Origin of the sequence: Pyrobaculum islandicum DSM 4184, from assembly GCF_000015205.1 — an archaeon.
GTDB lineage: Archaea > Thermoproteota > Thermoprotei > Thermoproteales > Thermoproteaceae > Pyrobaculum > Pyrobaculum islandicum.
Genome location: NC_008701.1, coordinates 1286455 through 1398269 on the forward strand (window position 1 = coordinate 1286455; position 111815 = coordinate 1398269).

Below are 111815 nucleotides of genomic sequence, written 5' to 3' on the forward strand. Positions count from 1 at the left end.
GAGCCTTCCACCAGCCGTACTGTGAACACCACCCTCGCGATTTCTGGGCCCGCCGATATACCTGCATCTACTTATCCGGTCTCCGCCACCTACTACATCTACCCATATATTGGCTCTTCGTCTCTACTTGTGCCGGGTGGTTCTGTTAACTATTGGCTTTACTTCTCTGGCACGAGCCAGTTGGTGGCTTCTGGGAGTGTCGTAGTCCCGTGGCATAAGCCAGCCGTTTTGACGCTAGAGCTTTACCCAGGCACTTACGACCTCGTAGTGCAGTACGCCGGCTATATCGACGGCCCCATAACATATCAACCCTCTGCACAAGTCAAGATTCAGATCTCGGTATACCCAACCGGTTGATAAAAATTTTTCCGTCTGTATCTAGACTAGTGCGCCTAGTTCTCTCTCGCTACAATATGTAAGCGTCTCCGGCGTAGACCGTCGGGCCACATGGTACGTGGCAGACGTGGAGCTCGAGACGGTGCTCCTGCTGGCGTGAGATGCAGATGCTTAAACCCCCACCTCTTTACAAAATCATGAAATGTGTCTCAAGACTCATAAACTTTTCCAAATCACGAAAACTGCTCAGCTACACATATTTATATACCCGGCCCAAACTGTTCATGGTATTTGCAAAAAACCCGATTGACGTCGTTAGAGAGAAGAAGTTCGACTCTCTGGAGGTTGCAGATGCCCTGCGTCTGGCTATAATCGCGGAGCTTGACGCCATCAGCCTATATCTACAGCTGGCTAAATACGTAGAGGACGAGAGGGTGAGGAGGGTTTTTGAAGATGTTGCTAACGAGGAGAAGACACACTTCGGCGAGTTTCTCGCCTTGCTGAAGGCCTACGACCCCACGTTGGCTGGCGAGTTAAAGGCCGGCGCTGGGGAGGTAGAGAAGCTCACCGGTATAAAAAGTGGCGACCCCCCGGGGGACGGGGGGAATAGAGCGGAGGAGGCCGACAAGGGCAATTGGGTTGTGAAATTCGTCGAGGGGGTGAGGGGGGCCGTGGCGTCGGCTAGGAGGTTTAGGAGGTACCTCCAGACTTTCTACGTGGGGAGGGACGCAGATGCCGTCGGCGTCGAGGTGGTGGGGGCGCAGGGGTCGTTGGAGAGGGCTGTCATACCGCTGAGGGAGGTCAGGCTTAGGTTTTCTATCTCCTACCGGGGGCTTGAGGAGTGGCTTTCGAGAGGCGGCGCGTTTCCCGGAGAGGAGGCCGCGGCTAGGTTCGCCTACATGGAAGACGCGGCTGTGGCTGAGGCGTTGCTAAAGGGCGCCGGCAGAACTCTCGAAGCGTCTAGCTGGGAGAGGCCGGGGTCCGCCACCGCGGAGGTGGCTAGGGCTGTGGCTGAGCTGTACCGGGCCTACGTCCCAGAGCCCTACGTCCTCTTCGTGAGCCCGGGGAGATACGCCAGACTTGTGGCTGTGGAGGAGAGGACAGGCGTCATGGAGCTCACCAGGGTGAAGTCCCTGGTGAGGGAGGTGGCGGTGATCCCGCAGCTGGAAGACGGCGTTGCCCTCCTGCTCTCCGCAAGCCCCGCCGTGGTAGACATCGCAGTGGGCGTAGACACAGAGATTGTCCATCTGGGCCCCGACGAGGCGGGCCACAGCTTCCTCCTGAGGGAGACTCTTGCTGTTAGGATTAAAAAACCTGAGGGTGTTGTTGTGCTTAGGGGGTAGGCCTATTTCTCAGGTTGCTCCTTTTTCTCCTCTGCCTTCTTTGGGGCGTGCACATGGCCGTGACCCCCATCTGTTAAAGATTTAGCGTATGAGTTGAAGGACCTTCTCTACCACCTCCTTCGGGGTTTTCCCCAATATGGTTATGATGGGCTCTTTGCCCCAGTCTCCCCAGTCCACTATTAGGTCTGGCGTTTTTCCCCCTGTCTGTCTATAGGCCTCTTCGATGATCCACTGCATGGTGGCTCCCTCTCTCTTCTTGACGTCGTCCGGCTCCCTCCTCCTGTCTATGTAGGCTATTGTCATGCCTAGGCTCTTCGCCTTCTCTATGTACGCCGCGTCTAGCCTTATGTTCATGGCCGACCTGGCCTGGGGGTCTTTCGCCAGCGCCGCCAGTATCTTCCTGGCTATGTGGTCGCTTGCGCCGAAGGCGGGCGGGCCGGAGGGCTTGGCGCGGCCCATGTAGTTCACTATCCTCCCGGGCACTGCGGCGACGTCTTCTCTCGTTGTGGCGTAGCGGGGGTCTATGGCGTATCCTATGTTTGTCTGCACCTCGGGTATGGCCTTTGCAAAAGCCTCGGCCTCTCTCTCCACGGCCTCTAGAGCCTCCCTCAGCTCCTCCAACGTCTTCCACCTCTCCGCCGGTATCTCTAGCCAGGCCATTGGGTTGACAGGCCAGTGGCCCTTTCCCCTGGCCACCCCGTATCTGATGGCCATGTAGATGAAGCGCTTTGCGGTCTTTATGGCCTCCAGGGGGGGTAGGCCCTTGGCGAGCCCCGCGGCTATGGCGGCAGAGTAGGAGCAGCCGGTTCCGTGGGTCGCCCGCGAGTCTAGGCGGGGGGTCGCCAACTCGTGGAAGGTGCCGCCTATGTACACCACGTCGACGGCCTCCGGGGCGTCTAAGTGGCCTCCCTTGACCACCACCACTTCTGTGCCGAACTCCCTGTGTATGACCTCCGCGGCTCTCCTCGCCTCCGCGACGCTGGTTATCTTTATGCCAGTTAGCTTCTCCGCCTCGTGTCTATTGGGCGTGACTACCTTCGCCACTGGGAGCAACCTCTTCTTTAGGGTGTCTACGGCGTCTTCAGATATCAGCGGGGCGCCCGACTTCGCGATCATTACGGGGTCCACCACCAGGGGGAAGCCCAGCTTGGAGACCGTGGCGGCCACCTCCTCGATTATTTCTCTCGTCCCTAGCATTCCGGTCTTGCCCGCGTCTATGCCCATGTCGTCCCAAACCGCCAGTATCTGCGCCCTCACGAGCGGCGGCTGGAGGCACTGGGCCTCCCTGACCTCGTAGGTGTTTTGGGCGGTTACACAAGTCAGCGCCGTGGTGCCGTGGACGCCCATCGCTGCGAAGGTCTTTATGTCTGCGTGTATCCCCGCGCCGCCTCCTGAGTCTAGGCCTGCTATGGTCATTGCGACTTTCCAAGACATAACAATTTTTTCGAGTCTAGATAAAAACGTTTTTTCTACGTATTTCAGAGAGCAGTGAGATTTCTCTCAACATCTCTTCTGTAACATAGTCCCAATAGATGCCGTGGGGCTTCGGGTCGACTCTCTTGACGAAGATAATTTTTGTAGGCGTCGCTATAATATCTATAGGCAAGTCAAAGGGCTCTTTAGGTATGTCGTCTTCTACCAATTGTACGTCGTGTACAGTGGTGACGACTGGAGTCTCTTCGCCCACTTTGCCAAAGGTAGACAATATCCCCCACTCGATTTCTGCATAGCCGTGAGATTTGCCTAGTCTCCTGCCTGTCTTTGGGTTAACTGCGACAGACCCAATTATGACTAGGTCTACTCTTGGCAGATGCCAAGGCTTTACAGACTTCCCCCATTTAAAGGCGCCGGCGATTGTCGAAGCCTCTCTATACGCCTCCCGCGGTATAGAACGTGGTTCGAGGAGTAAGAAGCCCTCTCTTATCCTTGGCGTCGGCATTATTACTGTTTTGCCGGCGGAGAGGGCCGCCTCACGGCAGGGCCTCTGCGGCGCGTCTGGGTTTATCTTCACGACGGCGGCGTTGATAAACTGGCTGAGGCGCGTTAGGTTTTGGCAAGCTATGTCTGCCCCTCTGAAGTTTGGTATTCTGCCGTAGACAGGCCGGGGGAACGCGGCGATGTCTCTCTCCTCTAGGAGACGCCATATGCGCTCTCTGATAGCCTGTTTTACGTCTTTAGCCATTTCTAGCCGTTAGTAGAGTGGGGGCGGGCGCTACTCTATACGTAATTACGTGGGCTGGGAGGTAGAGATCGAGCGGCACGTCTACAGCCGCGCCTAGCTTTACCATATGTATAACGTCGGCGTTGTCAAATAGTTTTATAACAGCGTCTTTAAAAACGTCAGAGCGGCCTGGTGGAGATACTACGACAGCTCTATATCTGCCGGCGAGCCCCGCCACCTCTATGATAACTCTACTGTCTTTAATCTGTTGAGGCCGTCTTTTAGACTCCACTTCTATATACGCAGTACAGTATGTACATCTAGCGGCGTACGCAGAGACTGCGGCATAAAACGATGGGGCGATCTCTCTCCAAAGTCCTCTCTTTGTAAGCCCTTGGAATAAGTCAAACCCCTCCTCTATCTTAACCACGCTATCTATATATCTAACCCGCCGCGGTAGCCCGGCGGCGATATAAAATACGAGGTTTGTCTCACTCACTGGCCTGTTAGAGGTGTAGATTCCATCTCCTCTTTTTAAAACCAGATACCGGCCTGTACATCTCTCTGCCAGTAACAACGGCGTTGTCTCCACTAGTTTTATACATCCATTGCGTAGAGGTATGGCGTCATACCGTTGGGTTAAAATAATCATATAATGCGCTACGTCTATAGATATAAAACCTGTGGATATTTTAAATACGCACCCTCTGGGAGTCTTATCTTTAAACAACATCTTGACAACAGATTTCGCCGCGCTCCCCCGCCCTAAAGGGCGGGGTTTCTCCTCGCCCACGCCCCCATTGGTAGCCAGGCTACCTCGGGCGTGGGGTCATCGGGCATGGGGGGCAACGGCACGGCCCCCTTCTCCAGTGCGCGCCTTTCGATGTTTATCGCCGCTACCACGTCCCTCCCCCACTCCCGCCCGCAGTGGGGGCAGAGGAGGTGTCTCGGGGCAGAGCCCCTCACAAGCCCCGCACCGCGGGCAGGAGGAAGAGGTTCCTCGCGGATTTACTTTCACAACCGGAATTCCCCTCTCCCTAGCTTTACGTATAATCTCTCTCAACATACTTCTAAATCCAGCTTTGTAGATTCTATCTCTGAGCTTTGGATCGTCAACGTCTTTGATCATGTTTCTTGGTGCATTTTTTGGCAGATTTTCGACGGCGATGGCGGCGCCTAGCCTCTCCGCCTCTCTGACTACGAAATTGGCAATCTTCCTCCTAACGTCGTTCTTCTTGTTCAGCTCGTTCCTCTTAACGGCACGGCTCGCGTACCTATTCCCCTTCAGAGACTGCATGACCTCCCTTCGGGCATGGTAGCCAAGTGTGATATCTCTATCCCAGTCTCAAGAATGTACACCCTGTCCCCGGCCTTCACAGCCACGTTGTTCTCGTTGAGGTCGACGGCGATGATGCCCTTCGCCGGCCTCTCCTCCACAACCTTCTCGAAGACGAAGTAGACGTAGACCGCCCTCCTCTTTTCGTCCAGCCTAAGGCGCGGTTGCGACCTCAGCCTCCACCAGCCGTTGATGTGTCTCCAGAACTGCTTGGTCGGCCAAAGCGGAATCGTGACCCACCCCCTGTGCGTCGACACCCTTACCGCCGTATAGCCCTCTGGCTTCCAGAGGATGTCGTCGAGCCAGATGCTGATTCTTTTCACTTCTGGCTTTTCCGTCTTCGCCCTACCCTCCCGCTTCAGCGTGAGGAAGCTCTTTACGCGTGTGGCTGCGTCCTGCGCTGCCGTGTAGATGTAGTGGGAGGGGAGGTCGGGGCGCCTTCTGCGTAGCTCTCCGTAGAGGGCTTTGCAGAGCGTGACGTGCCCCGTCACGCCGTGTTTAAAGCCGTATTCGACGAGGTGGACGACCAGCTCCCTATACCTCTCCTCCAGCTCTTTGATGTTTATCTTACGCCAGCTCAACCGCGGGCTGGGGACGGCGACGGCGTGCGTTATGATGTGTGCTTTTTTCTCGTCTTTCCTCTCTGCACTGTTCTTGTTGCGCCTCCGGCTACGCTTCTTCCGGCTCCCCTCTATACTATCCCCTGCTTCCATAATAAAATATAGTCCACCGCATTGTGCTTTTCAGAATAACTCCTGTATGGCGTGCTTTTCTTCACCGAGGTGTTTACAGGAATTTTCAGCGAGTCCGCCGAACCCGCCGAAAATTACTGAAAAACCCCCGCTATAGAAAAGCATTCCATTCAGGAGGTTTCCTGAAAAAAGTTCGTCGGAAAAACGTGCCAATTTTCAATTCTCTCACGTCACTGTAGTATGTATCCTCTAGGCTGAGGCGGCTTCATGCTACTGGCGATTCTGAGGGAAAGATACATAGCTGTATCCCCTTTGTGAACACGACCGCACTCCGCCACCCTAAAGGGCGGGGGCTTGTCGTTTTCAGCGCATGTGTTGCTGAGTTGGCTGAGATCTGGCGCTTCATCTACAGTTTAAGCGGCGCCGTCAATTTTCTATGAAATACAGGACGGTCGTTTGGATTTCGAAACATCTGCCTCTGGAGGCTGAATACGGCGACGTGTCGCGGCTCGGCGCTGAGGTGAGGCTAGATCTCAGAGTGCCGTCGGCGCTTAAACCATATAAAAGCGCTCTTCAACACATTGTATGAGTGAGCTGAGATTGCCGCCCAGCGTCAAGAGGGTCGTGGAGATATGCCGCTCCATGGGGTTTAAGGTATTTCTAATTGGGGCCCGGGCTTTGGAGTTCTACGGCGTGGTGAGGCACACAGCCGATTGGGACTTGGCTATAGATCAACCGTTTACTGTAGAGGTGAGGGATAGGCTCACTGAAGCGTTGAGGGGGGCTGGCTACACTGTGCAGTGGAGGAAGTGGGGGCTGTACGTCGACGCAGCGGGCGTCCATATAGACATAAATTACGCGCCCCTTATACTAGACAACGACTTTATTTCTAGGTGTAGAGAGGTAGGGGGCGTCTTTATCCCATCCCCAGAGGATCTAGTTATCTTAAAGCTTGCCAGCGGCGAACGAAAAGACGTAGAGGACTTAAAGAGGCTTCTCAGACTGCCGCTCGACTTATCTTACCTCAAAAAGAGGGCTCTCCAGGCGGGCCTGGATAAGGAGCTACAGAAGATTTGGCAGAGGGTGCATGGTACTCGCCTTTAGAGAAGGGGAGTGTCTGCTTTTCGGAGCTGTGAGGTTGTCAGCCGAGGCCGTATATGTCCTGGAGGGCTGTGCCCTGGCTGGCTGGTCCGCCCTCGCCGCCCATTTAGGTACGGCGCTACCCCTTCCATTTCACCCCCCGTATCTCCAGTTCGTATGCCCGTCGCTCGACGCAGTTGTTGAGAGGGCTATGAAAACCTCGCTACGTGTCTGGAGGGGGCGGAGGCGCGTCTCCCTCGGCACCAGGCTGGGCAAGGAGGCCGAGGTAATTGAAGGATTCGTCACCGGTGAGCAGTTCCGCTGTGGGTTGTATGTACAGCGGTGCGACGAGGCGGTTAGACACATTGCAACACACGGCCCCGGCTCGAAGTATCTAAAGCTGTTGCCGAGATACGTAGAGGAGGGCTTGTGCCTGCATAAAAGGCGTTCCGCATAGGTTAACGCTGGACGTACCAACTAGGGTAGGTACGGGGCACATCCGCTTGAGGCTCTTTAGGTCTCATACGTGATGGCGGACTGGACGTGGGGGAATTTTAAAAGGGATCCGCAGAGGCTCCTCTACGGCGTTTAAGCAGTTCTTACTCCAAACAGTGTTTCCCATTGTGCTTGTGGTGACGCCGCTTGTTTCGAAGAGGGTGGAACATTGAGCTGTTTTTCATCGCCGTGAGTACCGCCGGCGTGTCTCTGGCGGGTTTGTGGAGCTGGGAGCTTCTCAAAGAGGCGCTTCCCCACCCAGTAGCCGTCATACCGAGAATCGCCGAATTCCTGAAATCGCCTCGACGAGAAAAAACGCGTCGTTTAAATCCCGAAACAGTGTGCACTGGAATCGGTGGAGACACATCCTATCGCCGTAGTATACATAGCCCACCTCCCCGCCCTAAAGGGCGAGGCTTTCGGTTGTAAAGAGACAGATCCCTATCTCTGAGAACCTTTTTGAATCTCTCGTCTCACAACTACGTCTGACGATCCCGCGCCCGGGGCGGCCTGGCTACTGATGAAAGCGTGGACGAGGAGAAGCCCCGCGCAATTGCTACTATGCTTTAAGTATGTGTATAATAGTGGAATTGTTGTAAAATAACCGACGGATTTTTAAAGCGGTGGGTAGAGATGGGCATGACAAAGCAAAAGTTGAAGTTCTACGATATTAAGGCGAAGCAGGCGTTTGAGACTGATCAGTATGAGGTTGTTGAGAAGCAGACTGCCCGCGGGCCGATGTTATTTGCAGTAGCAAAATCCCCATACACAGGAATAAAAGTCTACAGACTAATCGGCAAAAAGAAATAAAAACAAAACACCCCCCTTTTTTCCTGTGATTGATATTGTTTTAGGCTCTCCGACAAAGATAAAGATAATTCTAACCTTGTGGCGCTATGGCGAGATGAATGTATCAGAGCTTGTAAGACGTATGGGGTCTGCCCAGAGAGCTACTGTAGGACAATTAGAGCAATTAGTCCGCTACGGCGTTGTCGAAGTTAGATACATTGGTAGGATTAAGCTTTATAAACTATCTCGCGACCCCGCTATACAACATTTGGCAGAAGTTCTCGCAACTGTTGACCAAGCGCTTGCAGATACTACACACTAGGCCATCTAACTGCGTCTCTGTTTTATCTCACCGCGGGCTATATGAAACATCAGGGCAATATACAGGTTGCCGTAAGTAGGATCCTCCTTATCGTCTCTCTTCTCAACGCCGAGAAACGCCAGCTTAAGATTGGCGCCCTCCTCCAACCTCCGCCTAATCCAGGCGATGTCGCTCTTCTTCAATTTTACAACAAACGGCAGTATGCCCAACTTCCGCACTCTGAGGACGCCACTCTTTAGGTCGACAAAGACCGCCTTATTCGTATCTCTTTCGTCCTCAATTCTCAACTGAATGTTTAACGGAATCGATCTGTGGAACACGACATCGCGCCAAAACACTTTGGCTTAATTTGCGAAATACTTCCTAAGACCGTACTTGGGGAACGCCTCTTCGATAATCCGCCGTGCCAGCTCCCGCCTGTCTGGCGTGAGGAGTCTGCCCAACTCATTCAGCGTGAGTCTGGGCTCCTCTTGTCCCGTGATTTCTTTGAGCAATGTTTTGACGTACTTCTCTGCGGCCAGATGTATCCTCACGGCGAGGTCTAGGACGTCCGGCCGCTCCTCGACCAACCGCCAAGGGATTCTGATCTTCAGTGTCCTGTAGACTTGGCTCATATGCGTACAAGGCGTGAGGGAGAAAAGCTTTGAAACACTCTTTCTGCTCTTTCGACTCACCTGCTTGACAGCGACGCTGTCAGACAAGTGAACCGAGGGAGTAGAAAGTATTAAAGAGGTTGATGGGAGATTGCGTTGTTTAGAGGTGTAGACGGGTTAAGAAACGGGTTTACGGCGGTTATCGTCGCCAACGCCATGATGGGTATCGCCAGTGGGAGGACAGCTTGAGGTGGCAACAAAGGCCCCTCTATGGCGCCGGTTCAACCACGCCGGCACGGCTGGACCCCCGCGCTCCGTATCAGCGGACGCGTCCCGAGCCCCCCGGGGAAGGCCGGCGTCACAAAGGGGAGTCAGAGTGGAGTAGCCCTCTTCTCCAGGCGGTGAGTGCCGCAACTATTGTCTTCCCGTCTTTTATCTCTCCGCCGTCTATCATACGCAATAGCTCGATTGGTTCCACTTTTACAACTTCCATATCTACCTCCCCTGGGTCGCGTGCGCCGACGCCGACGTACTCTAGGGCGTTTGTGTAGTAGATTTTTATCAGCTCGTTAGACACGCCTGGTGTTGGGTAGAAGTCTATTAGGTGTTCTAACTTCAGCGGTCTGTAGCCAGTTTCCTCTATCATTTCTCTCACGGCGGCCTCTAGCGGGTCTTCCCCCAGCTCCAGCGTCCCCGCGGGCACCTCCAGCGTCCACTGGCCCAACGCCCCCCGGAACTGTTTAACTAACAGCACCTTGCCGCCGTCGATAGCCAACACCGCGACCGCCCCCGGGTGGACGAGGTACTCGCCCCATACAATGCGGCCGCCGACCCGCCTAGCCCTTTTCACAAGCACAAACTTCCTCCCCCTATAGATCACCTCCTCCATAGCACACCGTCAGCAACGTTATAAAAGCTTTGATGAGTTACTTGAAGGGCAAGACTTTCGGTTGTAACGTAGAAGTCTACACAGCTGAGGGGCTACGGTTTTCTACATTGAAAAAGTTTAATGAGGTTAGCACTTTTGTGGATATAGGGCGTGAAAGACTGTCAAAACCTAACGACCCGAGGGCACTCCGGCGCCTCCACTGCGGGTAGAAGGGGCAGGGACATTGCGGCTGTGATAAACATCGCAAGGCGCGCGTTCACAGAACTACTCAAGGAGTGTCCCCCTATCTTTTTCTTGGCCCCTCCCTGGGGGACGTCCATAGCCTATTTAAGACCCCTCTTTACCTCCTCCAAAGCCCTTTCCAAGTCCTCTCCCCACTTGACCCTTGTCTTCAGGGCTTCCACCTGCCTGGCCAGCTCGCGCAACAGCGCCACAACGTCTCTCGCCGCCTCCTCCCTAGACGTGTACTTCGAGAGGGCGCCGTCTGGGTCCGGCCCGTGGTACTGATAGTCGTGGAGATCAAGAGCCTTGTCCACAACAAAAGACAAGCCGACATGCCCCACGTCTTCGAGCATCTGTGAGAGCTTCTTCATCTTGGTTGTGGGGAGGCGGGGGACTGCCGTGGACTTCAGCCAGCGCCTCTCCTCCTCGCTCTTGGCTACGGCCTTTAGCTTCTCGAACTCAAGCCTCATGAGGGCCGCCATATACGCCCTCCACGCCTGAAAGGCCTTCCCAGCCGCATTCCTCACAAGACCACGCCGTAGGAACTCCAGCGCAAGCCCAGCCTCCACAAGAGCCTCAAGAAGACGCGCCGTAATGTACCCCTCGTCGGTAGGCTTAGGCAGAGGCCTCTCTAAAAACTCGGTAGACACCATGTAAAATCACGAGTTTTTAAATAACTTTCACACATCCGCTAAGATTCTATAGTGTTTTGTGTCTTCTCTGTAGGCGAGATGTATGTCTTCTGTGATTGCTAACATTGGCTTATGGCTGTTCTAGGTTTTTCTCATGGCCTTTCTATACAGGGGGTGTCTGCCAGACGAGACGTTTGCCCTAGCGTTGGGTATTTTTCAAGCGGCGGTTTTAGCCAATATCAACGGTATGTTGTCTCTGAGGTCGGTAGAGCCACAGGTGGGGGCAATACATTACGCGATCCCTCTCCCATCTTGGCTTCACAACGGGGACATACGCGACTATATTGCCGTACCACTGCGCCAACTCCTTTAGTCTCCTCCACAACAATCTAAGGAGATGTTTCTTTCTCCACCTGCTCTCTTCTAAGCTCTAGATGGCTCTCGTCTTCTATTGTGTTGACCACGACGGCGGCTGTTGGCATATAAGATAATTGACGAAGTGAAACATGGTCTTGGTAAATACTTCATTAAAGCATGTTAAATTCTCTAAGCCAGACCATAGAGTGATAAGACTTACACATCAACGAATGTTAAGAAGACGAGACGTCGGTAGCCAATTTATTTATGTACTTATCACAGAGAATCCCCCTGGTTAGACATAGATATTTGTCAAGGTTTGCAGTAATTTTCTCATTGCGGTATTTTAAAAGACGTTTAAGAGCCTCGCTTTTGACGTTTCTCCAGTTTTCGCCTTGGGGTATCTCGAGCTTTACTCTAATAATGACGTAGTCTTTATCGCTTTGTTCTGTAAAATCTATCGCAACTATATTGAAACCTCTTAAAACCTCTCTCACCTCCTCCTCTAGCTTATCTATATCAATAACCGAGAGAGGTAGCTCAACTCTCACAAATACAACCTGCCGCTCGCTCCACTTCGGCGTGTAGTCCACAATGCCGGAGCTTAGGAGAATCATATTTGGCACCCGTAGCTCATATCCTGTGTCTAGGAGCAATGTGGTATACATCAAGCCTATTTCTGCCACTCTGCCTTTAAAGCCGGGCACCACGTAGTCAGGAGAGAAATACTTATAGGACGGGAGAAAAGCAATGTAATATGGTATTTGTGATGCAGCTATCCTCACTGTATCTCCTACCTCTACAAACCGGGTTGTTAATATGATAATACCCGCAAAGAGGTTTCCCAAGACCGGCTGTAACGCTAAGCCGAGAACTAAACCAGTGACTGTGCCGCCGAGTAGAGCCAACTCTGCGCCCAGCTTGGAGAAAGATGCTACGTAAAGGACTACTGCTATTATGCCGACGATTTTTAAAACATTACCAATTGCAAACGCCTTTTCTCTCAGAGTTTCTCTAAAGTATAGAATTACCGCATTGCCGGCTACGTTAACTCCTGTGGCTCCTGCGAAGAGAATTATAACAGACTTTAGGAGATCTAACTGCTCTTGGCTCAGTCCTATCCCAAAGAGAGGGAGTAGTACCTTGGCGGCGTAGTAGATATTTACCGCTACTATGCCGATTAGTATAAGTTTAGAAAGAGCTAGTACGACTATTTTATTTTTTCTCACTTTACTCTCCTATCTAGGAATTTGTCTATTATGTCAGGCGGCGTTTTCTCTAGAACGTTTTTTAACAGTTTAGAGGCGTTCAACGCGTCTGACAGATCTACTAGCTCTACAGGCGAGTGGACATAGCGAGTTGGGATAGAGATAGCGGCGGCGGGCACGCCCTCGCGCCTAAAGGCTATAGCCATGGCGTCTGTAGTGCCGCCATATAGAACCTCTAGCTGGTGCGGGATGCCGGCCTCTCTGGCGATTCTCACAATGTGGTCTCTGAGACCTGGGTGAGCTATGAAGAGACCCCCGCGTCCGCCGTCGATGACCTTTATAGCGGGCCCCGCCCCCACCTTTGTCACATGTAGTCTCTCGCCTACGCCAGGCACGTCGGCCGCTATGGTGGTGTCTAAGGCGATGGCGTAATGAGGGTTAATTCTCTCGGCGGCGATTTGCGCACCGCGAAGCCCTACCTCTTCTTGTACTGTCGCCACGGCGTATAGAGTCGCGGGGAGATCGCCGAGTTGTCTCAGAGTATAGAGCATAACAGCCAAGCCTACTCTATCGTCAAAAGCCTTTCCAGTGACAACCCTTTCGTTAAGAATGGCGAACTCTCTGTCTAAAACTGCTACAGACCCTACAGAAAGTCCCATCTTTTCGACCTCCTCTCTGTTTCTAGCCCCCACGTCTATGTAGAGATCTTTCATCTCGGGGGCCTCCCTCTCTTTACCAGACGGAGTGACGTGCGGCGGCATAACGCCGATAACCCCCCTAACCCACCTACCGTCTAGAGTTTTAACCCAAACCCGCTGGCCGAGGAGAGTTACCTCGTTCCAACCGCCGATAGGCCTAAACCTTAGGAAGCCCTCCTTATCTATGTGGTCAACGACAAGCCCAATCTCGTCCATATGTGCCGCCACCATAGCGCGGTAGCTAGAAGAACCCCTTTTGACACCTATTACATTCCCCCATCTATCTACTGTTACTTCATCTACATACGGCTCCATTTCTTTAATCACGAGCTCTCGAACTTCATCTTCAAAACCCGAAGGGCCTCTCGCCTCCGAAAGTTTTTTCAACAACGATATAAACTCTTCCATACGTCCCCCTACCTCTCTCTAGACCCCTCTCCGGGAGACTCAGGAACCTGTCTCGGATACACCGGGGCGAGAGGACGACTCACTTGGAGGTCGGCCGCCGGTCGTTTATATTGTAACAGTTTGGCGCCCCCGTCTGCTACCCCAGGGGCCAAGTAGATGTCGTTCATGTGGGAGGAGTAGTTAGGGGGTTAAAAGTTTGATGGCTCGGGGTGGACGAGTTGTTTTGTCTTCTCTATCAACTCGATCAAAGGCGACGGTAAAGTGCTTGAGCCAGCGCCAATATGGGTGCTCATCTGGCGGGATGTAGAGCGGTCTCTTCACGAGGTCAGGTCTTACGAGTAGAAAAGCCTTCTGTACAGAGGCATACGCCGTGTAGTAGATGCCGCCGACCTCAAAGACGCGGCCACACCAGAGGTAGCCAAGTATACGCCCATATCTATCTCTCGGCTCTAGGTCGTCTACGTCTAAGTAATCTGTGCCACCGCACAAACCGATGAGGAAATATCTGGCCTCTGGGCCGTGCGGCTCGTCCCACTCCCAAGCGTCGTAACCCACAAGCCTAACTCTGCCCACGGACGTTTCCACAGTATCGCCATCAATTGCTCTCCACACGGCAACTCTTTGCGCATCTACGTCTGGCATCTCAACAACGACGACAGTCGCATTGATCGCCAGGTCTGAAAAAAGAGGTGATGTGAGACGAGAGGTTGAGATCTCCCCGCCCAAACACACGTGAACTGTAGATTTCCAACAGAGAGCCGCTTGGGAGCTCGAGATATGCCACAGGCACAAGCTGAACACCGCCGATAAACAACCTCCCGGCCATGCTGTAAAAACCAGGAAAAAGTTGTCAAAGACCCCAACCCCCAGTCACCCCCTCCCAGAGGGCGGACTCAAGCTCTCGGGGGAGTTGTTGTAGGGTTGGTGTTTGAAAAACTACCGGCCTTTAAACTGTGGCTTTTTCTTCTGTAGAAATGAAGAAACGCCTTCTATGACGTCTTCTGTGCTGAATAGTATGCCAAATTGTGTAGCCTCTAGCAACGTCGCGGCCCATATTGGGACTTCGATGCCGAAGTTTATTGCATATTTCGCCATGGCGAGGGCGAGAGGCGGTTTTTCAGCAAGCTTGTTGGCAAACGCCCTGAGTTCTTGTTCTAGTTTGTCCGGCGGCACCACTTTATTTACAAGGCCTAGTCTCTCTGCCTCTCTCGCCGGAATTCTATCGCCGGTGAATATAAGCTCCTTAGCTCTATCTCTCCCAATTAGCCTGGGCAATCTCTGCGTTCCCCCGGCGCCTGGGATAAACCCAAGGTTTATCTCTGGCTGGCCTAACTCTGCTGTTTCAGCCGCTATTCTAAAATCACAAGACATAGCAAGCTCTAGACCTCCGCCTAGGGTATACCCATTTAAGCCACATATTACCGGCCTGTCTAAAAGCTCTATTCTCTCAAAGAGCATTTGTAACTTCCGAGATATTTTGAATATTGTTATAGGCGTGGCGCCCATAAAACTTGTGACGTCTGCGCCGGCGGAGAAGGCCCTCCCAGCGCCTGTGATAATTACAACTCTCACCTTGTCGTAATCCATCTGTTCAATTTCGTCAAGAACTTTCCACAGCTCTTCGATCATTTTTGGGTTTATGGCGTTGAGGCGTTCAGGCCTATTGAGAATAATCCAGGCGATGCCGGGCTCGTATCTCACGATGAGAGTCTCTAATTTCTTCTCTTCAGCCTTCACATATGTATAGAAGCCCTCCCCAGTCTTCTTACCAAGCTTACCCTTGGCGGCCATTTCTTTCAACAACGGGTCTGGCTCGTACTCCTCAAATCCCGTCTTCTGTCTCCACTCTTCTAGCGTCTTGACTATTGTGTCTATTCCTATTTCGTCTGCATATTCTAGAGGCCCTTTAGGCCAGTTTAAGCCAAGTCTCACAGCCTTGTCAATATCCTCTCTCGTAGCAATACCCTCTCTAAGAAGATAAGCAGCCTCATTTATGGCGGGAGCGAGTATATATACTATATCTATTCTATCGCCTGCTGATTTCGGCACCTCGGGCCATTGGAACTTGCCTGGGGCTGGATATTTATAAAAGCCCTCTCCCGACTTAACGCCATACTTCTTCTGTTGACACTTCTCAAGAATAAGTGGACATGGATGAGATTTGAAACCACGTTTTAACATGGCGTCGCCTATGAAACAGATTACATCAATCCCTGTGTAATCCATAAGAATAAAGGCGCCCATGGGAAGCCCAGCCTTATATATCAACGCAGAGTCCACCTCCTGTATTGTAGCCTCGCCACGGGCAACCATCCAACACGCCGCCTCGTTTACTCTCGCTAGTATTCTATTTACTATAAAACCAGGGACGTCTCTATTTACCACTACAGTTTGTTTACCAAGCTTCTGCGCGTATTCTGCCACCTTCTTTACAGTTTCGTCACTGGTGTATTGCCCTTTGATCACTTCTACTAGCGGCATTAGTACTGGTGGGTTGAAGAAGTGCATTCCTACGACTTTTGTTTTTCTCTCTGGTTTTACTGCTTCTGCGATTTCTGTTATTGGTAGTGAAGATGTGTTTGTGGCTAGTATTGCCTCTGGCGGCGCGCAACGGTCAGCTTCGGCAAAAACTCTCTTCTTAACTTCAATATCCTCTACCACAGCCTCAACCATAAGCTCAACACCAACAACCGCACTACACACATCACCAACAACAGGCCTAATACGAGAGAGCACAGCCGAGGGGTCTTCCTTCAACTGGCCCTTCTCTGCTAGCTTCTTAAGAGACCACTCTATATTTTGGAGCGCGCGCTTTAGGTATTCGTCAGCAACATCTACAAGCGCCACTTCGTAACCCGCCATAGCAAAAAGTTCAGCAATGCCGTGGCCCATTGTGCCAGCCCCGATTACTGCAACTTTGGGCATATGGTGTAGATTATGAATTTATTTAAACATACATACGTTTATAGTTGAAACCTAAGTTCATATAAAATTCTAAGATTTTATAAAAGGCTTAGTGTATTAGGTGGAGACTTTTTGCAATTTTTTCAATTCTTCAGCTTTAAGTTCGCGTTTTAAGATCTTGCCCACTGCAGACTTAGGCAACTCGTCTCTAAACTCAACAACACGCGGTCTTTTATAATGGGCTAACTTATCTTCAGTCCACTTAATGATATCTTCGGGAGTGACCTTGCCTTTACACTCCTCTTTCAACACTATGAAGGCCTTTGGTATCTCTCCAGCTTCTGGATGTGGCACGCCTATGACCGCCGCCTCTTTCACACAGGGGTGTTGATACAACACTTCTTCAATTTCTCTGCTAAATACCGAGTAGCCCTTGTACTTAATCATGTCTTTTTTTCTATCGACTACATAGAAGTACCCCTCCTCATCCATATACCCCATATCTCCCGTCCTAAACCAACGTAGTCCACAACACTGGAAGAATGCCTGGGCGTTTTCCTCAGGCCTATTGTGATAGCCTTTAAAGACTTGCGGCCCCGATATTACAATTTCGCCGACTTGATTAGGCGGGAGAAGCTCTGGTTTGTCGGGGTCTGCAATAGCGGCGTAGGTGCTTGGTATGGGGAGGCCTATGGAGCCTACCTTCGCCTTGCCATAGAGCGGGTTGAGATGTGTCACCACGGCCGTCTCCGTTAGGCCATACCCCTCTCTCAACACGGCGCCAGTTATTTGTTCAAACCGCTTGGCAACCTCTACGGGTAAAGGCGCCGCGCCAGATATACAAAAGGCAAGGCTTTTCAAGTTGTATTTACCGACCTTTGGATGGTTGTTAATCATGTTGTAGAGCGTCGGCACGCCGTGTAACACATGGACGTTGTACTTTTGTATTAGCTTCATGAGTTGATCAATATCAGGTCTAGGCATCACCACTACAGTCGCGCCGTCGAAAATACCGTAATGCATCACAGTGACTTGTCCATATATGTGGTACCACGGCAGAAGACCCATAATCACCAGCCTGTTGACTCCCCTCTTTCGTCTAACTACGTCATATAGCGGCTTTAGCTGTTGTAAATTTGACGATATATTGCCATGGGTGATCTCCGCCCCCTTGGGCAGGCCAGTTGTGCCGCCGGTATACATCAACGCCGCGAGATCCTCCAGCGGGTTTATGTTGGCGCGGTAAGACGTCGGGCTGTGGCTTAAGACTTCTCTATATGGCACAACCCGGCTGGAGTATTGAATCTTCGGCGGCTTAAGCTTCATCTTGGCTAGGGGCTTTATTAAGCTGGGCATATACTCTGTGATTTCGGCTACAACGACTTTCTCAAGTTGATACATCTTAACTGCCTCTTCAACGTTTTTGTATAACACATCTACAGTAAATAGAACTCTGGCGCCTGCGTCTTTAGCTTGCCAAGCGACCTCCCGCGGCGTATACATTGGATTCATCGGCGTCACTACTGCGCCGAGTTTTAACGCTCCGTAGTAGACTATGGGAAAGACGGGGGTGTTCGGCATATAAAGCGCTACTACATCGCCTTTGCCAATGCCCCACTCTTTTAAAGCCGCGGCTACTCTATCGCTGTGCTCGCCTACGGTCTTATAAGGCACTTTGTTGCCGAAGTATATATATGCGACTACCTGCCCGTTTTCAGTTACTTGTTTATCTAGGTATGTAAAGAGGGGAGATGGCTTAATTTCAACATCAGCCGGCACCCCCTCGTCGTAGTTTTTTACCCATGGTTTGTTTTTAACATATTTCTCAAATACCTCATATGTATCTGACATATGTTAGTTTTATTTTCTATTTAAAAAGATGACTCAGCCATATCTAGATTACCTAGTTAGTTACATGACAAAGTTAATATTTAAATAGTTGGTGCTGTTTGAGTTCCATGGTGTTCCCACTAGATTCGATACAAGACTTCTCTGTTGTGTTAACTCCAGAACACGAGATGTTTAGAAAAGCAGTGAGAGAGTTTGTAGAGAGAGAGGTTGCGCCTAGGGCTATGGAGATAGAGGAGAAGGACGAGGTGCCCCGCGATCTCTTGAAAAAGATAGCCGAGCAGGGGTTCTTTGGAATTGGAATTCCCGAGAAATATGGAGGCCAAGGGGGAGACCATAGGATGGCCGCTATTATGTCTGAAGAATTCTGCCGGGTGTTGCCCGGCCTCAGCGTATACTTTGGCACTAACGAGCTGTTTATAACGCCTATAATGTTGTTTGGGTCTGAGGAGCAGAGACAGAAATACATCCCGCCGATTGCAAAGGGAGAGAAATTTGGCGCATTTGCGGTGACAGAGCCTTGTTGTGGCTCTGACGTAGCTGGCATACAGACGAGAGCTGAGAAAGTCGGCAATAAATGGGTTATAAACGGCAGAAAGGCGTTTATAAGTAGCTCAGACATAGCCGACTACTTTATTGTGTTGGCGCGTACCTATCCGCCGCCTGATAAAAAACTTAGGTATCTAGGTTTGACGTTTTTCATTGTGGAGAGAGATACGCCGGGCTTTAAAGTAGAGCAGTGTTACCATAAGATGGGCCTCCACGGCGACCACGCCTGTGAGCTTGTGTTTGAAAATGTGGAGGTGCCAGACGAAAATAGAGTGGGGGAGGAGGGCATGGGCTTTCTCTATGCGATGGAGACTTTTGACAGGACGAGAATAGGCGTTGCAGCGCAGGCGGTCGGCATGGCGCAGGGCGCTTTTGAAAAAGCTTTTCAATATGTCCACCAGAGACAGGCGTTTGGCGTGCCAATTGCCTACTTCCAGGCGATACAGTTTAGCCTAGTGGAGATGATGGCTAAGATCTTTACAGCTCGGCTTCTGACGTATTTAGCTGCAAAACTAGCCGACGAGAATAGAAAAGAGTTTACCTTCGTCGCCTCTCTTGCGAAATTCTACGCCACCGAGGTGGCAGAGGAGGTGATTTCAGAGGCTATAAATCTACACGGCGGCGTGGGAGTTATTAGAGAGACAGGCGTCGAGCGCTTCCTTAGAGATGTAAAAATTACACAGATATACGAAGGCGCAAATAACATACAGAAACTAGTGGCGTATCGTCAGTTGATAAGGATATTAAGAGAGAAGGGCCAGATACCAGAGGAAGTGGCCAAGTTGGTAACCTAACATGAGGAGAGTGGCCGTTGTAGGAGTTGGCGTTAGTAAGTTTGGCAATAGAGCAGACGTATCTCTGCCAGAGCTAGCCTGGGAATCTGTCAAAGAGGCTTTAGACGACGCGCGGCTGGGCGCCGAGGATATACAAGCGTTTGTAGTAGGCAACGTCGGCGGCTGGTCCTCTGAAGCTTTGCCTGCCGTTGTAATTGGCGAATACTGCGGCCTGGTGCCTAAAAGCGGCATAAGAGTAGAAGCCGCTTGTGCCACAGGCTCTGCGGCTGTTAGAACTGCATACCACATGGTGGCAAGCGGCGAGGCTGATATTGTAATGGCTATTGGAGTAGAGAAGATGAACGAATCGCCGACGCCGACTGTAGTTGAATTCATCGGCAGAGCCGGGAGCTACTTCTGGGAATTTGAAAACTTTGGCTTAACCTTCCCGGGGTATTACGCGCTATATGCCACAGCTTATATGCATAGATATGGCGCAACAGAGGAAGACCTCTGTAAAGTCGCTGTGAAGAACCACTACTACGGGTCGTTAAATCCAAAGGCTCAGTTTCAGAGAGCTATTACAGTAGAGGAATGTCTCAACTCTCGCTATGTCGCATGGCCGCTTAAACTATACGACAGTAGCCCCATCACAGACGGCTCATCTGCCGTTATTTTAGCAAGTGAAGAAGTGGCTAGAAAAATCACCGACACCCCAGTGTGGATAAAGGCAATAGGCTATGCCAACGGCACTGCGAATTTAAGCAAGAGACTTGACTTTATAGGTCTAGAGGCGGCGCAAGTGGCGGCTCAAATGGCTTATAAAAAAGCCGGCATAGATCCAGAAAACCCGGTGAAGTATCTCGACGTTGCTGAGGTACACGACTGTTTTACAATAGCCGAAATTATGGCTTATGAAGACCTAGGTTTTGCAAAGAGAGGAGAGGGCTACAAATTAATACGCGAGGGGCAGACATATATAGGCGGTTTAATTCCAGTAAATGTAGACGGCGGGTTAAAAGCCAAGGGGCATCCAATAGGCGCAACTGGCGTGTCTATGATTGCCGAACTTACTAAACAGTTGAGACAACAGGCAGATAAAGGACGCCAAGCGCCTATTAGAAAGGGCATGGCGCTTGCACATAACATAGGCGGCACAGGCCACTACGCCTTTGTAACAATTCTTAGCCTAAGCCCGTGACTATGCCGCGCGTAGCTGTAATCGGGGCTGGCACAATGGGCCACGGCATCGCTGAACTTTTTGCACTAGCAGGCTATGAAGTAAACCTAGTAGATATTTCACAAGATATATTAAACAAAGCGCTAAGAAATATAGAAGACTCGCTTAAGAAGGTAAAAGAACGAGGCCGACTAAAAGAAGATGTGGCAACTGTTTTATCTCGTATTAGGCCTGTTGTTGGTGATGTGTGTAGTGCGGTTGTTGGTGTTGAGCTTATGGTTGAGGCTGTGGTAGAGGATATTGAAGTTAAGAAGAGAGTTTTTGCCGAAGCTGACCGTTGCGCGCCGCCAGAGGCAATACTAGCCACAAACACATCTTCACTACCAATAACAGAAATCGCAGAAGCAGTAAAACCAGAGAGAAGAACAAAAGTAGTAGGAATGCACTTCTTCAACCCACCAGTACTAATGCCGCTGGTAGAAGTGATCAAAGGGCAATACACCAGTGACGAAACTGTAAAGAGAGTTGTAGACTATGTGAAAAAATTGGGTAAAGAGCCTGTGGTTGTAAATAGAGACGTCCCTGGTTTTATAGTAAATAGAATACTAGCGAGAGTAAACGAGGCGGCGTGTTGGCTTGTGGCTAGGGGGTTGTCGACGCCTGAAGTGATAGATGCCGTGGCTATATATAAAGTGGGTCTGCCTATGGGAGTCTTTCTCCTAATGGATTTCGTTGGGCTAGACGTCGTATGTTTTGTAGCAGAGGCTATGAAAAAACGTGGTTTCAAATCTCATCCATGTCCACTTATTCTTGAGAAGTGTCAACAGAAGAAGTATGGCGTTAAGTCGGGAGAGGGCTTTTATAAATATCCAGCCCCAGGCAAGTTCCAATGGCCCGAGGTGCCGAAATCAGCAGGCGATAGAATAGATATAGCATATATACTCGCTCCCGCCATAAATGAGGCTGCTTATCTTCTTAGAGAGGGTATTGCTACGAGAGAGGATATTGACAAGGCTGTGAGACTTGGCTTAAACTGGCCTAAAGGGCCTCTAGAATATGCAGACGAAATAGGAATAGACACAATAGTCAAAACGCTAGAAGAGTGGGTTAAAATGGGGTTTAAAGAGCTGGCGCCGGACCCACTGCTTGTACAGATGGTAAAAGAGGGTAGAGTTGGGAGAAAGTCGGGAGAGGGCTTTTATAAATATGCCAAGTCTGTAATTTCTGCTGTAACAGAGACGTTAGAAAAGCTCTATGGAGAACCTTTGAAACAGCTGGAGTCGTTAATCACGGTTACAGGTCTTCCAGTGTATAAAGACCCTAGGAGCGGCGCATTGTTATGGGTAGACGTACGCGAACTTAGGCTTAGGTTTACTCTGTCTGTAAATAGACTTGAGAAGTTTGTAGAGGGTCTTCAAAAAGGCAAACTTATGTATACTCAATGTAAGAGATGCGGCACTAAGTACTTCCCACCTCAAGTAGATTGTCCAAAATGTAAGACGTCTGATATGGAGTGGCGTGAGACTAGTACAGAAGGCGAGTTAATTACATGGACTGTGATTAATGTAAAGCCGGCGAGTTTCTCACACCACAAAGACTATGTTGTGGGAATAGTAAAAATGCCAGATGGATTCAACATAACTGCGTGGATAGACGCCGATCCAAAGACATTAAAGCCAGGTATGAAGATGAAACTCGTCGTCGATAGAAGACCAGGGGAGAACTACATAACCTACTGGTTTACGTCCTCCTAACTTTTTCTTGACCCTGCCCCGGTGTACCCGGGGCGGGCCCCCAAGTCCCCCAGGGAGGAGTCAAAAAATGGGAGACGCGTACATCGTGCCTGTCTTCTCTAGAGAAGTAACGCCACTAGAGCCCAGAGCTATAACCGCCTTGGCCACGGAGTTGTGGCCGGTGCCGGTGGGGTAGCGCTGAGTTGTTGGCGAGATTTTCAGCCTGTGTTTTCTAAGAGGAACGTTTATATAGTATATATCTTACCGCACCCTATGGATGAGGAATATCTGGCGCTTTTAGAGAGGGCATATAAGCTAGTGGCTCCAAAGGCGCAGAGAAGGGCTGAAATCCCAAAGATAGAGGTTCAAAATATGCCGCGTAAAACCATTATACCCAACTTCGGGCAGATAGCCAAGAGGTTAAACAGAGATGTGTATTTCATGGCTAAGTTTTTCCAAAAGGAGCTGGCTGTGCCTGGCACTATCGAGGGAGATGTGTTTACTCTACATGGGGAGAAGTCGCCAAAGGTCGTAGAGGCGGTATATGAGAGATTTATCAGATACTACGTAGTGTGTCCAGTCTGTAACTCTATAGATACAGAGTTGAAGAGAGAGGGGAGGATATATGTAATGAAATGTCTAGCTTGTGGAGCGTCTACGCCAGTTAGACCGCTCTAATGGATCCTCTCGGCGTTATTGCGGCGTTTACAGCCGCCGTAATTTGGGCTCTCGTCATATTTCTATACAAACAGAAGATGGAGACGGCGGAGGCAACCGTGGTCAACTTCTCTAGGCTTGTATATGTGTCGGCTTTTATGTGGCCTGTCCTCCTCCTCGCCGAGCCAACCCCCGGCCTTTGGGCCGCCGTAGCCAGCGGCCTCATCACCCTGGTGGTGGGAGACAGTCTCTACTTCTATGCAATACATAGAGTCGGAGGGTCTGTCGCAGCGCCGCTGGTCTACACCTATGTTGTAATTGCTCAATATTTCGCCCTCCTGTTGGGGGAGACAGTCTCCCACTGGCTTGCCGCCTCGGCAATCCTCACTGTAGCCGGCGTCGCTCTCTTAGCCAGAGGTGGTGTAGCCCGGCTGGAACCCCTCGGCATAGCGGCAGCCCTAGCCGCAGCTCTCATGTGGTCTCTAGGTATGGCCGCCGTGAAGCTAGCGACCATGGGCCAGGTACACCCTGCGGTAATAGCATACCTCAGAGCTCTCTCTGCCTGCGCCGCCCTGGGGATATACCTAGTCGCGAGACGCCGCCTATCTCTTGTAAAATCTCCTCTCTTTGCCATCGCCTCCCTCTTAGACCTAGGCCTCGGCTCCGCCCTATTTGCTTACTCAGTCGACAAGATAGGCCTCGCCACAACTACAATACTCGTCTCGACATCCCCCTTAATAGTCCAAATCTACGCGAGAGCCACAGGCGCCGAGAGGATCGGCCCTAGACAAACGGCGGGAGCCCTCTCCATCTTCCTCGCCATATATCTAGCGCTCAGAGGTTAGACCAAGCGCCGAAGAGACGGCGCTCTACACGGCGCTGGACGGTGCCATAAACGAGACGCCAACTAGGCACGCCAAGTTGTGGATATTCCCCCAGTGTAGACCCGCGGCGATTTGGATATGGAAAAATTGACCTGTTGTTAATGCGGCATCCCCTTCGGCCCGTGAGTTAAGTAGTAATCGGGGTTCTTCTCGAACTCCACCTTGCACATGTGGGAGCAGAAGTAGTACATCTTGCCCTTATACAGCGTTTTGTACTTTGCCGTGGCGGGGTCCACATGCATCCCGCAGACCGGATCCACCTCCGGCATAGCTCTGGTAAACCACGTATATATATCTGTACCTCCTTCCTTTTGTGATTAGAATTAGATTTGAGAGAGGCCGCCAGACCACGCTTAAAATCATTGGGATGCACTGCGCCACTTGTACGCTGGCTGTTCAAAAAGCTCTACTCTCGGTGCCGGGGGTCCTCCATGCCGAGGCCTCCCTCGCCGGCGACGAGGCCAAGGTCGTGGCCGACCCTACTAGGCTTAGATATGGCGATTTGCTTAGGGCGGTGAGGAAGGCCGGCTATGACATATATAGAGAGGAGGCCCATATAGTGCTTAAGGCTGTCAGACCCGAGGAGGTCTCCCGCATAGCTGAGCTTCTCTCGGGCTGGGGGGTGTTTGACGTAAGACCAAACCCAGCCGCAGGTGTAGTGACAGTGGAGTACAACCCGCTGGAGGTCACGCCGGGGGAGTTGGCGAGGAAGCTGGAGGAGGCGGGCTATGAGGTGGCGGAGGTTAAAACCGGCGAGGTGGATATAGACGTAGATAGACGGGTGGTAGAATTAGACCGAGCAGACCTTAGGCGGAGGCTCGCCGTCGCTGCCGGGCCCACCGCGGCTCTGGTGGCTCTTATGGTAGCGTCTATGGCAGGTCTCCACGCCGCCGTATATTGGCTCCAGTGGGCCTTGGCCACCCCTGTCCAGTTCTACTCCGGCTGGAGGTTCATAAAGGGGGCCTACAGGGCTTTTAGGAATAAGACGGCAAATATGGACACGCTTGTAACACTGGGCACTCTCTCTACGTATTTCTACAGCGTCTACTCCCTTCTAACAGGCGGCCTAGTCTACTTTGAGGCATCGGCGGCAGTTATAACGCTGGTGCTCTTGGGCAGATACATCGAGGCCGGCATGAGGATTAAGACCGGGGAGGCCGTGAGAAGGCTTTTGACTCTTCAGCCGGAGAAGGCTAGAGTTTTAGAAAATGGCGCGGAGGTCGAAGTCCCCGCCGCCCAGGTAAAGCCCGGACAGCTCGTGGCTGTTAAACAGGGGGAGAGAGCGCCCGTAGACGGGGTAGTTGAGGAGGGCTTTGGCTATGTGGACGAGTCGGCCTTCACGGGGGAGCCGATGCCCGTGGAGAAGAAAAAAGGCGATCTCATCTTGGCCGGCTCTATACTGGTAAGGGGTTATTTAGTTGTTAGAGCCACGAGGAGCGGGCGGCACACCCTACTAGCCCAGATGGTCAAGCTGGTGAGACAAGCCCAGGGGGCTAGGCTCCCCGTCCAACAGCTTGTGGATAAGATCTCCGGCGTCTTCACCTGGGCGGTGATAGCGGTGGCCTCCGCAGTTTTCGTTCTGTGGTATTTAACAACGGGGGATATAAACAGGGCTTTGATCTTCACCGCCTCGGTCCTTGTTGTGGCATGTCCCTGCGCCTTGGGGCTCGCCACGCCTCTGTCGGTGGTGGTGGGAGTGGGGAGGGCGGCTGAAAAAGGCGTTTTGATAAAAAGGCCGGAGGCTCTCCAAAAGCTGAGAGAGGCTAGATATGTCGCTTTTGACAAAACCGGCACGTTGACCCTCGGGAGGCCTAGGGTAGTTGCTGTGTGGGGCGGAGATGAAGTTCTAAATCTCGCCGCGTCTCTAGAGCAGAAGTCTGAGCATCCGCTTGCGGCCGCTGTGGTGGAATACGCGAGGGAGAGAAATCTGAAGCTGTCCGAGCCCGAATTTTTTGACTCCATTCCTGGCGCCGGCGTGTATGGCAGAATAAACGGCGTAGCCGTAGCCGTGGGCAACGAGAAGATCCTCAGGGGGATGGGCGCAGAGCTTCCGCCAGAGGTTGCTAAATGGGCGGAGGAGATGAGAGAGCAGGGATATACTGTGGTCTACGTGGCGACTGAGGGAAAGACACTTGGGGCTATAGCTGTGGGTGACCAGATACGCGAGGGGGCCTGGGAGGCCGTCCACTGGCTAAAAACGCGGGGGGTAGAGCCTGTCATCGTTACAGGAGATCACGAGAAATCGGCTAGAGCTGTGGCAAAGAAGCTAGGCATATCTGTGGTCTACTCCGGAGTAGACCCCGAGGAGAAGGCCAAGATCGTTGAAGCTTTGAAATCAAGAGGGCTTGTGGTTTTCGTCGGAGATGGCGTAAACGACGCTGCGGCGTTGGCCACAGCCGACGTGGGAATTGCGGTGGGTACGGGAACCGACGTGGCGAAAGAGGCAGGCGATACAATACTCCTTAGGGGAGATATAACAAAGGTCGTTGAAGTGTTTAAGATATCTGAAAAAATAATGAGAAATGTGAAATTTAACCTCTTCTGGGCGTTTGTATACAACATAGCTCTTATACCGCTGGCGGCCGGCGTCTTCTACCCAGTTACACTTAGGCCAGAACTGGCGGGGCTCGCCATGGCGTTTAGTAGTATCTCTGTTACACTAAACGCCCTGAGACTCAGAGGCGCATAGAGCCGGCCGTTAGTCTTTGCCTCGGACTGTGCCTACTACAAAGAGGGGGACTTCGAACTCACCTCCGTAGTAGTAGAAGAGGAGTATCTTCACCACTTCCCGCAGTATGAGCATGAGGTCCCCCCTCCTCACTCCGGCTACCTCGGCGGCTTCTTTCCACGGCTTCGCTTGTAGTACCTTGCTGACGAGAATCTTCAGAGCTGGCTCGGGAAGCGTCGGCCTCCTCGCCTTGGGGCTGTAGAAATACTGGGTGGCGAGCATATATACGGCGTCTGTGACATTTTCGTAGGTCATGGGGCCGTAGGCATAGGCAATAGCTCTGTCTAATTGGTTTTTAGACAGGGCGAAGGCGCCGTCGATTTCCCAGCCCCAGTCTTCCAGCAGGAGGAGAACCTCTGTGGGTAATAGATCGCCGTAGGGTCCCATGAGGGAATGAATTAGTCTCCTCCTGAACTCCACGTTTGCATATTTCACATAGGCCTCAGCCTTTTCGTTAAGAGGCTTTACCAAGAGGACGCTGTATTCGCCAGAGGAGGGGTTTCTCTCGGGAGAGAGGTGGATTGGGACGTAGCCGTTTCTCACCCAGAACTTAAGCAGCTTGTCGTATACGCCGAAGCCCACGCCGATCCAATCCATGCCGAGTTGTCTCGCCTCTTCCTCAAGCTTTTGGAGCATAAGCGTGCCGAGGCCCATGTCTTGTAGCTCTGGGTGGGTCGCTATCCTCACGATACGCCAGCCCTTGAGCTTGGCGAACTCGGGCAACCGCCAGTACTTGAGGAAGCGGTCTGGGATTATGTTGCCGGGGAGCTTAAGGCCTCTAAGCGCTTGGTCTATGGAGAGGTCGTCGAGCGCGCCTTCGAAAGCCAGCTCCACCGAGACGACCACCTTCGCGTTTGGAAGGGCGAGGGCACGCGCAGTGTGATGTGGCGCGTCGAGAAGCATGCCTAAGTCGTCCGGCTCGTTTCTGTAGTGCGCCTGTACGTAGATGCCAAAGAACTGTCTAAATACCTCTTCGTCTTTCATGACGTCTTCCTCTCTGAGGTACACCACCTCCCTCCTCCTCACGTAGTCGAGATCCTGCGGCTCCACCTTGGCCGGCTCGGCGTTTAGAAGGAAGGCGTCAAAAAGCCACTGCTCCACTGGATCCCCCCTGCCATATCTAATAGGCTCCTCCATCTCGTAGAGATAAACATCGGTGTCTTTAGACTCTTTTAGATATTTTAGAAAACGTATTGAAAAGCCGCGGCCGGCCCCCTCATACCCGTGTATTGTAGTGGCGAAGACCAGTCTGTCAAACTTCTTGTGTACGGCGTAGAGAACGGGGAGGGGGACGGCGGCTGCCTCATCTACTGCGACAATATCTGCGTTTTCTCGCTTCAATAGCATATACGGCGTCACCACATCTATAAAAATGCCCTTGGCTTTGATAGCCCTGATCTCTCCCCCCTCCCTCTCTACACCTGGCTTGTAGCCCAGAGCCTCAAGCCCCTTTATTGCAAACTCTAGAAGAGTCTCTAAATTTGTATACTCCATCGCACTGACGACAATTTGTACACGGGACTTGGCCTTCCGAAGTTTATGCCCTATGCCAGCTAGGCCAAGCCCCAGCGCTGCGCTCTTCCCCCTCCCTCTGTCTGCAATAATTACAAGAGCTTGTTTCCGCTTTGGCTTTTGATACAGAGTTTCAAAAAGTTTCAACACCTCCACCTGGTCTTGTGTAGCCGCCAGGCGGTATATCTTAAGAGGCAGTACGGCCTTTTCTGGAGGCTCTGGCTTCTTAAGCTCGTAAGTCTCCACAGTCTCTATGCCTGAAGATTTAAGTAAGATACCGCGGTCAACGTCGAAGATTACAACGCCACTGTGGCTGTAGAGACTTCTCCAAAACCTCTCCTTAAGCCTATGTCTAATATCGTTAGGAGTAAACTGGGGGACGAGAAGTGTAGATTGGAACTTTGTTATATACCTCTTCCACACATCTAGCGGCGGCACGAGGAAAATATAGACGCCGCCCCCCCTCACCACGCCGCCGAGACGCCCCACGTCATTTGGCTTGAGGTCGTTGACGAGATCTAACACGGCGAAGTCTTGTGTTGTCCCAAGGATCTTCGGCGTATCTTTATACGGCCTGAAGTCCACCTCCAACGAAGAGCCCGCCACCGCGTCTCTAAAGTAGTTCATCCTCTTGTTAGCGTCGGCAAACTCCGGCTGAAACATATAGAGCCCAGAGCCGCCGCCTCCCGCGGCCTCAAATCCCCTAAGTACCTCAGCAGCAGCTTCGGCCAGTTTTTTATCATCTGTACCCACAAGTACGAAAAGTCTCCTATGTCTAGCCGCCCTAGCCTTTTCTACCTCTGCCTTTGCAATGTCAAAAAGCACGACTAGATATACAAAGGCTAAATAAATTAAAAATCGAAAGAGATAAACGTCTATACATTCCTGGCCGTCTGCCGCCTGTCCCTACGCCTAGGGACTTTCTCCCCGCCCACGCCTTCATGGGTAGCCAGGCTACCTCAGGCGCGGGGCCGGGCGGCACGCGGCCCTCCTCAAGAGCTCGGCCCCTCACAGCTGTAGATACACACGTATTCAAGCCTTTCGCCCACATCCACGAAAACACAAAACAAATTTCTCAATAGAAGAGACCCCTCTCTGAGACTCTAGGACATACCCAAGCGTATTACGTCGGTTCAGCCTGGGATTCAGGCGGAGAAACGTTTTCTGCCGTCGCAGCGGTGATCTGCCCCCGTTGTGGAGCCAAGATAGCGGTGGAGAGTTGCCCCGCCTGCGGCTTCGGAGCGCACCGCGACAACATGCCCATGATATGGGCTGAGAGGAGGTATTGGGAACTACTCCAGAAGATAAAACAACCCACTTTCCCCACTCCGGCGACAGTCGTGTTTTTAACCTCGTAACTACACTCTTCACATGAACGGCGTCTACTCGGCCCCTGGGGCGGCAGACGGGGGCGCCAAACTGTTGTAATATAAACGACCAGCGGCCGACCCCCAGGTGAGCCGCCCCCTCGCCCCGGCACACCCGAGGCGGGCCCCTGAGTCTCCCGGAGAGGGGTCTAGAGAGAGGTAGGGGGACAAGATTTATATATACTCGGGCGTACAACTTGGCGTTAAGCCTCTTTCAGAAGCCCGTGTTAAAAGTTCGTTTATTGCCTTCTCTCCCCTCGCGCCGAGGTCCCTCGTATAGGCGTTGACGTACATGTCTACAAAACGGGCTGTCTCCTCTAGGGTGAGTCCTCTTGAAAACCTCTGGGCGTACTTAAGTGCCTCTTCTCTATGTGTATCGGCGTATCTAATAGACTCGCGGAGAGCTTGTGTTAAAGCCTCTGCAAGTTCTCTACCCAAGCTCTTTTTAACTACGTCTACTCCAAGAGGCGTCGGTAAGCCGGTCTCTCTCAGCCACCACTCGCCGAGGTCTGTCAGTTTTTTCAAGCCAAATCTACTGTAGGTGATTTGCCCCTCGTGGATTAAAACTCCTGCGTCAACTACGCCGGCTATAACAGCGTCTAATATTTTATCAAAGGGCATTTCCACGGCTTTAACCTCCGGCATTGCTAACTTGAGGAGTAGGGCGGCGGTTGTACAACGCCCTGGCACAGCCACATGCCTAGGCCTATCTACCCCCGGCCTCGCCACTACCACAGGCCCATACCCCTCGCCCATGGAGGCGCCTACTCGCATTATGTAGTACCTATTGCAGATATAGGCATAGGCGTGTACACTAATAGCAGATACGTCAAGTAACTCTTCGACAGCGAGTTTATTCAAAGTCTCTATATCTGCTAGAAACTCCACGTGGGGAACCGGCAGTTTTACAGCGCCTGACGCTATGCCGTAAAACATATAGGCGTCGTCTGCATCTGGAGAATGAGCCACTTTGATCATGTAGACGACCACAAGCCCATTTTTATCACTTACGCGACGCCACTACGGCGGCCGCGGTGATTAAGACATATGCCACTGCCTCAAGAGAGGTAGGCACTTGGCTAAAAAGTAGAACCCCCCAGAGGGCTGCAAGTACAGGCTCTAGAGAGGCTAACACAGACGCCCTGGCCCCCCCGACTGTAGAGACGGCAGAGGCGAAGAGTCTGTATGGCAACACCGTCCCAAACACGCCGAGGTATACCCCCGCGGCGACCGCCTCTGGCGTAGGCGGGCCGGGCTTCAGCAGAAGTGCGGGGGCGGTCACCGCCAGCGTATAGGGCATAGCCCCAAGCGACGCGTCCACCACGCGGCCTCCCGACGCCAGCCTCCTGGCAACAGCGATGTACAAGCCGTAGAAGAAACCCGAGGCAAGGCCCGCGGCGAAGCCGACAGTCGAAATTCTGCCGGAAGAGGCCATAAGCACCACTGCCACAAGGACAAGGGCTACGCCACTGACGTCACGTCTGGATGGCCTCTCGCCCCAAAGGGCGAGGGCCAGGGTTGTCCACAGGGGGGCTGTGTAGAGGAGGTACGCGGCGTTCCCAACCCCCGCGTATATAGCCGCCACTGGATACGCCGAGAAGAGGCCGCCCAGGAGGAGGCCTGGCAGAAGCGCCCCCCTTCCCGGCCTAGCCCCAGCCGCAAGCGCCGTCAAGGCTGCAGTAAGCGACCGGATGAAGGCTATCCAGAGGTATTCTCTCCCCAGCGACGCGGCAACACCAATTGTAGACCAGAGGAACGCAGCGGCCAATATCTTTAAGACAGAGCCCACGGCGCCAAGTTATGTTTTAAATATAACCTTGATTATATAACCGTGGTTATATTTTTAGACAGGGAAGAGGAACTAGAGAGACTGCGAGAAGCCCTCCGGGGAGAGGGCTTCAGGCTAGTGGTGGTATACGGCAGGAGGCGGATTGGAAAGACCACCCTCGTCCTAAAGGCCACGGAGGACATGCGGAGGGTCTACTACCTCGCAGTCGGGAGGGGCAACTTGAGGAGGTTTAAACAGGCGGCGGCACGAGTCGACCCCGGCGTGTTGACAACCGCCGACGATTGGGAGGCCGTCTTCACATACTTGAGAGATAGAGTCGACGTCGTCATCATAGACGAATTCCCAAACCTAATAGAGGAAGACAAGGCCATCTTGTCGACCCTCCAGGCGGTGGTGGACGAAGTCCTCGTCCACTCAAACCTAAAGCTCGTGTTGACAGGCTCCTCCATCTCCACCATGACCTCAAAAGTCCTCTCCTACAAGAGCCCTCTCTACGGGCGGAGGACGGCGTCGCTGAGGGTAGACCCCATACCCTTCCTCAAATACAAACAGTTCTTTCCCGACAGGCCCCCGCATGAGCTGGTGGAAATCCACGGCTTTGCAGGCGGGATACCCTACTATATGGTAAAGGTGAAGGAGCCCTTCTGGGACTTCTTGGAGCGGGAGCTGAGGGAGAGGACCTTCCTCCTAGACGAGGGAGACTTCCTCCTCCGCTACGAGTTCGAAGACGTCTCCACCTACAGGCAGATACTTGAGGCGATCGCAGCGGGGAAAAACACCCTAGGCGAGATAAGAGACCACGCGGGGCTTAGGTCCACAGACATAACGCCATACCTCCGCAACCTGGAGATCGTGGGCATCGTGAGAAAGGTGAAGCCAGTGTTGGGCAGGGGGAGGTATAGATACGAGCTGGCCGACGGTTTTCTCCGCTTCTGGCTCCGCTTCATAAGCCCAAACCTCTGGCTAATAGAGCAGGGCCTCTACGGCGTGGAGGACATACGGAGAGAGTACAGCCAGTACCTCGGCAAGACCTTTGAAGAAATCGCCAGAGAGGTCGTAGTTAGGGAGATCGCCGCCGGCCGCCTACCCAGGGTGAGGAAGCTGGGCCCCCAGTGGTGGACCAGGAGGGGGGAGGCGAGAGAGATAGATCTCCTCGGCGTCGGCGACGGCGTCGTGGTGGCCGTGGAGGCGAGGTGGAGAGACGGGGTAGACGCGGCGGAGGTGGCCCAGGAGCTCAGGGAGAAGGTCGAGGAGCTGGGCCTCCCTGGCCGCGTAGTGCCCGTGGTGGTAGCCAGGAGCTTCAAGAGGAGAGAGGGGGCGGTCGCCTACGACCTAGGAGATATATACAGGATGATGGCCTAAAGCACCTTGAAGGTCCCAACCACCACGGCCCCCCGGCCTTTAAGTAGCCTAACGGCGCCTTTCAGCGTTGTGTAGATGGACGTCCCCCTATCTCTCTTGGCCCCTCCCCGGGGGACTTAAGGGCCCGCCTCGGGTACACCGGGGCGAGAGGGCGGGTCATGCGGGGGCCGGCCGCGAGTCGCTTGTTTTTACAACAGTTTGGCGCCCCCGTCTGCCGCCCCAGGGGCCAAACGCCGTTCATGAAATAAGAAAACTTACGAGGTTAAAAATGTGACGGCCGCCGAAAAAGTGGGTTGTTTTGTTTTCTGGAGGATTTCCCAGTAGCGTTTTTCTGCCCATATCACCGGCACGTTGTCTCTATGTGCCTTGAAGCCGCAGGCGGGACAGCGCATGAAGCGGCCGTTTTCCTCAACCATCTTAGCGTTGCATTTGGGGCAGATGGTCGAATACAGTCGCTCCTCCAAATACGGCAGTCCGTACCACTGCGCGAGCGCCTGTAGGCGCTTCCTTAGTTGTCCCAAACCGTCTAGGAGGTGCTTCTTCACTCCGTCTCCGTTCCTCTCCTTCAGCTCCCGGTAGGTGTCGTCTTCCATCGTGTCCAACGCGATCGCGGCTTGGTGTTCTCTGGCCAGCTTTATAATCTCACGCGTAGCGTTTATAACGATGTCTCGGATTATGCCATAGCGCTTCGTCTTAAGCTTCCACAGCTGTCTCTGGAGGTCTAACGCTCTACGCGGGTCTCTGTCCTCGTCTACCTTAGCCAAAGCTCTACTCAGCTGTCTTATGTGGACGTGGATCCTCTCCAGTTTCTGAACCCGCCCCCTCTTGGGGAACTTCAATAGCTCCACGACACGACCGTCGACCACGAGACCAACTTTTATGTAGTGGTCCAACCGGTTGACGTCAACAACGACAAGCGCCCTAGGCTCTATCTGCGTCACCTCTCTAGCGAAGACGAGAGCGACATATAAACCGCCGTAAGTAGGATCCTTGCCCCTCCTTACGTCAACGCCGAGGAACGCCAACTTAAGCTCGGCGCCCTCCTGTAGTCTCTCTCTTATCCAAGAGATGCTGCCCTTCTTCAATTTTACAACAAACGGCGGTATGCCCAACTTCCGCACTCTGAGAACGCCGCTCTTTAGGTCGACGAAGACTGCCCTGCCGACGTCTCTCTCGTCCTCAACTCTAAGCTGGGCGTTTAACGGAACCGCCCTGTGGAACACGACATCGCGCCAAAACACTTTGGCTTGATTTGCGAAATACTTCCTAAGACCGTACTTGGGGAACGTCTCCTCGATTATCCGGTGTGCCAACTCACGCCTGTCTGGCGTGAGGTGTCTGTCCAACTCCTCCGTAGTCAGCTTCGGCTCCTCTTGCCCCGTCAACTCCTTTAACAACCTTCTGACGTACTCCTCCACCGCTAGGTGCATCCTTACGGCGAGGCCGAGGACGTCCGGCCTCTCTTCTACCAACTGCCAGGGGATTTCTATCTTTAACGTTCTGTATACGTACATGGCCTTGTATGTGGATGGGCTGAAATATCTGTTGGTTATGGAGGGCACATGGGGGCAGGCCAAAAGTTTCACAAGACAAACCCACAGCGGCCTCGGCGTTGTGCCCCGCCTCAGAGCTGGTGAAACCCGCCCCTCTCCCCTGGCGCCGTCGTGAAGGCGGCGTTGAGAGACGCGTGTCGGCCATGTTGTTGACCTTCGCCGCCACTAGGGCTGTTGCCGTCGTGAGCTATTGATACCCGCCGGCGTCATACACATGCCGCCCCTCGCGTTGTTCATACTGGCGATACCCACCGCGGCGTTGGCGACACTCACGACGATAACCGCCGTAAACCCGTTTTTCAACCCACCCACACCTCTAACGCAGTCCCCCACCACTTTCTACTACCTCGGTTCACCTGCCTGACAGCGACGACGTCAGGCAAGTGTGTGAAAGGAGTTGAAAGGACGTTTCAGACTTTTTGTGCATGTGGCGGGGGAGGTATGAAGTTGTCGCATACATCGCAAACGCCGCCGGGCGGATACTAACCGCAATTTCCCCCTATATCCAACAATAGCCTTTTTTCCAAGGCCGACGTCCTACTTGCTCAACAACGAGGGATCTCAACACCTAGCTTTTCTCCCCCACGCCCTTTACGCATATGAGCCAAGTCTACAGGACGCTGAAGATCAGAATCCCATGGCGCGTCGTTGAGGAGCGTCCAGACGTCCTAGACCTAGCGACGAGGATGCACTTGGCCGTTGAGGAGTACGCCAGAAGGCTGTTGAAAGAGTTGACGGGGCAAGAGGAGCCCAGACTCACGGCGGAGGAGTTGGACAGACTCCTCACGCCAGACAGGCGTGAGTTGGCACACCGGATAATCGAGGAGACGTTCCCCAAGTATGGTCTCAAGAAGTATTTCTCAGAGTGGGCTAAGTTCTTCTGGCGCGACGTGGCGTTCTACCGGGCAATCCCCCTCGACGTCCAACTGAGAATAGAAAACGAGAAAGGCGTGGGCAGAGCCGTCTTTGTCGACCTAAAGAGCGGCGTAGTCAGAGTGCGGAGGATCGGCGTACCGCCTTTCGCCGTCGAGTTGAAGAAGAGCAACATCATTTGGATCAAAAGGCGGTTGGAGGAGGGCGCCAAATTGAAGTTGGCACTCCTAGGCGTAGAAAGACGGAGGGGCAAGAAGGAGCCGACTTATGGCAAGCTATATGTCGCCCTTGTCTTTGCCAGAGAGGTGACGCCGGTGGAGCCCAGGGCGCTTGTCGTTGTCGACGTGAATCGTCTCGACCACGGCATCACGGTGGGTGTTGTAAAAGACGGCAAGATTGTCAAGCAGATGAGACTTCCCCACGGGGCACGATAAGGGAGTTGAGGAGACTCCACGAGGAGATAAGCCGTCTTGACGAGCGGGCCGCGAAGGAGGCGGACCCCGTCAGAAAGAGGCATCTCGAAGACGAAGTCCGCCACCTCTTGGACCTCCGGCCGCTGGTAGTTATGGGCCAGCACCACTGCGTTCTTCTCCGACTTAAGCCTCCTCACCTCCGCCGCGTAGTCCACGGCGGCGTCCCCACCTCCCTTTATCAGCTTTACTATGGTAAATTTTTCCACTTGACAATGGAGAAAAGTGGGGGGACTAGGAAAAAATTGTATAGATGTATGTCAAGAGGCTTTTCTCGCCTGCTCCCTCACCCACATCATGGGGCAGTACTTGCCGCACATGGTGCAGCCCTTCACCCTGGGCTCTCCGAACTGCCTATACACCGCCCACGCGGCCTCCGGGTCGAGGAGCTTGTTTATCATATTGGCCCAGTCGAGCCTACCCCTGTACACACTCACCTCCCTATCCCACCTCGAGGCCTTTGGCCCAAGCTTCACGATGTCTCCTATGTGTGCAGCCACTCTGTAGGCCTTCACCCCCTCCTCCACTTGCTTGACGGTGGGCAGGGAGAGGTGCTCCGCCGGCGTGATGTAGCACAGGAGGTCGGCCCCCGCGGCGGCGGCGAGGGCGGCGCCTACCGCAGAGGCGATGTGGTCGTAGGGCGCGGCCACGTCAGTCGGCAGAGGCCCCAGGACGTAGTAGGGGACGCCCCCCGTGAGCTTCTTCTCCAGCTTTATAGACCAGACGATCTCGTTCAGCGGCACGTGCCCCGGCCCCTCAAGCATCACCTGGACCCCCGCTTTGATAGCCCTCTTGGCCAGCCTAGCCGCCTCGACGAGCTCGGCTATCTGAAACTCGTCGTGGGCGTCGGCGATGGCGCCTGGCCTTAGGGCGTCGCCTATGGAGATAGTGGCGTCGTACTCGGCGAAGAGCTCCAGGAGGTAGTCCCAGTTCTTGAGGTAGGGGTTCTCGGACTCGTTGTAGAGCATCCAGCCGATGACCATGTCGCCGCCGCGCGACACGACGGGGATCACCCTATCGCTCTTCAGCACCTTCAAGGCGAGGTCTCTCGTGACCGCGGCGTGTATTGTCATAAACGACACGCCGTCTTTCAACTGCCTCTCCACCACCTCGAACAGGTGGTCCTCCGTCATGTAAGCCCCGCCGCCCCTCTTTTCAAAGGCCTCGATAAAGGCTTGGTATATGGGTACGGTGCCCACGGGGATCTCCGCCTTGCTCAACACAGCCCTCCTCACCGCGTCTAGATCGCCGCCGACGCTTAGATCCATCAACGTGTCGCCCCACCTATTCGCCACCTCCACCTTCTTCAGCTCCGCCCCTAGGTCCACCACCTCTGAGGAGGTGCCTATGTTTACGTTCACCTTTGTAAACAGCCCCTTCCCCACGCCGGTCAGTCTCTTAGGCGGCGACTTGGCGTTGGTCAAAACCACGGCCTGCCCCCGCGCCAGACGGTCGCGGAGCTTAACCGCGTTGACGCCCTCTGCCTTAGCCACCTTCTCAAGCTCAGGAGGCGTCCTCCCCTCTCTCGCCTGTTGGATTAACGTCTTCGCCATAAGTAGCTAATGGATTCTATATAAAAAGATTTTACACATCCTCAATTTATATAGGAGCAGAAACCAATATAAATATGTAGAATCTGGGGCTTATGAAAATAGCTTTCTTCTCCGGCGGTAAAGACTCCGTCTACGCGGCGTTGCTGGAGTGGCCCGTGGACATGTTCTTCATCTCGGTCTACAGCTTCCCCCGCCCCTCCCCCCACCTCGTGAACCTACACAAGACAGTGGAGCTTGCGGTGAAGCTGGGGGTGCCGACGCTGGTGGTAAATCTGCCCAAGGGCGCAGAGCGGAGGACAAAGGCGGATCTACTCCGGCGGCTCGGCGCAAGGGTGTTAGTGGCGGGAGACCAGGCGGTGGAGGAGCACCTCCGCTACATGGAGCAACTCGCCAGGGAGACAGGCGCCGAGCTGAGGGAGCCCCTGTGGGGCAGAGACCCCACGCAGATCCTCTACGAGGAGGCGGAGAAGATGGAGTTCATAGTCATCGGGGGGCTAGACAGATCTATAGTCTGTAGGCGGGTTGGGAAAGAAAACGTCGCCGACTTCCTCGCCGACCTCAAAAGGCTCGGCGTGGATCCAATAGGCGAGAGGGGGGAATACCACACCTTGGTCACCAGGGTAGGCGCCGTCGCGCTGGATGTGCAGTGCGGCGCCGTGGAGAAACACGGCGACTACTACATAGCCCGGCTGGTATGATTGTGGAAAGGCTGGCCGAGTCCGTCGCGAGGAGGCCCTGCGACGCCATCGCCTTCTCAGGAGGGCTGGACTCCACCGCGGTGGCCCTCGCCCACGTCAAACTCGGGCACAGACCCCTCCTGGTGAACGTCCAGCTGGCCGAGTCCCCCGGCACAGACGCCCCACACGCCGTCGAGGCCGCGAGGAGGCTCGGCCTCCCCCTCGTCGTTAGATACGTCCCGATGTGGGAGGCCCTTGCCGCCGTGGAGGAGGTAGTGAAGGCGATAAAGCTCTTCAACCCCATGGAGGTGGTGAACTGCTCCGTCCAATACATCGCCCTCAAGCTCGCCAGAGACCTCGGCGCGAGGACCGTCTGCACAGGAGACGCAGGAGACGAGATCTGCGTAGGCTACAGCTTCATGCTGACGAAGCCTAGGGAGGAGCTCGCGAGATATATGGACCCCTCCCGGTGGTACTTCTGCTCCTTCGACCTAGCCAAGGCGCTGGGCGTAGAGGTTAAAGCACCATTCCTAGAGGCGGCCCAACACCTCCTCGCCATACCAATAGAGGAGAAGATAAAATGCGGCCTCGGCAAATGCTTGCTGAGGCAGGAGCTAGGCGACCTTGGACAAAGGCGGAAGGATCCCGCCGAGGTGGGCTCTGGCTTCCACGCCCTCTACAAGACGCTGGAGGAGCTAGGCAGAAAGGTGGAGGTAGACCTCCCCCTCGACGGCCCAGCCCGCTATCTTTACCACATCTACAGGAAGGCCGGCCTCTCCTACCCAAAGGCGCGGAGGAACCCCTGCCCAAGATGCGGCGCCGAGTTAGACGACAAGAGGTACTGCAAAATGTGCGGCTACTACGGCGGCGGTTGAACAGAACCGCCGCAGACCTCCGCCACAAGCTTGGCCAAGTTGCCCACCCCCATCTTAATAGTAAAGAAGGAAAAGACGTAGGTCCTCCCAGCCCCCCTCAAGATTAGACATACGTCACAAACTTTTTCCACCGCCTCCTCAAGCCTAAGCCCTCTGTAGGCCTCTGGCAGAACTACAACTCCGTCTCTAGCCACGAGGAGGGTCTTCAAGTTGCAAGTACACACGAGGTCTAGGAGGGCGTCTAGACAACGATCTACCTCAGGACTCTCTAGAGTGACAACCTCCATAGTCTGTTAAATAAACAAAATTAAATTCTTGTCGTATATCTCTTGCTTTTCGTCAGCTTCGCCACAGGCGGCGGCGCCCTCTTGTGGGCGTTTTCAGCTACCAGGGCCAGCACCTTCTCCACCTTTGGCCTAGACACGCCGGTGGCGTCTGGGATTACATCTTTGGAGAGGCCTAGCTCGTGGGCGTAGAGGACGAGGTCTACCTCCCTGTAGCTGATGCCCAGCTCCCCCTCGGCCGTGTGGCCAGCCCAGAGGCGGGGGGCCGACGGCTTCTCGGCAATGCGGTCCGGCACGCCCAGGTGTTTGGCCATACGCCTCACCTGGGTCTTGTAGAGGTCGCCGATGGGGAGGAGGTCTACGCCGCCGTCGCCATATTTAGTGAAGTAGCCGAGCATAAGCTCGCTCTTGTCCCCCGTCCCGAGCACCAACATGTCGTACCTGTTGGCGTAGTAGTAGAGTATAGACATGCGCACCCTCGCCATGAGGTTCCCCCTAGCCACCTGATCCCCCTCGTCGTAGAAGGGCAGAGAGGAGTAGGCCGACACGATCTGGTCGATCTGAACGACGAAATGTCTCACGCCGAGTTGCTTCGCCAGAGATACGGCGTCTTCTACGTCTTGCTGAGGCGTATATCTGCTGGGGAGGACAAGCGCAACCACTCTATCCGCCCCTAGCGCCTCCACGGCGAGGGCCAAGGCAGTTGAGGAGTCGACCCCACCGCTGAGGCCGACGACAACGCCCTTAGCCCCCGAGGAAGACACATAGTCGTGGATAAAGGCTGTGATTTCAGACTTTGCCGAGCTGTAGTCCACCGCCTCGACGACGTCTTGGATTGTGATCAGCCCAATTTTTCGCCGCTTCTTATACGCCATGCCCCCTCCACCCCCAGCACGAAGATTCTGCCGTCGCCAACGTGTCCCGTCTTCGCCGCCTCCATGATTGTCTTCACCACCTTCTCCACCTCCCCGTCCTCCACGGCCACCTCTACCACCGCCCTCGGCAGAAGCGCCTCGTAGGTCCTCCCCCTGATCTTCACCACGCCGCTTTCGCCGCCCATCCCGCCGACGTCTCTAAACACCGTCGCGCCGGTGTAGCCGGCTCTCACAAGCGCATCTAGCACATCCACCAGCTTGTCCTCTCTAATTACGGCTCTAACCAACTTCATACCCTCGCCACCCCGTGGTCAACTATGTCTAGGCCCACCAGCTCCTCCTCCGGCTTCACCCTAAAGCCTAGCTTGATCAAGACGTAGAAGAACGCCGCCGTAGTGGCCACCACGAACACAAGCGCGATGGCCATACCAAGCCACTGCACAAGCACCCACCCCGCCGGTCCGCCGTAGACCAGCCCCTTGAGCCCGCCCGACACGTCCGGCGACGCCAACACAGGCACAAGCGCGCTGCCCAAAACGCCGTTGAAGCCGTGCACCGGCAGACTGCCGACGGGGTCGTCCACCGGCATGTACCTCTCCACCAGCTTAGTCCCATAGAAAGCCACTGCGCCCGACAACGCGCCGACGAGAAGCGCCGCCCACAGCTCCACATAGCCGGCGAGAGGCGTAATCGCCACAAGCCCCGCCAAGACGCCGCTGATGGCCATAACCGGGCTCCACACGCCCTCCCTCAGCCTCGCCAGAAGCACCGCGATGAGCCCACCGAGCGAGCCGGACACTGCGGTGTTCGCTATCGCGTAGCCGGTCTGGGGGCTGACCACGATAGTCGACCCGCCGTTGAAGCCGAACCAGCCGAAGAAGAGAAGGGTGGTGCCCACGATGGCATATGGAAGCTCGGCTCTTTTATACTCAACCGCCTCCTTATAAGCCACCACGCTGTCTCCCCCATTTTTCCTAACCGCCCTCAGCGCCGTAGGCCCGAGGAGGGCGGTGGCCACGGCCCCCGCCAGAGCCGCGTAGGCGTGTACCACAGTCCCGCCTGCGAAATCTCTAACGCCCAGCCCCTCGAGGCCGAAGTAGTTGCCCAAGTTCGCCAAAAAGCCGTTGGCCCAGACCCAGGACGAAACGAGAGGCCACTGCACGGCAGAGAAAAACACAGCGAACGCCAGCCAGCCGCCGAATTTAAGCCTCTCGGGAGCGCCGGAGAAGAGTATAGCCAGAGTCACCGACCCGAACGCCCCCATGAAGAAGCCGTAGACGTAGGCTGGGACGCCTGCGTCTTGCGACGTTGGGTAGAACCCGTCTTGTAAAACGCCGCCGTAGTAGTAGGGAAACACCACGAACCATATGGGGAAGAACACCATAACCGCCAGAAGACCCTTCATCATTGCGTTAATTACGTTAGACCTCCTGACGAGCCCCGCCTCGAGGAAGCCCACGGCGGGGATCATTAGAAAAACAAGTATTCCACCCAGAGCCGTCCAGACCGTAGCTGCCAGATCCACCTGCATAGCCCCCCGAAGAGTCTAGACTAATTCACTTTCTGGGAAAAAATACCAAGATACGCCGGACGGCAAGAGACATAGTACTAGAGGTCCCACGTATATACGGGATAAAAGCCCATTAGACACGCCATATGCGATATAAAGAATTCACGTGCCGCTAAACTTTCACAATTCCTACCTATCTAAAGATTTTTTTCCACATATACAAAGTTGTTATAACACCTAGAAAAAATATTTGCCAGCCCCCGCCGAGTGCCATATATAAACGGGCCACCACTCTAAGACGTGCTAGAGCTAGCTACTGCACTGGCGGCGTTACATTTCGGCGCGCCAGCCCTCTATCTACTCTATCTACGTGCCGCCCCAAAGAAGCCGCTCCAGCCGGCGGCTATATACCCCAAGGTGGCGGTCGTCGTGCCAACGTACAACGAAGCCCCAAACATAGAGGCTAAGCTCGAGGATATATACAGCCAGAGCTACCCCAGAGATAGGATGTCTATATACGTCGTCGACTCGGCCTCCACCGACGGCACAGCCGAGGCGGCGGAGCGGTGGGCCGCCGGCAGAAAAGACGCCAAGGTTGTAGTGCTGAGGGAGCCCGAGAGACGGGGGAAGGCCCACGCCTTAAACACAGCCCTTGCCCACCTCGCCGACGAGGAAGTTGTCGTGGTTACAGACGCCGACTCCCGCTGGCTAGACCGAGACACGCTGAGGAAGGCCGTGGCCTACCTCGCCGCCGCCGACGCGGTCTCCTGCCTAAAGAAGCCGGCGGGGGGAGGCCCCACGGAGGAGGCCTACCGCACGTGGTACAACCGGCTGAGACTCGCCGAGAGCTTGGTCCACTCCACCCCGGTCTTCCACGGCGAACTCGCCGCCTTTAGACGGGAGGCCATCGCCGGGGGATTCCCGGAAGACGTCGGCGCAGACGACAGCTACGCCGCCATTAGGATAGCCATAGAGGGGGGCCGCGCCGTCACGCCACCAGACGTGTGGTGCATAGAGGCGGTGCCCCAGAGGGGCTACGCCAGGTGGCGCCTAAGGCGGGCACAACACTTGATACAAACCTTCGCGCGGGCGCTTCCAAAAGTTGCCAAGGCCCCGCCGCCCTACAGAGCAATCCTCGCCGCCGAGGCCTACCTACACCTGTTTAACCCATGGCTCCTCCCAGCCGCCGCCGCCCTAGCCGCCGCCTCCGGACCCCCCGGCCTGGCCCTCCTCGCCGCAGGCGCCGCCGCGTTGCTATACAAACCCTACAGAGCCTGGGTGGCGGGCCAGATATACCTAATGGCAGCCGCCCTGAGAAACATATGGAACAAGGAACTCATATGGCAAAAACAAGAAAAGCCGCTGCCGTAAACGCCGCTTAGACTACAAAACACTACCCACACAAACCCCGGCAGTACACGCCCCCTATGCCCACCCCTCAGTCGCCGTGTGTATAAGGACTACTTTTTATATACAGACTTTCTCGCCTACATGAAGTTCTGCCCGGTCTGTGGAGTTGAGCTCAAGCCCAGGGTCGTCTACGGCATTGAAATCGACCAGTGCCCCAAGTGCGGCGGGGTGTGGCTCGACGGAGGCGAACTCAACAAGCTCATAGCCGCCGTGAAAGAGCTCGGCGACTACTCGGAGTACGAAGACGTCGAGGTGAGGAGAGAGAAGAAGAGGAGGTTCTTCGAGTTCTTCGACGAGCTCTTCGACTAGGGCCAAACCCCCCTTGCCGGCCCCCCAAGCGCGCCCGCGGATGCGGAGCGCGGTGGCCCGGCCGCCTCCGGGCAGATGAGCTCGGCAGATACAACAGCCTGCCGGATCCCCCAAGGCCGGTTAGCCCATGGGCGAAGTACCACAGGATGATCGCCGGGGTTAGAGAGGGGTTGTTTTCAAGGTTTCTCAATGCCGCGGTAGACCGCCAGCACCTCTGGAACCACCTGGCTCCACGGCCTCACCTCGGCCTTAGTCACCTCGTTTACCTCGCCGGAGGCGCCCGGCGTATATATCTCAGCCACCTCCCTAGAGAGGAGGGCCGGCACGCCCATCGCCAGAGCCTCAGCCACAAAGATGGAGTAGACCTCCCTAGTGCTCATGTTTATGGCGTATCTAGCCCCCGACAGGAGGTCGAGATACCTCTCCCTGGGTTGCGGCGGGAGGAAGAGCGCGCCTCTCAGCCTCCTCCTCAGCGCCCGGAGGTGCGGCCCGTCTCCCACAACCACCAGCCTAAGCCCCCGCGCCGCCGCCACCTCATACGCCTTGTCAACCCTCTTGTACTTCTCCAGCCGGCCCGCATATATGGCGTAGTTGCTAGACGCGCCCCGCCACCTGTACAAAAAGACGTCGTCCCCCACGCCATGCGGCACCACCACAGCCCCAACCCCGAAGTCCTCCTCCCACCTCTCCGCCTCGGGCCTGCTGGCCGCCACCACAGCCCCCACGGCACCCGCAAGCCCAGCAACCCTCCGCCTCCAGACAGTCCACAGAGCCTCCCTCAGAGGCGTGTGGCCGCCCCCGTGATAGTGCGGGGACAACACCACAGGAGCCCCCGCCTCACTCGCGGCGACTCCGGCCTCTACGGAAAAGACCGCGTGGACGCTGTGGACATGGACAACGTCAGTCTCAGCCGCCAGACGCGCCACGTACCTCCTAAGCTCCCCCAGACGCCTAGGAATGTGGTAGGCCCCCCCAGGCGACCACACCGGCCAGAGGTGCACCTCCACGCCGCCCAAATCCAACACCCTAAGCCCCCCTACGCCGGGCTCCCCCGCCAACACCACCACCCGATGGCCAACCCCAGCCAAAGCCCTAGCTAGACTATACACCACATACTCCACACCCCCCACCCTCCCCGGCCCACCAGGCGACACCAACAAAACCCTCACCCAACACCCCCACCCAAGCCAGGTTAAATACATTATGTCTAACATCAACAACCGCCTCTACCCCCGGCGACACCCTACAGAGGCAGCCTCCCGCCTCCTCGGCGTTATGTTTATATTTTTGTGTGGGGTGTGGATACTGTGGCGCAGGAGGCTCTCAGAATTGCCGTGGACAAGGTGGTGGAGAAGCTTAGGGAGGGCAAAAAGCTCACCACGGAGGACATCTTCCTCCTATACCTCGGCACCATAGTAAACGAGCTAGGCGGCATAAGAGGCGAGATCGCGCGGCTAGAGCAGAGGATAGACCAGATAAGCCAGAGGATTGACGCCACAAACCAGAGGATTGACGCGCTGGCAGACAGCCTAAACAAGAGGATAGACACGGTGGCGGAGAGCCTAAACAGGAGAATCGACGCAGTGGCAGACAGCCTAGGTAAAAGAATTGATGAGACAAACAAGCGGATTGACGCACTCAGCGCTCGTATAGACGACGTGCAGAAGACTCTGCTGGAGATACAGCGCCTCTTGATGGAGCTGCTGAAGACCGGCACCGGCCGTTCTTGAGACGCATGACATCGGGCAAGTGAAATGGACGTATTAGGGGATGTGGTGTTGGGTTTGCAACGGAGACTATGGGTTGTGTGGTTGGGGAGAAGGGCGTCTAGAGGGGAAAGCCGCCGAGCTGTGGCCGCGGGCGCCGCCGGCAATCCACGGGCCGCCGTGTGGGTCAACGTCATGATGGCCGCCGCCGTGCTCGCTTTTAGTAACATTGTCGCGAGGGCGGTGAAAATGTTCAACGTCGAAAGATACGTATTGGCCATGTTGTTGACCTTCGCCGCCACAAGAACAACTGTCGTCGTAAGTAATGTGTTGATACTTGCCGGCGTTATACACACGCCGCTGTTGTCGCCCCAAGTCCAATTCACATTGGCGATACACATCGCGACGTTGGCCGTGATAACACCCGTTTTTCAACCCGCCCATGTCTCTAACGCGGTCTCCCGCCAACCTCTTTGCCACTTTCTACTCCCTCGGCTCACCTGCCTCACAGCGACGACGTCAGGCAGGTGAGTCGGGAGAGCTGAAAGAACGCTTCAAGGTTTTTCTCCCCTACGCCCTTTACGCATATGGGCCAAACCTACAGAGTACTAAAGATCAGAATCCCCTGGCGTCTCGTCGAGGAGCGGCCGGACGTCCTAGACCTCGCCGTAAGGATGCGTCTAGCGGCGGAGGAATACGTCAGAAGGCTGTTGAAGGAGATTACGGGGCAAGAGGAGCCGAAGCTGACGACGGAGGAGCTTGACAGACTCCTCACTCCCGACAGGCGTGAGTTGGCGCGCCGGATTATCGAGGAGGTGTTCTCCAAGTACGGGTTGGGGAGGTGCTTCGTAAAGCAAGCTAAAACGTTCTGGCGCGAGACGGCGTTTTGGCGAGCAATACCGTTGAACGCCCAGCTTAGAGTTGAGAACGAGAAGGACGTGAGCAGGGCGGTCTTCGTCGACCTCAGAAACGAGATCCTCAAAGTGCGCAAACTCGGCGTACAGCCGTTTATCATCCGCCTAAGGAGACAGACCGTCGAGTGGATAAGAGAGAGGATAGAGGAGGACGCCAGACTGAGACTTGCCTTTCTCGGCATAGAGAGACAGAAGGGTAAGAAGGGGCCAACCTACGGCAAGCTATATGTCGCCCTGGTGTTCGCTAGGGAGGTGACGCCTGTGGAGCCCAGGGCGCTTGTCGTCGTAGACGTGAACCGTCTCGACCACGGCGTCGCCGTCGGTCTCCTCGTGGACGGAAAACTGAGACAGACGTTGAGACTTATAGACAGAGACGTGATTAAGACATTGAGGAGACTTCACGAGGAGATAAGCCGTCTTGAGGAGCGGGCCGCGAGGGAGACTGATCCCGCCAGAAGGAGTTTTCTCGAGAGTAGAGCGCGTTACCTCAAGTCCAAGCGTTATAGAAAGATAAGGGGCGTTGCGGAGCAGACAGCAGGCGAAATCGTAAAGCTGGCGAGAAAGCACCAAGCCGCCGTCGTGGTAGATGCGATGGACTACGAGACGTATTCGGCGAGAAAGCAGAGCGGCGAAAGCGGCGACAGGAAACACCTCTACGACGGTCTCGGACAGTTGAAGAGACGTCTACAGACGCTGGCACAGTGGTATGGGTTGCCGTACCTCGAGGAAAGACTGTACTCGACCATCTGTCCCCGCTGTGGCGCAAGGATGGTGGAGGAAAAGAAGCGTATAATGCGTTGCCCCGCCTGCGGCTTTACGGACCACAGAGATAGAGTCCCGTTGTTGTGGGCAAAGAGGAGGTATTGGGAACTACTCCAAAAGACAAAACAACCCGCTTTTTCCTCCACTCCGACGACCGTCACACTTTTAACCTCGTAACTAATTCTCCTACATGAACCCACCGGCCTTGGGGCACCGGCCGATTGCTACATCTGGCGAGCCCGTACGCCCGGGCACGGCCGGGCCCCCGCGCGCCTGGGTTGCCCAGCGCGACTCGGGCGTGCGCCCCGAGCCCCCCGGGGAAGGCCGGCGTTGTGAAGGGGAGCTATGACGTTGATCTACCACATCACGTACTACCCGCGGCTGAGGTCTGCGTACATCCAGTTCGACGGTTGCAACTACGTCTGCCCCTGGTGTATTAGGAGACTTACGCCCTGGGACCACCACCTGCCTGACGCCGGTGGGCTCAAGACGAGGCGGCATCTAACGCTGGGCGAGCTGGTGGAGGTGGTCTCTGGCTTGAGAGAGCGCGGCGCTGTGGAGGCCGTCCTAGGCGGCGGCGAGCCGACGGTAGACCCGGAGCTCTCCCAGGTGGTGAAGACGCTCGCCGGGCTCCGGGTGAGGATTTTGACCAACGGCTTCAGTATTTCGGAAGAGCTCCTCGGGGTATTGAGGAGCTGCCCCGCCTGCGAGGTGGTGGTCAGCGTGAAGACCCTCGACCCGGCGCGCCACCTCGCGTACACGGGGAAGCCCCTCGGGCCTGTGTTGGCCAACATCAAGAGGCTAATCGAGGCCGGCGTCGCCGTGAAGTTCGAGACGGTGCTGATCCCCGGGCTAAACGACGTAGAAGACGTGGAGGAGATCGCGAAGTATATAGGCGAGGTGGCCGGCCCCGACGCCGTGTTGATAATCGACCCACTGATCCCCATCCCCGGCACGCCCTGGAGGAGGCCGGCCCCAGAGGAGGTGGAGGAGGCCCACAGGCGGGCCTCTAGATATATCAAAACGGCTCGGCACGACGGAGGGGGGCCGGCGGACGTCCCAGTCGTCGTCTTCCCACCGCCCGGCGGCTACCAGGGCTCCAGCCGCTCCAGCAGCAGCCCGCCGCGCCCCCACACGGCTGTGTAGAGGGGGGCGTCCTTGGCGTACCGCCTCATTAGGCTTAGGCCGGCTGTCTTCAGCATCTGTTCCACCCCCCGCCAGTTGAAGACATGTTTTGCGCCGGCCGCCGCGGAGATGACGGCTAGGCCCGGCGCCGTGTCAGCCACGTGTTGCGCCACGTAGATCTTCCCGCCGGCCGCCAGCATCTTGCCAACACACGACAGATCTCTCACGGGGTCAACCATCCAGCTCACTGCGTCAAAAAGCAACACCGCGTCTACTCCTTGCGGCGCGAGCGACTTAACCACGTCTAAGACGTCGCAGGGGGAGTACGCCGGGTAGAGACAGACGCCCCCTCTACACCCGCCGACCTCAGCCCCGAGGAGAGAGGAGGCGAGCTCGAGGTGGTCTCGCCTTGAGTCAAAGCCTATGTATAGGCGGGGGGCGGCCTCCTCTAGAAGCGCAAATGCCGTGTGCCCCTCTTTCACGAAAGCCTCCAGCACCACGCCGCCCCTCCCCACGAGTTTGACAAACTCCCTTCTGACGAGTCTATACCAGCCTGAGATCTGGAGAGCCGAGTAGAGTATAGCCACAGTGTTTTCATCGACGTTGTTCTGCGCCACGTTTACTATGTTTAGCCTATCGAAAGAGTCGTGAAAATCGACAAACTCCGCCGCGTAGAAGTTGGTGGGGTATTCAGGCCTTTCTTCAAACACAGGCAACTCCTCCCCCATTATCCCCCTTATTTTATAAACAGGCACGAAGTCGCCTCTTTCGTCTATGGCGCCCCTCAACCTCAGGGAGAGATAGAGGATACGCCAGAGCCAAGTCCCCCTCGCGGCCTCCCGCGCCTCCCGCCACCACTTTGCCGCATACCACGCGCTCCACTTCAAAGCTAATTTAGCTTGGCCCCCAAGCGCCTCAAAAAACTCTTTAAAAACCACAGAGACCATATAGATCTTTTACATATCTATTTCGGTGGCCCCCGCGGGCTCTACCTAAGGCGTCTGTAGAGGAGGACAAGCGCCTCGCGTACAGCTGGCGAAAGCGCAGCGAAGACGGCGAGCGCCAAGGCGGCGATTAAAAGGCCGTTGGGTATAAAAGAGAGCAGCGTCGTGACGACGTCGCCGAATTTATACCAACGGGGCATGGGCAGTAGGTAAAACAGCGCCAGGGCCCCCAGCGCCGGGAGGTAAAGCCTCGCCACCAGCGGACGCGCCGCCGAGCCCAGCAGAAGCGCCCTCACCGCCACGGCCGCCGCCGTCGTGACGGCAGACGCCGCCACCATCCCCACCGCCCCAAAGGCCGAGGCGGCGTAGTAGGCCAGCGCCAGCCCAGCCGGCGTCAAGGCCAGGTCCCCCAACAGAGCCAGCCCCGGCTTATCCCGCGCCGTAAACACAGCCTTCTCCTCAACCCCCAGGAGGAAGTTGCTGAGGTGGAGGTAGAAGCCCGAGAGGAGGAGGGCGACGGCGTTCGCCCGCATAGCCTCCACAAGCTCGCCCGAGAGCTCCCCAGGCCTCAGAAAGGCCACCAGCCAGTCGGGGGCGGAGGCCATCACCGCCGCCACGGCGAGGTAAAAGTAGAGCACGGCGGCGCCGTCGAGCAGAGCCCTCTTCGTCTTGTCCCCCGCCCTAAGGAGGGAGCCGTACATAAGCGGCACAATAGCCAGCGCGGGGTAGACCGCCTTGCTCGCCTGGAAGAGGACGTAGCTATACGACAGGAGCTTGTCTCCCCCCACCGCCCCGTAGACGTAGACGTAGAGACCCCCCGCGTAAGCCGCCGCGAGGGCCAGCGTCTGGTAGGACGCCCCCCGCGCCGCCTCTCTCAGAAGCTCCGCCGCCCGCCTAAGCCTCGGCCTCCTCAGCGAGGCGGCTGCCGTGGGGAGCGACATAAAGACGTTTACCGCCAGCGCCGTGTCGGCAGTTGGGAAGAGCCTAACTACAAAAGCCCCCACGACCTTCGCCGCCTGCGAGAGATAGCTCAGCGACGCCAGGAGAGTCTGCCGGTACACCGAGAGGTAGGCCCCCGTGGGGAGGCCCGCCAGCGTGGTGAGGACGAAGAGGAAGAGGTAGAGGGCGGGGTCCCACACCCCCGATAGGGCGAGGTAGAGAGCCGCCGCCGACGCCGCGGCCATGGAGAAGAGCAGGCCCAGACCCAGGAGGTCCGGGAGGGCCCCCCTATCCCTAGCCAGAATCCGGGGGTACCACGTCGTTATATAGCCAAGCGCCGCCGAGGCTATGGCAAAGGCCGCGTTGAATCTAGCCAACTGTGCCAGCTCCCCCTCGGGCAGACGCCGGGTGACGGCCACCATGAAGACTAGCGATGCAACTAGAGAAAAGACGCCGGAGCCGACGGCCAGAAGTCTAGACGACACAAATGGCGGGGCGCCCCCCTATTAAAAGATATATGCCAGTAGGTGAGCTACGCCATGGAGCGCTACGCCGTCGTCGCCCACCACTACTGGGGCACCCCAGGCGGGGGCCAGCTCGTCTGCGCAGCCGCCGCCAAGGCGCTGGAGGAGGCGGGCTACAGGCCGGCCCTAGCCGGCACCTTTAAATTCGACCCCCGGAGGTACGTCGAGTGGTACGGCATAGACATATCTAGGTACCCCGTCGAAACCCTCCCCATAGCCCCCAGGGCCTTCGGCCTCTGGAGCAGGCTCTACGTCTGGCTCCCCGCCAAGAAAGCCGTCAAAAAGTACAAGCCAGAGCTCCTCTTCATCGACGAAGTCACCTACAAGCCCCTCGCCAGGGGGAGGAGGTTCAGGCTCGTGGAGTACATCCACTTCCCCTTCGAGGTTGTTGTCGACCCCAGGTACAGGGGGACTGGCCTCGCCTATGGGGAAGACCCATACATCATGGAGCGTTACGGCAGATTCCCCATGAGCCTCTACTGGAGGGCCTTCGTCTGGGGACTCAAGAGATACGCCAGAGAAAACCCCTTCCACTACGCCGACGCCGTGTTGGTCAACTCCCGCTGGACCGCCCAAGTGGCCAAGATGGTATACGGCCAAGAGCCCCAGGTCCTCAACCCGCCCCTCCCCCCAAACGTAGAGGTGGTCGAGAAGCCGAGGCCCTTCGAGGAGAGGGAGCCCACAGTCGTGATGCTAGGCCGCTTCTCCCAGGAGAAGCGCTACCACTGGGTCGTCACAGAGGTCGCGCCCAGGCTGTTGAAGGAGGTCCCCGGCGCCAAGATCATAATCTTCGGCGGCGCCGCCACCCCCACCCTACAGGCCTACAGAGACAGGGTGAGGAAGATGGCGGAGGAGGCCGGCCTAAAGACGGCAGAGACGCTAGACGCCCACGCCCACATCTATCTAATAGCCAACGCCCCCCGCCGCGTCATAAACGACGCCATGGACAAAGCCAGGGCCTTCCTCCACGCCACTATAAACGAACACTGGGGCATAGCGGTGGCGGAGGCCATGGCCCGAGGCCTCACGCCGGTGGTACACAAGTCCGGAGGCGCCTGGACAGACCTCGTCATGGAGGGCAGATACGGCCTAGGCTACACAACCGCCGAAGAGGCCGTAGAGGCGCTGGCGAAGCTCCTCACCCAAAAGGCCAACTACGCCCCCCAGGAGAGGGCCCGGGAGCTGGTCTTCCAAAACTTCGCCAGCGCCCTCCGGAAGTACATATGATACTGGCCACATACCTCCCCCTCTTCAGGATACACGAGCTGGAGATATTCGACAGAAACTACCGAGAGATAAAGCCAGACGAAGTGGCGATATGCATAGATTATTACTACACCGAGAGGCAGATGCCCATCGTCGAGATGTACACCTCGCGCTACAGCCCACACCTCATCCTAGGAAACTGGAGAAACAGAACATCGTGCCTACTCCGCCTAGTGGACTACATCCAGAGGAGAGGCGGAGACGGCCTAATAGTCGACTCAGACGTCTACATACCCAACTTCCACCAGCTGGACAAGGCCCTCGACCTCCCCTTCTACCACATCGCCGAGGGGCCCTGGGCCGGCCCCCGCGTCCGGTGCGAAAAGAGAGGCCAGCTAGAGGTCTGCTACTGGAGGGTAAGAGCCCTCTGGGCGAGGACCATGCAGGTATTCGCCGGCCCAAAACAAGCCATTAGATATAGAGAAAGGCTCAACCTAGACGTGGAGCCGATCCTCAAGACCATAGAGGCCATGGACCCCCTCTACGCCGCCCCCCTAGCAGACGAGACAACCCTAGGCATAGTCTACGACAAAGCCGGCATCCGGGAGGTCCCCTTCGTAGTGGCGGCGAAGCACGATAGACACAGAAGCGACCCAAAATCCCACTCCTACCTCCTCTACAGGGAATTAAGAGCAAAAGCGCTATGGCGCCTATTCAAGGAAATGGGCTACTTAGTACCCGCCGTTAGGTACCTACTTTCGTCGATTTTCTACAGCTTGCGTACAATATAACTATTCGAAGATATGCCGGTATTTCTTAGGCACACAAGTTGCAATATCTCTCTTCACCTGTTCATATCTCAAAACCACGTCACAAGGCTTCAACCTACATTTGGCCGCCGTCCTCAAGATCTTCCACCGGTACACCACCCTAGTCTTCCACATCTCAAACCCATTACTTCCGCTTTTCCAGCCGTAATATAGATACCCAGGCAGGCCAAAAAGCGCCTTGAGAAAGGAGGAGACGCCCACGTTCTGTAGCCTTAGCAAGGCGTCTACATACGGCATTAGCTCGAAATCACGCCGGGAGTAGCCCGAAGCTCCCTCGCGCCGTAGATGCACTGCCCCGGCCATGACGATTCTATACTCGTAGCCCCGACATTCGACATACCTCTTAATCCAAGCATCGTCATAGAAGTTGTTCCACTCAGGTATCTTCACGCCCTCTATGGCCCCCCTCCTAAGCAAAGTGTCGTGCGTCCCCCCGCGGATCTTGAAGTTGAGTATAGAGTACTGTATTGGGTCTATGCCCCTCGCCCTTATGTAGCGCAAGCGGTCCTCCCAGAACTCCGTCAGCTCGACGCCCCATATCAGCCCCACCCTAGGCTCAGCCATATACCTCTGCGCCTCCTCCCACCACCCGTTGCGCAGAATAACGTCGTCGTCAATAAACATGAGCCACTCGTCGCTGGTATGTTGGAGGAAGTAGTCAATCGCCGTCTGCCGCGCAGCGCCTCTCGAAGGCCGCGCCGCCTTAGTGCGGAGCACCACAACCTCCTTGTCGCTAAGACGCTCCCGTACGAACTTAGCCGTGTCGTCCTTCGAGTCGTCAACAAGCACAAAGAGCTTATAAGGTATCTGCCTAGTCGAGTCGAGAACCTCCCCCAACTTATCTCCAACCTTAGTCAAGCTGTCCTTAGTTATCATTGAAAGCACAACCATAGCCCCATAAGATCACAACTATATATCTATAACGAAACGATACAACGACACCAACTCTCCGACCTGGAACAAGAAGCTGTATTTAAACCCGCAACTCGAGAACTTCTCGAGGAGTGGCGCCGCCGGGCCGTGGATCTCCACAAGCCACTGGGGGACGGACCTCAGCACCTCGCCCCAGGGCATGGTGGCGATCTCCAGATCCCCCTCGTGGAGCCCCGTGCCAGGCCCCTCCAGCCCCACTCGTAGGCGCCCGCCCCCTCCCACGCCCAGGTTGTACGTCTCGACGACGCCCCCGAGGCCGTTGTACTCCACCACGTCTCTGAGAACCGAGAAGAACTTGGGCACGGGCTCGTAGGCGTAGACCCTTTCGGCCCCCCTCTCCGCGAAGAGGAGGGCCGTCTCGCCGATGTAAGCCCCCACGTCGAGCACACGTCTCGCCGACGCTTGGTACATCCCCTCCAGATCCTCGAGGAGGACCGACAGCAAGCCGGCGTCCCCCCGCGGCACCCTCAGGACGTACCTCGTCCACCTAGGCCGCACGTAGACATAGCCCCCTCCCCCCACACCACGTGGCCAGCCGAGGCCAGCCGCCTCAACAGCCGGAATAGGGCTGTAGAGTCCACCCTAACCCCGCGCCACGTGTAGGACACGCCCAAGGCCCTCCGGGCCGCCTCCCTAAACACGGCGCCCAGCCCCATCGCCCTGGCAGTGGCGGACAACCCGCGGAACATAGCAAAGGCCGAGGCCGCCATTAAAAATATTTATGTAGGGGAGGAGACGCCCCCCATGTGGCCGGCCTGGCTATACGCCGCCTCGGCGATCTCGGGGGCGGCAGTGGGCTTCGTCCTGGGGGTCATCGGAGGGGGCGGCTCCATCTTAGCCATACCCCTTCTCCTCTACTTCGCGGGGCTGGCCACGTTGACTGACCTCAACACAGCCGTCCACCTTGCCGTCGGCTCCACGGCCCTGGCGGTGGGCGCCAACGCCCTAGCCAACTTCCTCATGCACTGGCGCAGGGGCAACGTATCGCCGAGGGGAGCCGCCGTCTTCTCCGCCGCCGGCGTTCCAGCCGCCTGGGCAGGCGCGTGGCTAGGCAAAGCCACCCGCGGCGAGGTCCTCCTCGCCGCCCTCGGCGCCGCCATGGTAGCCCTCTCCATCTGGGTCTTAAAACGCAGAGCCGCCGGAGGCCGGCAGCTAAACCTCGCGAAGGCCGGGGCAGGAGGCGCGGCCGTCGGCTTCCTCTCCGGCTTCCTCGGAATCGGCGGAGGCTTCCTAGTGGCGCCGGCGCTCATGTGGGCAGGCCTAGACGTCAAGAGGGCAGTCGGCACCTCCCTAGCCGCTGTTGCCGCCTTCGGCTTAACCACCGCCGCCGAATACGCCACAAGCGGCTACCTAGACCCCCTCATCTCCCTAGCCTACCTCGCGGGAGGAGTGGCAGGGGGAGCAGCAGGCGTGGCAATAGCCGCCAAAGCCCCCCGCGAAAAAATCGCAATAGCCTACGCCGCAGTCCTAGCCGCAGTAGGGATATACACAATAATCAAGGCACTAAAACCATAAAATGCGCAGCGAGAATAACAACGTGAAGATCCACATTACGAACTTCAAAAGCATAAAAGAGCTACAGATCGAGCTAGGGGCCAGAGTAGCCGTACAGTGCCACGACATCCACCACTACGGAAACCCCAACCCAACCACAGTAGAGCTAGCGGGCGAGCAAGAGAGCTCCGCGGCCTCGCCGAAGTCTCTCCAGCTTGTCGCCGAATGCCAAAGTCCTACAAAGGCGAAGATAACAGTCGTAAGTTATAAAGTTGAGATTAAAGCATACAATGGCGAGCTTAAAAAGATAAAGCATAAAGACCGCGAGGGAGAGGTAAATGCCAACTTCTACGTCCCTCGTGAGTCTCCCGCGGTGTTTCCCAACGCGCCTAGGGAGCTCCAGCTACTGCTCTCCATGTTGTACGCCTTCGCACAACAGGAGCCTCCCTACGAGGTGGTCAGGGGAGGCCCAGCTGACGTGATGCCGCGGCTCTACAGCTTTGACCGCCTGGGCGTCGCCGCCAACATAGCCCTCGGCCTCACCGACGCGACGGCGCCGCACTACCTAGACGAGTGGGGGAGGAACCTAGGCCGGCTCCTCTATAGAGAGGGGAAGCTCGCCGAGCGGATAAACACAATGCTGTCCGACCTGGCGGGCGTAGAGGTGAGGCCTCTCCACAACGGGAGGCTCGCCTTCTTCGACGGCGGGAGGGAGGTGGGGCCGTCCTCCGTCAGCGACACCGTCCTGAGGATGCTGTACCTAGCCGCCGCGCTGCTCACCGCGGGGGAGGGCGACGTAATAATGCTAGACGACCCCGAAGCCCACGTCTACCCAAGAGCCTTCGTCTACCTCCCCGACTTGATAAAGGAAGCCTCGGAGAAAGCCCACGTCCTCGTCGCCACGCACAGCGGCCCCCTCGCCGAGACGCTGGTGGAGAAAGCCGGCGCAGAGGTGTACTACATAACCAGGAGAGGGCTGGAGACCACCGCCTACAGAGTAGACCTAGAAAAGGCCTTCGAGAAATACACCACCCTAGACGACCTCGTCTACGCCCACAAAGTCAAAGAAGAAGAGCTTATAAAAGCCGGCGTGCTCCACGCCACAACAACCGGAAGCCTCGCCCCTTAGAGCGTGGCCATAAGGTCACCTACCCCGCCCTGAAGGGCGGGGCTTGGGCAGTCCCCGTCCCCAAGCCGTTCTCCACGTGCGGCGGGTCGGTTTAACGGCGGGCCAGAATGCATACTAAGACGTAGACGCGACCGCCTCAAGAGCTCCGAAGTGTTAAAGAAGGTAGAGACTAAATGCGGCGACGACAAAGTCTGCAAAGCTGTCAAGACGGCGGCAAGAGCAGTAGAGAAGCACCTCCAGGATTAAATACTCCCCTTGGCCCTCTACGGCGCAGCGTTGCATAGGCGTAATTTATCCTCTCCAAAGGTGGGGTTTGGCGAAGAAAAAGCCCGTCGGGAACCTCTTAAGGCGCACCTCTTAGCTACTCATCGACTACTTCGTCACGGACAAAGCTCCAAAAAACCAACGCGCTCGACGGCAAGACACCACTCCGACAGCTGAGCTCTGCTCGACCACCGGCCGCCCTCAGTAGCAACAGTCAGTCGATAGATTTATAAATTACAACGTAGCCATAGGCATGATCACTGTGGTCAAGTACGAGCCGGGGAGATATGACACCATGTCGTACAACATTGTATCGAACGCCTCGCCGTTCCCCATGGAGCTTGTAGGGGGACAAACTTTCGCCGGTGTAGCTGACGTGTGGTACGACAGGCGGGCGGAGGCGCTGGGGCTGAGGCTTAGGAGCGGCGAGCCGCGGCGAGTCCTCGTAGGCCGCGGCACCTTCGTCATATACGCCGACGACCACGGCGTATGGGGGATAGACATAGAGGTAGAGAGGTGGGACAGAGACCCCGCCGAGGTAGACAGAGCACTGGCGGAGTCAGGCGTCAGGATCTATGGTTGAGCTCGTAGAAGCAACAATTGTTGAGAAAGAGCCCGGCACCATCACAATAGAGGACAGAGTGTTGTTGACCTACGACATTACTGGCGTCAAAATAGCAAAAGTCGGGAAGGGCTTTGTAGTAGCCGTTGACCTCAGTTTCAAAGCCAAGTTGGTCAAGCCGATGAGCTTTGTCTTCGGCATATGCGCCCCTAATGTGCCTAACGCCCCCAATGTGCCATATAAACCCGCCGGCTTCAAAGTCGAAAAGATGGCAAAAGCCACCGTGAAAGCTGGAGAAGTTACAATACAGATCTACGTAGAACCTATAGCAGTCGCTCTGGCAGAGGGCTATATCACGCCGTTTGGCGAGCCCTGCGTCTCAATATCTACAATAACCGGATGGATTGCAATATAGAAGCCACAGAACACCTGCTCGCAAAACACTGGGATCACATCGCGAAATACGTCGGAACCGAGTTTCTAACCCTACTCCAAGAAAAGGCGATTCACATCTACAACAGCGGCAAAACAATAGAAGTCCCAGAGAGGTGGAGGAACGTAGAAAAAGAACGCCGCGTGACCATAATAAAATACCGAGAAAAACACTTCGTATAGTCACAGCAAAGACACAAGAATGCCTAGTTATAATAACAGCACATCCATACCCAGATCAAAAGCCAGACATCGAGCTCTAAAGTTTTTTAAAAACTGTGTATCTTTTTGTGGTGTCTGGGGAGGTTCTGGAGAGGCCTCTTCCTAAGCCTACCGACAAGGGGTACATCACGGCGCGTCTTCTTGAGGCTCTTGTGGAGGCTGGGCTTGCGTTGGAGTTTCTACGGCGCGGCCTGGTGAGGAATGCGGCTGGGAAGGCCTTCCAAGCGTGGAGGGCTCTACTCGCCGCGTTGCTTAGACTTGAGCTTGAGAGACTCAAGGCCGCCGCAAAGAGCGAAGAGGAGAGACGCTGGCTTGTGTCGAGGGCTGTGCCCAGGGTGCCGACGGGGAGGATGAAGGGGCTTTCGCAAATGCTGGAGGAGGTAGGCCACGTGGGTCTTTCTCTCTGGACGGACAGAGCGCTTCACCTCCACGACTACCAGTACCACGGGCCGGACCCCGCCGGCGAGTACTCCAAGTACTCTTCTAGGGAGGAGGCGGTGAGAGACATCATCACGTTAATACGCGAGCTGGTCGGGCGGGTCGACGCCATAAAGACAAGGGTCAAGTGGACAGAAGAGCTGGAAAAGGCGCTAGGCGAGGTGAAAAGACAGCTCACCGCCTAAGGCACCCAACACTCGACGTAAAGCCAAACGGCCGCGAGACCCGCCGGCGGCCGGGGGAGGCCTTGTACAAACCCCCGCGGTTTAGTCGCGGCCCGCCCGGCGCCCCCCAAGGGCCCGGGCTCCGAGCCGTCAAACGCCACGATGCCTCCCGTTGCGCATAGACGGCGTGCGGGCCGCACGCCGTCCAAGGCTGCCGCGGCTGTAGCTATAAATAGCTGGCCCCCGGCCGAGACGAGGGTAGAGAAGAGGTGGAGATCCCCAGAGAGGGCCTTCGCCTTTTTAGAAGCCGCCGAAGACGACCTTGGGGTGGACATCGCCGCCACCCACTGCGGACCTCGGGTACATGCTGGCGAAGGAGGCGGGCTACTTCCCACATACGCACTTGCTGAGGAGGCTCTTTGGAGAGGTTAAAGAGGCGAGGCCGGATCTGTGGGAGCTCTACGTGGAGCACAGATACGCCTTCGAGGTGGTGGAAGACGTCTACATAGGCGCCAGATATCTACCACGTAGATACGCCAGAGACGTCGCCGAGGGACTTCTAGAAGTTGCGAAAGAGCTAGTGAAGAGGGCATGCGGCTAGAGGCGGCCATGCGGAGGAGGTATCTAGAGAACTGGAGGACATACGCCACGGAGATATGTAGAGAGGCGCGTAAACACCTAGACGACGCCCGAGTCGTGGTGTTCGGCGGCGCCGTAAGAGGCGACTGGACGCCAGACAGCGACATAGACATCCTCGTCGTGACCAACGCAAACAACAAGTCTCGCCCTTTAGGGCGGGGTTTAAGCCATCTATTTTTCATGGCAGAGTGGTGAAGAGGGCAGAGAATGGCTTAAATAGCAGTGCGCTCCATACGGCGGGTCGGCCTGCGTGTAAGATGGCCCTGGCGGGGGGACACCCCGCCACGATACCCGCACCGACGCGGCCCACTAACCCCGGCGAGGGGCAACGGGCGAGACCCCCACAGTGGAAACCCTGCCCTTAAGGGCGGGGAGGGGGTCATCAACGCCGTCGAGAGAAAATACGACATCATGACGGAGGCCTACAGAAGGACGGAAGCGCCGGTGGAGGTGCACGTGGCGACCCCCAGCAGTTCCAGAGGTGGTACAGAAGGTTCATCCCACCCAACGAGCTGGCCGAGGTCTGACGAGAAATAGACGCCACAGCGAGCTCCTCAAAAGCACCAGCCTCACCACCGCCTAACGCCAGCTGGCACGGCAACATACAGCAGAGCAAAGGCCTACCTCGCCATGTGCCTAGCATGGAAACACAGGCAAGAGCTCACACACGAAGGCGACTACTGGACATGCATCCACGACCTCTACCACACGGCAGGGCTCAAACTAGACAGCCTCAAAAAAGGCCAGACCTCAGCCAAATCCTAAACTTCATAGAGCCAGAAATCAAATAACGGCTACCCGCATACAGCTTCAACACGCCGAATCTCTCCATGATGCACTAACGAGGGAGCATGTTTATATTTTAAAATCTAGTCTTAACAGTGCAGGTTGAGACAATCGAGAGAGTTGGTCTGCAGTCTTTGTGGCTACTTGAGCCACGCATAGCTGAGCTTTTAGCTAGGCTTAGTGGAAGAGGCTATATCACCGCTAGGGTTAGGCCGAGGGCTTTGGGCGGTTATGATATAACGTTTATAGAGCCGCCTAATGTTATCGCCTATAGAGGATCTACATACGTAATGTACGACCCCAGTAGACGAAGTCTAGTTGTCGAAGGATTTAGCAATAATGAAGTTCTTGCCGTATTTCACGAAGTTGAAGAAATATTAAGGGACGTGGGGAGCGACCCAAAGAAAGGCGTTCTACTATATGAGCTTCAAGTCAAGGCTTTAGCCCGTGGAAACAGACCTACAGAAGTGGTAAAGACAAGCGACATCATAGGGATAGACCTATTAGCTGTGCCCATGGCCTTTGTCTCCGCTGACGGAGATCCAAACTCTACTCGTTGGTTCCACCTAGAGCTAAGACCCGTGTGGACTAGTTGGTCAGATGAAAAAACATACTACGAAGTAGTAGTGATATACAGAGAGAAAAAGGAGAGACTAATAGATGCACTAAAAAATATCGACAAAATACTGAGAGAAATCATCCAAAGAATATACAGCTCTCTAGAGATCAATACATAAAACCGCTATGCAACCGGCGCCTACATATCTGCTCCCAGCTGGTACGCAGACGTACGTACTAACCACGCCCTTACCGTCTCTAGCGCCATCTAGCTATGAAACAAAGACAGAGACGCCGACGGCCTCAGAAATCACCGTAGTAGAGGTAGTAAGGCGTGTGTTAACGGCCATGAGAATCCCCGTCAGCAGTATCAGAAGCGTCCTCGACGACAAAATAGGCATATACATCGCCGTAGTCCTAGAGTACAACGCACGAGAGGCTCTGAAAAGCTGGCTGGATATATTAGACCGGCTGGGGGAATACGGAATAAACATCCCCATATTCGTCGACTGGACAGGCCAGATGGACGTAACCCCCGAGGAGCTCGGCACATACCTAGGAAAGGCGCTGGCGAAAATGGACCTACTCCTAATCATGCAAGAGCCCATAGACGCCGTAGAGGCGGTCAGAGAGGAATGGGAGACATGACGTACTACATAGACACCAACGTCTTAATTTCCTATCTATTCGTCTCAGAGCATAATCACATTATCTCACAGAAAATACTGGAGAATATAGCAAATCAAAGACATACATTGTATGGCTCAACTATAACCTTTGTTGAAATGTACAATACTATATGTAGAAAGATTAGAGGGGGAAGATGGAAATTTATCGACCCTATCCAAAAATACCTTGAAAAAATTACAAACTCTGAAAATAGATGTAAATTAGTCATAGCAATAATATATGAATTGTTAAAAGAAAGACTGGGCATAAAGTTCGTTGACTGTAAAGATCTCTACGAATTTGAGAAATTTGAGATAGGGAAACATGCACTATATGTTCCCCAAATATTTAAAGTACTATTGGAAGAATTAACACCTAAGCTAACTATAAGATTTAAAGACTTAATACATTTAGCATATGTCTATATGTTATCAAAAATCTGCAATATAGATATAAAATACTTTTTGACTTTCGATGTAGAAGACTTTGGAAAGATAAAAAATCACATTAAACAAGCACTAGGCATAGAGATAGTCTCCCCCTTGTCTCCACCCTAACCAGACCGCCCCAAAACATAGCCAAGCCTACAGCCAACTACATCGTCATCTGCTTTAAGCCACCGCATTACTACACGCACAAAAGACCAGTATTAAAGACCAGGAGAGGGACATAGAGCAGGCCTAGGCCCCCTTCGCGGCGCCGGCTATCCCGGGGTTGCTCCACAGAGACGAGAGTGGTAAGGTCGTTAAGGGCCCCAATAATAAAGGCCGGGCCGTGTAGTATCATGGGCAAGTCAGCCTTTGGCGTTGTGAGAGAGCTGGAGGTGAAGAACTTCCGCGGCGTTAGGGGGGCAGTATAAGGGACTTCGCCGCAGTCAACATCTTCGTCGGCAGAAACGGCACTGGAAAATCCTCGATTTTAGAGGCGCTCTACATGGCCCTCGAGCATAGGGGGCTGGCCTACGTCGTGAAGAGGCGCGGCTGGTTCGGCTTGGCCTCGGCAGAGACGCTGTTTTACCACGGGCAGAAAGAGATACACATATCTGCAACGCTAAAAGAGGGAAAGAAGACAGAGCTCAAAATCAAGCCAGGAATGCCTAGCGCCGGTGCAATCCCAGTGCTCAGAGAAAGAGGGCTACACGTGGAAAAACTCATCGCCCTTGACCTGGAGACCGTAGGAGGCGTAAAGGCGGCACAACTCTATATGGACAAGGACGGCAAGCTTCACTACATCTTCCCTGAAGAATGGCCTAGGCCGATTTATGAGGCGGTATTTGTCGACTGGAACAGCGTCTATCAATATGGCTCGCCCGAGGAGGCCTACTCCAGGATGGTGGCCAAAGCGGGCGCGGCGGCCAAGGAGTCGGTGGTCAAAGCACTGCGCTCCCAGTACAAGGACCTCAGCGACGTCATAACCAATCCCGATTATTTGGGCTTGAAACCTCGCCCTTTAGGGCGGGGTCTCTTCTGGCGATATTTATTGCGGCATTTATGTCGGCGTCTGTGGTTAGATTGCAGTGTAGACAGTGGAAGAGTCTTCCGTCTCTAATACCCCTTTTGCCACATATGTGACATACCGTCGACGTGTCTTTAGGAGACACCTCGACGAGCCTTATGCCGTAGCGGGACAGCTTTTCTGCCAACCTGCGGTAGAGAGATCTGTAGAACGCCGTAGATGCGACGTATCTCCAGTCGCCGCCGTACTCCCTCAACATGCGTCTCCTAAGCCCCTTGAGATATTCGATCCTCACTTCCGCCGGCGCAAACTGAGCTATGTAGTCCGCCAGGGCTCTAGTGGTCTCCTCCAACAGTAGCTTCAATACGGCCCTTTCTCTTCTGAAGCTTCTGCCGCGTCTCTGCATTTCTCTCCTGGCATTTCTGAGGTAGAGTCTCAATCCGCTGACGTTCAGCGGGAAGAGCTTGCTCTCAACGATGTGCCGCTCTCTGTCGACTACAGCCACCGCCACCCTATCGATGCCGAAGTCGATGCCCACGTAGTACTTCGGCTCTCCAGCTGGCTCAGCCCCATCCTCGACTGCCACGTGTAGATACCACTCGCCATCTCTCCTAATCAAGAGGGCCCCCTCGGCCTTGTCCCACTGGCTGAACCACTCCTCAGCACCGAGGAGCTCGGCTACTACGTATTCGCTTGGTCTCGTGACAATCTGCACTCTGCGCCCCTCGATCTTATACGTCTTGTTCCTAAACAACCTGACGGGAACTTCGCCGGGCTGTGGAAACACTCTGTGTTTAGCCGACGCCTTCACCATTTCGAGAGCTAGATCCCTAGCCGCAGTCACGTAGTTGCTGTGGAGATCTGTGAGCGACCTAACCCAGTGGTATGTAAGCTTATGTAGTACATTCTTGTTGGGGTTTAGATATAGGCGCGATTGTCTGATGGTATTTAGGTGTATCCGCACAAGCCTGTTGAACTCGGCGTAGAGGTAGTCGAGCTTCTCCGTCTCAACCACCTTCAGCTTGAACTTAAGAGTCCTCATGGACGATCACGATGCCCTCGACCTCCTTCCCTATGTACTTCTCCAACTCTCTGCCTCCATGTTCTGCATAGATGTATATCGATGCGCCGTATTTCCCAACCCTCCTCAGTTTCCCCTTGAACGTGAGGATTTTGCTTCCCATGCCATAAAAAAGAAGCAAAAGTTTATAAGTCATCTTGCTAATTCAGACAGCCCCTGGGCGACCGGGGGTACGGCGCTCGGTGGGAGGGGGAAACCGCAAGGGAGTACCCTAATGAAGCCGGCGCCGGGGGCCGCGTCGCCCGGCCCGAGGCTGTCCCCGACCCGACTCGCTTGCGGTGATCCGCGCGGCGGGGGTGGGGGCGACTTCCGCATGGGCGGGGGGAACCGACCCGCCGCACGGGGAGGACGGCTCGGGGCGGGGACGGCCCAAGCCCCGCCATTAAGGGCGGGGTAGGTGACGCCACTCTACATCCACGGCAGGTGGGTGCTCCACCTGGTCTTTGAAAACATCTCAGTGCCCTTCTACGCCGTAGGCGACGGCGTAAGATACGCGCTCATGCTCCTGATCCAGGCCTTAACGCCAAGCGGAGCCGCCGTGTTGTTGGAAGAGCCTGAGCTCCACACCCACCCCAGCCTCATGAAGATCGTCGCAAACGCCATCTTGAGATCCCACATCGACCGCGGCAACCAGATCTTCGTCACAACACACAGCCTAGAGCTCATCAAGATGATAACAGAGGAAGCGAGGGAGAAGGGAGTGAAAAGTCTCAAGGTCTTCAGACTCGCCCTAGACAACGGGGCACTCCACGCCGAAGAGTACACACTCGACGAGACATGGAGGGCGCTGGAGAAATTGGGGTGGGACCTAAGAAATTGAGGCCTCTGCTAGAGGGACAGACAGAGGAGATCCTCTACTACACCCTACTGAAGAGGGTATACATGGCACAGGAGGCAAACTGCGGCGAGGCCCCAGAGAAGCTTAGAGACTTGCTTGCACCTCTAAGAAATGCCTGAAGGTGAGGCAGGTAGCGATGTGCAACTGTAGCGGCGTAGAAAACATCAAAGAAACGCTAAAGCTCCTACTCAAGAGACGCGAACTAGCCGAGGCGCTCAGAGACACCGCTACACATATTGTAATCGCCGCCGACAGAGACAAGAGGCCCACACAGGCCATTAAGGACATGTTGCAATCGCTGGGCTATACCCCCGCCGAGAGCGGCGGCACTACTGTCATACCCCCGCTTGGGTTGCCAATCCACGTGATAGAGCAGGGAGGCCAAGAAGACACAGCCACCGGCCAGATAGAAGACGAGCTACTCAAGCTCGTCGAACTCGTCCACCCAGACCTTACACACGCCGCGGCTAGGCTGGAGGAGGCCCACGGGGCGCTGGACAACAAACTGCTCTACCTCGCACTCCTCAACCGCAGACCTGGGATAAGATACTGTAGAAAACCGCCCCGTGCTGCGTTGAGAGCCCGCGTGGTTTTCACAGGAGGAGCGCCTCCCTAGGACGAGGAGGCGCCCGCACGGGGGCCGGCGCCGCAGAGGAGCTCGTTCCCAGCCGCGGCGACTTGCAGAATCGCCTTCAGCAGAGCCTGCAACATTTTTAAAAATATTGCCAATGTAATGTGATGAGCACACCTGTAAAAGTCGTTAAGCACGGCATTGGTAGAATTGTGCTGTCTGACGGCACCGTCGTGATTCTACGTATAGCAATAGTGGATGTCAAAAAGATAGGCGGCTTTTCGCCCTTCGGCGCCAACTTAGCTGTTAAGGTCATCGGAGGCGTGGGCATCGCGGAGGTCCCCCAAGAATTGAGGAAGGCCGTAGCTGATAAGCCCGTGATCTCGCCAGATATACTTCCCACGGATGGATGGGAGTATGTAGAAATAAAGAGTCAAGAACCTGCGTTCGAGGAGGCTGAGGCGTCGATAGACAGCTCAAAATTTATCGTTAGGGTCGAGGCCGAGGCGTTGATGGTCGTCCGCAATCTAAAATACAGATCGGAATCCGGCGAACCCATATACGTCGTCAATTGGGCCAACAAGGTAAAGTGGAGACCCACGGCCGGCGGCGAGTGACCATGGCCGAGCGCCCCCAGGCAATGACGGTGCTCTACGAATCTGCCGCAACGAGCTACTTCATGGAAAAACCCAGAAGCTCCGTTTACGTCCGATGGACGCCACCCCCTACCCAGCCCATATCCAGAGAGGCGGCGGCGCAATTCGATAGAGCCGACTCGAGACTGTATAAAATCACGGAAGCGGCGTCGGACTACGACATAGCTACGGCACCCTTCGCAATTTTCACAGAATCTGTGAAAAAGCTGGAAGACATCGTAGGAGGGCTGAAAAGGGCGGCAAAAAGAGCTGAGCTCAGCCAGCTCGTGGCGTTTTCATACAGTGTAGAGACCGACCCGGAGAGGCTCAGGAAGTTCAGAGAAGCGGTTGGGGAGGCGGAATACTCGAGCTACATACTGTGGCTCATTAACGCGCCCTTCGACGCCCTGCCCGAGACCTATAAGGAGGTCGAGCTGGAGCTCTACAGACTGGCCAGGTACAACAGCGACGTGTACGTCGTAATTCTAGACTCAAGCAGGTTCCCCAATGTCGTGCGCGACCTAATGGCGGCGCTCGGCATAGACGCCCTCCCAGCCCTCGTCGTAGCGACCAAGCCCCTAGACCTCGCCAACCCAGACAAGGAGGGCACGATAGTGATTAGAAGCGGCGCAGTGGATAGGATGGCCAGACACGGAAAACTCACACAGTTCGTCAGAAACATACCGGTGTGGGCCAGGATGGGGGCACTCAAAGACAAGGCCAAGTGGGAGGGCGAGGCCAAACTCATATTGGCCGAGATTTGGGATCAGATCAGACAGCTAATATCGATTAATTTGACTTAACCCACCACACACGACCCGCCTAAGGCGGGGCCTCTCCCAGCCCACCCCCTCGCCGACTCTCCGGTGCGGAGTCAACGGACAAGACGTCTGGCTGCGCAGCCCTCCGCAGAGCCCTGACCCACGCCACCCGGCTGTATCAAACAGCGCTAACCTATCTGCATCCAACAGCCTTTTGCGGCAGAGTCTACATCGTCGATGGTCTAGCTCCCTAAAACCTCCTCACTACCGGAGACGGCAGAGACACGCCTAGGAGATGGAGGGCTCCTTAATCCTGCGCCTCAGCTTCTCGAACTCGTGGCTGGTCGGCACCGACGCAAACCTATCTCCATACTCCTTCGCTATTTCGTCGAGCACCCTAAGCGCCTTCACGTACCTGGCGGCACTCCAGCCAACCAGGGCGCACTTAGCGATGGCGGTGCCGGTCGCCCCGTCCAGCGCCTCCACAAGCCGCCCAACCCCGCCGGCCCTCAGCACCTCAAGCGCCCCGTTGAGTCGGTCAAGCACGCCGGCCAGGTCTGCCTCAAGCCCCTCCACAGCGGCACGGGGCCTCACGTATCTCCCCTCCAGCGCCACCAGGCCGAGAGACGACAGCAAGCGCAGTCTCTTTTTGACCCCCCTTATGATCCAGCCGGCGCTGGTGATGACGAGGCTCTTGAGCAGAGCCCTGTCCTCCACCGGCCTAAGCTTCCCACCGTCAACCAACACGGCATAGGCCACAGCGGCGTTTATCTCCTCAAGCGACGCCCCGCCCAACCTGTGAACCACATAGAGCACCATCTTCTCCACAAGCCCAAGGCCCCCAACAGCGGCCGCATGCCCTCCCATATGTCCATTTTTGCGAAAATAAATAAGCCTAACCGCTTGTCCCTAGGCGGTCACTGTTGGCAATTTGATTAATCGCGCCTAGGGACTTCCTCCTCGCCCGCGCCTTCACCGACAGTCCAGCTGTCTCTGGCGTGGAGTCATCGGGCATGGGGGCAACGGCACGGCCCCCTCCGCGAGCGCTCGGGACAGGCCCGATCGGGGCAGAGCCCCTCATTTAGGGAGAGGGGTATGACCCCCTCCCCGCCCTGAAGGGCGGGATTCCCGGGGTCTCGGCCGTTGCCCGGGGTTAGTGGACCGCGGCTGGGGCGGGTATCGTGGCGGGGTGTCCCCCCGCCAGGGCCATCTTACACGCAGGCCGACCCGCCGTATGGAGCGCACTGCTATTTAAGCCCTTCTCTGCCCTCTTCACCACTCTGTCAACCTCTAGAAACATCTGCGAAAGACCGCCCCTCATCACATAGCCCCTTCTCACAGGGCTTTCAACAATCAAAGCCACAACCGACGCCACTCCGCCGTTTTTAAGCTTATACCCAAAGCCCTCCAAGGCGGTCTCCACACCCCCACCCGCCTCCCATGCGCACGCCCCGCCACAGCCCAACGCTAAGGCCGGGGGGTTGCCGACGCAATAGGTCCTCCGCAGATCTACATGCCTCAACTGCTACGCCCAGCAACCAGCGGCGGCATGTTTAAGGCGCCGCCTCCGGCGCCTACTACGCCCACCGCGCCGACAACGCCACATCGACGGGCTTGGATAGGAGCGCAGACGGCGGCGAGCCCATATAAAGATTTATAATAAGGCGTATTCATGGATGTGGAGCTGTACGTCAAAAACTGGCGCTGTATAGAGGAGGCCAGAGTCTCCCTGAGGCCGGTGACGGTTTTCATCGGGGGGAACTCCACCGGGAAGTCCAGCCTAGCCTACGCAGCTTACTTCCTGGCAAAGATCTCAGAACCGGAGTGGAGAGACGTCAACAAGGTTCTGGCCCAGCTATACGGCGTTAGCTTAGACGGCGTTGTTAGAAGCGACGGAGCGAGGAGATTCTACCCGGTCATAGTCGAGGCCGGTGGAGCGCGCTTCGAGGCGCAGAGCCCAGACAACGCGGCGACGCCAAACACCAAGCCGTGGAGAGACCACTATCTACTACCCTCGCAGAGACTCAGCTTCTTAAGACTGTCGCAACTAATCCCCAAGATACGAGAAGCTATGAGCAAACACCCGGAGACTCGGCCGTTTCTCGCACTCGCGTCAAGCCTCTTCGAGACTTTGAAGACAATCCCCGTAATGCCGCCGCTGTACTTCTTCCTCGAAGACTTGACAAAGCTCTACCTCGGCAGAGGCTTCGTAAGGCGCCGCGAGATGGGCATAGGCACCTTAGTCGAGGAGGTGATGCCCCTGCTCAGCCTCATCGCCTACAGCTACGTGGATCCCTTCATCACGAAGCTCCAGCTACCCCTCGACCTGGCGCCAGACGGCTTTGCAGACTCCGCCATAATCGAACAGTTCGTCGACGCGGCACGCGAGGACAGCCTCCTAGTCATCGAAGAGCCCGAGATACACAAGAACCCCATCACCACCATAAACCTAGTTAAACACATCGCGGCCAGAGCGGTGGAGAAGAAGTTAACAGTTGTGATGACCACACACAGCGACATCGCCATAAAAGCCCTCCTCAAGGCCGTAGAGGACAAAAGCCTCGAGACGCAACACGTGGCAGTGTACTACTTTGAGAGAAGCGCCGAAAACCCATGGACGAGAGTCAGAGAGCTGCGCGTCTACGAAGACGGGACAATAGAGGAGCTACCAGACGTCGAACGAGTAGTCTCGATGCTGTTCTAATGATACACTTGGTGCTAGACCACTCTGCACTCATACCATGCGGCGACAAGCCTGAAGAAGAGAAAAACGCAATACGGAAACTCGGAGAGACTCTCCCACACCTCGACGTCGTGTGGTACATGTCAAGAAAGTACATAAAGACAGCCTACACTGTCCTCGGAAGATCACTACACGAGCCGCTACCAAAACTACAATCCTCCATAAAAAGAGCGGCAAAAGAACTACTACAAGTGGCCGACACCAAAGCGCGGCACTGCAAACAGAAGCCGCTGGAAGGGGTAAAGATAAAGTTGCATGTAATCGCACGAACAGCCGCGGAACGCATCAAACAAAGCCACCCACAGCTCTGGGGCAAGATAGACAGCCTAGTGGACGACGACGATGACAAAGAAGTACTGGCAATCGCCGCCTTGGCAACCCACTGTACACGTCACATATACCTGGTGACAGCAGACACACGCCTGCTACACGCCGCAGAAAAAGTAGCACAAGAGATCAAGGCCATAACCCCACGGGAGTTGCTCAACATAGTAGAACAAGCCGGTCAGGACAGAGACTCATGAAAGCCGGCGGCCCCCGACAGCCTCCCCCACATCCGACACACCTCGACGGCCGCCGCACCCCCCACCGCCAGACGGGCCGGCACGCTACGCCTTCCTCATCCACGACACCCGGCACACGCCGGCCACAAACCAGCGGCCTCGCGCGTTTCGACGCAGACGCGACGCAAACCACCACACAGACAAGCATATGCCACTCCCACAACCCCAGGCCAACCCCCACATCCCCGTCCCCAAGGCTGTATAACCACTACTTAATACACTCATTAAATCTCCTCTAGATAATTAAACCTTCTCCTGTCGCAATCGATATATTTTAATATCTTCGGTGTCTGTCGAACCTATGCGGCGCTATCATCTTCTTGTAACCCTCAGCAATTCTCCACGAACACGGATACACCAGCCTAACACCCCTACTGACAGCGAAAGAGACAAATACCGTAGTCAGCAGGTAACCTCCTAGCCGTTTATCAACACAGAGTCGCTGAATCCGACAGTTGGGTTAATTTCAAGACATAAGTGTAACCAGCACGAAAATTGAGACACAAAGGGTATTGGCCAAGCCCTCCTAGACTCAACGATCCCGCTAGGCAAACCCCCACCAACCCGCCTAACCCCAAGCCCCCACAACACAAGCCCCACACACGGAAAATCCTAAGCCCACGGCCGCCCACCTGCAACCACCACCCGGCGCCGAGAGACGGCACTCTCCACCACGGCAAGCGACGCCCAAAAACACAAACAGCACCACACAAACGACAAACTCCCAACGTCAAACAGCTTTCCACTATCCTGTATTAGAGTCTCTAATACAGAACAGTAGAAAGCTTTCTATTTCCCTGCGCCCCAGCCCACGGGGCTCAACAGCCCCCGACCACGGCCACCGCCATAGACACACGTCCACACAGTTGCAAAAGCGCCCCAACGACCAGAACGCACCCCCAACAACCAACCCCCCAGAAATCCACAACTGCGCAGGCCAAAGCGAAATGACCCGACAAACCACCCAAATTCGACATAGTTCTCCCACAGAACAATTGAACGCCGAGAGAAAACGATGGAGAAATTCGCTATTTTTCTCCATCGTTTTCTCTCGGCGAGGAATCGGCGGGAGGAGTCCACTTTGGCCGACCCACCACCAGCTCCCGCCCCGCCAGGACAGCTCAAAAGAACGGCGAGACTCAACTCTCCAGGTTTTTAAATTAAAAGGTCCAATATGCAAGACACCTACAGCAGAAGATACAAAAGCACGATGCTCATTATCAACATAAGCGTCAATGTCGATATTATGCTAGTGATCAGCATAGCGCTGGCGTTGATTCTCATCGCCATAGACTTATCGAAGGTCTGTTTGGCGCTTTTGGCCTGGCTGACGATGTGCTACGCTTTTCGATTAGGCAGAAGACCCCCAAGACCACCGCCGAAACCCCCAAGCCGCAGAAACACGCACACCCAGCGGCCCCCCACCGCGGGCCGGGGGAACCCCCTCTATCACCGTCAACAAAGGAGGCCGCGCGACAAGCCACGCAAGGGGAAGCGCCGAGGGGCACTCCCGGTGTTCTGAGCCGGGGCTTGTGCCGGAGGAAGAGATAAAAACCGGAGAGTTTTTAACGACATGAGGGCGGTGATTCTGGCGGGCGGATTCGGCAGGAGGCTCGCCCCCCTCACCAACGAGGTGCCCAAGCCCCTCGTGCCCGTGGCCGGGAAGCCCATCCTCGTGTGGCAGATCGAGTGGCTGAAGAGGCAGGGCGTCACAGACATAGTCCTCGCCGTGGGCTACCTACGCCACAAGATCTTCGAGGCGCTGGGCGACGGCCGGAAATACGGCGTCCGCCTCTTCTACAGCGTCGAGGAGGAGCCCCTCGGCACCGGGGGTGCCATAAAAAACGCCGCCCCCTACCTCACAGACGACATATTCATCGCGCTAAACGGCGACATAATCACAGACATAGACATAAGGCCGCTGACCGCCGCCCTAGAGAAGGCAGACGCCGCCATAGCCCTCGTCCCCCTCAGAAGCCCCTACGGCGTAGTGGAGGTAGACGGCGAAGGCCGCGTGCTGGCCTTCAGAGAGAAGCCCGTGCTGGAGCACTACATCAACGCCGGCGTCTACGCCATCAGGAAGGAGGCGCTAAGGGACCTCCCCGACAGAGGCAACATAGAGGAGACCCTCTTCCCCAAGCTAGCCCAACAGGGCAGGCTGAGGGCCGTGGTCTACAAAGACGCCTTCTGGCGCTCCATAGACACACACAAAGACCTAGAGGAGGTAGAAAAAATGTTAAAAACCAGGCCGGGAGGCGGGCCATGACCTGGCAGGGAAAGAGGGTGTTGATCACGGGAGTCGGGGGGTTCGCAGGCTCCTACCTAGCAAAAGCCCTGATAGACGCAGGCGCCGAAGTATACGGCCTAGTCAAGAGGAGGGCAGACGGCACGCTCCCCAAAAACCTCGTCGACAGAGGAGTCGCAGGCGGCGTCAAGCTGATAGAGGGGGACCTGAGAGACATCACAAGCCTCGCCATGGCCATAGACAAAGCCCAGCCAGACGTCATATTCCACCTCGCCGCCCAGTCCTTCGTACCCCGCTCCTTCACACACCCACTGGAGACCCTTGAGATAAACACAATGGGCACGGCGAACCTCCTGGAGGCCGTCAGGATGAGGGACAAGACAAACCCAGTCATAGTATTCGCGGGGTCCAGCGAGGAGTACGGCCTCGTCATATCCAGCGAGAGGCAGTACAAAAGAGCCCTGGAGAAATACGGCGCAGTCCACCCACCCCCCGCCAAGATACCAGAGCTCCCCATAGCCGAGACCAACCCCCTCAGGCCCATGTCCCCCTACGCCGCCTCCAAGGTACACGGCGACTACCTCATGAGGACCTACCACGCCGTATACGGCCTGAGGACAATCGTCAGCAGAGCCTTCAACCACGAGGGGGCGGGGAGGGGCATAATGTTCGTCACAGCCCAGGTGGCGTGCCAAGTCATGAAGCTCAAGATGGGCGAGGCGGACAGGATAAAGATAGGCAACGTCAACGCCTTCAGAGACTGGTCCCACGTGGAGGACATCGTCGCCGGCTACATGCTACTGGCGGAGAGGGGAACCCCCGGCGAGGTCTACAACCAAGGCTCCATGAGGACGAACTCCGTGCTGACGTACATCCTAATCGCCCTGGAGGAGGCCGGCTGGAAGGTCAGAAGGATAGAGGCGCTGGCAGGCGGGAAGAGGGTGGACGACCCCACCCAGCCCGACGAATCGCCGGCCTTCGGAGTCAGATTCTGGAAAACCAAGGTGGACAGGCTCATGCTAGACGAGCAGCTCGAATACGAGCCGCAGGACAAAGGCATCGTAGTGGAGACAGACAAGGGCAGGATAACAGTCGAGTTCGACCAAGCCCGCTTCAGACCCGCCGAAGTCCCCATCTTGTTGGCGGACACCAGGAAGATACAGGAGCTCGGCTTCCGCATAACCAAGACGCTGAGAGACATAGCGAGAGACCAGCTCAACTACTACCTCAAACAGGAAAACAGAATTTGCTATGTTTAATACATTTAAACTCTATATTTGTTCAAATCAATTATTCAAGAACTGGATATCAGCTGGAATAAAATTCTACCTTTATAAATTAAATATAGTAAAAGCGGACAAAATTCAAATTATATGCAAAAACGGAAATAAGATAGAGATTCCATTAAGCGCATATGGAAGAATAATACTTGGTTATTGCAATAAGCTTTTCAAAGACTTCTCCTGCGACAATGGTTCAGTTATACTTAGCGATGGAAGCGAAGTGCCGGCAGAAGAAATTGCAATAGGACACTGGGTCCTAGATGCAATTATACACGGATGGAGATATTCTAAAGAAGGTTATTGGTATAAAGATAATATAAAATTCAAGCATATAAGAGCATCTATTGTACAAAATTTTGTTTATAATCTTTATAAAGATATCGAATTAAATAATAAGATAGTAATTGACATAGGTGCGTTTATTGGAGACACTCCAATTTTATTTATACATAAAGGAGCTAAAAAAGTAATAGCAATTGAACCAAATCCAAGTGCATTCAAAGAAATGTTAATAAATATTGAATTAAATAATTTAAATGATAAAATTATACCAATAAACGCAGCAATAGGAAGCAAAAAAGGGTTTACAGAATCGATGATTATCAATAATCAAGACATCGATTCAGTTTCTACATTGTATTACAAACCAGAAAATTATGGGAATATTCATGTATTAACTTTACGTGATATTATCGATAATTATTTAGTAAAAATAACTGAAAATAATGTTAATAATGAAGTTTTTGTACTTCGTATGGATTGTGAAGGATGTGAATATGATATAATACTTAACAACTATAGAGATATTAAAATGTTTAATGAGATAATTTTTGAGTACCATGAATATAAGGTAAACAAGCCAGTGACGATGCTTTTAGATAAACTAAAAGCTGATTACAGTTGTTCATTATTAAATGAAGAATGGTTTAAAAAGTATTCTACTAATTATCCTCATGAAGGTTTGATTAAATGTGTCAAAGTCCAACAAACATAAATGTATGATAATTGGTATAACTGCTTGGTCTTTAACTAAGCCTGATAAAAGAGGTATAGACATAGTTACAACTAATATTATTTCAAGAATATTAAAAACTGCTAATGATAAATATATATTTTACCTAATTCTTCAAGAAAATAATATAAAAAATATAGAACAGTTATTAACAGAAACTGCCGCTACAGTAGTTCCTCTACAGTTGCCCAAGATCAGATTTCTCCAATACGATTTATCTCTATTGTTTATGCCTCGGATGTTGATGAAAACCAAATTAGATGTTATCCACTTTACCGAATTTCTTCCATCACTTACACCGTCTTTCTACATATCCTCTGTACGTAAAATTCTCACAATATACGATTTAATACCATCGCTTTTTAGATATCTTCCAACGGATTATATACTAAAGTGGCGGCTATTACTTAAGCGTGTGGTAAAAAAGGTAGATATGATAATTACAGTTTCAAAAAATACATTAAACGATTGCGTAAAGTATTTACAGTGTCCTTCTGAAAAGATAAGAGTTATTTACCCTGGAGTTGATAATATCTTTAAGCCACTTACCCGAAAAGAAAAAGCAAAAGAGGTCATCAAGACAAAATATGGCGTGGAGCCTCCCTTTATTCTCTACGTTGGAACACTAGAGCCTAGGAAGAACGTTGAAAGACTTATAGCATCATACTACATCCTTAAGAAAAAGATGGGCATAAAACATAGGCTTATCCTCGTCGGCAAAAAGGTGTGGATGTATAATACTATATTCAATCTTATAAGCAAACTAGGACTTTCAAACCAAGTCGTATATATAGGCTACGTTGATAGAGAAGACCTACCGCTCTTTTACAACTTAGCCGACGTATTTGTATATCCAAGCTTATACGAGGGATTTGGAATACCGCCGCTCGAAGCTATGGCCTGCGGCACACCTGTAGTAACCTCGAACACATCCTCTTTACCTGAAGTAGTAGGAAACGCTGCGCTTACGGTAGACCCATACAACATCGACCAACTAGTCCAAGCAATCCACCTCATTATAAGTGACGAGGGGGTCAGAAAAGAGCTTTCAAAAAGAGGAATAGAACAGGCACAAAAATTCAGCTGGGAAAAAGCCGCGCAAGAAACACTAAAAGTCTACACGGAGGTAAGCAACCTACGCAGTTAACAAATGATAAAATGCCTATACATCTATATACAGTCAAACTTAAAAAACCCCCACCTTCAATACGGTATGCCGCTGGCGGTGGGGCTGAGGCTAGTCGCGTTGAGGGCAAGAGCGCTGCGCCTAGGCGTCTGGCGCCTCGTGAGCCCCACCGCCAGGGCGCTGATAGAGGCCGCCATCCTCTTCCTGAGGAGGGGCGGGAGGATAAAGTCGCAGACCCTCCTCGCCGCCCTCCAGAGGGCCATGGACGAGGTCATGCAGCTCGTGACCCCTCTCCGCCTAAAGGCAATAGCCCTGGGGAGGGCCGCGGCCAGGGAGAGGGGGGTCGAGGTAGACGAGGAGAGGGCGCTCGCGCTGGGGCTACAGATATTGAACACCCCCGGGAGGTGGAGGCCGAGGATCGCGGCGTGGCCGCTCCCCTAGTGTCCATAGTAGTGCCGACGTTAAACGAGTGTGGAAACGTAGGCAGAGTCCTGGAGGAGGTGAAGAGGTGGCTGCCTGAGGCAGAGGTCGTGCTTGTCGACGGAGGTTCGACCGACTGCACGGTGGAGGAGGCGTCGGAGGCGGCCAGGAGGCTGGGGCTGAGGCTTAAGGTGGTGGCGCAGAGGACCCCAGGGGGCAAGCCCGGCGCCCTAATAGACGGCTTCCGCGAGGCGTCCGGGCGCTGGATCGCCGTGTTGGACGCCGACATGGAGTTCAGCCCCCAGGACCTAGCCAAGATGCTGGAGAGGGCCGGGGGCGTGGACATAGTGCTGGGCTACAGAAGAGACGCGAGGCCCCTCCACCGCAGAGCCATAAGCTGGGGCGCCCGCCTCTTGGCCAAGCTTCTGTTCCCCAGGTGGCGCCGCCTAAAGGACCCCACCACGGAGATGTACGTCGTGAGGAGGGAGGCGATCGCGGGGTGCCTAGGCGACATAAAGCCGAGGATCAAGCCCGTCCTGGAGATACTGACGAAGTGCAGAATCGCCAGCTACGAGCAAGTGGAGGTCACCCAGAGGTACAGGACGGTCGGCGAGAGCAAGTTCAAGCCCAAATGGATACTCCAGTACCTACACCAGGTGCTAGACGAGACGGGCTGGTTCACCCCGAGGTACATAGCCGTCTCCCTCGTCGTTGCGCTTGCGGCGAAGCTCGCCTCGCCGGCGCTCGGGATATTCGCGCTTGGGATAAGCATATTAGGCAGATGGGCCCTTCTCCGGAGGTACCTAGGCCTCCCCCAGATAGCCGCCTCGGAGGCCGCCGCCACCATCGTCAAAGACGCCATAGCACTCATGCCCACCGCCTGGCTCGCGGGCGCCGCCGTGGAGCTCATCCTAGTACACCTGCTGAGGAGGGGATGAGGATACTCTGGATAAACCACAGAGACCCCAGACACCCACAGGCCGGCGGCGCAGAGACCTATATACACGAAATATCAAAACGACTAGTTAAAATGAGCCATGAGGTAACCCTAATAAGCGAAGAAATAGATGGGTTACCAAAAAAAGAAGAACTAGACGGTATAAAGATTTTAAGAATGGGCGATAAAGCAACTATACACATCAAAGCACCCCTCTACGTAAAAAAATATGGCAGTAAATATGATCTAATAATAGACAGCGTAGCTCATGCAGTACCCTGGTACTCCCCCCTAGTTACAAAAACGCCAGTCATCGCTTTGGTCTATCATATACACCAAGATGTGGTAGATATGGAATTAACAAAACCACTAGCATACGTGGTAAAACAGCTAGAAAAGACATTAAAATTATACAAACACTTTATCACAATATCCCAATCGACAAGAGAGGAGCTGAAGAGAATAGTAAAACACGACAAAATACACATCGTACCACCAGGCGTCGACCTAGAGAAATACAGGCCGGGCCCCAAGTCGCCCATCCCCACGGTGCTCTGGGTGGGGAGGATAAAGCGGTACAAGAACCTGGAGCACCTCCTCCTCGCCTTCAGAGAGGTCAAAAGAGAGGTCAGAGACGCCAGGCTTGTGATAATCGGCACGGGAGACCACGAGCCGGAGGTAAAACGGTTCGCCAGATCGCTGGGCACAGACGGCGTAGAGTTCCTAGGCAGAGCAACCGAGGAGGAGAAGATAAAGTGGATGCAGAGCGCCTGGCTCATCGCCTCCACCAGCACAAAGGAGGGCTGGGGGCTCACAATCACCGAAGCCGCCGCCTGCGGAACGCCGGCAGTCGCCTACGACGTGCCGGGGCTAAGGGACTCCGTTATACACGGCGAGACCGGTCTCCTTGTGAGACCGGGGGACGTCAAAGCCCTAGCCCAAGCCATAACTCTGCTACTCATAGACTCGCAGGTAAGAGAGAAGTTGGGCAAAAACGCGTACAGAGTAGCCCAACGATACAGTTGGGACGCCAGCGCAAAGACCATGGCTCAACTGCTGAGAGAGTGGTCGAGCTACCGGTAGTCTTGGTCAACAACAACCCGCCGCACAGCGGCGTCGGGCGATACGCCTACTCGCTCTACCGCTACTCCAGAAAGCTGGGCTACAAGATAGCCATGATATCGCTAGAGAGTTATCTGTTTGACAAAAACTATAATGTGGCCAGGAAGATACACCTAGGCGGCTTGGTTTTATATATGAATTATTTACGTATAAGCAACATAGTTTTCAACTCTGGTAAAATTTATCATATTACAAACAACGGCTATCTTACTAAGTTAATTCCCAAGATAAAACAAGCTTCCAACGCCAAAGTTGTAGTCACGGTATTCGACACAATCCCCTTCTACCGGAGAGAGCTAGGCGACATTCTCCTGGCAATCAGAGCATTCAGTAATATAAGATATGCCGACTTTATTATCATAGACTCAAAGTTCACAGAGATGAGCCTGCCCAGCTACCTGTCGCACATTCCAAGAAAGGTAATTCCGCTTGGAGTCGACCACGACCTCTTCAAGCCGCGGGATAAGGCCTGGGCACGGCAGGAGCTCGGCCTACCGTCCACCACGCCAATACTGCTCAACGTAGGCACCGAGGAGCCGAGAAAAAACATACCAACACTGCTGAGGGCCTTCAGAGAAGTTGTGAAGAAGATGCCCAAGGCGAAGCTCATAAGGGTGGGCCCCATGGAGAGACCCACGGCAAGGCTAATAAAGAGGCTCGGCCTTTCAGACAATGTACTCTACACCAGGGTAGACGACCGGAAGTTCGCGTTGCTCTACAATGCGGCCGACGTCTACGTCCACACCGCCTACCTAGAGGGATTCGGGCTACCGGTGCTAGAGGCGATGGCCTCCGGGACGCCAGTGGTGGCGGGCAAAGCCGCCTCAGTGCCGGAGATTGCGGGGGACGCCGCCATCCTCACAGATCCCTTCGACGTAGAGGGAATCGCAGGAGAGGTTCTGCGCGTCCTCACAAACCGCGGTCTTAGAGAAGAGCTATCACAGAGGGGATACCAGAGAAGCCTCAGATTTTCGTGGGAGAAAACTGCGCTTGAAACAATAGAGGTCTATAGCCGCTTGGTTGAACATGGGCATTAGCTTGGCCATATACAGCGTGCTCAATGTTGGCTATGGGGGCGGATTTGAGAGGTGGCTATACGAGACGGTCAGCAGATTCAGCGCCAGAGGATACAAAATTACGGTAATCACTACAAAGGCCGGGAGAGTTAGAGATGCGAAAGCAAAGAGTCGTTTTCTAAGTCTGCCGAACGTGAACCTCGTCGAACTGAACAACGCGGACAAGCCGTTCACAATCCCGACGGACCTTAGAAAGTTCTTCAAAACATTAAGCGACGCCGAACTCCTGTATTTCAATAACGCATTCGCTGCAAACGAGCTCTTGGCGTATCTAGCGAGAAAGTTCAAAGGTCTGAGGGTTATAAGCGGTTATCTTGGCACCTTTCACAACGTCGGCGGATTCGCCCGCATGGCTTACCACACATCAATCAACTTAACAGTAAGCAGGCATTTCGACGCACATCATGTGCTCAACAAAGAACGGCTTAACTGGCTAAAGTCGCTAGGCTACAAAAACATATACTACATTCCGCCTGGCGTTGACCTAAACAAATTTAGACCTATCCGCGAAAAGGCGGAGACCTTCACCGTACTGTTCGTAGGGCGGCTAGAATACCAGAAGGGGTTCGACATGCTTGCTGAGGCTATCCATGTACTTAATATAAGAGACAGAGAGAAAATACGGTTTTTAATCTGCGGCGACGGCTCCCTCGCAACCGTAGCAGAGCTCCTAACGTCAAGATACGACAACGTCCACTGGAAAAAATGGTGCGAAGAGAAAGAGCTCATAGAAATGTATAGCACATCGCATATAACTGTAGCCCCGTCTAGGTATGGGTACGAAGAATTCCTATTAGTGCCGCTTGAGTCAATGGCTTGCGGCACACCTGCAGTCACCACAGACATCCCGGGACCCAGAGAATACGTAAGAAACTTCTATAATGGGCTCAGAGTCCCACTTGACAAAGAATACATAAAATATGCTATAGAATTTTTCAAAAATATTTGGTATAAAAATAGAGAATTATATTTTAAATACATCAAAAATGCTTTGGATACTGCCTCGGCATTTGATTGGAATAAGGTAATTAATAAACTGGATAATATGTTTAGACATGTGCTGTGCTGCACGGAAACTCAGGAGAATTCTGGCTATGAGCATAGGCCGAATATATAATAATAAAATATTAATAAATTCAAAATTTGTTTTATATTTTATAGTTATAATTTTTTATTTTATTTTAACATTGTTAATATTAGCGCCAGTGCTAATGCCTCAAGGGATCCCATTTTACGGTGATGAGGTGTTCTACCCGCTTAATAATATTTCCTATTTTGGGGTATATGTTTCGAAAAATCCTGTACTAGACTTCTATATATGGAAAAATTCCGGAGGACCTGATCCCCCGCTTCTCTATTTTTCTCATACGCTACCTCTCTATATCTTAATTACTCTATTTGGTCAAGAACTTGGAGTTAAAGCTTTTCAGCTAATTCTAGCATCAATTCCCGGTATTTTTTCCTTTATTTCACTGTATATTCTTTTAAAAGAATTTAAGCCTTTAAGTGAAAAGAAAAGTATTGTATTCTCTCTAATTGGATCTCTGATATACTCATATTCGTTTTATAGTGGAGATCTAACAGGTCTTGGTACAACTATTGGCGTAGTTTATGGCACGTTTCCGCTAATGTCGGCGCTTTCGATCAGATTTCTCAAAAGGGGCAATATATCAGATCTATTCTTTTTATCGCTGTTGTCGATGATAGCGAGCGCACAGCCTTTCTGGATCTACCTGCTAGGAATATCTCTCGTCTTGTCTTTTCTGCTACTGGGGTTAAATAGATCGGTGATTAAGCGGCTCTTTATACTAGGGGGCACGCTCATTTTGGCCAACTCCTTTTGGATATGGTCAACATTAATGGGATACTTAAAAGGCGCCTCCTGGATATTTTCAAGTTATACAACGTCCGAGCTAATCACGTACGATAACCTCAAGTTCCTTTCTTTCTGGAGAGTTCTCGATATTATGCTGATGGGGGAGAGACAATATTATTTCATCTGGCTTCATCCGCAGACAATACGGCCTGAGAATGTAGTTATTCCCATCGTAGCGGCCGTTGCTATACTACTTGGGAGACGGAACAGACTAGTCCTTTACTTTAGTCTCATGTTAGTGTTGGGTATATTTCTTACGAAGGGAGTCCACGAACCTGCCGGCTACGTCTACTACGAGTTAGCTAAAAACTTACCATACGGATTGGGAGCTATCTTAAGAAATCCTACAAAGTTTATACCTTTAGTCGTATACTCATACTCATTTTTAATATCGTATTCTATCGTAGAGCTGTTTAGTAGATATCGGAAAATTTTTGCGCGTATAGGATTGGTCGGTGCTCTAGTACTAGTCTTCTACAGCATTTTTACCGTGACGCTAACATATCTCTCCCACTACACCTGGAAGGTATATTCTCCCACATATATCCCGAACGTATATATAAACGCCAATAAGTGGCTTCTAGATCAAGGAGGCAATTTCACTGTTGTTTGGTTACCTGTAGGCGGAGCCTACGTATGGAAACCGTATGTAATTTCGGCGTTTCCACTACCTCTTTCTTCGGCCCCCGCCTCATCGGTTTCACCTCTTATCAATAATAAAATAATAGATAATGCTACCGAATTGTGTAATATATTGACTTATTTAGGTGTTAAATATGTGTTATATCACAATGATTCACTAGATGTACAGCAGAGCGGTCGTATTTTAAAAGGTCTGAGGTCTAGCTTCTGCCTAAGACCTGTGGCGTCTTTTGCCCAGACCGTTAAGGCTATAGATGTTTCTAATAGTCCACCGCCTAAGAACGGAACGTGGATTCTGGGTCTACCTGTTCAAACAGTGGATGTTCCCCTAAAAATTATACGGTCAAATGACACATTGGTCCGTGGTGAAAACACCATCGTAGTGTATTACAGAATCCCGTCATTCGTAGTGAATCAAGGTTACAAGGGTAGATTCTGGCCTGGATTCAGCGTTGCCCTCAACGTGTATAAAGCGGGTTCCCTAGATCTAAACGATAGATTAGTTATAGCGATTTTAGATAATGGCGGCCTCAAGAAACAGATCTTAATAAACGACACTTCTGGCTATATAATATTCAATGTTAACCTTACCAATTGCCCATATAACGCCGTAGATATCTATGCAAATTTCTACGGCTGTTGTTTCAAGCCGTTAACGCCCTCTTATTATTTAGGAAGGTTTAGAGTAGAGCCGGACAGCGTCCCGATAGGCATAGAGGTCTTCGAGAACACTGGGTACAGAGGCCCGGTCTTCGTCGCCAACGGCTCCGCCGAAGTCCTCAGTGTTGTGCAGTTGGATCCGATCCACTGGCGCGCTGTGGTGAACGCAAGCGGGCCGTTCCTCCTCGTCTTCACGCAGCCCTTTGACAGGCTGTGGGAGATCGAGCTTCCGCCGGGATACACGGCGAGCCACTTCCAGTGCTACATGGCCAACTGCTACCTGATAAACCCCAACGGCCGCAATGGCGTTGTAACAGTGGACTTCGTCTACGGCCTGCAAATATACCAGACGGCCGGCTTCCTAGTGACCTTTTCGACCCTTGCGGCCTTGGCATACCTTGCGTTTTTCAGGGGATCTAACGCCTCTTTACGCAGTGTACTACGCCGGTTCCTCTCTTGACAATCTCAACCGTTCTGCAGATATAGAATCTATCTAGGGTTGAAAGTAGTGTGTACGAAAATTCATATTCTTATGGGTTTAATAATTTCCTATGCGCATTGTAGGGTTTAGGGCGAGTTCTTCTGGTATTGCCACATATACTGCCGAGCTGGCGAAGGCCTTGGCTCGTGTTGATAGGGTTGTTCTTGTGGCGTTTGGTATAGATAGGAGCTTGAAGTCTGAGCTTGTCTCGAAGGGGGTGTCGGTGTTGGATTTGGGGCCTGATCCGGGGTGGAGGTTTGACGTGGGTGGGCCTTTTCTGGCTTATGGGCTTCTTCGGCGTCGGGTTCGTAGGGCTTTGGGGGAGGGCGGCTACGCTGTTTATACGATTCCTGGGTTTGCGTTGGGAGAGCGTAGACCGGGGATTGTGGTTGCGTGGGGGCATCTGGGGTTCTGGCAGCTTCTGGGGGTGGGGGCTAAGTGGCTTCCTCATCTGTTTAAGTTTGTTGGTGTGCCAAATACGTCGGCGTATTGGCTTCTTGATAACTGGGTTTTTCGGAGGGCGGAGACTATAGTGGCTTTGACAAGCTGGTCTTTTCGGCATTACAGCAGGCGTTATGGGGATAGGGTGGTGTGGATCCCTCCGCCTGTCGAGCCGGCTCCCTGTAGCTCTCCTGGGGATAGGTTGCGGCTGGTCTTCGTTTCTAGGGATCTCGGTTTGCCTAGGAAGAACCTTGCGCTTGTTGTGAGGGCTCTTTCTGGCTTGGGGCCTTATCTGAAGAAGATGTCTTTGACTCTGGTGGGGGAAGGCGGAGGGCGCCTCGCCGACCTGGTCAGCAGGTTGAGGGGGCGCGGTCTCGAGGTGAGGCTGACGGGGAGGCTTAGCAGGTCGGAGACTCGGCGGGTGCTCTGCTCTTCCGACGTTTTGCTGTATCCCTCGTTTTACGAGGAGTTGGGTTATGCCGTGCTCGAGGCTATGGCGGCGGGTCTTGCCGTTGTGGCGTCTAACGTGCCGCCGTTTGACGACTTTGTTGCTGAGGGTATCAACGGCTTTCTCGTTGACCCCGTAGACCCCAAGCCTCTTTCGAGAGTTTTGGCGGAGCTGGTGGAGCACAGCGATCTTCTCATTAAGTTGAAGGCCAACAGCTTGTCTATCGTGAAGAACAGGTTTAACCCGCTGGCTGTTGCAAGGCAGTTTCAAAAAATTATATTAGGTAAGGGTAGATAGCTACATGCCCATTTTCACACACGGAAGGCTAAGGATCGAGGTTCCTCGGGGCTACGAGTTCGTCTACTACGCCACATTCGTAGCTGGTGAGTGGGATTATCTCAAGGTGCGTAGGGGCGATAGAGTTCTCGACGCGGGGGCTTTTATCGGCGACTACACGCTTAAGTTGGCGAGGAGGGCCGGGGAGGTGGTGGCTGTTAACCGCTCCCCTGGGCCTTCGAGATCTTGAGGAGGAACGTGGAGCTTAACGAGCTCAAGAACGTGGTGTTGGTGAACAAGGCGCTGTGGGATGTCGACGGGGTGCGACTCAAGTTGATGGACAGGGGAACCGCCTCGGCTGTTGGGGAGGGCGATGTCGAGGTGGATACTGTCACAGTCGATTCTCTGGGCCGTTTTGATGTGGTGAAGATGGACATCGAGGGCGCCGAGGGGAGGGTCGTGGGTGGGGAGTGGCTCGGCCACGTGCGGGAGATCGGCGTAGAGCTACATGGGAGGGACAACATCGACGCGGTTCTGACGGCCCGCGGGTTCTCCGTGAGGTTTATAGGGAGGAGGGACCTCCTCTTGAACACCGCCAGAAATATCCTAGCCCACCCGCTGGGTTTCCTCAAGGCGGAACTGCGTACGCACATCGCCATTGATACTTTGAGGGGGAAGTACTCGGTGCCCGCCCTAGAGAGCGATGAGGTCAAGATCGTCTACGCAAGGAGGAAAGTTTAAAGCTTTTGGATAGCTTCTGTTTCTCCCGTGAAGGATGGCCGAGAAGCCGTCAAGCTTCTGCTGATCGGCGCGAAAAGGCGTTTCAACGCCGAATACTTCTACGCTAGAGCCTTCGCCGAGTTGGGCGCCTCTGTGGACGTCGTTGATCAGTACGTGGGTCTGAGGAGGGGCGATTTGGCGCGTATTGTCCTTTCGAGAGTTGGCGTGGGGGGCGAGCTTTTCAGGCGCCGCCTGCCGGTTAATCGCCTCGTCAGAGGCCTCCGTTTGGGCGAGTACGATGCGGTGGTTGTCTTCAAGGGGGAGTTTCTGGATAGGCGCGTGCTTGAGCTTTTGTCTGAGTATAATGTCTGGCTTTTTTGGCCGGACACGCTTAGGTATCTGCCGCTTCTAAGGGGGCGTCTCCAGTTCTTCAGGGGGGTGTTCGTGGCCACTGACCGCCACGACTTCTTTTTCCGGCTGGGGGCGCGGAGGGTTGTCACGGTCAGGTGGGCGTGCGATCCGGAGGTGCATAGGCCTGTGCCGGCCGAGAAGGTGTATGACGTCTCTTTTGTTGGCACCTTTTACTGGCATAGGTGGCGTGTGTTGCGGCATCTCAGGAGGCGCCCTCACGTCTTTGGCGGCTTCTGGATTCTGAAGGCTGGGGTGCACCACCCGCCTGTGTATGGTGAGGACTATGCCAAGGTGGTATCGGCTACGAGGGTTAACCTCAACATTCACCACCCGAGGGATCTTGTGGCTGATGCGCCCAACATGCGCACTTTCGAGGTTGCGTGTATGGGCGGCTTTCTGCTTACGGAGGACATGCCGAGCCTCAGGTCGCTGTTTAGCAGAGTGGCAACGTATAGAGGAATCGACGACCTGAACGAGAAGGTGGAGTACTACCTCTCAAACGACGCCGAGCGCGAGGAGGTGGCGGCGCGTATGCGGGAGGAGGCTCTGGCGAGACATACCTACCTCCACAGGGCGGAGGAGCTGATGGGAGTCATCTTGACCTGAAATATTCCTAAGACGGATGATGTAGCAGTATACGAGACGTAATTAGGGTGTTAGGTGATCGACCGTCTGGCTGATTTAGGTTGGCTGGTGCTCTCCGTACTACTGTGGCAAGTGGTGATGCCAGCAGGGACGGCTCCCCCCTCCTATCATACATTTAAACTTTGGTGTTTTGCGGAGTATGCAGGCTGTTGTGGCGGCGGCTGGTCTTGGTACGCGTCTTCTGCCGGCTAGTAAGGAGGTGCCTAAGGAGATGTTTCCTGTTTTTGTGTGGGAGGGGGGTTCTCTGTTGGTTAAGCCTGTGTTGCAGGTGGTTTTTGAGCAGCTTTTTGACGCCGGCGTGAGGGAGTTTTGTTTTGTGGTGGGTAGGGGTAAGAGGGCTGTGGAGGACTACTTCACGCCCGACTGGGGGCTGGTGGAGTATCTGGAGAGGGCTGGCAAGGCCGAGGCGGCGGGGGCGCTGGCCCGCTTCTACGAGAGGGTTGAGGCCTCCGCTATTTTCTACGTCAACCAGCCCAAGCCTCTTGGGTTTGGCCACGCCGTCCTTACGGCTGAGCCGTTTATACACGGCGATTTCGTGGTGGCGGCTGGCGACACGTTCCTCATGGACGGGGCGCCTCTCGCCGCCCTAGTCTCCTCTCCCCCCATGGCCATTATGGTTAAGGAGGTGGAGGACCCGAGGCAGTATGGGGTGGCCGTGGTGGAGGGGGGGAGGGTCGTGAGAGTGGTGGAGAAGCCTAGGGATCCGCCCTCCCGCCTGGCTATACTCCCCTTCTACAAGCTCCCCAGCGACTTCTTTAGATATCTTAGGAGGGTTAGGCCGGGGGTCGGTGGAGAGATCCAGCTGACGGACGCAATACAATTGGCTATTGAGGAGGGGGTCGAGGCTAGGCCGGTCTTCTACGGGGGTGAGTACGTCGACGTGGGCACTCCGCAAACCTATTTAAAAGCCCTCGAGCTGGCTCTACATGTGGCGAGAAAAAACTCTAGAGTTGATTAAGAGGCCTGGGGGGTCGGGGCGGGTCCTCATCACGGGCTGCGCGGGGTTTATCGGGAGTTGGCTGGCCGAGGCCTACTCGGGGGCTGGGTGGGAGGTGTACTGCGTGGACAACTTCTCGACTGGGCGTATGGAGAACATCTCCCACCTCCCCGTCCGCCTCCTTAGGGGGAACGTGGAGGAGGTGGAGCTGCCGAGGTTCGACTTGGCTTTCCACGGGGCTGCGCTTCCGGCGCCTGATTTCTACGTCAAGAGGCCTGTGGAGGCTATGTTGCCGGATAGCCTGGGCCTCCTTAGGGTTCTTAGGAGGGCGGCGGAGTCGGGGGGGCGGGTGGTGTTTCTCAGTAGCTCGGAGGTCTATGGAGACCCCGAGGTGGTGCCTACGCCTGAGTCCTACTGGGGTAGGGTGAACCCGGTGGGGGTTAGGAGCCCATACGACGAGTCGAAGAGGTTTGGCGAGGCGTTGTGTATGGCCTTCCGTAGGGAGTACGGCGTTGATGTGAGGGTCGCCAGGATCTTCAACACCTACGGCCCCCGCCTCGACCCCGACAGCTCCTACGCCCGGGTTGTGACTAAGTTTCTCGTCCAGGCGCTGAGGGGCGAGCCTATTACTGTACATGGCGACGGCCTCCAGACTAGGAGTTTTGCCTATGTGAGCGACGTGGTAAACGGCTTGATTACCATCGCCCACTGCGAGAGGTGCGCCGGGGAGGTGTACAACGTGGGTAGCGACGAGGAGGTGACTATCCTCGAGCTCGCCAAGCTAGTCAAGGAGGTGGCGGGCTCGGCCTCCCCCATTGTACACACGCCGCCGCGGCCCGACGACCCCAGGAGGAGGAGGCCGGATTTGTCTAAGCTGAGGGCTCTGGGGTGGGAGCCTGTGGTAAAGCTTAAAGAGGGTCTTTCCCTGACTCTGCTATGGCTTCGCTCTCTGTTCTAGGGCTGGGCTACGTGGGGGTTGTCCACGCGGTGGGCTTCGCCCTGCTTGGCCACAGGGTGGTGGGGTACGACGTGAATCCCTCTATCGTGGAGAGGCTGAGGGCGGGGAGGCCCCACATATACGAGCCGGGGCTGGAGGAGGCGCTTGGGAGGGCTCTCTCCAGCGGGAGGCTGTCTTTTGCGGAGTCGGCGGAGGAGGCCGTGGCCGCGACTGATGCGACGTTTATCGCCGTGGGGACTCCGCCCGCCCCCGACGGCTCGGCCGACTTGCGGTATGTGGAAGCCGCCGCTAGGGCCGTGGGGAGGGGGATCAGGGCGAAGGGCCGTTGGCACCTCGTGGTGGTTAAGTCGACTGTGCCGCCTGGGACGACGGAGGGGCTTGTGGCTAGGGCTGTGGCTGAGGAGGCGGGGGGCGTGAAGTTCTCGGTGGCGTCGAATCCGGAGTTTCTTAGGGAGGGGTCGGCCCTGGAGGACTTCTTCAAGCCGGATAGGATCGTCATCGGCGCCGGCGACGAGAGGGCGGCCTCCTTCCTGCTTGACGTCTACAAGGCGGTGGATGCGCCTAAGCTCGTGATGAAGCCGAGGGAGGCCGAGTTGGTTAAGTACGCCTCCAACGTCTTTCTGGCGTTGAAGATAAGCTTTGCCAATGAGGTGGGGCTTTTGGCGAAGAGGCTGGGGGTCGACACATATAGGGTGTTCGAGGCCGTGGGCCTCGACAAGAGGATTGGGAGACACTACTTCGGGGCGGGGCTGGGCTTCGGGGGGTCCTGCTTCCCTAAGGACACCCTGGCCTTCATCCGCTTTGGGGAGTCTCTCGGCCTTGAGATGGCTATCTCCAAGGCCGTCCTTAGGGTTAACGAGTATATGCCGAGGTACGCCGTGCAGCTCCTCGAGGAGAGACTCGGGGGGCTGAGGGGGAGGCACGTGGGGGTTCTGGGCCTCGCGTTTAAGCCCAATACAGACGACGTGCGGGAGTCTAGGGGGGTGGAGGTGGCGAGGCTCCTCCTGGAGAGGGGGGCGAGGGTCTACGTCCACGACCCGATGGCTATGGAGAAGGCGCGGGCCGTCTTGGGGGACTCGGTGACGTATGTGGAGGACCCCCAGGCCCTCCTCGACCAAGTGGAGGGGGTGATAATCGCCACAGCCTGGCCGCAGTACGAGGGCCTCGACTACCGGGGCAAGGTGGTGGTAGACGGCAGATACGTAAAGAAGGCCAGAGAGGCAAAGATATACGAAGGCGTGGCGTGGGCTTAGTTTTGATTGTGTAGAGCATGGGTCATTAACTTTTTTATACTCTTTTTTTTTCGTCGTGTGAATGTTTTTCTGATTGTGGTGGATTCGCTTCGGCTGGATTTTGCGGGGGAGCTTTTGTCGGGTTTGAAGCGGCGTGGGTTTAGGGTGTATGAGAGGGCTGTGGCGGCTTCTAACTGGACCATTCCGTCTTTTGGGTCGATGCTTACGGGGCTTTACCCCTCTCTCCACGGGGGGCATGAGGAGGGCGATAGGGTTTTTCCCGTGAGGTGGGGGGATATGGTGTCTTGTAGGTTGGGTGAGCTTGGGTTTCACCCGGTTGTGCTTACTGAAAACCTGCTTCTCTCGCCGGCATATGGCTTTAAGTGTTTTGAGGTGTGGGAGTATTTCAACTGGTGGTTTTTTGTGTTTAAGTTGAGCCGTGAGGAGTATGGAAGAGCGATTGGCGAGTTTGTTAGGAACGGCAATAACGCGGTTAGGGCTGGTCTGAGTTTACTGAGGCAGGGCCGTCTTGGTTTGCTTTCTAAGCTCTTTGTTAACTATTTGGCTTACAGGGCTGTGGCGCTGAGGCGTGGACCGGTGGATAGGTGTTCTCGGTGTATTATTAGGGATGTGACGAAGATAAAGACACCGGCCTTTGTGGTGGTGAATTTTATGGAGGCGCATGAGCCTTATACTTATACAGAGTTAGGCACCCCGTATTTACCTACCTACGACTTTGTGGAGATGTTTAGGGAGGGTCGTGCGCCGCGTGAGTTGGTGGATTTGTGGAGGAGGTGGTATCCGCGGGCGGTTGGGCTGGCGTCTCGTCGGGTTTTTGAGCTTTTGGATGTGTTGGAGGATGGGGGGCTCTTGGACGATAGTCTTGTGGTTGTGGCTAGTGACCATGGGCAGCTTCTTGGCGAGTTTGGGCTGGTGGGGCATCTGGCTCTTCTTTCTGATGAGCTTGTGCGGGTTCCGCTTGCGGTTAGGTTTCCGTCGGGGGTGGAGGTGGTTGGGGGTGGTGGGTCTGGCTGGGTTTCTAACACGGCTGTCAAGCGGCTTGTGTTGGAGGTGGCGCGTGGCGTGAGGAGGTTTGATGAGGGGGTTCTCTATTCGGATGTGGTGTTTTCTGAGACTTTTGGGCTTGGCTTCACGTCGTGGCCTCGGGTGTGTAGAGACGGGGGCTGTAGGCTTCTGCCTAAGCGTAGGGTGGCGGTGTATAAGGGGGATTTTAAGCTTGTGTATAACGTGACTGATGGGGTTGTGGAGGAGGTGAGGGGGTACGGGGGGCGGCCGGATGGGGATGTGGCTGGGGATCTTCTGAGGGAGGTGTTTGGGTTTTTAAAGGTAGCCGAGGGCCTCCAGTTTTCTCCTGAGGGCCTCTAGCTCTTCTGGGGTTAGGTGGGGGTTTTTTGTGTCTTGTTTTAGGGCTACGACTTCTCTGAGTATGTAGGTGACGTATTCGGAGACTGAGGTGAATCCTGTGTCTTTTATCATCTCCTGTAGGCGGCGGTATAGGGTGGTTGGGATGGAGACTGTGGTGTATCTGCCCACACATTTATATTGGTCTCTTTTTTAAGTCTTATGCAAATAAACATTAGAGACGACTTGTATGCGAGGGTTGCTGAGTACGCCAAGAGACTTGGCTTGTCTGTGGAGGAGTTTGTAGAGGTTGTTTTGGAGCGTGTGGTTGGGGGTGGTGGGCGGCCGCTTTCGCCTGGGGAGGAGGCTGAGCTTAGGGAGAGGCTTAGGGCGCTTGGGTACGCCTAATAACGTTTAATTAGTGGTTGTTTTTTGGGGGGTGTGTGGTTTCTGGTGGGGTCTTTTGTGGCTTCGGTGGTGAATGGGGGGCTGGGGTATGGGTATAGCTCTGTGTTGGTTCCTCTGCTTCTTCTTGTTGTGCCTGCGGCGTCTGTGGTTCCCTATGTGAATCTTGTGGAGTGTTTTCTTAACCCCTACGTCTTGTGGTCTAATAGGGGGTTTTTGCCGGGTGGGGTGTGGGGGGTGGCGTGGCGTATGTTGGTGGGGCTTGTGCCGGGGGTGTTGGTGGGGGGCCTCCTCTTGGGGGTTTTGGATGGGCGTGTCGTGAGGGGGGTTGTGTATGGGGTTTTGATTCCGCTTGGGGTTGCGCAGCTTTTGGGTTTTAGGTGGCCTGTCCGGGGGGCGTGGCTCTCTTTTGTGGGTTTTGTGGTTGGGGTTCTTTATGGCCTTACTACGATTTCTGGGCCTCTTCTCGCCTTGTTTTTTGTTAACCAGGGCTTGGCGAGGGGGGAGTTTAGGGCGGCTTTGGGGGTTGTGAGGACTGTGGAGTCTTGGCTTGCGGCTGTGTGGTACTGGTGGCTTGGGCTGTCGGGGCCGCATCTCTTTGATCTGAATCTTCTCTTTCTGTTGGCGCCTGTGGTGCCTGGGGTGTGGCTTGGGAGGCGTCTTGTGGATGGGGTTGGGGTGGAGGGGTTTAGGAGGGCTGTGTTGGGTTTCGACGTGGTTTTGGCGGGGGTTGGCCTTGTGAGGACAGTGTTGTGAGTATTAGGTGGGCTAGCTCTTGGGCGTTTTTCTCGGGGGGTTGTGCCGCGGTGTCGAGGACGATGTCTGGGTTTTGGGGTTCTTCGAAGGGGTCGTCTATCCCGGTGAAGTTTTTTATCTCTCCTCTGAGGGCTTTGGCGTAGAGGCCTTTTGGGTCTCTCTTTATTAGCAGGTCTAGGGGGGCTTTGGTGTATACCAGGAGGAGGGGGGCCTCCTCCTCTACTATCCTCCGGACTGTCTGCCTTGCTTCTTCGTAGGGGGTTATGAAGGCGGCGAGTACCACTATGCCGTTTCTTGCGAGTAGCCTGGCTATCCAGGCCGCCCTGGTGAGGTGTCTGATTCTGTCTTGGCGGGTGTAGCCTAGGTCTGTGTTTATGGTCTGGCGTAGTTGGTCGCCGTCGAGGACCTCGGCCTTAATGCCTTGTCCTCTTAGGATTTGGGCTGTCAGTTTGGCTATGGTGGTTTTTCCCGACGCCGGTAGCCCTGTGAACCAAGCGACGAGGCCTTTGTCTAGGCACTCCATAGGGCTTCTATGTATTGCGCTACGTCTAGGGCGTGGATGTCTTTTTTCTTGGCGTCTCCCCAGGTGGCTGCGTAGAAGCCGTTGAAGCTGTGTAGGGAGTCGTCTGGGCCCCTGTCGTTTTCTGGGAGCCAGGGGTCTGGGTGTCCGATGGTCTGGACTGGCCGGACGCGCACCTCGTCGAGGTACACCACCAGGTCTGGGTAGTCGCCTGTGGCTTTTCGGTATAGCTGACGCGGCTCATATATCTGGTTTTCTATGTAGCCCCAGGGGGCCTTGAGAGTCCTTAGCTTCTTTTTTAGTTCTTTCTTTATGTCTTCTGCCTCTTCTGGATCCACCGTCCCCTGGGGTCTGTCTCTGGTGTTTATGTATATCCTGGCGTAGTAGCCGCCCCACGCCACGGCTTTTGTCCTCCGCCAGTTGACTACCTTCTCTATGTCTTCTCCTGGCTTCTCTTCGTATTCTACGAGGCCCCACTCCCTCAGTAGCTGGTTTATCGCTAGGACTCCGCGTTGTGCTTGGTTTCCGTGGTCTGATATGGCTAGTATCTGGGTGTCTGGGGGTAGCCTCTTTATTAGCTGGCCGGCTAGCTGGTCTACGAGCTGGTAGTACGTGGGTATTTTGTCGGCGTGGGGGCTGTCTGGGGCGTATTTGGGGTGTTGGGGGTCCCAGTACTTCTGGAAGAGGTGGTGGGCTCTGTCTGTGCCTATTTCGTGGAGGACGAAGACGTCCCACTCCTTTTCCAGTAGCTTTTGGGCTACTCTGAACCTGGCGTGGGTCATCTCGGCTAGCTGTCTGTAGGCCTCCTCTTTTCTATCTGTGCGGTATTCTATGTCGAAGATGTAGTGGCCGATTTCTTCGGCTAGTTGCGGTGGATGTGTCCAGGGGCGGCCCTTTGGGGTTAGGAAGTCGCTTATCCAAATGCCGTATTGTCTCGGCGGGTAGCCCGGCGGCAGGCCTATCACAACTGACCTAAGCCCCCTCCTTTCCCATACATATTTCTCTCTTAGGTCGACCGACGTTACTATGTACGTGTCGTAGGAGTGGCGTCTCATGTGTCTAAAGCCGTATATGCCGAGTTCCCCGGGGTCTTTTCCCGTGAACATGGAGGCCCACGCCGGCACTGTGATTGGCGGGTCGACTGCCCTCATTACGCCCCAGCTACCTCTGTCTGCAATTTCTGCGAGGTTTGGTAGTTGGTCTCTCAGTTTTATAAAGGCCTCGTAGGGCACTCCGTCTAGGGCTAGTATGAACAGCTTATCCACTAGGCGGCATACTCCTCCCTTTATATTTGTTGCGGGCGTCAGATTAATAAAGGTTAATTAGTCGATGGGCTGTGGTTGAACCACATGGGGGGAGGCTTGTCTATAACGTGGTTGAGCCGGAGAGGGGGGCTGGTCTGCCGGGGCTTGAGATTAAGCCGACTTTGGGGCCTGACGGCGCCCCTATTAGAAATCCCTACCGCGAGGTTGTGTCTATAGCTATGGGCTTCTTCAGCCCGGTGGAGGGCTTTATGACTAGGAACGAGGTGGATAGCGTTCTTAGGGAGAGGAGACTTCTCAGCGGCTGGCTCTTTCCCTTCCCCCTCATATTTGACGTAGATGAGGAGGATCTGAAAAAAGCCGGCATAAAAGAGGGGGATGCAGTGGCGCTTACGTTGAAGGGCAGGCCTTTCGCCATTCTACAGGTGGAGGAGGTGTATAAGCTAGGCGATAGGAAGGAGCTGGCCGACGCGGTCTTCGGCACGCCGGAGAAAAACGGGGAGGTGGTGAAGAGGAGGTTTGACGAGAAGCACCCCGGCTGGCTGATATACCGCTCCCTAAGGCAAGTGGCGCTCGCGGGGAAGGTCTGGCTACTGGGCCAGCCTAAGTTTAGAGAGCCCTACTCCCGCTTCTGGATGCCGCCCGCCGCCTCCCGCAAATACATAGAGGAGAGGGGGTGGAAGATCGTGGTTGCCCACCAGACGAGGAATGTCCCCCACGTGGGCCACGAGATGTTGATGAAGGCGGCGTTGTTCTCCGCGGGCTGTGGGAGGCCTGGCGACGCCGTGTTGGTTAACGCCATTATTGGCGCTAAGAGACCCGGCGATTATGTAGACGAGGCCATCTTGGAGGGTCACGAGGCTTTAAACAAAGCCGGCTACTTCCACCCCAGCCGCCACGTGGTGACCATGACTCTCTGGGATATGAGGTATGGGGGCCCGCTTGAGTCTATCCTCCACGGCATTATTAGGCAGAACATGGGGGCGACCCACCACATGTTTGGCCGCGACCACGCATCGGTGGGGGACTACTACGACCCCTACGCCACCCAGTACCTCTGGACGCACGGCCTCCCGAGCTACGGCTTAAACGAGCCGCCCCATTTGACAGATAAGGGGCTTAGGATTAGGCCGGTGGTGCTTGGGGAGTTTGCCTACTGTCCTACCTGCGGCGGCTATACTTACCTTGGGGGACCGGGGGAGCTTCCGCTTTGTGGCCACGAGGTGGAGCGGCTGTCGGGGAGCCTCCTAAGGGGGGTCGTGCTAGAGGGTCTGCGGCCGCCCAGGGTGGTGATGAGGCTTGAGGTATACGACGTGATAGTCAAGTGGTGGCGTGTCTACGGCTATCCGTTTGTAAACGAGAGGTATCTGAGGCTGAAGGAGGAGCAGCTGGAGGTGGTATGAGGTATAAAATTGGGCTTCTACTGGACGAGAGGCGGTATGAGGCTGTTAAGGGCCTGCCGCTTGCAGAAAAGCTGAGATCTCTATTTGGCGGAGAGCTTAAAATCTTGGAGCTAGAAGTCGACGAGGAGGTTGCCAAGAGGATTCTCGCCGAGTTTCCATCGGCGAGGGTAGACGCCAGAGGCTACCTGGAGGATCTCCCCGTGGCTTTCAAAAGGGCGCTGTTTGAGGCTTTGGTTGCAAGAGGTTCGCCTGCGGAGGCCCTAGCCGAGGTTTTTAGACGCATCGAAGAGGTGAAGGAGGCCGCCTCGCGGGAAAGCGACTATCTCCCGCCGCCGTAAGGCGACGTCTATGTACTACGCCACGTCTCAGCTAGAGACTTTGAGACAAAGGGAGCGAGGCGTTACAGTCGCTGACTACCGCGAAGACGGCGTCAAGGGCGTCGCCCGGGGCCTACAAATCGTGCAGGCGAGGTTGTCGGCTCTGTGCCACATGCGTGCTCCTGGGCCAGTCTCCTGGCGCCCGCGTCGGCCGCTCGCCCCTTCCTGGGCCTCGCGCTTGGCTCTTCCGGCTTCCGCGCTAGCCCGGTCCTACAGCGGCTTATAAAGGCGGCCTCCCGCCTCTTCCTCCTCTTCGCCGGCCACCTCGGCGTTATGTTTATATTTTTGTGTGGGCTGTGGATACTGTGGCGCAGGAGGCTCTTAGAATAGCTGTGGATAGGGTGGTGGAGAAGCTTAGGGAGGGCAAAAAGCTCTCCACGGAGGACATCTTCCTCCTATACCTCGGCGCCATAGTAAACGAGCTGGGGGGGATAAGAGGCGAGATCGCGCGGCTAGAGCAGAGGATAGACCAGATAAGCCAGAGGATTGACGCGCTGGCAGACAGCCTAAGCAGGAGAATTGATGAGACAAACAAGCGGATTGACGCACTCAGCGCCCGTATAGACGACGTGCAGAAGACTCTGCTGGAGATACAGCGCCTCTTGGTGGAGTTGTTGAAGGCGGGGCGGGCTTAGTCAGAAGTGGGTGGTTTAGATAGGCTAGTCTCGTCCTAGGGCGGGGCTTTCAGTTCCCGACTTGTGCGTGGATGAGGTAGATGGCCGAGCTCTAAAGTTTTTTAAAAACTGTGTATCTTTTTGTGGTGTCCACCGAGTTTTTAGAGAGGCCTCTGCCTAAGCCCACCGGCGAGGGGTACATTACGGCGCGTCTTCTGGAGGCTCTTGTGGAGACTGGGCTTGCGCTGGAGTTCCTACGGCGCGGTCTTGTGAGGAATGCGGCGGGGAAGGCCTTCCAGGCTTGGAGGGCATACATGGCGGCTCTCATGAGGCTAGAGCTCGAGAAGCTCAAGGCCGCCGCCAAGAGCGAAGAGGAGAGGCGCTGGCTGGAGTCCACAGCCGTCCCCCGCCTCCCCACAACCAAGATGAAAAGACTCTCACAGATGCTTGAAGAGGTGGGGCACGCTGGCGTTTTGCCTTATACGGCTGTAGCCCTCGATCTCCACGACTACCAGTACCACGGGCCGGACCCGGACGCCGCCCTCTCAAAATACACGTCTAGGGAGGAGGCGGCGAGAGACGTTGTGGCGCTGTTGCGCGAGCTAGCCAGACGTGTGGAGGCTGTGAGGGCGAGGGTGAAGTGGACGGGGGAGCTAGAGAGGGCTTTGGCTGAGGTGAGGGGGGTTCTTGGGGGGTAGGGCCTTCGGGGGGTGGCGTTGGGTAGCTCCGGGTGGTTGCGTGTTGGGGTTCTGTAGGGCGGTGGCCTTGTCGTCTCGGTGGCTTCTGTATCTCGGCGGTTGGGGGTCTGGGCGGCGGTTGCGGTGGCTGAGGGGGGCCTCTGGGGGGCTCCGCCGTTTCTGTAGCTGGGTTTGTTGTTTGTGGCGGCCGCCGCCGGTGGCTGGGGTCTGCCTTCGGGTGAGGGGCGGGGGTGCCTGGCGCTACTGCGTCTGGCCGGTCTTGATTCTGGTTTCTACTTCTCTTACCAGCTTCCCCACCTCCTCCATGGCGTCCTCCACGTGCTCCTTCCTGCACCAGCCCTCGTAGAGGCACGTGTGCATGGCGTTTCCGGCGTTCCACGCGTCGGTGGCACATCTGCCGAGGTCTCTGCGGAGGACTGTGCCGTATTCCCACAGCTCGCCGTGGCTGGCGAGCCTCCTCCCCTCTCTCTCCACGCCGTGTAGGCCTTCACGGCTAGGGCGGCGGCGCCCCACAGCTTCTCAGCGGCCTGTCTCACATCGCCTCTCTCCAGCTCCTCCCTGGCCTGCTCTAGGAGGTTCCTCGCCGCGTTGATGTACTCCTCAGCGCGGGACCTGGGGTCGAGGCCCTGGGTGAGCAAGTCGACGAGGTACTCCTCAACGCTCATCCCAAGCCTCCTCCCTGACGCGCTCGGCGATGCTGCGCGGGAGGGTCAGGGCTGACATCAGACTTCCCCACGCTACACATATTAATATCTTTGCAGTTTTCTGAGGGCGATTCGCCGGCTCACGGACAGCGGAGCCCAGGCCCATTATAAAGGCTTCGTTCTTTAGGGCGGGGACTACACGGCATCTGTATAGAGAGCATTCCTGCGCTGAGGCGCGGGGCCGGAGGTGAGGAGAATCGGCATATGGCCTGGCGGCAAGCTCCGGAGGCCGGAGGTTACGCGGCATTCCGGTTGTGAAGGTGGATCCGAGACGCTCCTCCTCTCCAGTGCGAGAAGAAACTAATGAGAGGCGATGTGCCTGAGGCACATCTTGTGCCGGCATTGCGGGTGGGAGGGGGTAGAGACGTGGCGAAACATCGAAAGGAGGGCACTCGAGGAGGGCCGCGTGCCGCCCGGCCCACGTCAGAGGTTTCACAGATGCCAATGAAGGCGCAGGCATAGCGTTAGGCGGCAAATGGCAGTGGAGAATACATATATAGTGTTGTAGTGCTATAGCTCCTATGTGGTGTTTTTTAGTTCGGGAGAGCAATTGGGATTGGGTGTGGCTATGAGGGTGTTGATGAGGGATTTGGGCCCGGTGAGGGAGGGGGAGGTGGAGCTTGGGGATGTCACGTTGTTTATGGGCCCGCCCAACACGGGGAAGAGCTACGCTCTGCGGGCTATCTATGCGAAGTTGTCGCCTCTTGACAGATACGCCGCTGGGCGTGTGGAGGGGAGGCTGTCGACTAGGATTGCGGAGTATCTAAAGCGGGGGTTCCGGGCGGAGATGTCGGCAAGCGTCCGCAGGTTGGTTTCTGGGGTGGTTGAGCTGGTTGCGACTTTGAGGTCGGGTGGACGTGAAGAAGCTCGTACCGTTTTGGGGCGGATGGGCGAGGTGGGTCTTCAAGTGGCTGAGGCCGGGGGCTCTGTTGTCGTTAGAGGTCCGCCGATGGAGTGGGCGGTGGACGTGGGTGTCTTGAGGAAGATGGCTGCGGACGCGTTTTACGGCTTTATGGCCGAGCTTGTGCCTGTGAGGGGGGTGGACGCGGTGCGGCTTGAGCCGCTCGAGCCGCTTGATGTTGTGGGTGCGCTGAGGCGCAGTGTTGAGGCGGAGCGCCGGTATCCGTTGAGGTGGTTTGGGCAGGCAGGTGAAGTACTTAGGAGGTTGGGTTGTGGGGGTGATGAGTTGGAGCGTCTGCTGTTCTCGTCCTCGGTGAGTCTTCACTTTGATGTTTGGGTGGGTGGGAGGTCGAGTGTATGGCTTGAGTTCCGCATAGATACGCGGGCTTTCTCGCCGGGGGGCGCTGGCCACGTGGAGAAAACCGATGGGGGTTTGTCCAAGGCGTTGGACAAGTATGTGGAGGAGTTGGTGTCTGAGGTTGTGCACTGGTCGGCTACCTATCTTTCTAGTGCTGTGGTGGAGGGCGTCCGCGACGCTTTGAGAAGCCGCCTTGGTTTTGAGGGGCTGCGTTTTGTTCCTTTTGGCAGAAGTGTGCTCGTCTTGGCGCTGGAGAGCGCTTCTAGGGAGCCGTATGCCAGGCCTGTGTACCTGCGTAGGTTTGTTGGGGGGTTCTATCCAAGCGTGTTGGCGAGCTATGTCTACTGGGCGAGCGAGGGGCGGAGACGTCTGTTGGAGGGGCTCGACGAGGCGGGGGCGAGGGTTCTCGACGCCGCCACGCCTTTGCTAGAGGGCAGGTTGGTGCCGGGCGCCGCCGGGAACGTGCTATATAGGGACTGGCGGGGGTCGCTTGTCGAGTTTCGACTCTCTTCTGCTCTTGTAGGCGAGGTCTCCGGCCTTCTCTTCCCCCTGCTGAGCGCGGGCGGTAGATCTCTGGTGCTTGTCGAGGAGCCCGAGGCCCAGTTGCACCCCGGGGCGCAGATAGCGATGGCGCTCTTCTTGGCCTCGCTGCCGGCTCTATGCGGGTGTAGGGTCGTGGCTACCACACACAGCGACTTGCTGGCCATCACCATGAGCCAGCTGGCGGTGCAGAGGCCGGACAGGCAGTGGGTTGTGGAGTTGCTGGCGAGGGTTCTGCCCCATGTGAAGGAGGGCGTTGACGTGTTGGCTGGGGCCGTGGCAGAGGCCGCCGTAGACTTGAGGATTTACGAATTCACCAGAGAGGGCAAGGTGGCGCCTGTGAGGCCGGAGGACGTGCTCGGCAAGGAGGTGCCTGGGATAAGCAGGGTAATCGACGAGCTCACCGATTGGGCCTTCCGCCTTGCGAGCCGCCGGGAGTGAACAAATATGCCGGGTCTGCGGCCTGAATGTCTTCAGACGCCCAACGTGGGGAGGCGCTGTTGTATCTGTGGGGAAAACGAATGCTTTGTGGCGTTGTCGGATAGGGGCTTCACGATTCTGTTTGCCGACGGCGAGGAGGCAGTAGCTGAGGGGCCGCGTTGCGACTGCATCGTTGTCCTTAGAAGAGACAACTATGTGGAGATTTACTCAGTTGAGCTCAAAAGAATAGCTGTCGGTGAGAGTAAAGCAGATGACGCGCAGGATCTTGGTAAGTATAAAGCCGATGATGCGCTGAACCCCGATACGCTTAGGCAGAAGTGCCAGAGATGTCTCAAGTGGGCCGAGGAGGTGGTAAACAAGTTTAACTCGCCTAGTAGGAGGGGGGTGGAGGTTGTCAAGAACTGCGTAATAGCGATCCCGATGGAGGTATTCCAGAAGGTCGCTACGCTCGTGCGTAGAGAGCGGTTTAGATACAAGCCAAGTGGCGCACAGCTACGAATACTATATTGCAACGATTCTATAACCGGCCATGCAGAAGTTCTCTGAAGTTCAAAACTGGGCGTTCAGATGGCGCCGGCCCTTGTTGGAGTGCTTAATGGCGTGTCGCCAGCCCGTGAGTCTCAAGCCGTGGCTGAGCGTGCCGTTTGTCCCTAGGCGATCATTATTGACAGTTCTTGACTAATCACGCTAGGGACTTTCTCCTAGCCCACGCCTTCATGGGTATCCAAGATACCTCGGGCGTGGGGTCATTGGGCATGGGGCCGGGCGGCACGCGGCCCTCCTTGAGTACACGCCTTTCGATGTTTACCACCGCGGCAACATCCCTTCCCTACTGCCGCCCGCAGCGTGGACACGGCGGTCGCCAAATCCGCGTGCGTGTCCCGAGCTGGGGGTGGCGAAACAAGGGGGGCTAAGCCGCTTTTTTATAACTGCCTTCCTGTTGTCATTGCGGTGCTCCTCTACCAGGGGCGTGGGGGCGGGCCTTCCCTGTGATTAAATAATACACGTGGTTGGTTATATAGACGGCGTGGTCTGACGCTCTTTCAAGTAGTCTGAGGATTACCGTCTCCATAACTTTACACCTATCTGCGCCTTTTAGCACCTCCATAAGTGCCTCTTCGTAGCTTTTATCTACTACCTCGTCGTCTAATTTCACTACCTCTTCTAGTTTTGAAATGTCGCGGTTGAGGAACATATCTACCGCTGTGGTGACCATATGTATAACCACGTTGCCCACCTCTTGGACTTTTTTAGACTGACATCCGCCGCCGAGTTTTTCAACTACTATAGCTATGTCGTAGGCGTAGCGCGCTATTCTATATAAGTCGTAGGAAATAAAAAGCGCGCTTTTTAAAAAACGTAAGTCTATAGCCACGGGGTTGTAACGGGCGACTGTCTCCATAACTAGGTCGGAGACTTCGTCATGTATGTTGTGTAATCTAGAGGCGACCTCTCTAATTTTTTCTGCACTTACACCTCCTGACAACGCCGTAGATAAAGCCTCTACGGCAAGCTTAGCGCCTTCTCTAAGTCTCTTAGAAATCTCCTCTTCTGCCAGATCTAGAAGTCTCCGCATGAGATATATAAGCCAGATATTTTTAAACTCCTAGGTAGGCCTTTTTTATATGTTCATTTTCTACAACTTCTCTGGGGTCTCCCTGGAGTACTATTCTGCCATTTTCAAGCACATATACATAGTCGCTTATCTCTAGTGATGCCGCCACGTTTTGCTCAACTAACAATATGGCCATATCTTCCCTCAGCTGTCTTATAGTTTGGAATAAGTCGTTTACGACCTTTGGCGCAAGTCCGGCGCTTGGCTCGTCAATAAGTAGGACCTTCGGTCTAGACATCAACGCGCGGGCGAGGGCCAACATCTGTTGTTCGCCTCCGCTCATTGTGCCCGCCTTTTGACGTCTACGCTCTTTTAGCCTTGGGAAGAGCGTATATACAAACTCCAACGTGTCGTACATCTTCTCTCTAGCCCTCCTCGTGTAGGCCCCCATTAGTAAATTCTCCTCTACTGTCATCTCTATAAACAAGCGCCGCCCCTCAGGCACAAGCGCCAGCCCCATCTCCACCTTTTCGTATGGCGGCGCCTTAGTTATATCTCTGCCGTTAAAAACTACACTACCGCCCCAAGGCTTTACAACCCCCATTATTGACAAAAGAGTTGTAGTTTTGCCAGCGCCGTTGGGACCTATGAGAGAGACAATAGACCTCTCGGGCACCTCGAGACTTATGCCAAACAACACTTGTAGCCTCCCGTATCCAGACGCCAGTTGGGAAACTGTCAACGCCATGGCCTCCCCAGATATATTTCAACTACCTTCGGATCGCTTAGGGCTTTTTCAGGCGGCCCTTCGGCTATTATCTTGCCCTGGTGCATTACGACGACTCTATGGGCAAGTTTAGCAACTGCCCGCATCCTGTGCTCCACTAGTGATATAGCCGCTATCCCCCTCTCCTCCGCCAGTCTCTTGAGTAAGTGCGTCATGGCGTCTATCTCGCCGGGGTTTAAGCCGGCCATAACTTCGTCGAGAAGTAAAAGCTTTGGGTTGGCGGCAAGCGCCCTAGCTAGCTCTAAAAGCCTCAGCTCGTTAAACGTAAGCCTGCCGGCTAATACATCCCTCTTCTCGTAGAGACCTACATACTTCAAAACCTCTTCAGCCACCTCCCTGGCCTTCGCCTTGTCGTAGCCCCCGTTGAATATAGCGCCTACGACAACGTTGTCAAGAACTGTCAGCTCTGGAAATGGCCTAGGCACTTGAAACGCCCTGGCGATGCCCAGCCTAGCCCTCTTATAGGGGGGCATATTTGTTATGTCTCTACCTTCGAAATATATCCTGCCCCCGTCTGGCTTGTAGACCCCGTTGATTAAATTGAGGAGGGTGGTCTTCCCAGACCCGTTGGGCCCAACCACGGCGAGGAACTCGCCCTTTTCTAAAGACAGCGAGACGCCGTCTACAGCCCGAAGCCCCCCGAACCTCTTTACTACGTTTTCTAACTTTAACAACGTCATGGCAACCACTCTCTCAATCTAGGCGGCATGTATATTCTCAATGTGCCTATAATACCGCGTGGCATAGCCACAACTACCAGAAAGACTAAGAGAGCAGTGACTAAGGCTTGATAGCCTGGTAGATATACGCCTATTATGCTCCTGAGGTAGAAATAGATCAAGCCGCCCACTATAGGCCCTGTAACTGTGCCAGCTCCACCTAAAAACATCACCGCAAGGCCGTCTAGGATATATTCTATGAAGAACACATTCTCTGGAAATACTTGCATATTACCCAGGGGGTAGTACGCGGCGCCTAGCAGACCCGACAGCGATGCGCTTGTGGTAAACGCCAAGAGCTTGTACTTCGTCGGGTTTATGCCCATGGCCTTTGCGGCGTCTTCGTCTTGTCTAATCGCCGCGAGGGCATATCCAGATTTCCCAGCCTGAATGAGGTACATAGCTACGACGGCTAAAAACCCCGTGGCTATTATGAGGAGGGGCGACCCCACGTTGGCCAACGTTAGAGCTAGGTCTCGGCCGAAGGCGCTGAACATCTTCGTGCCCAAGATCAAGCCGGCGCCGCCGCCCCAGATGTTGGCCCCAATTATAAGGTGTTTAACCCCCTCGTTGACGCCTATAGTCGCTATGGCGAAGTAGGCCCCCCTCAGCCTCAACGCAATGGCCCCCACGACGGCCGCCAGTAGAGCTGCCATCGCCACCCCCAGGGCGAGGCCGACCGGCAACGCCAGGAGGCCCAGCTGCGGCCAATAGTAGATCGTGACGCCTAGGCCGTAGGCCCCCATGGCTAGAAAAGCCACGTAGCCGAAGTCTACATATCCCGTCAGCCCCACGAAGACGTTTACCGCCTGCCCCAGCGCCATGAAAAACGCCACTGAGGCGATAGTCTTAGCATACTCTGGGTTTAGAAGCGCCGCCGCAGCCAACAGGGCGTATATCCCGAGGGGTAGGTAGGGCTTCATAACCTAAAGAGGCCGGTGGGCCTAAAGAGGAGGAGCAACAGCAATACCACGAAGGCTGTGAACAAGGCCATTTGCGAGGGCTCGGCGAAGCCGGCGAGGGAGAAGAGGTAGTAACCCACCGACTCAATGACGCCGAATATCAACCCGGCCACGTAGGCGCCCATAATCGAGCCCAAGCCCCCCATTACAGCAATTACGAAGCCGATCAAGGTGTAGGGCCCGCCCATGTAGGGATTTATGCCTACTGGGATAAAGAGAGTGAGTAAGACGCCGCCCAATGTCGTGATCCCTATCCCCAAGGCGGCGCTGAAGGCGTATACATTTTCGACCTTTACCCCGACGAGTTGCGCCCCCAAAGGCTCTTGCACCACCGCCCTGACGGCTCTGCCAAAAAAAGTCTTGCGAAATAGAAACTCCAGGGCCACCGCTATGGCCAACGCCAAGATAGCGCCTAGTAATTTGCTGACCTCTACCTCAAGCCCAAACAGCGGTATTGAGCCAAGACGCCACGTGTAGCCGACGAAATCGGGCCCCCAGAGCAACCTCGCCACCTCTGCCACGGCTATCCCAAGGGCAAACAAGGCGACTAACATATGGAGCTCTCCCGCCTTCTTAAGCGGCTTAATTGCAACGAGATAGACTAGATACCCAAGCGCCATGCCCACCGCCATAGCCAACACCGCAGTGGCGAGGGGAGGCCACTTCCAGAGCGTAAAGGCGAAGAACGCCATGTACGCCCCAATCATAATAAAAGAGCCGTGAGCGACGTTTGCCACTCTCAACACGCCAAAGATAAGACTAAGTCCCAGAGTAGTAAGACCATATATAGACCCAATTATAACACCAGTTATAAAAAAGGGGATTATATCCATTATCTACAGAGTTGGCCGGCGGCTTTCTGATCCCACGTCAGAGAGGGGTAGACCAGCTTCCCCTCGGCGACGTCGGCAGGCCAGACGACGACCCTCTGGCCGCCCTGCCACTGGATGACGACCATTGTATGTGCCACGTTTAAATTCGTAGCCGGGTCGAGCTTAAACTCGCCGAAGAAGGTCATAAACCTGGAGTTCCTCAACGCGTTGAGCACCTTGTCTGAATCCGCCGAGGCGGCCTTCTGCACCCCGTATAGTATGGCCAAGACCCCCTCGGCGGCCCAAGCGGCGTGGTAGCCCGGCTCCACCTCCTTGCCGCCCATCTCCTTAGCCACCTTCTTGAAATATGTTATGAACTCCTCCTTCGTGGGGCCAAACCAATCCTCGCCTCTCTGCTTGGCGAGCTGCGGGCTGTAGGTGACGCCGGGCTCCCAGTGCGACGGGCCGACGACGCACTCGGCCTTTGTCTCCAGCGCCTTGTAGAAGTCCGGCACCAGAGGCGCCACAGACAGAGCGATGAGTTTGGCGTCGACCTTCTGCTCAGCCAACTGCCTAACCACAAGCTGGCCGTCGGCGAAGTGAGAGGCAACTATTATGACGTCTGGCGCCGCCTGCTTAACCTTCAGAATTTGTGGCGTTAGATCCTTGGGAGAGGCAGGGTATACCTCGTAGACCACCACCTGGAGGCCTAGCTTCTCCGCATAGGCCTTCGCCCCCTCCGCCACCTGTCTGTTAAACTCGCTGTCTCTGTATAAGATGGCCACCTTCTTCGCCGTGGGGTCCCGCTTCACTACCATGTCCAACACGGGGACCATATATTGACTCGCCGGCGCGGCCACGCCCACGACGTACTTAAAGCCCTGCTGGAAGATACGGTCTGAAGAGGCGCCGACCACCGCCATCAACACGCCGTATTTCTCTGCAATTGGCGAAACGCCAAGGGCTAGGTCGGAGCCGTATGGGCTGAGCAAGAAGTTGACCTTGTCTTGCGTCACGAGAGACTCGGTTATGCTCTGGGCCAGCTCTAGCTTAGACTCACTATCTCTATATATAAGCCGCACCTTTACCTTCTTGCCGCCGCAGTCAACGCCGCCTCTGTCGTTGATCCAGTTTACGACGGCCAGCGCGCCCCAAAGAGAGTACTGACCCTCGGCGGCGTATCTGCCTGAGATCGGCATCGCGGTGCCTATGACAATTTCGTCGGGACATTTAGCCACAGAGGGGGGCTGGGTAGTTGTTTGAGGTGGCGTAGAGGTGGTAGGCGATGGCGTTGGAGAAGTTACGGGAGAAGACGTAGTTGGAGATTGTTTAGCTGGAGAAGTAGTGGGGGGCGCCGAAGGCTGGGTAGAAATCCAAGCTAGAGCGCCTAGGACAGCCACTACCGCGACAACAACAATAGCCCAGAGGGCCTTAGAGCCTACCATATGGCTTTAGATGAGAACATTATTTAAACATAATCATTAATTATATATAATTGTAGATCTCTAAACACAAAAACCGACGAATATATCCAAGATACTAATACGCCCGCTGTCTATGATATGACAACGTCAATATAGTCTGCCTGTTACATATTTTTCTGTAAGCTGGTGTCTGGGCTTTGTAAATATATCTCTTGTAGCACCCCACTCCACGATCTGCCCCTTGTACAAGAAGGCGACGTAGTCGCTAATTCTCGCCGCCTGCTGCGGGAAGTGAGTCACCATAACGATGGCCATGTCCTTCTTCAGCTCTAGAAAGAGCGCCTCTATCTTCGCCGTGTTCTCCGGGTCTAGATTCGCGGTTGGCTCGTCGGCGAGGAGGACCTCAGGCTGGAACGCCAGCGCCCGCGCTATGCAGAGTCTCTGTTGCTGGCCGCCCGACAGCTTGCCCGCGGGGGCGCCCAGCCTGTCCCTCACCTCGTCCCACAGCTGGGCTTTCTCAAGGGCCCACCTAACCCTCTCCTGGAGCTCCCTCTTGCTCTTCGCCAGCCGGTTTAGCTTAAGGCCGAGGGCGACGTTTTCAAAGATAGAGAGATTGGGGATGGGGTTGGGGATCTGGAAGACCATCTGGACTCTCCGCCTGAGTTCCACCACATCCATCTTGAATATGTCCCTCCCGTCTAGATACACCTCCCCCGACACCTTCGCCTCGGGGTACAGCTCGATCAGCCTGTTGAACACCCTCAGGAGAGTCGACTTGCCGCTCCCCGACGGGCCCATAAGCGCCGTGATGCTCTTGTCTGGTATGGAGAGGTCGACTCCCACAATTACTTGCGTCTGACCGAAAGACACCCTCAGCCCCCTCGTCTCTATCTTCGACATGGTATCACCTCAAGACCCTCGCCAATATAAATATAACGAGAACTATGGTGAGCAACACGGCGGCTGCCCCATAGGCAGACAATATCTGCACCTCGTAGGGGCTTTGGGCGGCGTACCAAATCCAGAGCGACACAGCGCCGGTGGGGCCGGTGAAGGGGCTGTAGTAGGCGTTTCCAAAAGCCGTGAAGAGAAGCGGCGCTGTCTCTCCCGCCACCTTCGCCGTGCCGATGAGAGCTGCCGTAAGCACAGCCCTGGAGACCACCTTTCTCAACACGATAAACACGGCGTTGAACTCCCGGCCGCCCACTCCATATGCCGCCTCCCGCAGAGGCCGCTCTATTGAGGCGTAGGCACTCGCGGTGGCGAGAGCCACATAGGGAATCATGACTATGGCTAAAGCAACCGCGCCTGCGTATGCATTGAACCCCTCCAGCGGCCCCAAAAACCAGCCCCCGGGCAATTTACTAAGGATATATCTATTTAAGTCGTCTACCGCCAGGCTCATAACGGCGTAGACAAAGAGGCCGATGGCCACTGTGGGGAACTCCACCAGGATGTTTACGCCAGCTCTCGCAATTTGGGCTAGGCGCTCCCTCCCCATCTCGCCTATGTATACGCCTAGGGGAAACCCCACGGCAAAGCCGGCGAGAGCCCCAAGCGCCGTCATATATAGCGTGCCCACGAGCATAGGCCCAACCCCGCCCTCTTTGTCGAAGGGTGTCGGCGGGGGGCACAGGAGGAAGGTCCAGAGGCCCCCCAGTTTGGCGATGGCGGCGGCGCCCTTAATGTAGACGTCTGCGATAAGCCAGAAGAGGGGGGCCACCGCCAGCGCGGCTAGGGCCACGAAGAGGGCCATCCCCAGTTTGTCCAGAGCCCTCCTCAGCCTCATTGCCACCTCCTGATGAGGTATAGGGCAGCGGCGTTTATCGCTATGCCTAACACCGCCAGCGCGAGCGCCCCGGCGAAGAGCGCCGCCGTCATATACTTATAGGCGGCGGCGTTGGGGAACTGGAGGGCGATTAGCGAAGAGATGGTAATCCCCCCGTCGAAAAGGCTGGCGGGGAGAGAGCCGAGCTTGCCCCCCACCACCATGGCCACCGCCACGGTCTCGCCCATCGCTCGTCCAAGCGCCAGGAAGACGCCTCCCACCACGTAGTTCCGTATGTGCCTAAGCTTGACGAGAACTGTCTCCAGCCTGGTGGCTCCCAGGGCGTAGACGGCCTCCTCCACGGCCTTAGGCACCGCGGCGTAGCCCTCCCTAATCACAGCCGCGGCGTAGGGCGTCACCATGACGGCCAGGAGGATCCCCGCAGTGAGGAGAGAATACTGCGACGGCATAGCGCCGGGCCCAAAGACGGCGTTTACAGCCGACTGGAGGAGAGGCCCCAGGGCGAAGATCCCCCAGAGGCCGTAGAGAACGGTGGGCATAGTCGCCGTGAGATCTACAAGAGAGGCGAAGAGGGGCCTCAGCCTAGGCGGCAGAACCTCGTTAATTGTCACGGCCACCCCAACCGCCATGGGGAAGGCAAGCGAGATGGCTATAGCCGACGTAATGAGAGTTCCCACCAAGGCGGGCAACACGCCGTATTCCTCCCGCGCAGGGTCCCAAACTGTTGAAGTAAACACGGCGAGGCCCTCCCGCTCTAAGATGGGATATGCGTAGACGAGAAACATGGCGATGAGGAGGGCCACGGCGACTAGCGCAGAAATGCCAAACATCCTAAGCCCCCACCTCATCTTGATAAACAGAAGGGCAAGAGCCGCCGCTAGATAGGGCAGGACGAGAACCGCGAGGATAAACCCTAGCATAGGCTACAATACCTACAATTTTTATGGTTTTCCCCCGCGCATCTGACGGTTATCAAACAACGGCTCTCTGACAGATAGCCGACCTACGGCTTCACCACCTCCACAGCTCTAAGACCCACCTCAGCTACCTCTCGGGGGAGGGCGATGTAGCCATCCACAAGCCTCCTCTGACCCTCAGTAAGAACCCACCTAAAGAACTCCCTAAGGATCTTGGCTTTAACACCAGCGTTGCCGTATCCCTCCGCTACATAGTCCCGCCAGAGGATTATATATGTAAAAGACACAATGGGATAGCCCCGCGGCGGGTTAGAAAACTCCATAGACACGGGGTTCCAGTCGTCGCCAGGGCCAGGAGGCGCGCCGTATTTCGCCAAATACCTCTCAAGGCCGGCCGACACCGCCTCCGACACAGACTCGGCCGTGGGGAAGTAGAACCTCCCGTCGTTGTCATTCCGCACATACGCCACGCCCCCCACTTCGTCGAACTTCCCCCGGTTCTTCACCCAGTAGGCGTACTCCACATAGCCGATAGAGTAGGCGTTCTGCAAGACGGCTTGGGCAACCCCCTCGTTCCCCTTCGCCCCCACCCCCCTCCCCACTGCGTCCACAGGCCACCTAACCACGAGCCCCCACCCCACCGTGTTATTCCACGGCGGGTAGGCCCTGGAGAGGAAGAGGGTAAACGCCGCAGTTGTCCCAGACCCGTCGCTCCTGTGCACCGCCACGATGTCTCTACACGGCAGCCTATCCGCAAGCCCCGGGTTAAGCTCCCTAATCCTAACGTCGCACCACTGTCTAACAACCCCCATGTAGATCAACGCCAGCACCTCCGCCGTCAGGTTTAGATACCTCCCCGTCACCCCATACGCCACCTCGGGGACGTTGTAGACAACCACGATAGAGCCCACAGCCACGGGGAACTGGAAAACCCGCCCGCCGACGGCGGCGTACCTATCCCGCGGCAGAGGCACGTCGGAGGCGGCGAAGTCAAGCCTCCTCTCCAAAAGTTGCGCAACCCCAGCCCCAGACCCCACAGACTGGTAGTTAACCACCGCCGCCCCGCCGCTTAGCCTATAGAACTCCCTAGACCAGACAAACATCTGTGGAGCTATAAAAGACGAGCCGCCCCCCACTAGAGAACCCCTAACCCCCAGCGCCACCCCGCCGCCACCGCCAGACGCCGCCAGACACTTCGGCGGGAAAAACAAAACCCCCACCGCCAAGAGGGCCAACACCGCCGCCAAGACAGCCAGAGCCACAGCCCTCATAAGCCTACGAAAAACATAGAAACAAAAATATTGAAGAGAAAAACATATAAACCCAAGCATTGAAAAGAAATGACGGCCCGTAGCTCAGCGGTCGAGAGCGCCCGGCTGTAGACAGCCCCTGGGGGGACAGCCACAGAAAACCCCCCAGGCCTATAACGGGCGGTCCCGGGTTCAAATCCCGGCGGGCCGATAGTTCTATATACCCCCACGCCCCCAGCCCATATGACAAAAACAGCGCTAATTACAGGCGCCTCCTCTGGCATAGGCAGAGCACTCGCCGAGGAGCTCGCCGCGAGGAGATACAACCTCATACTAGTGGCTAGGAGGGCAGACGCCCTAGAGAGCCTCGCCCGCGGCCTCACGGCGAGATACGGGGTACAGGCCGTGTATTACGTAAAAGACCTCTCCCAGCTGGAGGAGATAGACGCCCTGGCGCGCGACGTAAGACAAGAGCTCTACGCCCTAGTGAACAACGCGGGGGCGGGGGTATACGGCCCCCTCCACGAGCTAGACGACAGAGACATAGTCTCCACAATCGCCCTCAACCTAATAGCCCCAGTGTTACTCACCAAGAAGCTACTCCCCAGGCTAGTCAGGGGAGGGTGTGTGGTAAACGTGTCGAGCTTAGCTGCATACATCCCAATCCCATGGCTCGGCATATACACATCGACAAAAGCAGCCATAGCCAACTTCACAGACGCCCTCAGAATAGAGCTGAAGCCCCACGGGATTAGGGTCATAGGCGTATACCCAGGCTACGTCCAGACAGAATTCCACAAAAGGCTAAAGACCACCCCCAGCGCAACCAAGGTAAACACCCCAAAAGGCCCAGCACTCGACCCCCACGCCCCCTTTCAAAGAGCGGCGCCCGGCCCTCTCCCGGGGGCTCGGGGCCCGTCTCCGCCAGACGCCCTCGGCGGGCGGGGCGGAGGCGAGAGGGGCACGGCCGTGCCCGGGCGTACGGGCACGGCTGATCGGCCGTGCCCCCAGGGCCGGGGGATGTGGTTCATAAACACATGAAACTTACGAGGTTAAAAGTGTGATTGCCGAAAAAGCGGGTTGTTTCTGGAGGATTTCCCAGTACCTCCTCTTGGCCCACAACAACGGGATGTTGTCGCGTGTATCGCTGAATCCGCAAGAGGGACAGCGCATTATGCGTTTCTTATCCTTAACCATTTTTGCTCCGCAACGGGGGCAGATGGTTGAATACAGCCGCACCTCCATATACGGCAATCCGTACCACTGGGCGAGGTCTTTCAACCTCCTCCTCAGTTGGCCTAATCCATCGTAGAGATGTTTCCTGTCGCCGCTTTCGCCGCTCTGCTTTCTCGCCGAATACGTCTTCTCTTCCATTGCGTCAACTACGACGGTGGCGTTGTTCTGTCTGGCGAGCTCGATTATCTCCTTTGCGACTCGCGTCGCGATGTCGCGGATCTTCCTATACCGTTTGGACTTGAGACGATTAACTTTGTCCTCAAGCTGACCCCTTCTAGCGGGATCCGCCTCTTTGGCGGCCCGCCTTTCAAGGTCGCTTATCCTCTCGTGGAGTCTCCTCAACTTTTTGACCGCGCACTCGTCGGGAAGCCTCATCCGCCTGACAATCTTGCCGTCTACAACGAGCCCCACCACGACGCCGTGGTCAAGACGGTTAACGTCGACAACGACAATAGCCCTGGGCTCCACCGGCGTCACCTCCCTAGCGAACACCAGGGCGATATACAGGCCGCCGTAAGTGGGATCCTTGCCCCTCCTCACGTCAATGCCGACGAATGCCAACTTGAGTCTGGCGCCCTCTTCCAACCGCTTTTTAATCCAAGTGACGTTGCTCTTTTTCAGCTTGACGGCGAAAGGCGGTATGCCGGTCTTCCGCACTCTGACGACACCGCTCTTTAAGTCGACGAAGACGGCTCTGCTCACGTCTTTTTCGCTTTCAACTCTAAGCTGGGCGTCAAGCGGAACCGCCCGGTGGAACGCCACGTCGCGCCAAAACACCCTGGCTTTATCCACGAAGTACTTCTTGAGGCTGTACTTGGGGAATACCTCATCTATTATCTTGACAGCCAACTCCTGTCTGTCTGGCGTGAGGAGTCTGTCCAGATCCTCTGGCGTCAGCTTGGGCTCCTCCTGTCCCGTCAATTCCTTCAGTAGCCTTCTGACGTACTCCTCCACCGCTAGGTGCATACGCGTCACTAGGTCTAGGACGTCTGGCCGTTCTTCGACGAGGCGCCAAGGTATCTCCACCCTCAGCGTTCTGTATGCGTACATGGCCTTGTATGTGGATGGGCTGAAATATCTGTTGGTTATGGAAGGCGCATGGGGGCAGGCCAAAAGTTTTACAAGACAAACCCACGCGTCGTCGTTGAGAGACGCGTGCCGGCCATGTTGCTAATCTTCGCCGCCACAAGAACAACTGTTGCCATAAGCAATGTATTGATACCCGCCGGCGTCATACGCCGCCGTTGCCACCCCTCGCGTTGTTCATACCAGTGCCGATAATTGCAATGTTGGCGGCGCTTATGGTGAAAACCGCCGTAAACTCGTTTTTAACCCATCCACACCTCTAAACAATGCAACCACACACCACTTTCAACTCCCTTGGCTCACCTGCCTGACGTCGTTGCTGTCAGGCAGGTGAGTCGGGAGAGCTGAAAGAATGTTTCAAAATTTTTTCTCCCCCACGCCAGGCATACACATGAACCAAGCATACAGGACGTTGAAGATCAGAATCCCATGGCGGTTGGTCGAGGAACGCCCCGACGTCCTTGATCTCGTCACGAGGATGCACTTGGCCGTTGAGGAGTACGTTAAAACGTTATTGAAGGAAGTCACAGGACAGGAGGAGTCCAGACTCGCGCCGGAGGAGCTTGACCGTCTCCTCGCACCGGACAGGCGGGAGTTGCCACACAGGATTATCGAGGAGGTGTTCCCCAAGTACGGTCTTGGGAGAGCTCTTGTGAGATATGCCAAGTTCCTCTGGCACGATACAGTGTTCCAACAGGCAATTCCGTTGAGCACCCAACTTAGGGTTGAAAACGAGAGAGACATGAGCAGAGCCGTCTTCGTCGACTTAAAGAGCGGTGTCGTCAGAGTGCGGAAGACCGGCATACCGCCTTTCGCCGTCAAGCTGAAAAAGAGCAACGTCACTTGGATAAGGGAGAGACTACAGGA

The 111815-nt window shown here is 55.2% G+C and carries 123 protein-coding genes, 1 tRNA gene and 4 pseudogenes (2 of these 128 only partly in view); 77 read left to right on the forward strand and 51 right to left on the reverse strand.

What is annotated here, in order from left to right:
• Together PISL_RS07270 and PISL_RS07275 are read left to right on the forward strand one after the other, a co-directional pair.
• Positions 1 to 357, forward strand: partial view of a hypothetical protein gene (locus tag PISL_RS07270; protein WP_167827650.1) — the 3' portion only. Its footprint begins 18 nt before the window's first position; only the last 357 of its 375 coding nucleotides appear in the window; the start codon falls outside the window, past its left edge; its stop codon occupies positions 355 to 357.
• A gap of 263 nt (positions 358 to 620) precedes the next feature.
• Positions 621 to 1679 (forward strand): encapsulin, encoded by a 1059-nt coding sequence (locus PISL_RS07275; protein WP_011763151.1) that lies wholly within the window; start codon positions 621 to 623, stop codon positions 1677 to 1679.
• An 81-nt stretch (positions 1680 to 1760) separates the two neighbouring features.
• On the opposite strand, the gene PISL_RS07280 is transcribed toward PISL_RS07275, so the two are convergent.
• From PISL_RS07280 to PISL_RS11335, 5 genes are all read right to left on the reverse strand, one after another.
• Positions 1761 to 3113 (reverse strand): bifunctional hydroxymethylpyrimidine kinase/phosphomethylpyrimidine kinase, encoded by a 1353-nt coding sequence (locus tag PISL_RS07280; RefSeq protein ID WP_011763152.1) that lies wholly within the window; start codon positions 3111 to 3113, stop codon positions 1761 to 1763.
• Between the two features lie 16 nt (positions 3114 to 3129).
• Positions 3130 to 3861, reverse strand: coding sequence for a 5-formyltetrahydrofolate cyclo-ligase (locus tag PISL_RS07285; protein WP_011763153.1), 732 nt, complete (start codon positions 3859 to 3861; stop codon positions 3130 to 3132).
• Positions 3854 to 4492 carry a hypothetical protein gene (locus PISL_RS07290; protein WP_167827651.1) on the reverse strand — a complete coding sequence of 213 codons (639 nt, stop codon included), beginning with the start codon at positions 4490 to 4492 and terminating at the stop codon, positions 3854 to 3856. The genes PISL_RS07285 and PISL_RS07290 overlap by 8 nt, the downstream gene beginning before the upstream one ends.
• A gap of 177 nt (positions 4493 to 4669) precedes the next feature.
• Complete coding sequence (locus PISL_RS11330; protein WP_280531757.1) at positions 4670 to 5137, reverse strand: IS200/IS605 family accessory protein TnpB-related protein; 468 nt, start codon at positions 5135 to 5137, stop codon at positions 4670 to 4672.
• The gene (locus tag PISL_RS11335) at positions 5125 to 5889 is read right to left on the reverse strand and encodes a hypothetical protein (protein ID WP_245218349.1); all 765 of its coding nucleotides are present in this window, start codon (positions 5887 to 5889) and stop codon (positions 5125 to 5127) included. Before PISL_RS11335 ends, PISL_RS11330 begins: the two co-directional genes overlap by 13 nt.
• A 415-nt stretch (positions 5890 to 6304) precedes the next feature.
• On the opposite strand from PISL_RS11335, the gene PISL_RS10945 reads away from it, so the two are divergent.
• The 6 genes from PISL_RS10945 to PISL_RS07315 all read left to right on the forward strand — a co-directional run bounded on the left by PISL_RS10945 (position 6305) and on the right by PISL_RS07315 (position 8554).
• Complete coding sequence (locus PISL_RS10945) at positions 6305 to 6457, forward strand: hypothetical protein (RefSeq protein ID WP_167827652.1); 153 nt, start codon at positions 6305 to 6307, stop codon at positions 6455 to 6457.
• Positions 6454 to 6972 carry a DUF6036 family nucleotidyltransferase gene (locus tag PISL_RS07300; RefSeq protein ID WP_011763155.1) on the forward strand — a complete coding sequence of 173 codons (519 nt, stop codon included), beginning with the start codon at positions 6454 to 6456 and terminating at the stop codon, positions 6970 to 6972. The genes PISL_RS10945 and PISL_RS07300 overlap by 4 nt, the downstream gene beginning before the upstream one ends.
• Before the next feature lie 28 nt (positions 6973 to 7000).
• A complete protein-coding gene (locus PISL_RS07305) occupies positions 7001 to 7405 on the forward strand; it encodes a hypothetical protein (RefSeq protein ID WP_245218350.1) in 405 nt (134 codons plus the stop codon).
• A gap of 242 nt (positions 7406 to 7647) precedes the next feature.
• The gene (locus tag PISL_RS11340; RefSeq protein WP_245218351.1) at positions 7648 to 7872 is read left to right on the forward strand and encodes a hypothetical protein; all 225 of its coding nucleotides are present in this window, start codon (positions 7648 to 7650) and stop codon (positions 7870 to 7872) included.
• A 210-nt stretch (positions 7873 to 8082) separates the two neighbouring features.
• The gene (gene cc1 / locus PISL_RS07310; RefSeq protein WP_053240420.1) at positions 8083 to 8253 is read left to right on the forward strand and encodes a DNA-binding protein CC1; all 171 of its coding nucleotides are present in this window, start codon (positions 8083 to 8085) and stop codon (positions 8251 to 8253) included.
• Between the two features lie 25 nt (positions 8254 to 8278).
• Positions 8279 to 8554 carry an ArsR/SmtB family transcription factor gene (locus PISL_RS07315; RefSeq protein ID WP_011763158.1) on the forward strand — a complete coding sequence of 92 codons (276 nt, stop codon included), beginning with the start codon at positions 8279 to 8281 and terminating at the stop codon, positions 8552 to 8554.
• A 44-nt stretch (positions 8555 to 8598) separates the two neighbouring features.
• Here PISL_RS07315 and PISL_RS07320 read toward each other — a convergent pair.
• Together PISL_RS07320 and PISL_RS07325 are read right to left on the reverse strand one after the other, a co-directional pair.
• Positions 8599 to 9168: pseudogene (locus tag PISL_RS07320) on the reverse strand (zinc ribbon domain-containing protein); the annotation flags it as partial.
• A 337-nt stretch (positions 9169 to 9505) separates the two neighbouring features.
• Positions 9506 to 10036, reverse strand: a complete 531-nt coding sequence (locus tag PISL_RS07325) for an NUDIX hydrolase (protein ID WP_011763161.1) — start codon at positions 10034 to 10036, stop codon at positions 9506 to 9508.
• A 32-nt stretch (positions 10037 to 10068) separates the two neighbouring features.
• Between PISL_RS07325 and PISL_RS10955 the strand changes: the two genes are divergently transcribed.
• Entirely contained in the window at positions 10069 to 10245 is a 177-nt protein-coding gene (locus PISL_RS10955; RefSeq protein WP_167827653.1) for a hypothetical protein, read from the forward strand.
• A 114-nt stretch (positions 10246 to 10359) separates the two neighbouring features.
• Here PISL_RS10955 and PISL_RS07330 read toward each other — a convergent pair whose 3' ends face one another.
• The 7 genes from PISL_RS07330 to PISL_RS07360 all read right to left on the reverse strand — a co-directional run bounded on the left by PISL_RS07330 (position 10360) and on the right by PISL_RS07360 (position 18316).
• Complete coding sequence (locus tag PISL_RS07330; protein ID WP_011763162.1) at positions 10360 to 10911, reverse strand: PaREP1 family protein; 552 nt, start codon at positions 10909 to 10911, stop codon at positions 10360 to 10362.
• A gap of 208 nt (positions 10912 to 11119) precedes the next feature.
• Positions 11120 to 11278, reverse strand: a complete 159-nt coding sequence (locus tag PISL_RS10960) for a hypothetical protein (protein WP_209319992.1) — start codon at positions 11276 to 11278, stop codon at positions 11120 to 11122.
• Between the two features lie 202 nt (positions 11279 to 11480).
• Entirely contained in the window at positions 11481 to 12476 is a 996-nt protein-coding gene (locus tag PISL_RS07340; protein WP_011763163.1) for a mechanosensitive ion channel family protein, read from the reverse strand.
• Positions 12473 to 13561, reverse strand: coding sequence for a M42 family metallopeptidase (locus tag PISL_RS07345; RefSeq protein ID WP_011763164.1), 1089 nt, complete (start codon positions 13559 to 13561; stop codon positions 12473 to 12475). The genes PISL_RS07340 and PISL_RS07345 overlap by 4 nt, the downstream gene beginning before the upstream one ends.
• Before the next feature lie 180 nt (positions 13562 to 13741).
• Positions 13742 to 14293: a thermonuclease family protein gene (locus PISL_RS07350; protein ID WP_167827655.1), complete on the reverse strand. Its 552-nt coding sequence runs from the start codon at positions 14291 to 14293 to the stop codon at positions 13742 to 13744.
• Positions 14294 to 14497: 204 nt separating this feature from the next.
• Positions 14498 to 16486 (reverse strand): 3-hydroxyacyl-CoA dehydrogenase/enoyl-CoA hydratase family protein, encoded by a 1989-nt coding sequence (locus tag PISL_RS07355; protein ID WP_011763166.1) that lies wholly within the window; start codon positions 16484 to 16486, stop codon positions 14498 to 14500.
• Between the two features lie 96 nt (positions 16487 to 16582).
• Positions 16583 to 18316 (reverse strand): long-chain-fatty-acid--CoA ligase, encoded by a 1734-nt coding sequence (locus tag PISL_RS07360; protein ID WP_011763167.1) that lies wholly within the window; start codon positions 18314 to 18316, stop codon positions 16583 to 16585.
• Between the two features lie 107 nt (positions 18317 to 18423).
• Between PISL_RS07360 and PISL_RS07365 the strand changes: the two genes are divergently transcribed.
• From PISL_RS07365 to PISL_RS07385, 5 genes are all read left to right on the forward strand, one after another.
• The gene (locus tag PISL_RS07365) at positions 18424 to 19656 is read left to right on the forward strand and encodes an acyl-CoA dehydrogenase family protein (RefSeq protein WP_011763168.1); all 1233 of its coding nucleotides are present in this window, start codon (positions 18424 to 18426) and stop codon (positions 19654 to 19656) included.
• A gap of 1 nt (position 19657) precedes the next feature.
• Positions 19658 to 20836 carry a thiolase domain-containing protein gene (locus tag PISL_RS07370; RefSeq protein WP_011763169.1) on the forward strand — a complete coding sequence of 393 codons (1179 nt, stop codon included), beginning with the start codon at positions 19658 to 19660 and terminating at the stop codon, positions 20834 to 20836.
• A 2-nt stretch (positions 20837 to 20838) separates the two neighbouring features.
• A complete protein-coding gene (locus PISL_RS07375) occupies positions 20839 to 22569 on the forward strand; it encodes a 3-hydroxyacyl-CoA dehydrogenase NAD-binding domain-containing protein (RefSeq protein WP_011763170.1) in 1731 nt (576 codons plus the stop codon).
• 252 nt (positions 22570 to 22821) lie between these two features.
• Positions 22822 to 23226, forward strand: a complete 405-nt coding sequence (locus tag PISL_RS07380) for a translation initiation factor IF-2 subunit beta (protein ID WP_011763171.1) — start codon at positions 22822 to 22824, stop codon at positions 23224 to 23226.
• Positions 23226 to 24050: a DMT family transporter gene (locus PISL_RS07385; RefSeq protein WP_011763172.1), complete on the forward strand. Its 825-nt coding sequence runs from the start codon at positions 23226 to 23228 to the stop codon at positions 24048 to 24050. The genes PISL_RS07380 and PISL_RS07385 overlap by 1 nt, the downstream gene beginning before the upstream one ends.
• Positions 24051 to 24187: 137 nt before the next feature.
• Here the strand turns inward: PISL_RS07385 and PISL_RS10965 are convergent, their stop codons facing one another.
• Positions 24188 to 24358 carry a YHS domain-containing protein gene (locus tag PISL_RS10965; protein WP_011763173.1) on the reverse strand — a complete coding sequence of 57 codons (171 nt, stop codon included), beginning with the start codon at positions 24356 to 24358 and terminating at the stop codon, positions 24188 to 24190.
• A 44-nt stretch (positions 24359 to 24402) separates the two neighbouring features.
• Here PISL_RS10965 and PISL_RS07390 point away from each other — a divergent pair, with 44 nt between their 5' ends.
• Positions 24403 to 26778, forward strand: a complete 2376-nt coding sequence (locus tag PISL_RS07390) for a heavy metal translocating P-type ATPase (protein ID WP_011763174.1) — start codon at positions 24403 to 24405, stop codon at positions 26776 to 26778.
• 9 nt (positions 26779 to 26787) lie between these two features.
• Here PISL_RS07390 and PISL_RS07395 read toward each other — a convergent pair whose 3' ends face one another.
• Positions 26788 to 29154 (reverse strand): tRNA(Met) cytidine acetyltransferase TmcA, encoded by a 2367-nt coding sequence (locus PISL_RS07395; protein WP_011763175.1) that lies wholly within the window; start codon positions 29152 to 29154, stop codon positions 26788 to 26790.
• A gap of 353 nt (positions 29155 to 29507) precedes the next feature.
• On the opposite strand from PISL_RS07395, the gene PISL_RS10970 reads away from it, so the two are divergent.
• Positions 29508 to 29687, forward strand: a complete 180-nt coding sequence (locus PISL_RS10970; protein WP_342364420.1) for a hypothetical protein — start codon at positions 29508 to 29510, stop codon at positions 29685 to 29687.
• 183 nt (positions 29688 to 29870) lie between these two features.
• Here PISL_RS10970 and PISL_RS07405 read toward each other — a convergent pair whose 3' ends face one another.
• Positions 29871 to 30674, reverse strand: a complete 804-nt coding sequence (locus tag PISL_RS07405) for a menaquinone biosynthesis family protein (RefSeq protein ID WP_011763176.1) — start codon at positions 30672 to 30674, stop codon at positions 29871 to 29873.
• Between the two features lie 25 nt (positions 30675 to 30699).
• Positions 30700 to 31485, reverse strand: a complete 786-nt coding sequence (locus PISL_RS07410) for a DMT family transporter (RefSeq protein WP_011763177.1) — start codon at positions 31483 to 31485, stop codon at positions 30700 to 30702.
• Positions 31486 to 31527: 42 nt separating this feature from the next.
• Here PISL_RS07410 and PISL_RS07415 point away from each other — a divergent pair, with 42 nt between their 5' ends.
• Positions 31528 to 32847, forward strand: coding sequence for an ATP-binding protein (locus PISL_RS07415; protein WP_011763178.1), 1320 nt, complete (start codon positions 31528 to 31530; stop codon positions 32845 to 32847).
• Between the two features lie 254 nt (positions 32848 to 33101).
• On the opposite strand, the gene PISL_RS07425 is transcribed toward PISL_RS07415, so the two are convergent.
• The gene (locus PISL_RS07425; protein ID WP_053240425.1) at positions 33102 to 34361 is read right to left on the reverse strand and encodes a zinc ribbon domain-containing protein; all 1260 of its coding nucleotides are present in this window, start codon (positions 34359 to 34361) and stop codon (positions 33102 to 33104) included.
• A gap of 638 nt (positions 34362 to 34999) precedes the next feature.
• Here PISL_RS07425 and PISL_RS07430 point away from each other — a divergent pair.
• Positions 35000 to 35826 (forward strand): annotated as a pseudogene (locus PISL_RS07430) (zinc ribbon domain-containing protein); the annotation flags it as partial.
• On the opposite strand, the pseudogene nadA reads toward PISL_RS07430, so the two are convergent.
• Both nadA and thiC read right to left on the reverse strand, forming a co-directional pair.
• Positions 35800 to 35901, reverse strand: a pseudogene (gene nadA / locus PISL_RS11720) (quinolinate synthase NadA); the annotation flags it as partial. The pseudogenes PISL_RS07430 and nadA overlap by 27 nt on opposite strands.
• A gap of 102 nt (positions 35902 to 36003) precedes the next feature.
• On the reverse strand, positions 36004 to 37296 hold the full coding sequence (gene thiC, locus PISL_RS07435; RefSeq protein ID WP_011763181.1) for a phosphomethylpyrimidine synthase ThiC: 1293 nt from the start codon (positions 37294 to 37296) through the stop codon (positions 36004 to 36006).
• Positions 37297 to 37388: 92 nt separating this feature from the next.
• Between thiC and PISL_RS07440 the strand changes: the two genes are divergently transcribed.
• Complete coding sequence (locus PISL_RS07440) at positions 37389 to 37994, forward strand: TTX_0299 family putative ATP pyrophosphatase (protein WP_011763182.1); 606 nt, start codon at positions 37389 to 37391, stop codon at positions 37992 to 37994.
• Positions 37991 to 38848: an asparagine synthase C-terminal domain-containing protein gene (locus PISL_RS07445; protein ID WP_011763183.1), complete on the forward strand. Its 858-nt coding sequence runs from the start codon at positions 37991 to 37993 to the stop codon at positions 38846 to 38848. Before PISL_RS07440 ends, PISL_RS07445 begins: the two co-directional genes overlap by 4 nt.
• Here PISL_RS07445 and PISL_RS07450 read toward each other — a convergent pair.
• The 4 genes from PISL_RS07450 to PISL_RS07465 are packed head-to-tail and all read right to left on the reverse strand — an operon-like array spanning position 38833 to position 41538.
• A complete protein-coding gene (locus tag PISL_RS07450; protein WP_011763184.1) occupies positions 38833 to 39135 on the reverse strand; it encodes a hypothetical protein in 303 nt (100 codons plus the stop codon). The genes PISL_RS07445 and PISL_RS07450 overlap by 16 nt on opposite strands.
• 20 nt (positions 39136 to 39155) lie before the next feature.
• Positions 39156 to 40007 carry an NAD+ synthase gene (locus tag PISL_RS07455; protein ID WP_053240426.1) on the reverse strand — a complete coding sequence of 284 codons (852 nt, stop codon included), beginning with the start codon at positions 40005 to 40007 and terminating at the stop codon, positions 39156 to 39158.
• Positions 39974 to 40300: a P-II family nitrogen regulator gene (locus tag PISL_RS07460; RefSeq protein WP_011763186.1), complete on the reverse strand. Its 327-nt coding sequence runs from the start codon at positions 40298 to 40300 to the stop codon at positions 39974 to 39976. The genes PISL_RS07455 and PISL_RS07460 overlap by 34 nt, the downstream gene beginning before the upstream one ends.
• Complete coding sequence (locus PISL_RS07465; RefSeq protein ID WP_011763187.1) at positions 40297 to 41538, reverse strand: ammonium transporter; 1242 nt, start codon at positions 41536 to 41538, stop codon at positions 40297 to 40299. Before PISL_RS07465 ends, PISL_RS07460 begins: the two co-directional genes overlap by 4 nt.
• A 279-nt stretch (positions 41539 to 41817) precedes the next feature.
• Here PISL_RS07465 and PISL_RS07470 point away from each other — a divergent pair, with 279 nt between their 5' ends.
• Both PISL_RS07470 and PISL_RS07475 read left to right on the forward strand, forming a co-directional pair.
• On the forward strand, positions 41818 to 42888 hold the full coding sequence (locus tag PISL_RS07470; protein WP_011763188.1) for a glycosyltransferase: 1071 nt from the start codon (positions 41818 to 41820) through the stop codon (positions 42886 to 42888).
• 78 nt (positions 42889 to 42966) lie between these two features.
• Positions 42967 to 43236 (forward strand): TFIIB-type zinc ribbon-containing protein, encoded by a 270-nt coding sequence (locus tag PISL_RS07475; protein ID WP_011763189.1) that lies wholly within the window; start codon positions 42967 to 42969, stop codon positions 43234 to 43236.
• 176 nt (positions 43237 to 43412) lie between these two features.
• Here PISL_RS07475 and PISL_RS07480 read toward each other — a convergent pair whose 3' ends face one another.
• Entirely contained in the window at positions 43413 to 44405 is a 993-nt protein-coding gene (locus PISL_RS07480; protein ID WP_167827656.1) for a glycosyltransferase, read from the reverse strand.
• Positions 44406 to 44525: 120 nt separating this feature from the next.
• Here PISL_RS07480 and PISL_RS07485 point away from each other — a divergent pair, with 120 nt between their 5' ends.
• From PISL_RS07485 to PISL_RS07500, 4 genes are all read left to right on the forward strand, one after another.
• Positions 44526 to 44966, forward strand: coding sequence for a DNA recombination RmuC family protein (locus PISL_RS07485; RefSeq protein ID WP_167827657.1), 441 nt, complete (start codon positions 44526 to 44528; stop codon positions 44964 to 44966).
• A gap of 24 nt (positions 44967 to 44990) precedes the next feature.
• Entirely contained in the window at positions 44991 to 45473 is a 483-nt protein-coding gene (locus tag PISL_RS07490) for a hypothetical protein (protein ID WP_053240428.1), read from the forward strand.
• Between the two features lie 56 nt (positions 45474 to 45529).
• A complete protein-coding gene (locus PISL_RS07495; protein ID WP_011763193.1) occupies positions 45530 to 46795 on the forward strand; it encodes a zinc ribbon domain-containing protein in 1266 nt (421 codons plus the stop codon).
• Positions 46796 to 46963: 168 nt separating this feature from the next.
• On the forward strand, positions 46964 to 47764 hold the full coding sequence (locus PISL_RS07500) for a radical SAM protein (protein ID WP_011763194.1): 801 nt from the start codon (positions 46964 to 46966) through the stop codon (positions 47762 to 47764).
• Here the strand turns inward: PISL_RS07500 and PISL_RS07505 are convergent.
• Both PISL_RS07505 and PISL_RS07510 read right to left on the reverse strand, forming a co-directional pair.
• On the reverse strand, positions 47707 to 48690 hold the full coding sequence (locus PISL_RS07505) for a class I SAM-dependent methyltransferase (protein WP_011763195.1): 984 nt from the start codon (positions 48688 to 48690) through the stop codon (positions 47707 to 47709). The two genes, PISL_RS07500 and PISL_RS07505, sit on opposite strands and share 58 nt — an antisense overlap.
• A 41-nt stretch (positions 48691 to 48731) precedes the next feature.
• A complete protein-coding gene (locus tag PISL_RS07510; protein WP_011763196.1) occupies positions 48732 to 50111 on the reverse strand; it encodes a hypothetical protein in 1380 nt (459 codons plus the stop codon).
• A gap of 54 nt (positions 50112 to 50165) precedes the next feature.
• Here PISL_RS07510 and PISL_RS07515 point away from each other — a divergent pair, with 54 nt between their 5' ends.
• The gene (locus tag PISL_RS07515; protein ID WP_011763197.1) at positions 50166 to 51377 is read left to right on the forward strand and encodes a glycosyltransferase; all 1212 of its coding nucleotides are present in this window, start codon (positions 50166 to 50168) and stop codon (positions 51375 to 51377) included.
• Positions 51374 to 52147 carry a hypothetical protein gene (locus PISL_RS07520; RefSeq protein ID WP_011763198.1) on the forward strand — a complete coding sequence of 258 codons (774 nt, stop codon included), beginning with the start codon at positions 51374 to 51376 and terminating at the stop codon, positions 52145 to 52147. Before PISL_RS07515 ends, PISL_RS07520 begins: the two co-directional genes overlap by 4 nt.
• On the opposite strand, the gene PISL_RS07525 is transcribed toward PISL_RS07520, so the two are convergent.
• The 3 genes from PISL_RS07525 to PISL_RS07535 are packed head-to-tail and all read right to left on the reverse strand — an operon-like array spanning position 52148 to position 53808.
• Positions 52148 to 53077 (reverse strand): glycosyltransferase family 2 protein, encoded by a 930-nt coding sequence (locus tag PISL_RS07525; protein WP_011763199.1) that lies wholly within the window; start codon positions 53075 to 53077, stop codon positions 52148 to 52150.
• An 18-nt stretch (positions 53078 to 53095) separates the two neighbouring features.
• Positions 53096 to 53617 (reverse strand): FkbM family methyltransferase, encoded by a 522-nt coding sequence (locus tag PISL_RS07530; RefSeq protein ID WP_011763200.1) that lies wholly within the window; start codon positions 53615 to 53617, stop codon positions 53096 to 53098.
• A complete protein-coding gene (locus PISL_RS07535; RefSeq protein ID WP_053240430.1) occupies positions 53587 to 53808 on the reverse strand; it encodes a hypothetical protein in 222 nt (73 codons plus the stop codon). Before PISL_RS07535 ends, PISL_RS07530 begins: the two co-directional genes overlap by 31 nt.
• Positions 53809 to 53863: 55 nt before the next feature.
• On the opposite strand from PISL_RS07535, the gene PISL_RS07540 reads away from it, so the two are divergent.
• The 12 genes from PISL_RS07540 (at position 53864) to PISL_RS11555 (ending at position 61335) form a co-directional block, all read left to right on the forward strand.
• Complete coding sequence (locus PISL_RS07540) at positions 53864 to 54634, forward strand: sulfite exporter TauE/SafE family protein (protein WP_011763201.1); 771 nt, start codon at positions 53864 to 53866, stop codon at positions 54632 to 54634.
• A gap of 22 nt (positions 54635 to 54656) precedes the next feature.
• The gene (locus tag PISL_RS07545; RefSeq protein WP_053240431.1) at positions 54657 to 55742 is read left to right on the forward strand and encodes an AAA family ATPase; all 1086 of its coding nucleotides are present in this window, start codon (positions 54657 to 54659) and stop codon (positions 55740 to 55742) included.
• Positions 55743 to 56259: 517 nt separating this feature from the next.
• The gene (locus PISL_RS07550) at positions 56260 to 56589 is read left to right on the forward strand and encodes a hypothetical protein (protein ID WP_011763203.1); all 330 of its coding nucleotides are present in this window, start codon (positions 56260 to 56262) and stop codon (positions 56587 to 56589) included.
• Positions 56582 to 56983 carry a hypothetical protein gene (locus PISL_RS07555; RefSeq protein WP_011763204.1) on the forward strand — a complete coding sequence of 134 codons (402 nt, stop codon included), beginning with the start codon at positions 56582 to 56584 and terminating at the stop codon, positions 56981 to 56983. Before PISL_RS07550 ends, PISL_RS07555 begins: the two co-directional genes overlap by 8 nt.
• Positions 56968 to 57183, forward strand: a complete 216-nt coding sequence (locus tag PISL_RS07560; protein WP_053240432.1) for a hypothetical protein — start codon at positions 56968 to 56970, stop codon at positions 57181 to 57183. The genes PISL_RS07555 and PISL_RS07560 overlap by 16 nt, the downstream gene beginning before the upstream one ends.
• 95 nt (positions 57184 to 57278) lie before the next feature.
• Complete coding sequence (locus PISL_RS07565; RefSeq protein WP_011763205.1) at positions 57279 to 57845, forward strand: PaREP1 family protein; 567 nt, start codon at positions 57279 to 57281, stop codon at positions 57843 to 57845.
• A gap of 343 nt (positions 57846 to 58188) precedes the next feature.
• Complete coding sequence (locus tag PISL_RS11350; RefSeq protein WP_245218352.1) at positions 58189 to 58425, forward strand: HEPN domain-containing protein; 237 nt, start codon at positions 58189 to 58191, stop codon at positions 58423 to 58425.
• Positions 58416 to 58658, forward strand: a complete 243-nt coding sequence (locus PISL_RS07580) for a nucleotidyltransferase domain-containing protein (protein ID WP_011763207.1) — start codon at positions 58416 to 58418, stop codon at positions 58656 to 58658. The genes PISL_RS11350 and PISL_RS07580 overlap by 10 nt, the downstream gene beginning before the upstream one ends.
• Before the next feature lie 686 nt (positions 58659 to 59344).
• Positions 59345 to 59986: a hypothetical protein gene (locus PISL_RS07585; RefSeq protein WP_011763208.1), complete on the forward strand. Its 642-nt coding sequence runs from the start codon at positions 59345 to 59347 to the stop codon at positions 59984 to 59986.
• A gap of 7 nt (positions 59987 to 59993) precedes the next feature.
• Positions 59994 to 60455: a hypothetical protein gene (locus PISL_RS07590; protein WP_011763209.1), complete on the forward strand. Its 462-nt coding sequence runs from the start codon at positions 59994 to 59996 to the stop codon at positions 60453 to 60455.
• A complete protein-coding gene (locus tag PISL_RS07595; protein WP_011763210.1) occupies positions 60452 to 61033 on the forward strand; it encodes a type II toxin-antitoxin system VapC family toxin in 582 nt (193 codons plus the stop codon). Before PISL_RS07590 ends, PISL_RS07595 begins: the two co-directional genes overlap by 4 nt.
• 176 nt (positions 61034 to 61209) lie before the next feature.
• Positions 61210 to 61335 carry a hypothetical protein gene (locus PISL_RS11555; protein WP_280531758.1) on the forward strand — a complete coding sequence of 42 codons (126 nt, stop codon included), beginning with the start codon at positions 61210 to 61212 and terminating at the stop codon, positions 61333 to 61335.
• Between the two features lie 549 nt (positions 61336 to 61884).
• On the opposite strand, the gene PISL_RS07600 is transcribed toward PISL_RS11555, so the two are convergent.
• The gene (locus PISL_RS07600; protein WP_011763211.1) at positions 61885 to 62973 is read right to left on the reverse strand and encodes a zinc ribbon domain-containing protein; all 1089 of its coding nucleotides are present in this window, start codon (positions 62971 to 62973) and stop codon (positions 61885 to 61887) included.
• Positions 62960 to 63133, reverse strand: a complete 174-nt coding sequence (locus PISL_RS10980) for a hypothetical protein (protein ID WP_167827660.1) — start codon at positions 63131 to 63133, stop codon at positions 62960 to 62962. Before PISL_RS10980 ends, PISL_RS07600 begins: the two co-directional genes overlap by 14 nt.
• Before the next feature lie 276 nt (positions 63134 to 63409).
• Here PISL_RS10980 and PISL_RS07605 point away from each other — a divergent pair, with 276 nt between their 5' ends.
• The 5 genes from PISL_RS07605 (at position 63410) to PISL_RS07620 (ending at position 65859) form a co-directional block, all read left to right on the forward strand.
• On the forward strand, positions 63410 to 63832 hold the full coding sequence (locus PISL_RS07605; protein WP_011763212.1) for an AAA family ATPase: 423 nt from the start codon (positions 63410 to 63412) through the stop codon (positions 63830 to 63832).
• Positions 63790 to 63969 carry a hypothetical protein gene (locus tag PISL_RS10985; protein ID WP_167827661.1) on the forward strand — a complete coding sequence of 60 codons (180 nt, stop codon included), beginning with the start codon at positions 63790 to 63792 and terminating at the stop codon, positions 63967 to 63969. Before PISL_RS07605 ends, PISL_RS10985 begins: the two co-directional genes overlap by 43 nt.
• A gap of 2 nt (positions 63970 to 63971) precedes the next feature.
• Positions 63972 to 64466, forward strand: a complete 495-nt coding sequence (locus PISL_RS07610) for a hypothetical protein (RefSeq protein WP_053240435.1) — start codon at positions 63972 to 63974, stop codon at positions 64464 to 64466.
• Between the two features lie 122 nt (positions 64467 to 64588).
• On the forward strand, positions 64589 to 65038 hold the full coding sequence (locus PISL_RS07615; protein WP_011763214.1) for a hypothetical protein: 450 nt from the start codon (positions 64589 to 64591) through the stop codon (positions 65036 to 65038).
• A gap of 62 nt (positions 65039 to 65100) precedes the next feature.
• Complete coding sequence (locus PISL_RS07620) at positions 65101 to 65859, forward strand: hypothetical protein (RefSeq protein WP_167827662.1); 759 nt, start codon at positions 65101 to 65103, stop codon at positions 65857 to 65859.
• 246 nt (positions 65860 to 66105) lie between these two features.
• On the opposite strand, the gene PISL_RS07625 is transcribed toward PISL_RS07620, so the two are convergent.
• Together PISL_RS07625 and PISL_RS07630 are read right to left on the reverse strand one after the other, a co-directional pair.
• Positions 66106 to 66684, reverse strand: a complete 579-nt coding sequence (locus PISL_RS07625; protein WP_011763216.1) for a hypothetical protein — start codon at positions 66682 to 66684, stop codon at positions 66106 to 66108.
• A 286-nt stretch (positions 66685 to 66970) separates the two neighbouring features.
• Complete coding sequence (locus tag PISL_RS07630; RefSeq protein WP_167827663.1) at positions 66971 to 67240, reverse strand: hypothetical protein; 270 nt, start codon at positions 67238 to 67240, stop codon at positions 66971 to 66973.
• A 255-nt stretch (positions 67241 to 67495) separates the two neighbouring features.
• Between PISL_RS07630 and PISL_RS07635 the strand changes: the two genes are divergently transcribed.
• The 20 genes from PISL_RS07635 to PISL_RS11560 all read left to right on the forward strand — a co-directional run bounded on the left by PISL_RS07635 (position 67496) and on the right by PISL_RS11560 (position 89457).
• Positions 67496 to 68521: an AAA family ATPase gene (locus tag PISL_RS07635; protein WP_167827664.1), complete on the forward strand. Its 1026-nt coding sequence runs from the start codon at positions 67496 to 67498 to the stop codon at positions 68519 to 68521.
• The gene (locus PISL_RS07640) at positions 68521 to 69084 is read left to right on the forward strand and encodes a hypothetical protein (RefSeq protein WP_011763219.1); all 564 of its coding nucleotides are present in this window, start codon (positions 68521 to 68523) and stop codon (positions 69082 to 69084) included. The genes PISL_RS07635 and PISL_RS07640 overlap by 1 nt, the downstream gene beginning before the upstream one ends.
• 1612 nt (positions 69085 to 70696) lie before the next feature.
• Positions 70697 to 71389, forward strand: a complete 693-nt coding sequence (locus PISL_RS07650) for a nucleotidyltransferase family protein (RefSeq protein ID WP_011763220.1) — start codon at positions 70697 to 70699, stop codon at positions 71387 to 71389.
• On the forward strand, positions 71386 to 72627 hold the full coding sequence (locus tag PISL_RS07655) for a GDP-mannose 4,6-dehydratase (RefSeq protein ID WP_011763221.1): 1242 nt from the start codon (positions 71386 to 71388) through the stop codon (positions 72625 to 72627). The genes PISL_RS07650 and PISL_RS07655 overlap by 4 nt, the downstream gene beginning before the upstream one ends.
• Entirely contained in the window at positions 72620 to 73645 is a 1026-nt protein-coding gene (locus tag PISL_RS07660; RefSeq protein ID WP_011763222.1) for an FkbM family methyltransferase, read from the forward strand. The genes PISL_RS07655 and PISL_RS07660 overlap by 8 nt, the downstream gene beginning before the upstream one ends.
• A gap of 4 nt (positions 73646 to 73649) precedes the next feature.
• Complete coding sequence (locus tag PISL_RS07665) at positions 73650 to 74810, forward strand: glycosyltransferase family 4 protein (protein ID WP_053240438.1); 1161 nt, start codon at positions 73650 to 73652, stop codon at positions 74808 to 74810.
• Between the two features lie 66 nt (positions 74811 to 74876).
• Positions 74877 to 75230 carry a hypothetical protein gene (locus PISL_RS07670; protein WP_053240439.1) on the forward strand — a complete coding sequence of 118 codons (354 nt, stop codon included), beginning with the start codon at positions 74877 to 74879 and terminating at the stop codon, positions 75228 to 75230.
• A complete protein-coding gene (locus PISL_RS07675) occupies positions 75230 to 76147 on the forward strand; it encodes a glycosyltransferase (RefSeq protein WP_209319993.1) in 918 nt (305 codons plus the stop codon). Before PISL_RS07670 ends, PISL_RS07675 begins: the two co-directional genes overlap by 1 nt.
• Positions 76144 to 77229 carry a glycosyltransferase family 4 protein gene (locus PISL_RS07680; protein ID WP_011763226.1) on the forward strand — a complete coding sequence of 362 codons (1086 nt, stop codon included), beginning with the start codon at positions 76144 to 76146 and terminating at the stop codon, positions 77227 to 77229. Before PISL_RS07675 ends, PISL_RS07680 begins: the two co-directional genes overlap by 4 nt.
• On the forward strand, positions 77211 to 78305 hold the full coding sequence (locus PISL_RS07685) for a glycosyltransferase family 4 protein (protein ID WP_011763227.1): 1095 nt from the start codon (positions 77211 to 77213) through the stop codon (positions 78303 to 78305). The genes PISL_RS07680 and PISL_RS07685 overlap by 19 nt, the downstream gene beginning before the upstream one ends.
• Positions 78295 to 79461, forward strand: a complete 1167-nt coding sequence (locus PISL_RS07690; protein ID WP_011763228.1) for a glycosyltransferase family 4 protein — start codon at positions 78295 to 78297, stop codon at positions 79459 to 79461. The genes PISL_RS07685 and PISL_RS07690 overlap by 11 nt, the downstream gene beginning before the upstream one ends.
• An 88-nt stretch (positions 79462 to 79549) precedes the next feature.
• Positions 79550 to 81982, forward strand: coding sequence for a hypothetical protein (locus tag PISL_RS07695; RefSeq protein WP_167827666.1), 2433 nt, complete (start codon positions 79550 to 79552; stop codon positions 81980 to 81982).
• Between the two features lie 91 nt (positions 81983 to 82073).
• Positions 82074 to 83189 (forward strand): glycosyltransferase family 4 protein, encoded by a 1116-nt coding sequence (locus tag PISL_RS07700; RefSeq protein WP_011763230.1) that lies wholly within the window; start codon positions 82074 to 82076, stop codon positions 83187 to 83189.
• A 4-nt stretch (positions 83190 to 83193) separates the two neighbouring features.
• On the forward strand, positions 83194 to 83418 hold the full coding sequence (locus tag PISL_RS11185; RefSeq protein ID WP_011763231.1) for a class I SAM-dependent methyltransferase: 225 nt from the start codon (positions 83194 to 83196) through the stop codon (positions 83416 to 83418).
• On the forward strand, positions 83415 to 83909 hold the full coding sequence (locus tag PISL_RS07710; protein ID WP_053240441.1) for a class I SAM-dependent methyltransferase: 495 nt from the start codon (positions 83415 to 83417) through the stop codon (positions 83907 to 83909). Before PISL_RS11185 ends, PISL_RS07710 begins: the two co-directional genes overlap by 4 nt.
• 27 nt (positions 83910 to 83936) lie before the next feature.
• Positions 83937 to 84905, forward strand: coding sequence for a CgeB family protein (locus PISL_RS07715; RefSeq protein WP_011763233.1), 969 nt, complete (start codon positions 83937 to 83939; stop codon positions 84903 to 84905).
• A 178-nt stretch (positions 84906 to 85083) separates the two neighbouring features.
• Complete coding sequence (locus PISL_RS07720; RefSeq protein ID WP_011763234.1) at positions 85084 to 85902, forward strand: sugar phosphate nucleotidyltransferase; 819 nt, start codon at positions 85084 to 85086, stop codon at positions 85900 to 85902.
• Positions 85871 to 86839: a UDP-glucuronic acid decarboxylase family protein gene (locus tag PISL_RS07725; protein WP_011763235.1), complete on the forward strand. Its 969-nt coding sequence runs from the start codon at positions 85871 to 85873 to the stop codon at positions 86837 to 86839. Before PISL_RS07720 ends, PISL_RS07725 begins: the two co-directional genes overlap by 32 nt.
• Entirely contained in the window at positions 86818 to 88092 is a 1275-nt protein-coding gene (locus PISL_RS07730) for a UDP-glucose dehydrogenase family protein (protein WP_011763236.1), read from the forward strand. The genes PISL_RS07725 and PISL_RS07730 overlap by 22 nt, the downstream gene beginning before the upstream one ends.
• Positions 88093 to 88149: 57 nt before the next feature.
• Positions 88150 to 89457 (forward strand): alkaline phosphatase family protein, encoded by a 1308-nt coding sequence (locus tag PISL_RS11560; RefSeq protein ID WP_011763237.1) that lies wholly within the window; start codon positions 88150 to 88152, stop codon positions 89455 to 89457.
• Here the strand turns inward: PISL_RS11560 and PISL_RS07740 are convergent.
• Positions 89413 to 89625, reverse strand: coding sequence for a ribbon-helix-helix domain-containing protein (locus tag PISL_RS07740; RefSeq protein ID WP_053240443.1), 213 nt, complete (start codon positions 89623 to 89625; stop codon positions 89413 to 89415). The genes PISL_RS11560 and PISL_RS07740 overlap by 45 nt on opposite strands.
• Before the next feature lie 30 nt (positions 89626 to 89655).
• On the opposite strand from PISL_RS07740, the gene PISL_RS07745 reads away from it, so the two are divergent.
• Both PISL_RS07745 and PISL_RS07750 read left to right on the forward strand, forming a co-directional pair.
• A complete protein-coding gene (locus PISL_RS07745; RefSeq protein WP_011763238.1) occupies positions 89656 to 89841 on the forward strand; it encodes a hypothetical protein in 186 nt (61 codons plus the stop codon).
• A gap of 33 nt (positions 89842 to 89874) precedes the next feature.
• Positions 89875 to 90594 carry a TSUP family transporter gene (locus tag PISL_RS07750; protein ID WP_053240444.1) on the forward strand — a complete coding sequence of 240 codons (720 nt, stop codon included), beginning with the start codon at positions 89875 to 89877 and terminating at the stop codon, positions 90592 to 90594.
• On the opposite strand, the gene cysC is transcribed toward PISL_RS07750, so the two are convergent.
• Complete coding sequence (cysC, locus tag PISL_RS07755; RefSeq protein WP_011763240.1) at positions 90527 to 91117, reverse strand: adenylyl-sulfate kinase; 591 nt, start codon at positions 91115 to 91117, stop codon at positions 90527 to 90529. The two genes, PISL_RS07750 and cysC, sit on opposite strands and share 68 nt — an antisense overlap.
• On the reverse strand, positions 91105 to 92379 hold the full coding sequence (locus tag PISL_RS07760) for an alkaline phosphatase family protein (protein WP_011763241.1): 1275 nt from the start codon (positions 92377 to 92379) through the stop codon (positions 91105 to 91107). The genes cysC and PISL_RS07760 overlap by 13 nt, the downstream gene beginning before the upstream one ends.
• 71 nt (positions 92380 to 92450) lie before the next feature.
• Between PISL_RS07760 and sat the strand changes: the two genes are divergently transcribed.
• From sat to PISL_RS07780, 4 genes are all read left to right on the forward strand, one after another.
• Complete coding sequence (gene sat / locus PISL_RS07765; RefSeq protein ID WP_011763242.1) at positions 92451 to 93779, forward strand: sulfate adenylyltransferase; 1329 nt, start codon at positions 92451 to 92453, stop codon at positions 93777 to 93779.
• Positions 93776 to 94117: a DUF6955 family protein gene (locus tag PISL_RS07770; protein WP_011763243.1), complete on the forward strand. Its 342-nt coding sequence runs from the start codon at positions 93776 to 93778 to the stop codon at positions 94115 to 94117. Before sat ends, PISL_RS07770 begins: the two co-directional genes overlap by 4 nt.
• A 326-nt stretch (positions 94118 to 94443) precedes the next feature.
• Complete coding sequence (locus tag PISL_RS07775) at positions 94444 to 94791, forward strand: paREP15, coiled-coil protein (RefSeq protein ID WP_011763244.1); 348 nt, start codon at positions 94444 to 94446, stop codon at positions 94789 to 94791.
• A gap of 110 nt (positions 94792 to 94901) precedes the next feature.
• Complete coding sequence (locus PISL_RS07780; protein WP_011763245.1) at positions 94902 to 95468, forward strand: PaREP1 family protein; 567 nt, start codon at positions 94902 to 94904, stop codon at positions 95466 to 95468.
• Positions 95469 to 95708: 240 nt separating this feature from the next.
• Here the strand turns inward: PISL_RS07780 and PISL_RS07785 are convergent.
• Positions 95709 to 96133 (reverse strand): annotated as a pseudogene (locus PISL_RS07785) (PaREP1 family protein).
• A gap of 562 nt (positions 96134 to 96695) precedes the next feature.
• Here PISL_RS07785 and PISL_RS07790 point away from each other — a divergent pair.
• Both PISL_RS07790 and PISL_RS07795 read left to right on the forward strand, forming a co-directional pair.
• Positions 96696 to 98411, forward strand: a complete 1716-nt coding sequence (locus PISL_RS07790; RefSeq protein ID WP_245218357.1) for an AAA family ATPase — start codon at positions 96696 to 96698, stop codon at positions 98409 to 98411.
• A gap of 87 nt (positions 98412 to 98498) precedes the next feature.
• Complete coding sequence (locus PISL_RS07795; RefSeq protein WP_245218359.1) at positions 98499 to 98957, forward strand: hypothetical protein; 459 nt, start codon at positions 98499 to 98501, stop codon at positions 98955 to 98957.
• A 136-nt stretch (positions 98958 to 99093) separates the two neighbouring features.
• Here the strand turns inward: PISL_RS07795 and PISL_RS11565 are convergent, their stop codons facing one another.
• From PISL_RS11565 to pstS, 11 genes are all read right to left on the reverse strand, one after another.
• A complete protein-coding gene (locus tag PISL_RS11565) occupies positions 99094 to 99222 on the reverse strand; it encodes a hypothetical protein (protein WP_280531759.1) in 129 nt (42 codons plus the stop codon).
• Positions 99223 to 99354: 132 nt separating this feature from the next.
• On the reverse strand, positions 99355 to 99987 hold the full coding sequence (locus PISL_RS07800; protein WP_011763249.1) for a phosphate signaling complex PhoU family protein: 633 nt from the start codon (positions 99985 to 99987) through the stop codon (positions 99355 to 99357).
• Between the two features lie 22 nt (positions 99988 to 100009).
• The gene (locus PISL_RS07805) at positions 100010 to 100714 is read right to left on the reverse strand and encodes an ABC transporter ATP-binding protein (protein WP_011763250.1); all 705 of its coding nucleotides are present in this window, start codon (positions 100712 to 100714) and stop codon (positions 100010 to 100012) included.
• Complete coding sequence (locus tag PISL_RS07810) at positions 100705 to 101433, reverse strand: ABC transporter ATP-binding protein (RefSeq protein WP_011763251.1); 729 nt, start codon at positions 101431 to 101433, stop codon at positions 100705 to 100707. The genes PISL_RS07805 and PISL_RS07810 overlap by 10 nt, the downstream gene beginning before the upstream one ends.
• Complete coding sequence (locus PISL_RS07815; protein WP_011763252.1) at positions 101430 to 102395, reverse strand: branched-chain amino acid ABC transporter permease; 966 nt, start codon at positions 102393 to 102395, stop codon at positions 101430 to 101432. The genes PISL_RS07810 and PISL_RS07815 overlap by 4 nt, the downstream gene beginning before the upstream one ends.
• On the reverse strand, positions 102392 to 103267 hold the full coding sequence (locus PISL_RS07820) for a branched-chain amino acid ABC transporter permease (protein WP_011763253.1): 876 nt from the start codon (positions 103265 to 103267) through the stop codon (positions 102392 to 102394). The genes PISL_RS07815 and PISL_RS07820 overlap by 4 nt, the downstream gene beginning before the upstream one ends.
• The gene (locus PISL_RS07825) at positions 103267 to 104691 is read right to left on the reverse strand and encodes an amino acid ABC transporter substrate-binding protein (protein WP_053240446.1); all 1425 of its coding nucleotides are present in this window, start codon (positions 104689 to 104691) and stop codon (positions 103267 to 103269) included. Before PISL_RS07825 ends, PISL_RS07820 begins: the two co-directional genes overlap by 1 nt.
• Before the next feature lie 126 nt (positions 104692 to 104817).
• The gene (locus tag PISL_RS07830) at positions 104818 to 105570 is read right to left on the reverse strand and encodes an ATP-binding cassette domain-containing protein (RefSeq protein ID WP_011763255.1); all 753 of its coding nucleotides are present in this window, start codon (positions 105568 to 105570) and stop codon (positions 104818 to 104820) included.
• Between the two features lie 4 nt (positions 105571 to 105574).
• Complete coding sequence (locus PISL_RS07835; RefSeq protein WP_011763256.1) at positions 105575 to 106459, reverse strand: PstA family ABC transporter permease; 885 nt, start codon at positions 106457 to 106459, stop codon at positions 105575 to 105577.
• A complete protein-coding gene (gene pstC, locus PISL_RS07840) occupies positions 106456 to 107379 on the reverse strand; it encodes a phosphate ABC transporter permease subunit PstC (RefSeq protein WP_011763257.1) in 924 nt (307 codons plus the stop codon). The genes PISL_RS07835 and pstC overlap by 4 nt, the downstream gene beginning before the upstream one ends.
• A gap of 83 nt (positions 107380 to 107462) precedes the next feature.
• Entirely contained in the window at positions 107463 to 108647 is a 1185-nt protein-coding gene (gene pstS, locus PISL_RS07845; RefSeq protein ID WP_167827667.1) for a phosphate ABC transporter substrate-binding protein PstS, read from the reverse strand.
• Positions 108648 to 108720: 73 nt separating this feature from the next.
• Between pstS and PISL_RS10995 the strand changes: the two genes are divergently transcribed.
• A tRNA-Tyr gene (locus PISL_RS10995) sits at positions 108721 to 108837 on the forward strand.
• Positions 108838 to 108869: 32 nt separating this feature from the next.
• Complete coding sequence (locus PISL_RS07855) at positions 108870 to 109667, forward strand: SDR family NAD(P)-dependent oxidoreductase (protein WP_011763259.1); 798 nt, start codon at positions 108870 to 108872, stop codon at positions 109665 to 109667.
• A 3-nt stretch (positions 109668 to 109670) separates the two neighbouring features.
• On the opposite strand, the gene PISL_RS07860 is transcribed toward PISL_RS07855, so the two are convergent.
• Positions 109671 to 110912: a zinc ribbon domain-containing protein gene (locus PISL_RS07860; RefSeq protein ID WP_011763260.1), complete on the reverse strand. Its 1242-nt coding sequence runs from the start codon at positions 110910 to 110912 to the stop codon at positions 109671 to 109673.
• 48 nt (positions 110913 to 110960) lie between these two features.
• Here PISL_RS07860 and PISL_RS11000 point away from each other — a divergent pair, with 48 nt between their 5' ends.
• The gene (locus PISL_RS11000; RefSeq protein ID WP_167827668.1) at positions 110961 to 111143 is read left to right on the forward strand and encodes a hypothetical protein; all 183 of its coding nucleotides are present in this window, start codon (positions 110961 to 110963) and stop codon (positions 111141 to 111143) included.
• 196 nt (positions 111144 to 111339) lie between these two features.
• Positions 111340 to 111815: the 5' portion of a hypothetical protein gene (locus tag PISL_RS07865; protein ID WP_245218361.1), read on the forward strand. The gene runs 271 nt beyond the window's last position; only the first 476 of its 747 coding nucleotides appear in the window; the start codon lies at positions 111340 to 111342; the stop codon falls past the right edge of the window.

Bases quoted from the DNA above. Each gene is read 5' to 3' on its own strand.
- PISL_RS07620 (WP_167827662.1), top strand. From the start codon at position 65,101: ATGGAAAAACCCAGAAGCTCCGTTTACGTCCGATGGACGCCACCCCCT.
- PISL_RS07665 (WP_053240438.1), top strand. From the start codon at position 73,650: ATGATAATTGGTATAACTGCTTGGTCTTTAACTAAGCCTGATAAAAGA.
- PISL_RS07590 (WP_011763209.1), top strand. From the start codon at position 59,994: ATGCAACCGGCGCCTACATATCTGCTCCCAGCTGGTACGCAGACGTAC.
- PISL_RS07745 (WP_011763238.1), top strand. From the start codon at position 89,656: ATGCAAATAAACATTAGAGACGACTTGTATGCGAGGGTTGCTGAGTAC.
- PISL_RS07805 (WP_011763250.1), bottom strand. From the start codon at position 100,714: ATGGCGTTGACAGTTTCCCAACTGGCGTCTGGATACGGGAGGCTACAA.
- PISL_RS07330 (WP_011763162.1), bottom strand. From the start codon at position 10,911: ATGGTGTCTACCGAGTTTTTAGAGAGGCCTCTGCCTAAGCCTACCGAC.
- PISL_RS07730 (WP_011763236.1), top strand. From the start codon at position 86,818: ATGGCTTCGCTCTCTGTTCTAGGGCTGGGCTACGTGGGGGTTGTCCAC.
- PISL_RS07520 (WP_011763198.1), top strand. From the start codon at position 51,374: ATGATACTGGCCACATACCTCCCCCTCTTCAGGATACACGAGCTGGAG.
- PISL_RS07425 (WP_053240425.1), bottom strand. From the start codon at position 34,361: ATGTACGTATACAGAACGTTAAAGATAGAAATCCCCTGGCAGTTGGTA.
- PISL_RS07825 (WP_053240446.1), bottom strand. From the start codon at position 104,691: ATGGTAGGCTCTAAGGCCCTCTGGGCTATTGTTGTTGTCGCGGTAGTG.
- PISL_RS07375 (WP_011763170.1), top strand. From the start codon at position 20,839: ATGCCGCGCGTAGCTGTAATCGGGGCTGGCACAATGGGCCACGGCATC.
- PISL_RS07670 (WP_053240439.1), top strand. From the start codon at position 74,877: ATGCCGCTGGCGGTGGGGCTGAGGCTAGTCGCGTTGAGGGCAAGAGCG.
- PISL_RS07345 (WP_011763164.1), bottom strand. From the start codon at position 13,561: ATGGAAGAGTTTATATCGTTGTTGAAAAAACTTTCGGAGGCGAGAGGC.
- pstC (WP_011763257.1), bottom strand. From the start codon at position 107,379: ATGCTAGGGTTTATCCTCGCGGTTCTCGTCCTGCCCTATCTAGCGGCG.
- PISL_RS07595 (WP_011763210.1), top strand. From the start codon at position 60,452: ATGACGTACTACATAGACACCAACGTCTTAATTTCCTATCTATTCGTC.
- cysC (WP_011763240.1), bottom strand. From the start codon at position 91,117: ATGGAGTGCCTAGACAAAGGCCTCGTCGCTTGGTTCACAGGGCTACCG.
- PISL_RS10945 (WP_167827652.1), top strand. From the start codon at position 6,305: ATGAAATACAGGACGGTCGTTTGGATTTCGAAACATCTGCCTCTGGAG.
- PISL_RS11350 (WP_245218352.1), top strand. From the start codon at position 58,189: ATGCTGGCGAAGGAGGCGGGCTACTTCCCACATACGCACTTGCTGAGG.
- PISL_RS07725 (WP_011763235.1), top strand. From the start codon at position 85,871: ATGTGGCGAGAAAAAACTCTAGAGTTGATTAAGAGGCCTGGGGGGTCG.
- PISL_RS07275 (WP_011763151.1), top strand. From the start codon at position 621: ATGGTATTTGCAAAAAACCCGATTGACGTCGTTAGAGAGAAGAAGTTC.
- PISL_RS07280 (WP_011763152.1), bottom strand. From the start codon at position 3,113: ATGTCTTGGAAAGTCGCAATGACCATAGCAGGCCTAGACTCAGGAGGC.
- PISL_RS11000 (WP_167827668.1), top strand. From the start codon at position 110,961: ATGGGGGCAGGCCAAAAGTTTTACAAGACAAACCCACGCGTCGTCGTT.
- PISL_RS07615 (WP_011763214.1), top strand. From the start codon at position 64,589: ATGAGCACACCTGTAAAAGTCGTTAAGCACGGCATTGGTAGAATTGTG.
- PISL_RS07660 (WP_011763222.1), top strand. From the start codon at position 72,620: ATGTTTAATACATTTAAACTCTATATTTGTTCAAATCAATTATTCAAG.
- PISL_RS07815 (WP_011763252.1), bottom strand. From the start codon at position 102,395: ATGAAGCCCTACCTACCCCTCGGGATATACGCCCTGTTGGCTGCGGCG.
- PISL_RS07860 (WP_011763260.1), bottom strand. From the start codon at position 110,912: ATGTACGCATACAGAACGCTGAGGGTGGAGATACCTTGGCGCCTCGTC.
- PISL_RS07625 (WP_011763216.1), bottom strand. From the start codon at position 66,684: ATGGGAGGGCATGCGGCCGCTGTTGGGGGCCTTGGGCTTGTGGAGAAG.
- PISL_RS07365 (WP_011763168.1), top strand. From the start codon at position 18,424: ATGGTGTTCCCACTAGATTCGATACAAGACTTCTCTGTTGTGTTAACT.
- PISL_RS07655 (WP_011763221.1), top strand. From the start codon at position 71,386: ATGACCTGGCAGGGAAAGAGGGTGTTGATCACGGGAGTCGGGGGGTTC.
- PISL_RS07450 (WP_011763184.1), bottom strand. From the start codon at position 39,135: ATGGAGGTTGTCACTCTAGAGAGTCCTGAGGTAGATCGTTGTCTAGAC.
- PISL_RS07690 (WP_011763228.1), top strand. From the start codon at position 78,295: ATGGGCATTAGCTTGGCCATATACAGCGTGCTCAATGTTGGCTATGGG.
- PISL_RS07325 (WP_011763161.1), bottom strand. From the start codon at position 10,036: ATGGAGGAGGTGATCTATAGGGGGAGGAAGTTTGTGCTTGTGAAAAGG.
- PISL_RS07650 (WP_011763220.1), top strand. From the start codon at position 70,697: ATGAGGGCGGTGATTCTGGCGGGCGGATTCGGCAGGAGGCTCGCCCCC.
- PISL_RS07385 (WP_011763172.1), top strand. From the start codon at position 23,226: ATGGATCCTCTCGGCGTTATTGCGGCGTTTACAGCCGCCGTAATTTGG.
- PISL_RS07300 (WP_011763155.1), top strand. From the start codon at position 6,454: ATGAGTGAGCTGAGATTGCCGCCCAGCGTCAAGAGGGTCGTGGAGATA.
- PISL_RS07550 (WP_011763203.1), top strand. From the start codon at position 56,260: ATGATCACTGTGGTCAAGTACGAGCCGGGGAGATATGACACCATGTCG.
- PISL_RS07495 (WP_011763193.1), top strand. From the start codon at position 45,530: ATGGGCCAAACCTACAGAGTACTAAAGATCAGAATCCCCTGGCGTCTC.
- PISL_RS07560 (WP_053240432.1), top strand. From the start codon at position 56,968: ATGGATTGCAATATAGAAGCCACAGAACACCTGCTCGCAAAACACTGG.
- PISL_RS07380 (WP_011763171.1), top strand. From the start codon at position 22,822: ATGGATGAGGAATATCTGGCGCTTTTAGAGAGGGCATATAAGCTAGTG.
- PISL_RS07500 (WP_011763194.1), top strand. From the start codon at position 46,964: ATGACGTTGATCTACCACATCACGTACTACCCGCGGCTGAGGTCTGCG.
- PISL_RS07445 (WP_011763183.1), top strand. From the start codon at position 37,991: ATGATTGTGGAAAGGCTGGCCGAGTCCGTCGCGAGGAGGCCCTGCGAC.
- PISL_RS10955 (WP_167827653.1), top strand. From the start codon at position 10,069: ATGAGTTACTTGAAGGGCAAGACTTTCGGTTGTAACGTAGAAGTCTAC.
- PISL_RS07800 (WP_011763249.1), bottom strand. From the start codon at position 99,987: ATGCGGAGACTTCTAGATCTGGCAGAAGAGGAGATTTCTAAGAGACTT.
- PISL_RS07855 (WP_011763259.1), top strand. From the start codon at position 108,870: ATGACAAAAACAGCGCTAATTACAGGCGCCTCCTCTGGCATAGGCAGA.
- PISL_RS11335 (WP_245218349.1), bottom strand. From the start codon at position 5,889: ATGGAAGCAGGGGATAGTATAGAGGGGAGCCGGAAGAAGCGTAGCCGG.
- PISL_RS07535 (WP_053240430.1), bottom strand. From the start codon at position 53,808: ATGTTCCGCGGGTTGTCCGCCACTGCCAGGGCGATGGGGCTGGGCGCC.
- PISL_RS07285 (WP_011763153.1), bottom strand. From the start codon at position 3,861: ATGGCTAAAGACGTAAAACAGGCTATCAGAGAGCGCATATGGCGTCTC.
- PISL_RS07820 (WP_011763253.1), bottom strand. From the start codon at position 103,267: ATGGATATAATCCCCTTTTTTATAACTGGTGTTATAATTGGGTCTATA.
- PISL_RS07600 (WP_011763211.1), bottom strand. From the start codon at position 62,973: ATGAGGACTCTTAAGTTCAAGCTGAAGGTGGTTGAGACGGAGAAGCTC.
- PISL_RS07835 (WP_011763256.1), bottom strand. From the start codon at position 106,459: ATGAGGCTGAGGAGGGCTCTGGACAAACTGGGGATGGCCCTCTTCGTG.
- PISL_RS07515 (WP_011763197.1), top strand. From the start codon at position 50,166: ATGGAGCGCTACGCCGTCGTCGCCCACCACTACTGGGGCACCCCAGGC.
- PISL_RS07355 (WP_011763166.1), bottom strand. From the start codon at position 16,486: ATGCCCAAAGTTGCAGTAATCGGGGCTGGCACAATGGGCCACGGCATT.
- PISL_RS07580 (WP_011763207.1), top strand. From the start codon at position 58,416: ATGCGGCTAGAGGCGGCCATGCGGAGGAGGTATCTAGAGAACTGGAGG.
- PISL_RS07810 (WP_011763251.1), bottom strand. From the start codon at position 101,433: ATGACGTTGTTAAAGTTAGAAAACGTAGTAAAGAGGTTCGGGGGGCTT.
- PISL_RS07540 (WP_011763201.1), top strand. From the start codon at position 53,864: ATGTGGCCGGCCTGGCTATACGCCGCCTCGGCGATCTCGGGGGCGGCA.
- pstS (WP_167827667.1), bottom strand. From the start codon at position 108,647: ATGAGGGCTGTGGCTCTGGCTGTCTTGGCGGCGGTGTTGGCCCTCTTG.
- PISL_RS10985 (WP_167827661.1), top strand. From the start codon at position 63,790: ATGGAGGGCGCTGGAGAAATTGGGGTGGGACCTAAGAAATTGAGGCCT.
- PISL_RS07830 (WP_011763255.1), bottom strand. From the start codon at position 105,570: ATGTCGAAGATAGAGACGAGGGGGCTGAGGGTGTCTTTCGGTCAGACG.
- cc1 (WP_053240420.1), top strand. From the start codon at position 8,083: ATGACAAAGCAAAAGTTGAAGTTCTACGATATTAAGGCGAAGCAGGCG.
- PISL_RS07770 (WP_011763243.1), top strand. From the start codon at position 93,776: ATGAGGTATAAAATTGGGCTTCTACTGGACGAGAGGCGGTATGAGGCT.
- PISL_RS07440 (WP_011763182.1), top strand. From the start codon at position 37,389: ATGAAAATAGCTTTCTTCTCCGGCGGTAAAGACTCCGTCTACGCGGCG.
- PISL_RS11185 (WP_011763231.1), top strand. From the start codon at position 83,194: ATGCCCATTTTCACACACGGAAGGCTAAGGATCGAGGTTCCTCGGGGC.
- PISL_RS07680 (WP_011763226.1), top strand. From the start codon at position 76,144: ATGAGGATACTCTGGATAAACCACAGAGACCCCAGACACCCACAGGCC.
- PISL_RS07370 (WP_011763169.1), top strand. From the start codon at position 19,658: ATGAGGAGAGTGGCCGTTGTAGGAGTTGGCGTTAGTAAGTTTGGCAAT.
- PISL_RS07465 (WP_011763187.1), bottom strand. From the start codon at position 41,538: ATGCAGGTGGATCTGGCAGCTACGGTCTGGACGGCTCTGGGTGGAATA.
- PISL_RS07525 (WP_011763199.1), bottom strand. From the start codon at position 53,077: ATGGTTGTGCTTTCAATGATAACTAAGGACAGCTTGACTAAGGTTGGA.
- PISL_RS10965 (WP_011763173.1), bottom strand. From the start codon at position 24,358: ATGCCGGAGGTGGATCCGGTCTGCGGGATGCATGTGGACCCCGCCACG.
- PISL_RS07640 (WP_011763219.1), top strand. From the start codon at position 68,521: ATGATACACTTGGTGCTAGACCACTCTGCACTCATACCATGCGGCGAC.
- PISL_RS07360 (WP_011763167.1), bottom strand. From the start codon at position 18,316: ATGTCAGATACATATGAGGTATTTGAGAAATATGTTAAAAACAAACCA.
- PISL_RS07505 (WP_011763195.1), bottom strand. From the start codon at position 48,690: ATGGTCTCTGTGGTTTTTAAAGAGTTTTTTGAGGCGCTTGGGGGCCAA.
- PISL_RS07455 (WP_053240426.1), bottom strand. From the start codon at position 40,007: ATGGCGTATAAGAAGCGGCGAAAAATTGGGCTGATCACAATCCAAGAC.
- PISL_RS07490 (WP_053240428.1), top strand. From the start codon at position 44,991: ATGGACGTATTAGGGGATGTGGTGTTGGGTTTGCAACGGAGACTATGG.
- PISL_RS07720 (WP_011763234.1), top strand. From the start codon at position 85,084: ATGCAGGCTGTTGTGGCGGCGGCTGGTCTTGGTACGCGTCTTCTGCCG.
- PISL_RS11330 (WP_280531757.1), bottom strand. From the start codon at position 5,137: ATGCAGTCTCTGAAGGGGAATAGGTACGCGAGCCGTGCCGTTAAGAGG.
- PISL_RS07700 (WP_011763230.1), top strand. From the start codon at position 82,074: ATGCGCATTGTAGGGTTTAGGGCGAGTTCTTCTGGTATTGCCACATAT.
- PISL_RS07460 (WP_011763186.1), bottom strand. From the start codon at position 40,300: ATGAAGTTGGTTAGAGCCGTAATTAGAGAGGACAAGCTGGTGGATGTG.
- PISL_RS07555 (WP_011763204.1), top strand. From the start codon at position 56,582: ATGGTTGAGCTCGTAGAAGCAACAATTGTTGAGAAAGAGCCCGGCACC.
- thiC (WP_011763181.1), bottom strand. From the start codon at position 37,296: ATGGCGAAGACGTTAATCCAACAGGCGAGAGAGGGGAGGACGCCTCCT.
- PISL_RS07405 (WP_011763176.1), bottom strand. From the start codon at position 30,674: ATGATCAAAGTGGCTCATTCTCCAGATGCAGACGACGCCTATATGTTT.
- PISL_RS07290 (WP_167827651.1), bottom strand. From the start codon at position 4,492: ATGATTATTTTAACCCAACGGTATGACGCCATACCTCTACGCAATGGA.